A 115343-nucleotide genomic window follows, 5' to 3' on the forward strand; every position below is an offset into this window, starting at 1 on the left:
GTGAATCTCTTGATTGAGAAACACGCGAATGGGCTGTTTTTTACTCATGTGGATAACTCCGAAAGGGCTAAAGGCCGTTGTGGATAATGGTCGACGCGTTAGCCGTGGGGGTGTGGATAGGTGCGCCGGTACCACAATCACCGAGGGGCAAGGGGAAGCATCGGCAGGTGATGGGGCGCGGTCGGTGGCCTGGGCAAGGCCGTAGTGCTTGGTGAGGTAGTCGAGTGCGTGCTGGTAGTGCTTAAAAACGATGCTGTAACGCTCGCCGTGGTCAATATCGGACATGCGCATAATGATGCTGTCGTCCAGGTCGAGGGCGAGCATGTGCGCGGCGGGTACGTTGATGAAGAAGAAGCCACCAGCGGTAACGATGTGGTGATGCAATATCACGCCACCAGAGGTGCTTTCACCGCCGAATAAGAGCTTTTGAGTAGCAAGGGTAAGGCCATCGGACGCCAGCAGCGTGCAGGGCGTATTGAGCGTGGTAACGGGGGCTAGGGCGGTCATTAGTGCCAGTCCTCCGATTGCAGGCACTCAATCGTGAAGAGCGCTACATTAACGAGGCGACGACGACCCACTTTTATAAGGGGGAGGTTTCCCTGGTTTAACTGGCCCCGAATGGTGTCGGGTGTGAGGCCTGTGAGCTCAGAGAATCGCTCTATCGTCATGATCGGCACCTGAGGTGCGGGGACGTGGGGCGTGTTGCTCGTTTCCATGCTATATCTACTCACTGTGGCATGTTGTGTTAAGGTTTGTTTATCAACTAATTGTCAACTGAACTGGACAATTCGGGGATGAGAAACTTAAGTGCATGGTGTACTCTCTAAAGAGGTCACCTTTCAAGAGTAGACTCTTTGGCGAGTATATGGCAAGCGATTTAGCAAAAAGAATTCGTTTAATTAGAGAAGCTGAAACTTCAGGTCGTGCTGAGTTTTCGCAACTTATTGGAATATCTAAAAAAACGATAGAAGGTGTGGAGCAGACAGGCAGAACACCAAAAGGTGAATTGTTGGAAGCAATATGCCTTCAGTGGCCTGAATATTCATTATGGTTAATGACTGGAAGTGCAGACTGGGATTGTGCTCAGAAAGAACCGATGCAAGATACGATATAAAAAGTTGAAAAAGGTTGTTTGAAATAATATTCAACAATATTGTGTAAATTACATTCGTGTTTTTTAGATAGTTAATAGGGGGCGCAAGGTGAGAGTGAATAATGAGAAATTGCCAGTAAATATAGAGCTGGCGGAACTTGAGTTGAGCGTTAATGGAACAATGTTTGTGAAGCTAAAAACGCTAAGCGAACTTGAGGATTTTTGGGAAAAAAATAAAGAACTATTTAAATATGCAGTAGAAGGTGTTGATTTAAATTGTGATCAGACTTTTTTGAATGGTTATGAGTGGGTCTTTGGAAAAACAAAAGAATCAGTAGTGCGCACGTTTATGCGTTGGGATGAAACATCTGTTAAATGCGATTTTTATGATCAGTCAAAAGAGAATTATAAAGAACATAAGTCTTTTTTTTTAGAAAGAGATAATTATCGTGAAGATATGATGAAGCGTGACACTTGGACAATTGAAGATGAAGAGGAATACCAAGTTGATTGTTTAAAAAAAACACCAGATAGCTACCGAGGATGGTGGAGATTAACAAATTTGCCTAATGGATTGAATTCTGAAGAATGGGTTGATCCATACGCAGAAGATGAAGAGTTGTATGATATAAATATGTCTACTCATGAAGTAGCTCAAAAACTTCAAGTGCAAATTTTCAACAGCTGGATGGAAAGTGATTGGGGCGAGTTAAGGTTTTATGATCGCAAAAGTATAGAAGAGAAGATCTTTTACTGGAGAAATGAGAAAAATGCAGGTCAAGATTATTATGGTAGTGAAAATGAGGTGTGATCCCCAAATAAGTCATTTTGTGGCAGATGTTTTTACAATTGCTTTTGATAAGTTTGATTCTATTTCTTTAATGTTTTTTTCTATCGTGCTTATAGGTTGTGATAGTTGCATGAATGCTTTTTTGAGATGAAGATAAATCTCACCAGCTCGCTCTTCATTTATGCCGCTTATCATTTTAAATGAAATTGATGGATAGAATGGAATGGAGATGTTTTTAAGCTTTTCTGCTAGTTGTGGTTTAGATAAGCTATAGGCTTCTCTGGAATTGTCATTGCACTTTTTGTGGATATGCGAGCAAATTCTTTCTAAACGATACTCAAGTATGTCATTGGGGACGTTGATGCCTTCTTTTCTTGATATGCTCTTCATGAGATTATCTCTTCGAATTTAAGTGATATATTTTTATCTGCTTATGATTAATCTAGCCCCAAAATAGAATATTTTTACGGAAAGTTCAATAACCAGAAAAATGAAATGTTGCAAGCTAATTGCTTAGCTAAAAATGCCTGCAGAAATATGGTTTATTAAGCTAAATCAATATTTTTGATTGCCGTAGGTCGCTTTTTTTAAATTCTATACTCCTACGGCTTTTTCAGGCTCGTGTTTATAACCAGTAAGCTGGTCACGTCAACAAAGAGTCAACTGAAATGTGCGCTAGCCTGCTGTGCTGCGCATTAAAGTCTTCTTAAATTCATTGGTTTATGATGGGCTATGCCATTGTGTGACGCTTCAAGACGCTCTCATAATCCCTTGGTCGTCCGTTCAAGTCGGACTGGGCCCACCATTTCTATACTTGTCTATTTCAAATAGCTGCTCATCTTACGTCCTGTGCTTTACCGCTCATTATTAGCAGCAGCCGCATCCCCTTTTCAGTAACTGCTAACAGCAGGGCCGCTTGGGCTGTCAACGCTTAAGACCTCTCGCTGATTCCTCTGTTTCAACACTCTTGGCTGTTTATTAACAGGCACCAATGGCGCTCAAATAGTCAGCTATCTACTATTGGATTGGCGCAAGACCGCTGGCAGGTTGCTTGCGCGGTACGCACACTGGGCTGCCACTTTCGGGGTCGTGGAGCACGCGTGCCTCTAGGTCAAATACGCGCTTTAGGTTTGCGGCGGTAAAGATCTCGCTGGGCGGGCCGCTGGTGACTATGCGGCCATCACACATCATGACTAGATGGTCGGCGTAGGCAGCGGCCAGGTTTAGGTCGTGAAGCACTAATAACAGAGTGCGACCATGTTCGTGGGCGAGGCGAGATAGTAGCTCTAGAAGATCGACCTGCACCTTTAAATCAAGAAAGGTGGTGGGTTCATCGAGCAGAATTAAATCGGTTTTCTGCGCTAGCACCATGGCAATCCAGCAGCGTTGGCGCTGCCCACCAGAAAGCGCATCCACGTTGCGGTCGGCGAACTCGGTAACGTTGGTGTAAGCCATTGCCTCGCGAATGGCTTCGGCATCCTGCTTAGTGTTCTGGCGCCACAGCGTCTGATGGGGAAAACGCCCCATACCAACCAACTGTTTAACGGTTAGCCCTTCAGGGGCGATGGGCCCTTGGGGAAGTATGCCAAGCCGTTTCGCTACGTCTCGCGTATTGCTGTGGTGAATGTCCTTACCATCTAAATACACGTGGCCGGCGCTGGGCTTAAGCGTTCGTGCAAGCGTTTTTAAAAGCGTCGATTTGCCACTGCCATTAGGCCCTAAAAGCACCGTTAACTTGCCTTGCGCTATGGCGATATCCACGCCTTTTAATACGGGGCGAGTCTCGTAGCCAGCCGATAAGGCTTTGCCGGTTAATCGGGGCTGTTGGTCTGAAAGGTCGGTCACAGGTGGGCTCATTGCATGGCCTAGGCAGGCAGCACCGTAAGGTAAAACATTCTCATTTTCAATATTTAACACTTTACGTTAGTGGATGCTTACTAGGTAGTGCCATCGTCTACAGAGTAGCGAATCATAAACGCAAGCAAGATGATTGCAAAAAAGTGAACGGTGCGTTCAGGTTTGGTAGACCTGAATACGTTTATATGCATAATACAATCATTATCATTTGTATATGTATTACGCTTTCTCTCGATCGTTCACTCCAAAGGTATAAAAAGAACATGCGCATTAAGAATCGTCCAGTGTTTTGGCCAACGGTAACACTCGCTGGTTTGGTGGCTATGAGTCAGGCCCACGCGCAGAATACGGCTGTATCAGATTCACAACGTAGCCGTGGTGACGCCGATCAAACAATGGTCGTGACCGCCTCACGGACTAATGCCACGAAAGACGATTCTCCCCAAACGGTGCGCATTATCACTAAAGAGGAAATCGACCAGCAGCTGCAGATTTCCAGCGATTCATCGCAAGTATTAAGCAACCTGCTGCCGTCATATTCGCCTAGCCGCCAGAAGATGAGTGGCAGCGGCGAGACGCTACGCGGACGCACCCCGCTGATTTTGATTGACGGTATTCCCCAGTCTAATCCGCTACGTCCCACAGGGCGTGAAGCACATACCATCGATTTTTCCATGGTTGAGCAAATTGAGGTCATTCAAGGTGCCAACGCCACCAATGGCGTTGGGGCGGCTGGCGGCGTGATTAACCTGATTACCAAGCGCCCGGAGCCAGGCTCTTACAACCAGCATGCAGAAATTAGGGTGACAACCCCTACCAGCGAGCTGGATAGCGACACGCTGAGCTATGAAACGAATTATGGCGTGAGTGGTAATACCGGCGATATCGATTATCTCTTCTCGGCGAGCGTCGAGAGGCAGGGGCTTTTCCTCGACGGTAGCGGTGATGCTGTCGGCGTCGATAACACGCAGGGCGATCTGATGGACTCTCGCTCCTATGACTTTTTGGGCAAGGTGGCCTACTGGATCGATGATAATCAGCGCCTGCAATTGACCCTGAATCACTTTGATATTGAAGGGCAAAATAATTACGTCAGCGTGACGGGGGATCGTGCCAACGGTGTGGTGACCACCTCTGAGCGTGGAACCCCAGAGGGCGATGTGCCTTATAACCGCGTGTGGACGACGGGGCTGAGTTACGATAACTACGATCTCGCTGGGATGCGCTTAAGTGCTCAGGTGTTCTACCAGGACTATGAGGCACTGTTTGGCGCGACCAACTCCGGGACCTTCCAAGACCCTGCTATTGCGCCAGTGGGTAGTTTTTATGATCAAACGTTGGCGACGACTAGCAAATTTGGTACCAAAGTATCGCTGACTAAGGATGATCTATTTAGCGACCGGCTCACGCTGACCGGCGGCTTTGATACACTGTTTGATGAAACGGAGCAGTACCTGTATCAATCTGACCGTACCTATGTGCCGTCGACAGAGTACACCGATCTTTCGCCTTTCATTCAAGCCGAGTTTAGGCCCATCGATTCGCTGCTTTTATCCGCTGGCGCCCGTTATGAATATGCCAAGCTAGATATCGGTGGCTACCAGACCGTTGCGGCTAACAATGGCGTTGAGGTCGAAGGTGGTGCCCCCAGCTTCAATGAAACGCTGTATAACGCCGGGGTTGTGTGGAAACCCGTTGATAACTGGAGCCTCTTCGCCAACTACTCCGAAGGGTTTGTGATCCCAGATGTAGGGCGTGCACTGCGTGGTATTTCGACACCCGGACAGTCGGTCAATAGCATTGATAACCTTCGCCCCATCGTCACCGATAATGTTGAGACCGGCGTACGTTTTGAGAACGGGCGCTTAGCGGCTGAGCTAAGCTATTACGAATCGTCCTCTGAGTTCGGCAGCCGCCTGACGGAAATCGATGATGTCTTCTTTTTGAGCCGCGAGGAAACCGAGATTAAAGGGCTGGAAGCCTCGGTGGATTATCAATTTACCGAGCAGCATTCCGGCCGCGTGGCCTACTCACGTATGGAAGGGCGTTTTGACAGTAATGAGGACGGTAGCCTAGATTCCCAACTGTCAGGGCTTGATGTGTCGCCGGATCGCCTGGTCGCCAGCTGGTCAGCGAATTGGACGGATGAACTCTCGACGTTTGTACAGGCAAACTATGCCTTTGATGAAACCTTTGACGAGGAAGATCGTGAGTTTGATGGCTATCTGTTAATGGATGCGGCGCTGGGATATAAACTGCCGGTCGGGCAGGTCAGCGTGGGCGTTGCCAACCTGTTAGACGAGCAGTACGTCACCTACTATTCGCAAAGCGCGCTGGTTAACGACGAGCGTTATTTTGCAGGGCGTGGCAGAACCGTTACCTTCGGCTATCGTTTGGATTTCTAACGCTGTCGGCGCGTTCTATGCAGTAGATAGACAAAGAAGGGCGCGCCGATGCCTGCTACGAAAATACCCGCAGGCAGGTCTTTCGGTAAGAAGGCCACTCTGCCAAGCAAGTCGGCGTACAGTACGATCAGCGCGCCGACCAGCGCAGAGGCGGGCACTAGCCGTGCCATATTACGCCCCACCAGCCTAGCCGCTAGGTGGGGCGCAATCAGGCCCACAAAGCTTAAGCCACCGGCGAAGGCCACCGCGGCACCGGCTAGCGCTACGCTACAGGCGAGTAATATCATCCGACTGCGCAAAATCGGCACTCCTAGCCCTTCGGCAACGCTGTCCCCCAATGCCATGGCATCCGCATGACGCGCAAAGGCCAAGCAGATGGGCACAGGCACCAATAGCCACGGCAATATTCCTTCTACATCCTTCCATTGCGCGGCATACAGGCTGCCGGTTAGCCATACGTAGGCGGTCATGGCGGCGGCGTCATCGCTGATAACAATCAACAGCGTGGTACCTGCGCCAGTGGCTGCTGCAAGGCCGATACCGACCAGCACCAAGCGTGATGGGTTGATGCCGTTTTTCCAACTGAGGCTAATCACCAGCAGCGCTGATATCAGTGCGCCTAGCATGGCCGCGAAAGGCAGCCAGTGAAGACTAAAATGGGTACTCAGTAACGCTAAAAAAAGCACTGCCGCTAACGCCGCGCCGCTGGTAATGCCAATCACATCCGGAGACGCCAGCGGGTTGCGCACAATGCTTTGCAGAATAGCTCCCGCCATCGCCAGGGCAGCACCAACGAGTATTGCCAGCGCAATGCGAGGCAGCCTCAATTCCCAAATGATAAAGGTAATGTCGCTATTTTGCGGCGCGGTCAGGGCGCCCAGTACCTCGAGCGGCGGCGTTGGAAAGCTACCTAAGCATAGCGAAAGACCGGCGCTAGCCGCTAGTAACAGGCTTAGCAAAAGCACGGTGGATTTAGTCATTGGCTAGTCATCTTGCGTCGCGCCAAATAAATAAAGAAGGGCGTGCCAATGAGGGCCGTCATCACACCCACCGGCACTTCTTGCGGCGGCATTAAAAACCGTGAAGCCACGTCGGCCAGCAGCAGCAAGCAAGCGCCGAGTAACGCGCAGCTGGGCAACAGCCAGCGATGGTCAATACCAAAGATGCCTCGCGCCATGTGGGGTACGATCAGGCCCACAAAACCAATCATGCCTGCTAATGCAACAGAGCTGCCTGCCAATACAATCACGATAAGCCCTAACAGCAGTTTGATCGTGGTTGCCTGCATGCCCAGTGCCGTAACCATGTCGTCGCCTAGCATTAATGCGTTTGCGTGGCGCACTAACAGCGCGCTCAGCAGCATTGCAGCGCCGAAAAGAGGCAATAGCGGCGTGACTAGCGAAAGGTCGCGCCCTGACACCGACCCCGCCAGCCAGTAAAGGACGCTTTCAAAACTTTGCTGATCCATCACCAGCAGCCCTTGGCTGAACGAGACAAACATAGCGGTGACGGCAACGCCCGCTAACACAACGCGAAGAGGCGAAAGCTCGCCGTGACGGCCTCTGCTGAGAATGACCACGAGCGCCGCGGCGACAAGCGCGCCTAGCAGTGCGGCCCACACATAGTCAGCGGGTGTACGCAGCGGTAGGAAGGAAACCGCGACCACCACAAAAAACATTGCACCTGCGTTGATCCCCAAAATCCCCGGTGATGCCAGCGGGTTGCGTGTCATGGTCTGCATGAGCGCCCCGGCAATAGCTAAGCTGGCGCCGACCAGCGTGGCAATCACCGCGCGGGGTAAGCGCTCGGTGAATAAAATGATGTGATCGATTTGGGTGGGGTCATAGTGATGAACTGCGGCCGCTAATGATGCCAGCGGAATGTCGGTGGTGCCGAGCATAACGCTAGCGAAAAAGGCCGCAAGTGCCGTCAAGGCTGCTAGTAAAAGCCCCAGGCTTTTTGCAGTGCGGCTGTTCAGCATGTCGTTTGCTCCACGCTAGTGGCGGCAAGAGCGCGGCAGGCTTGGCGGGGCAGCGGTTGCGTCAACCCATAATGGCTATAGAGTTCATCTAGCATGGCATTTGCGGCCAGTATGCCGCCGCCCATCATCCAGCTCACGGGTTCGGCTTCATACACGCGCTGGTTTTGAACGGCGCTTAATTGTTGCCATAACGGGTGAGAAGACCAGTGGCGGTAATTATTAGCAATGGCGGCATCGTCTGGCTCTAGCAGTACAAAGATGACGTCGGCATCCAGTGCCGGAATATTTTCAGTGCTGGAAAGCTTCATACCCCAGCCCTGGGTTTGTAGGGTATCGGGTTGCTCAAAGCCCAGTTCATCTAAAATGGAGCCCGCAAAACCACTGGTATAAATGCGAACGTGGTCGCTCTTGAAGCGAATGACGGCAACCTTTTGCGGCCATTCATTGCCCATTTGGGCGGCTATCTGCTGGCGAAAATCAGCAACCCGAGCGTCCCAGCGTTGCAGTAGCTCGCTTGCCTGTGCCTCTCGCCCGGTGGCATTGGCGATCATGGTAAGCGTTGTTCTGAAGCCGAACACGTTAGGCGCCGTCACCGTGGTGGCGATAGCGCTCAATAGCGGCGCTACGCGGGCATGACGAAAATCGCTGGCAACCACTAAATCAGGCGCGAGCCAGGCAATTTTTTCTAGGTTGGGCTGAGTTTCTAAGCCTACGTGCTCTACGTTAGTAAGCGCGTCACGCAGGTAGTGATACATGGGTTTTTCTAGCCAGGAATCGACCACACCAATGGGCGTAATACCTAGGGCGACGGCGCTATCGGTCGCGCCCTGATACAGCGTGACGATGCGGGCTGGCGTAGTGGGCTGCTCTTCGCTAGCCTCGGCAATGGCGTAAGCCAGCGTTGCACAGGCCGCCAGTAGCACGCACCGTAACATTTTGCGGTAATGGCGGTGAGCGTTCAGGTTGAAGATCACTTTCAGACCGGCGGAAATTAGAGAGCCGCGATGATGTCATGCAGCAAAAGTCAATGCAACGCATTATCAAATGTGAGCGGCTATTTGCACTAGGCCAAAAACGGCCACCCCAGCGGCCACGGGCCAGCCTAATGAGCGTAGCCGCGACCATACTGCCAGCGTGACGGAAAGCCCAATGGCCGTTGCGATCCAGGCAATAGCACTGGGATTAACCGGCATAATCGAAACGCCCAGTACAGCGGCAATCATCAGTGGGCCGAGAATACCCAGCCACTGAGGCATATTATTGATGCCGGTATCGCTATTGAGGCGGCGCTGCATCCATAGGAAAGGGACGACGCGCATTAACAGCGTGCCGATGGCGCACGCTATAACGGCGATCCATAGCTCGGTGCTCATAGCGTGCGTCCTCCCGCCTGGAACTTCACGATATAGAAACACAGCGCGCCGCAGGCAGCGGCCAGCGGAATAGCCACATTGCTCCAGCCATAAAGCGTGAATAACAGTGCTGAAAGAATGGTGCAGCCCATCGCCAGTGCCCAGCGCTTATCGGTGAAGCGCGGCGCCACCATGGTCAGAAATAGTGCGGGCAGAGCAAACGGCATAACCTCGCCAAGCAGCGGCCAGCGTGCGGTTAACGTTTCTCCTGCGGTGGCGCCTACTACCGTGCCCACTATCCACACTCCCCATGCCAGCAAAGAGGCCCCCATAAACCAGCTAAAACGCTCGGGCGCAGACAGCTGAGGCAGCCGAGTCAGGGCGAGGGCAAAGACCTGGTCGGTTAAACCATGCATTAACCAAGGCCAGTGGCGGCTGGGTGGCAGCCATGACGCTAAATTAGGACCGTAAACGACATGGCGTACGTTGATGAGCAGGGTCATTGCCACCACTAGCCATAGCGGTGAACCCGCCGCCACCATGCCTACAAATAGAAACTGCGATGCACCGGCGTAAACAAGCGCTGAAATCGCGGCGGCTTCCCAGGTGCTAAAGCCTGCTTGCGTCGCCACCAGGCCAAAGGAGAGTGAGACCGGTATATAGCCTCCCAGCAACGGAATGGCTTCCCGGACACCTTTTACGGTTGAGCGAATAGGTGTGTGACGAGCAGGCTGGCTCATGGCGTATTGCCTTTTTCACCATAGGTGATGGTCATTATTAAAGTGGCCTCCACGGCCTGGGTGCGATAAAGGTGCGGCTGGTCGGCGGAGAATGTCACCGTCTGTCCTGGGGTAAGCGCTATCGTCGACCCGTCTGGCCCCGCTTCCAGGCAGCCGCTAATCAGCGTTAGCGACTCTCGGGTGCCCGGCGTATGAGGTTCGGCTTGGCGAAGCGTATGGGGCGCACAGCGCATCCAGTAAGCATCCACTTGCGGGATGCCTTTGCCTTGATCAATCAGGCGCACCTGAACGCCATCCTCGCCTAGCGGCACGGTAATCGGGGCTACCAGAGTGCCGAAGGGGACATTGAGCTGTACCGCCAGCCGCCAGATAGTATCCAGCGTGGGGTTGCCGTTACCCTGCTCAAGGCGGCACAGGTTAGATTTAGCGATGCCCGCGTCATTGGCCAGCTGCGAAAGCGACCAGCCCCGCTCCATGCGCAGCGTCTGCAGGTGTTGACCTAGGGTACTGAGTGAAAGCTTATCCATGACGTACCGCCCAGCTGTTCTTTATATAGAACGTTCTATATAAAGAACGGTAGCCTGTCAACGATTAGTGCGCCGGTCAGGAGAGCCAGTGCGGTAATCGTGTGCCAGATCTGGGCAGGCCTGGTGTATAGATAATGGCGAGTATCATTGATAGGCAGCTGCCTGCTTTCGAATTTTCATCCGAGAAACAGGCAACTGTGAGGGGCAAGGAGTGCAAGCGAGGAGGAAGAGCAAACGTTAAAAAGTGCCGGGGTAGCTACCGCCATCCAGCAAGAAGTTTTGCCCCGTCATGTAGCCGGCATGCTGGCTGCAAATAAATGCGCAAAATGCGCCAAACTCTTCTGCCGTGCCAAACCGACCGGCAGGCACACCGCTTAGACGCTTTTCAGTCACGTCTTTCAGGCTGTGGCCAGAAATGTTGGCTTCAGATGCTAAGGCGCTTTCAAGGCGTTCTGTCTCAAACGGGCCAGGCAAAAGATTATTGATGGTGACGTTGCGACTCACCAATTGAGGCTGACGCGATAATCCTGCAATAAACCCCGTCAGCCCACTGCGAGCGCCATTAGACAGCCCAAGTACTTCGATCGGGGCTTTTACGGCACCGGAGGTAATATTCACCACGCGCCCAAAGCCGCGTTCCGACATGCCATCAACGGTGGCTTTGATAAGCTCGATGGGTGTGATCATGTTGGCTTCTAATGCCTTGAGCCAGTCCGACCGGCTCCAATCACGAAAATCGCCCGGCGGCGGCCCGCCATTATTATTGATAAGGATATCGACCTGGGGGCAGGCCGCTAACATCGCCGCACGCACCTGCGCATCACCAATGTCGCCAGCAACGGTGACGACGTCTATACTCGGGTTCAGCGCTTTTAACTGTTGTGCCGTGGTCGCCAAGGTTTCGCTATTGCGGGCATTGATGACCAGATTCACTCCCTCTTGGGCAAGTGCCATGGCGCACCCTTTACCCAGACCCTTGCTCGCGGCACAAACCACTGCCCAGCGACCTTTAATTCCTAATTCCATCGTGGCTCTCCTGATAAAGATTGTTTAACGAGCGGCGTAGCCACCGTCCACCGGCAGAATGACGCCGGTCACAAATTTTGCTCCGGGTGATGCCAGAAACAAGGCGGGCCCTATCAAATCATCGGGTGCTCCCCAGCGACCCATAGGCGTCCGGTCTATAAGCTCCGCCGAACGCTCTTTGTCTTGAACTAACGCTGACGTTAATTCTGTCGCTATCCAGCCGGGTGCTAGCGCATTGACACGGATACCTTCGGGCGCCCAAGCAATCGCCAGTGAGCGCGTCAGCTGGGCGATGCCTCCTTTAGATGCGGAGTAGGCGGGAACAAATCCGCTGCCAAAAAATGACAGCATCGACGCCGTATTGACAATACAGCCACCTGCGTTCTTAAGCGCTTCAAAGGCCGCCTGACAGCAACGCTGGGTCCCGTTTAGATTAATATCCACGACATCGGCGAAACCTTGAGGCGTAAATTCCTTACCACCGCGTAGGATGACGCCCGCACAGTTAACCAGCACATCAATGCGAGTGAATTGAGCAAAGAACGTCGTCACGGCATCGTCATTGCGAACATCAAGCTGATATTGAAGGGCGCCGAAATCAGTGACGCCGTTGTCTGACGCCTCAACGCCCGTTATATGAACGCTGGCCTGTTCTGCAAAGGCGGAGGCGATTGCCCGGCCAATGCCGCTGCTGCCTCCAATTACGACCACGGTTTTCATGTGTTTTCCTTGTTAGCTACGTTGGGCCGGCTGCGAGCGGCTGACATGAGCGCAGACGCAATAATCGCGACCCAAACCAGCACGGCAAGGGTGCCTAGCGTGGCCGCAATCGGGCGGTCAAATAGCATCAGCAGATCACCGTTTGCTTTGATCATAGAGCGCAGGAAATTGCCTTCAACCACAGGCCCTAAAATGACCGCAAGAATCATTGGCCCGATAGGGAAGTTGTGCTCGACCATGACATAAGCAAATAAGCCTAAAATCAGCATAATCCAGATATCGAGCATGCTGTTATTAGCCGCATAGGCGCCGACGATGCAGAACAGCAAGATAAGGGGATACAGCACGCCGTGAGGTACGGACAAAATATGCCGCGCGCTTCGTATGGCGAGTAGACCCAGTGGGATCAGCAAAATATTGGCGAGAATAAAGACAATAAAAATCGCGTTAACTAACACCGCATCGGTGGTGAATACGTCCGGCCCTGGGGTAATGCCTTTCATCATCAGTACGCCGATAATGATGGCGGTGATAGTGTCGCCGGGGATGCCGAACACAAGGGCCGGTATATAGGCGCCTGAAAGCGCAGCGTTATTGGCTGAGCTAGCGGATACCAAGCCCTCTGGATGTCCAGTGCCGAATTTCTCCGGTGTGCGCGAGAGCTTGCGAGCCAAGGCATAGCTTATCCACGATGCTATATCCGCACCGGCTCCCGGCAGCGCACCGATCAGCGTGCCCAGGAGGCTGCTGCGCGCCACCCCGCCTTTGTATTTCCACAGCAGCCCGCCGACGCCTTCAAAAGGCTTCTTAACAAGCGGCATCTTAGACAGCGATATCGTGCCAATTTCAGGCAGCCGCCGCAGCAGCTCCGCTATCGCGAATAAGCCAATTAACACAGGTAAAATCGCAATGCCGTTGAGCAGTTCAGGCACCCCAAAGATAAACCGCATCTGCCCGGACACTGAACTCATGCCCACCATCGAAATCAGCAGGCCAAGCAGCATCGAGATTGCCCCTTTCACAGGATCGGTTCCTGACACGAGTACCGCACAGGAAAGACCCAGCAGGGCTAGCCAGAAATACTCATCACTGGTGAATTGGATGGCAAATTCTGCAACCAATGGCGCAAAAAAAGCCAGAATCGCAACGCCAATGACGCCGCCCACGACAGAGCAGGCCAAGTTGACGCCCAACGCCTGACCCACTTTTCCCTGGCGACCCATGAGATACGCTTCGTCAGTATACGCGGCTGATGCGGGGGTTCCCGGTATGCGAAGCAATGCGCCCGGTATATCCCCTGCGACAATCGCCATCGCAGTGGCCGACACAATGGCACCAATGGCGGGAAGAGGGTCCATGAAAAATGTGAGAGGGACTAACAACGCTGTTGCCATGGTGGCGGTCAGTCCAGGGATCGCGCCAATGAAGAGCCCGAAGATTGAGGCCCCTAGAATCACTAGCAGCACCTGCCAATCAAATACCATTGCTAATGATTGCTGTAGTTCCATCATTAGTAGATCACCTCTTCTAGGATGCCTAATGACAGTGGAACGAGCAGTAGTTCGGCAAAGGTTAGCCAAATGATGAGCGTCGCCACGGTAGCCACGCTAATCGCTAGCCACCATCTTCCCTTAGTGAAGACGCCGATGAGCACAGTCAGCATGATGAGTGAGACAATGGGAAAGCCAAGAGTCGGCGTTAGGAGTATGTAGCCAGCCACGGCTGCCACCACGGCCATGATACAGAACAGCACATGGCCGATAGGAATAGCGTCTTGCCAAACAATTAACGGCCCTTTTTGAATCCAACCGCGTAGACAAAGTATCAAGCCCATCGCTATTAATAAGACCGCTACCAGCGTCGGGAAGGTTCCCGCGCCATAGTCCTGGCGCGGAAGAGAGGGAAAGTCTTTTGAGAGCCAAACGGTAATAGTGCCGAGTAGAACGGTTAAAAGCCCCAGGATAAAATCGTGAATACGCATGGTCTTCCGGCCTTACTGGGCCAGCCCCAGCGTTTCGATGATCTCGGCATTATTAGCATCTGATTCGGTCATGAACTGAAGGAACTCTTCTGGTCCACGCCACTCGGTTCCAAAGCCACGCTGCTGCATGAAAGACTGGAAGTCATCGGATTCGTAAACTTTCTGAGCAGCTTCGGCAAGCGTTGCGACGATATCCTCAGGTAGCCCTTTGGGGCCCGCTAGCCCGCGCCATGTGCCGGCTGTCCAAGGCTGGCCGGTCTGCTCTGCGGCGGTAAGAATGTCTGGAAAGGTCGACAGCCGCTCATCTGAGAATACGGCGAGCGTATCAATACGGTCTGCTTGGCGCATGGACTCAGATTCCGGCAGTGACGAGAATACGAAGTCCACGCCGCCGGCCGCTAGCTCTTGTAGTCCAGGCGCGGCACCTTCACTCGGAACAAGGGCGACAGAGTTGGGATCAATACCCTGCTGGTTAAGCAGGCCAGCAAAGGCCAAGTGGTAAGCCGCCCCCGGGGCCGACCCCGAAACAGTGTACTGATTAGGGTTTGCTTTGATGTCATCAAGCGCGGCCTCTAACGAATCCCAGCCGGAGTCCGCATTGACACTGAAGGCGGCAGAATCAAAGTTGACTAGCGCGATGGGGGTAAGGTCTTCATATGAAATGGCTGACGTGCCGATATGCCGATACGTCGTGATCTCAGCCGTCGGCAGGCCAAGCGTGTAGCCATCGGGCTTGCTCATGGTGATCGCCGTATGGCCGATAACGCCAGCACCGCCGGTTCGGTTGACCACGTTGACCTGCTGCCCTAGTTCTTTCTGTAAGCCACTTGCTAACTGACGCGCAACGGCGTCCGTACCACCGCCGGCGGACCAAGGCACAATCAGTTGGATAGGCTTCTCGGGGTAGTCGGCTTGAGCAGCCCCAGCCGATAGAGCGATGGCCAGGAAACCGGCGCCGAGAACGAGGGGAGAAGAGGATGTTTTCATGGATGCATTCCTTATTACTTGTTGTTCGTGAAGGGTTGTTTGCATAAATGAAGCAGCGGTAATGGGCTTAGCGAATGAACTGGTCGACGTAATCGCTGCCCAGACCACACTCTGAGTAGTGTTTGCGGCACATATCAATTTTAGAGAAAACATCCTCATACCCCAGATGCTTGCCCCACGGGTCGACGTAGTACATCACGCCGTTTACCTGAAATAGCGTGATCATTTCTTCAACATCGTCATCGACCACCAAGGTGTGTGTTTCCCCTGGAGGCTCATAAACGTAGCTGCCCTCCGTGGCCTCCCAGTCGTGTTCGAGGTAGCGCCATCTGCCTTTGAGCACTACACCATGTACGGGATTGGGATGACGATGGCGACTCAGGACGCCGGATTTACGCACCCGCAGCAAGTTCACCCAGTAACCCTGTGAAACGTTGAGGCATAAGGGGCGAAAATGGACGTTTTCAGCCTGGGGTACCCAAATACGTTCGTCTGTGGGAATAGCGTGCGGCACGACAATATCCGCAGCAGCTTCCGCTGGCTGGGCGTATTGATAAGGCATCCGTTTATGTTGTTCTTGAATATCGGTCATCTTATCTCCGTCCATAATGTGGACATTTAAATCATAATGTGGACAATTGAAATCTAAGACACCCAGGTCACTTCGTCAATCATGGTTAAGTCGCACGATATTAGACATTCGTCTTGGAGGACGTATGAGCGAGAGGATTGAGTCCATTACCCAGCGGCCACCGGTACAAGGAGCCGCAGCGCTCGTCAAAGGTTTACGTGTGCTACAAGTGATTCCCGAGTTAGGGCCACAGGCGCATGCAAAAAATATTCAGGAGCGCCTCGGCTTGCCGCGTCCTACCGTGTATCGACTGCTCAATACACTTGAGCAGGAGGGCTTTATTGAGCGCAATCCAATAAGCGATGAATACGCTCTTGGTCGTCAGTTGATTCACCTGGCACATCAATCGCTGACTCGCAGTGATTTGCGCGAGAGGGTGCGGGGAGTGATGCACGAGATCAGCCAGCAGACAGGGGAGACCGTGCATCTGGCGATTCCGTATGGTTATCACATGACGTTTATCGATAAGGTCGAATCGGCCGACGCCGTGCGTATGGCCTCTTATATCGGTATGCCGGTGCCTATGCACTCAACCGCGGTGGGTAAAGCCTACTTGGCCGCACTGAGCGAAGAAGCCTGCGAACAATACCTAGCGCGGCTAACGCTGGAACCTATCACGGTACAAACATTGACGAGTCTGGAGGATTTACGAGGGGCACTGGCAGTGACGCGCAAGCAGGGCTATGCCATTGACGATGAAGAAAACGAGCTAGGTATTATCTGCTTCGGTCAAGCGGTGAATGGCGTCGATGGGCGCGTCTCGGGGGCGATCAGCGTTAGCGTGCCGCGCTACCGTTTTCAAGAGGGGACCGCCCACCATATCGTGACGACCATCCAAGAGCACCTTAGCGCGCTGCACTGAGGGCTCTTGCAGCGCTTATGATGAAAACAAGCCATTCCTCTAGATTGGCGGTTAAGAGTGCATCTTTTCTCTCGCCTGACAGGCCGCTGCGGTGAACAGTACATCAGTCGAGGAGTTAAGCGCGGTTTCGGTTGAGTCCTGCACCACGCTGATCACAAACCCAATAGCCACTGCTTGCATGGCCACTTCCGTCGGGATGCCGAACAGGTTAGCAGCCATGGGAATCAGCATTAGTGATCCGCCCGCCACGCCTGAAACGCCGCAGGCCGCTAGCGCTGAAACCATGCACAGCAGCAGCGCTGTGGGGAAGTCAACGTTAATGCCCAGCGTATGGGTAGTGGCCAGCGTTATCACTGTAATGGTGATAGCCGCACCACACATATTGATCGTCGCTCCCAGCGGAATCGAAATAGAGTAGGTATCGGCATCTAACTTCAGGCGGCGGCACAGCTCCAAGTTAACCGGAATATTTGCGGCCGAGCTACGAGTGAAAAAAGCGGTAATCGCGCTGCCACGCAGACAAGTAAATACCAGTGGGTAAGGGTTTTTTCGGGTAGTTAAGTAAACCAACAGCGGATTGGTTACTAGTGCGACAAATAGCATGCAGCCCACAATTACGCCCAGCAGCTGGGCGTAATTGAGTAGCGCCTCAACGCCAGATTCTGCCAGCGTACCGGCCACTAAACCAAAGATACCCAGCGGCGCTAAGCGAATCACCAGCGTTACAATACGGGTTATCGCCGTGGATAAATCACTTAAGGCTTGCCGGGTGGTATCGCTAGCTTGGCGAAGCGTTAAGCCAAGGCCGATTGCCCACGCTAGGATAGCGATAAAGTTCGACTCCATCAGCGCGCCAACGGGATTGGTAACCGCATTTAACAACAGGTCGCGTAGAACGTTAACGATGTTCCCAGGCGGGTTGCCATCCACTTGCACTGCGTTCAAGGCAAGTTCAGTGGGAAATAGAAAGCTTGCTGCTACCGCAATTAACGCAGCGATTAGAGTGCCTGCCACATATAGCACCAGCACGGGACGAATATGGGTTGGCTGACCTTTTTGATGAGCAGAGATGGCAGCGGCGACCAGTACAAACACCAAAATGGGAGCCACCGCCTGCAACGCGGCAATAAATAGCTGGCCAAATAGTGCCACATTGCCAGCCATGCCCGGTGCAAACAGGGCTAGCAGTACTCCAGCAACGATACCCATTAAAATCTGTGGGATAAGACCTAGCCGTAAAAATGGCCGAAAAACGGCTTGGACAGTAGCGATCATTGCGCAACTCTTAGATAGTGGGAAGTGAGTGGCGTTGCGGCAAGGGGCCGCTAACGCGCTTGAATCGGGCGGTATTCTATCAGTTGCGGGTATGCCATGGGCGGCTGTGTCAAAATCTTGGCGCACATCTCCTAAAAGAGAAACAGGATATATAATGCGTTGGACGTTGAGTTTTAACATTCAGTGATGCATAAAGCGTAACTTGCTACTTTCTATAACAATTCAGGCAAATTTCTAATGCTTATCAAAACGTTGTTGGTTGCACTTGTAGCGCGAATGATTTCATCATTCGCGCTAGCTGCTGACTACTATGTGGATATTACTAACCGCACTGGCTATACCATCATACCGCGCTGCCTGGCGCTATGAACATCTCAAGCTGATGGCGCTCGCCGTCCAGCGGGATACGAACATCGCCCTGTGGTCGTGTCAGTGAATGGCCATCTAGTAACGCATAAGCTTCCTCGCTAGTTGTGGCTATGGTGACGGCATAGTGCGTGGCGCCGATGCTGAAGGCGGCACTAAAGCCTGGCCAGTCGCTAGGTAAGCAGGGGGCGATAACCAGCCATCCACCTTCTCGGCGGATACCCAAGATGCCCTCAATACCCGCTCGGTACATCCAGCCTGCTGACCCCGTGTACCATGTCCAGCCACCGCGCCCTGTGTGCGGCGCAACGGAGTACACGTCCGCGGCGACAACATAGGGCTCAACGCGATAACGAGCCGCGTCATTGGCCGTTCGAGCATGGTTAATCGGGTTGAGAAGTGAAAAGAGCGCGTGTGCCTTGCCGCCTTCGCCGAGCTTAGCAAAGGCTAATATCGCCCACATAGCTGCATGGCTATACTGCCCGCCGTTTTCACGCATACCCGGTGGATAGCCGCCAATATAGCCAGGGTCGCGCTGGGGTTGGTCGAAAGGAGGCCAGAACAATAGCGCAAGCTGTTCGTCTTGCAGAATGAGTTCGCGTTCAAGCGAACCCATGGCAAGCGCCGCCCGGTGCGGCTCTGCTGCCTCCGAAAGTACTGCCCAGGACTGGGCAATCGAATCAATTCGGCACGCATCGCTTGTCTTGCTGCCCAGCCAGCTACCGTCATCAAAGGTGGCGCGCCGATACCACTGACCATCCCAGGCGTTACTTTCCAACGCTAAACGCAGGGCCGTTGCGTGGGCGCGCCATCGCTTGGCTCGGCTAGCCTCGCGCTGCTCTGCAAAGGGTAAAAAAAGCTCAAGGGTATGTAGCAGCAGCCAGCCTAACCAGACACTTTCGCCTTTGCCCGCTTCGCCAACACGGTTCATGCCGTCGTTCCAGTCGCCTCCGCCGATCAGCGGCAGGCCGTGTTCACCCGTTAATGTCATGCTCTGGTCTAAGCCGCGGGCGCAGTGCTCAAATAACGAGGCGCTTTCTGCCGCGACCATCGGCTGGAAGAAACAGTCGTGCTCGTCAGGCGCGAGCAGGGCGCCTTCAAGAAAGCTTACCGGCTGGTCGAGCACATCTTCGTCATGGGATGTCGCGATATATCGGGCGCAGGCATAGGCTAGCCATACTCGGTCGTCGGAAATACGCGTGCGCACGCCTTGGCCAGAGTGTGGTAGCCACCAGTGCTGCACATCACCTTCAACAAACTGGCGCGATGCGGCCCGCAGCAGGTGCTGTCGAGTGGTTTCGGGGCTGGAAAAGGTTAGCGCCATACCGTCTTGCAGCTGGTCGCGAAAACCGTACGCGCCGCTGGCTTGATAGAACCCAGAGCGAGCGGTGATCCGACAGGCAATGGTTTGATAAAGCAACCAGCCGTTAAGCATGATATCCGTGGCGCGGTCGGGCGTGGTTACCTGCACGGCATTGAGCTGGGCTTGCCAGTGTGCGTGAACCGCGGCGAGTTCAGCATCAATGTCGGCCTGGCGATAACGCGCAATCAGCGCCTGTGCCTCCGCGGTTGATTTCCCCTGGCCCATCAAAATGACCACATCCACGCTTTCGCCCACCGCTAGCGTCACGCTGCGCTGTAGCGCGGCACACGGATCTAATCCCGCACCGTGAGCGCCAGAAAGCGGCGCCTTAGTGCGTAGCCCCGCAGGCGCTGACAGACTACCGCCAAGGCCAATGAATTCGCCGCGGTCGGCTGTCCAGCAGGCAGGCTGAGAACCGACATCGACAAACGCGACTCGGCCTGGAAAGGCAATGTTCCAAGGTTTTTCGACCATCAATGCACCGCTTTCAGCATCCGGATGCGAAATTAGCAACGGTGCCGAGGCGCTGCGCGATGTGCCCATCACCCACTCTGCATAGGCGGTTACCGATAGCTTGCGTGGCCGGTCTGAATGATTGCGCAGACTTAATCGTGAAATCCTAAGGGATGCATCTAAGGGAACAAAGTGTAGTAATGCTAGCGCGATACCGTCGGTTTGATGCTCAAACTGGCTATAGCCGAAACCGTGCCGCGCCAGGTAGCGGCCCTGATCCCGCACCGGGCGGGCGGTGGCGGTATAAAGTGCCAGCGATTCTTCATCACGGACATAGATAACGTCGCCACAGGGGTCTGCCACCGGGTCGTTTGACCACGGCGTTAACTGGTTTTCGCGGCTATTATCCGCCCATAGATAGCCCGCGCCCTCTGCCGATACTTGGAAGCCAAAGCCCTCATTAGCGATAACGTTAATCCAAGGGGCGGGTGTTGAGCTGCCTTCATCAAGTACTGTGACGTACTCGCGGCCATTGTCGGCAAAGCCGCCTAGGCCGTTAAAAAACTCAAGCGCTGGAAGCGGCTCAGGTGCAGGATCGCTGGCCTTAATGGGGCTGTGCTTGGGCAATAAGGTGCGCTGTAAGTCTGGCAGCACCGATTTAGCGGGATGGGCGGGCAGCGTCAACGCTAATTGATGGGCAATGTTGCCTCGCTGAGCCATTAATGCAACGCAGGCCACCGACTGCAGCTGCATGCGTACTTCCAAGCTTATGAGATCAGCACGCAGCGCTACGATGCTGCCGTGGACATGGCCAGAGCGCAAATGTGGCCGCGCCTGGCTGCTGAGTACCGCGGTCTCGATGGCTTGCTGCAAATCTTGAATATAGGAGGAGGCTCGCTCGTTGATAATCACTAGGTCCACGACTAAGCGTTTCATGCACCAGTATTCATGCGCGCGCAGCAGCTGATGCACCTGGGCAAGATCATCAATCGTGTCGATACGCAGCAGCACAATGGGCCGATCACCGGAAATCCCATGTTGCCAAAGCCGTGACTGTGGCCCGGCCCCTCGCTCTATGGCATCCGCAGGCGCTCTAAAACGCGCGTCTGGATATAAAATCGGCGCGGCTAAGCGTTGAAAATCAGCGGCTTCCTCCGGTTGAATGGCTAAGTGGCGAAGCTGAACCTGAGCCTGAGTCCAGGCCAGTGTTTTGGCGCGTTCAAAGGCGCTGTGATGATGGTGCTTATCTATTAAGTCGATAAGTGCTTCGCGCGAGGAAGCCACCACGGTCCAGTAAGCGATCCGAGCGGCTTTGCCTGGTGCTAGGCGAAGGCGGTAACGCAGCGCAAATATTGGGTCCAGAACGCTGCCGACCGTACTTGACAGAGGCTGCCCATCGCTAAGCGCGGCGGCGCTTAACATACTTTCACCACGGCCTAAGAACCGAGCGCGGTCGGTCTCAAACTGCAGCTCGCCCACAGTGTCGCCTTCCACGACGGCAAAGTGGGCCGCCCATACCGGCTCTTCGTCAGGCGTGCGCTTTCTGCGTGTGGCCACTAGCGCGCTGAAAGCTTCCAAATACTCGGTCATCACAAACATTTTAGCGAAGGCCGGATGAGCATTGTCGGCATCCGGCGTGGTCAGCACTAATTCTAAATAAGAAGTAATGTCTATATCGCGGGCGCGCCGACCGCTGTTAGTCAGCGAGAGGTGGCGTACTTCGCTATCGTCCTCGCCGGATACCAACACTTCCATATGCGTGGTGATATCGTTGTGACGATGCGTGTAACGCGCGTAATCCTCGGCAAAGGTTACCTGGCTATGCTGGTCGGTGATGTCGGCCGCGTGCCTAGCCATTTGTCCTGTCGCGGTCCATATGCTGGGAGATTGGCTGTCGCGTAGAAAGATAAAGCTTCCCAGGTGGTCGCGGGTGGCGTCCGGCTGCCAGCGGCTAATCGCGATGTTACGCCACCGACTGTAGCCGCCACCGCTGGCCGTTAGCATCACTGAGTAGCAGCCGTTAGAGAGTAAATGAGTCACCGGCGCGGCGCTGGCCACCGTGGAAACGTGGCGCATCGTTTGCGCCTCGTTAATACTCTGGCTGGCGGTTGATTTCACCTCTTCAGCGCGGGGATGAATGATGGCTACATCGCGGGGAACACGCTCTTGCAGTAACAGCTCGCTGGCCTGAATCATTGGCTCGCGGTGAAAGCGCGCGCGCATTTGACCATGATTCAAGGTATTGGCAATCGCCACGATAGTCATGCCCTGATGATGGGCCATAAAGCTGCGCACAATGACCACCGTTTCGTCAGCCGGCAGCCTTGAACGGGTAAAGTCGAGCGCTTCATAGAAACCGTAGCGGCCTAATGCGCCCATCTCCGCTAGGCGGTTAAAGTTTCGACAGGCGCCGCTGGGGTCAACCATGGTGGCTAAACCGGTGGCATATGGTGCGATTACTAGGTCCGCAGAGAGCCCGCGCTTGAGGCCCAGGCCCGGCACGCCGAAGTTGGAGTATTGATAGGTGAATTCCAAATCTCGGGCGCTGTAGGCTGATTCGGAAATGCCCCAGGGGGCGGAGCGCTGAGCGGCATAAATTTCTTGGCGTTTCACTACCAGTCGATTGGTTTGTTCGAGTAGGCTGCCGCCGGGGGCGCGCATCACCAGTGACGGCATCAGGTATTCGAACATTGAGCCTGACCACGAGATCAGCGCAGAGCCGAACGTTAATGGGGTTGCCGCACGGCCAAGCCTAAACCAGTGGCGAGTAGGAATATCGCCTTTGGCAATGGCAAACAGGCTGGCTAGTCGCGCCTCGGAAGCCAGCAGGTCATAACAGCTGGTATCCAGGCAGTGATCATCCAGCGAGTAGCCAATCGATAGCAGCTGGCGCTCAGTATTGAACAGAAAGGCAAAATTCATCCCCATGGCAAGGCGTCTAGTAGATTCAGCCAGTTGCTTCAGGCGCATGACGAGTTGACTGTCTTCCTGATGGGACTGTTCCTCTTGGTTTTCTCTGTCCTGGCGGTGCTGCGTCACGGTGGCATGCAGTGTTTGTATCCAGAACAGCAGGTCATCGCTATTGCTTACCAAACTGAGGGTTTTGTCGATGAGTAGTGCGGTATTCGCCAGGCATTCTGGCCCCATTGCATCGCCTTTGAGCAGGCCTTCAATGGCATCAAAGTGCACGGTGAGCTGAACCACGTCTTTTTCTGGAAGCGTTGAGGCCTGTGCAAGTGCCTGACGAGCAAGATATAAAGTGTCGGCGATACCTGCGCGTGGGTCGGGTAGGTAGGTGGCTTGCTGCCAGGTTTCGCAGGCGTTAGCGATGACGATGAGATGGCCTGCCAGGTTGCCGCTATCAACCGTTGAGACATAGCGTGGGTTCAGCGGGCGTAGGTCGTGAGTCGCATACCAGTTATAGAAGTGCCCTCGGTAGCGTGGCAGCGTCAGCATAACGTTAAGCGTCGCTTCGAGGCGCTCTAGCGCTTGATGGGTGCCTATCCAACCAAAATCTCGGGCGGCCAGTGTGGAAAGAAAATACAGCCCCATATTCGTAGGCGAGGTGCGTTGAGCCAGTACGGGTTGTGGGTCTTCTTGAAAGTTATCCGGCGGTAAACGGTTATCGGTGGCGGTGACAAAGGTTTCAAAGTAGCGCCAGGTGCGCCGTGCAATTACGCGTAGCTCAAGGGCTTCATCGGCCGAAATAGAGGGCTGGACCACGGCACTTTTATTGCTGCTTAGCCACCAGGCAACGGCCGGTGCCGCCAACCAAAGTAGCGCCATAGGAACGGCGATTGGCCACACATCGCCTGCCGACCAAAGCGCACTAATGGCCACCGCTAGCCCAAGCGCAGTGCCCGGTGCCATGCGTTGGTAAAACCCTAAGATGCTCAGTGCCGGGCTTTTCATCGACTGCGCCGCCGAGGTCCATTCAAGCAGGTGCCGGTGAGTGATTAATACACGGTTTAAGGTTCTAGCAATGGCATCCAGCATGCGCCATGCCTGATCGGGTAAAAAAACCACCTGCAGCAACACCTGACTGCTACCCAGCGTTAGTTCGTCAAACCAAAGATGATAATGATGGCGTAGCTTGGCTTTCGCTCGGAAAGGGATAAACGATGTGGCTAACGAAAGCAGCACCGGGGCTCCCATAACGACCAACAGCAATAGCGTGCTGATGATGGCCATGCTGAGCGGTAGCTGCCAACTGACGGCAAAGCCTGCAAGCATCAGGGGGGGCAATAGTGGGCGGCGCAGATTGCCCAGCATTTTCATCCGCCCGGTAAGCGGCAGGGCTGAGGTCTTTAGCCATGGTAGTAGCTGCCAGTCGCCGCGAGTCCAGCGGTGCTGTCGCTTAGCGGCAACGTCATATCTTGCCGGAAAATCTTCAATCACCTCGATGTCAGAAGCGAGCCCCGCGCGGGCAAAGACGCCTTCAAACAAATCATGGCTGAGTAGGCTATTGTCGGGTACTCGACCCGCCAACGATGCTTCAAAGGCATCAATGGCATAGATGCCTTTACCCGCAAACGAGCCTTCGCCGACTAAGTCCTGATAAAGATCTGAAATAGTGGCGGCATAGGGGGCAATGCCGCCGGGGGATGAGAAGAGCCGCTGATAGATAGATAGAGCCTTCGCCCCCGGTAGGTAACGATGGGATGACACGAGGCTGTAAAATCGCGTAACCCTCTACTACTCGCTGTTTTCGCTGATGAAGGCGCGGCTGGTTTAACGGGTGCGCCATCTTGCCGATCAGCCGGCTTGCCGCACCGCGAGGCAGGCGCGTATCCGCATCGAGGGTGATCACATAGCGAATATCACCAGGCACTGCGGGTGGATTGATAAAAGTGGTGTCGGTGGCTCCGCGCAGTAGACGATTAAGTTCATGCAGCTTGCCGCGTTTACGCTCCCAGCCCATCCAGGTGTTTTCAGTACGGTTGAATACCCGTCGCCGATGCAGTAAGAAAAAGCGCTTATCGCTGCCAGTGACGCGGGAGCTGGCTGACGCTTGAGCGCTACCCGCCAGGCCATAACGTTCATTTAACTGCTCGATCAGCCTGTGGCCCGTGGTTAATAGCACTGTCTCTGCTGGAGAATCCGCTTGATGAGCATCAATGCCGTCAGTCAATAGCGCGTAGGTTAGTGCCCCGTCACCGCTAGATAAATGATGTACTTCCAGACGCTCAATCTGTTCACGCAGCTCCTCTTCACTGGTGAGCAGCGTTGGCACGACCACCAGCGTACGACAGTGGGCAGGAACACCTTTGGAGAAATCGAGGCTGGGCAGCGGCTGGGCATCGATGCAGTTAATAAACAAGCGATTAACGATCAGTGTGGCCACTTCAACAATAGGCAGTAGTGCGAGTACGCCGAGTAGGAGTAGCCAAGCTAGCGAAGCATCGCTTATCGCCAATGGCAGGGCGGCTAGTGTACTGCCGGCCAGCACTATTCAACACAGTGTCACCGCCGCCACTGTCACGATATAGCTGCTAATCCCGTAGTGAATAAGTGTGCGGCGCAGCCGTTGACGAGGGGAGGGGGCAAATCCCACCGTTTGTTCGAGAGTAGTGCGCCCCGAGCCAATTAAAAAGTAGCCAGGATCGCCCATGCGGGCAGCTTCTATTGAGTCATCGGTGCTTGCCACTGTCTTGTGCGATAGAGCAAGCGCTGCATCCACAATCTCAAGCTCTGAGTGCTTAGAGCCACGCGCGAGTTGCTCTATGGCGCTGCGATACTGGTTGCGGGTGGGGAAATCTAACTGCTCAAAGCCGCTGTGTTGCCCCAGCCTTCTATCCACTAAGCTGACGCTTTCAAATAGCTCCGCCCAGTCGATGCTGGACACCAGCCGCATACTGGTGATGACATTGCGCACGCTAACGTTGGCAGCACCTTGGCGCTGTTGAGCGTGCTGAACCACTTCATCAATGGTTTCACCCTGAAGGCGGAGCTGTTCCTCTAGCCAGCCAATGAGCGGGCTGCTGCGCGGGTCTAAGCCGCGTACTCGTTTAGCGAGTTGAGCGATAAACGGCTCAGCCAGCGCTCCTTTGTGAGAGTTAAAGGTACGAATGCCTTCACTTAGAGTGTCAAGCGCCATTGCCGCTGGCTGATCGGACGGCGCTAGCCATTTAGCCGCGAGGTCATCGGCTGCGTCTCTCGCCGTTTGTTCGCTGATCATTTGATCGGCTAGCCGGCGCAGATTTTCCACCAGCACAATGCGCAGCGTGATAGCAACGGCCCATAGCTCGCCAATGGTGAGCGGTTGAACACGCTGATATGCGCTAATAAAGGTGTGTAGATTAGCCAGATCAACATGACTATCGGTGTGCGCCACAAATGCCCATGCGATGCCAAAAACTCTTGGATACCCGGCGAATGGGCCGCTTGCAAGCTTAGGTAGCTGGCGATAGTAGCCGGGGGGGAGATCGCTGCGAATCTCTCGAATTTGAGATTCAATCAGGTGGTAGTTATCAAGTAGCCAGGCGGCTGCGGGAACGATGTCGCGGTTGTTTGCGAGCGCTGATGCGCTAGCGCGATAAACGCTTAGCAGCGTTTGCGCGTTAGCGTCGAGTCGTCGCGTTAGTGATACTACTTTGGGTGGGATGCTGGTTACTTTTTGAGCCAGTGCCAGGCTGCCAGCATGCTGTTCCAGGCGCTCTGCGCTGAAGAGTTCCTCTCTAACGGGGGTGGTAGAATCCCACGGCGCTGCAAACGCATGGTGCGGACGCACAAAACGAAGAAATTGTTTCACAGGTTCCATCCTGGTGAGAGTGCGCTTCAAGAGCCACACAAACGATACTTCCTTACCAGGACAGTGGTCGTGCCGCGCGCCTTCGTCCGTGCGCTAGCGCACATAGCATGGATTAATTGCGCTTTGTTTAGATGTTTAAGCCTTGTTAGTTATTAATTATCAGTGATTGGTTATTTTGGATTGGTTTTTTACAACCCGTTTATTTAAAGCTATAAGCGCGTTGATAGGGCATTAAACGATCGCTTTCTGCTTTTACGACGGCATAGCACTCACAGCTAAGCTGTTCCAGTAATGCTCTGTTTAGAACGGTAATATGCCCGCGTCGATAGTCAATGGCACCGCGTTTATGCAGTTTTCCGGCCGCCTCGGTGACGCCTTCACGCCGCACGCCAAGCATATTGGCAATGAGTTCTTGCGTCATGACGAGCTCGTTGCCGGGCAGTCGGTCTAGCGATAGCAGCAGCCAGCGACACAGCTGTTGGTCAATCGAGTGGTGGCGATTGCACACCGCCGTTTGCGCCATTTGAGTAATCAGCGCTTGGGTATAGCGCAAGAGCAAGTGGAGCATTGCTCCATGGCGGCCGAACTCTTCGCGTAAGCTCGCCGCGGGTAAGCGCAGCGCGTGCCCGGCACTTTGCACGATAGCGCGATTTGTTGTGCTTTCCCCTCCCATAAACACGGCAATGCCAACCAACCCTTCGTTACCGACGACCGATATTTCCGCCGAGTCACCGTTTTCGGTAACATACAGCAGCGAAACAATTGCGTTAATTGGAAAGTAAACGTGCGCAAGCGTAACACCTGGCTCGTAAAGCACCTGGCCTAACGACAAGTGGAGCGGTTCAATTAGCGGAGTAAGCCGCCGCTGAGCGTCAGCCGGCAAGGCTGCGAATAAATGATTCTGTGCCGTTAAATCACGATCTTTCATCTGTCATCATCCCTGAGAGAGCGTGTCATCGTGCGTTTGAGCATACGCTATCGTTCGTTGGCTTCATGCCTGCGCAGTGTCCAGTAGCCTCCCCATAGACGTGTTGCCGTGGTGACAAGACATGCACTGGCAAAAAGGGTCGCTAGGGTCGAAAAGTGACCAGGGAAAAGGCAAAAAACCACCAGGGCGAGTACGGTTTCAGTGCCCTCGGTTAATCCTTCTAAATAATAGAACGCTTTGTTAGGAAAGTTGGGGCGAGTAAGGGATTTTTGTTTAGCGGCAATGGCGAACGCCAGAAACGACGTGCCGGTACCGATAAAGGCAAACAGTAGCAGGGTCGCTGCAAGCGCATTTTGGGCTGGATTAGCCAGCGCAAAACCAAGCACGACAGCCGCGTAGAAAACAAAGTCTAGCCCGATATCAAGAAACCCGCCTGCTTCGCTGGTGCGACCACTTATGCGTGCTAATGCACCGTCCACGCCGTCGCCGATGCGATTGAGCACAATGGCGAGTAAGGCGAGACCATAATGCTCCCAAGCTAACAGTGGCAGGGCGGTCATGCCGATCAAGAAAGCCCAGAGCGTGGCCTGGTCCGGCGTTATACGCCATTTGTGCAACGCGTTGGCGAATCGCTTGAGAGGGCGCTGAGCCAGCGGCATCGTCCATCGGTCTAGCATACGCGGCTCCTTACTCTGCATATAAGAAATTAATTAACTATGGCAGTAGCTTGCGAGCTAATAAAGCCGTTTTAATAGCTAGCGATAGATAATGATTAGAACTAAAGACTGTTAGACTTTGGTGGTAAATGCGGGTAAATGACTGGACTGAATACCTATTGCAGTGAAATAAAGGGCGCCATAGGAATACCCGCAACGCGTGTTAGTAGGCTAACCGACTACGCGTGCATCCTCGACATCCGATCACTAATATCTCGAAAGCGACGCTAATTGTATGCATAAAACTGCCCTGATGACGGTATGGGATCAGCTATGGAATTCCCATTACCAAGCCAAAAACCTATTGATGTGCGCACTGCCCACTGGTGGTGCCGCGAAGGCAGCGGCTTCCAATGCCAAGCGCGAGCCATCCCCTGACCCTAAACCACCGGCCTACACGCCGCCGCAGAAGGTGGGGTTACTGCTTGGGCCTTTGCTATTTGCTTTTGTCGTGATGTTTTTTCATCCCGAAGGCTTAAGCTTTGAAGGGCGTATGGTGCTTGCGACCACGCTGTGGGTGGCCGTATGGTGGATCACGGAAGCCATCCCTATTCCCGTTACCTCGCTATTGCCCATCATCTTACTGCCGATTACCGGCGCGCTCGAAGGCAGTAAGGTCACCGCTGCGTACGGTAATCCGATCATATTCCTATTCCTAGGCGGCTTTATGATCGCGCTGGCCATGGAAAAGTGGGATTTGCACAAGCGTATAGCGCTGTCGATTATTGCCGTATTGGGTACCAGCATTAATAACATCGTGTTTGGCTTTATGGCCGCCACGGGCTTTTTATCGATGTGGGTATCCAATACGGCGGCAGTCATGATGATGCTGCCGATCGGGTCGGCTATTGTTTACCAAGTGAGCCAAGAGCTGAAAAAAAGTGATGAGGATCACAGCGGCGAAATTGATAAATTTAGCAAAGCGTTGATTTTTGGTATTGGCTATGGCGGTACTATCGGTGGCCTGGGTACGCTGATTGGCACGCCGCCGAATATTATTCTCGCGGCAATTGTTAACGAGCTTTTCGGTATCGAGATCTCTTTTGCTGGCTGGTTAATGTTTGCTTTTCCCGTTGTCGTGGTACTGCTATTCGCCACATGGCTGCTGCTGACTCGCGTATTTTTCCGAATCAAATTTAATCATTTGCCGGGCGGACGTGAACTCATCCACAAAGAAAAGGCTGCCTTAGGCACTACTAGCTTTGAAGAAAAAGCGGTGCTGGCGGTGTTCCTGCTGGCTGCCTTTTTGTGGATCACCCGCTCATTTTTATGGCAAGGGCAGATCATCAATATTCCGGGTATCAGTGACACGATGATCGCGATTTTTGCTGCAATTCTGCTGTTTTTGATTCCCTCCAAGAACAAAGGCGGCTGCCTGCTAGGTTGGGACGTTGCTAAAGACGTACCTTGGGGCATTTTGCTGCTGTTCGGTGGAGGCTTGGCCATTGCCGCAGGCTTTGGTTCTTCAGGCTTAGCAGAGTGGATCGGCGGACAGATGAGCGTGCTGGAAGGTGCTAACTTCCTGCTAGTGATCCTGCTGGCAACCGGTATGGTACTGTTCTTAACCGAAATCACTTCGAATACCGCAACGGCGACGATGATTCTTCCGGTGCTGGCGTCACTGGCATTGGCGCTGGATATTCATCCCTTCGTACTGATGGTGCCTGCTGCCATGGCGGCTAACTGCGCCTTTATGTTGCCGGTGGGTACTCCACCAAACGCGATTATCTTCGCCACCGGTAAGCTTAAAATTATTGAAATGGTGCGTACCGGCTTCTGGATCAACATCATTGCCATGCTTTTAATCGTGGCAGCGGTTTACTTCCTGCTACCCGTGATGTGGAACGTTGACTTAACCAGCTACCCAGATGCCTTCCGTCGCTAATATGCCATGCTAGTGTCTGAAAGCCCTGCCTCGAGCGGGGCTTTTTGTTATTGGGAGATTGTGTGGGTTGATTGTTATGATGCCGCTACACCCTTTGCAATTGAGCCTGTTATGCGACTACTTCACACCGCTGATTGGCACCTGGGACGGCTATTTCACAACCTTTCGTTGCTGGATGATCAGCGCCATGTGCTCAGCCAACTCCTTGAGATCATTGATCGTGAAAAGGTCGAGGCGGTATTGATCGCGGGTGATATTTACGATCGTTCGGTGCCTCCTTCCGCCGCGGTAACGCTGCTGGATGAGGTGCTTCACGCGCTGTGTGAGGTGCGCAAACTTCCGGTCATCATGATTTCAGGCAATCACGATGGCGCTGAACGGCTGCGCTTTGGCGCACGCCACTTGCGTCAAGCCGGGCTGCATATTCTCTCTGACCTAGCTGACTTCGCGACCCCCGTGACGCTCACTATTGATGGCGTTGAGGTAGATGTTTTCGGTATTCCCTACGCTGATCCTGAGCATGTGCGCAGTCACTTTAAGGTCGACGTGCACGATTTTGACGGTGCCCATCGTTATTTGGTCGAGCGAATTAGCGAGCAGCGTCACCCAACGCGCCGCTGCATATTGATGAGCCACTGCTTTGTTGCTGGCGGCAGCGCGTCAGATTCAGAGCGCCCGCTGACTTTAGGCGGTGCCGAAAGCGTTGCCTGGGAGCCGATGCAAGGCTTTGACTATGTGGCGCTTGGCCACCTGCATGGCCCGCAGTATCGCGGTGGCGAGCACATTCGCTACAGCGGCTCAATACTCAAGTACAGCTTTTCTGAAGCCCGCCAGCACAAAGGCGTTACGCTGGTGGATTTAGACGCAGGTGGCGTCACGAAGATTGAACAGATTACGCTGTTGCCAAGCCGGGAAGTCCGCGTGCTGGAAGGCGAGATTGACGCCTTGATCGCCCAGGGCCGAACCGATAAGAACGCAGACGATTACCTGCTGGTGCGGTTAACCGATCGTCACGCCATTCTCGATCCGATGGGTAAGCTGCGCGAGGTTTATCCTAACGTGCTGCATCTCGAAAAGCCGGGCATGTTAGAAACCCGCGGGGGGCAGCAGCTTGATCGGGAGCGTTTACGTTTTGATGCGCTGGATATGTTTGGTGATTTTTTCAATCAGACTAGCGGAGAGGCTATGAGCGAAGAGCAGGCGCGGGCCATGGCAGAACTCATTAACCAGCTACAGCGCGATGAGGCTCAAGGATGACGCCATTAACCCTGACCATGCAGGCATTTGGCCCTTTCGCAGGGACTGAAAACATTGATTTTACTGCGCTAGGCACCAGCCCGCTGTTTCTTATTAACGGCCCGACTGGGGCGGGCAAAAGCTCGATTCTGGATGCTATTTGCTTCGCACTATACGGCCAGACCACCGGCAATGACCGCGATCCAACGCAGATGCGCTGTGATCAGGCGTCCGATACGCTGTTAACGGAAGTAACGCTGAGTTTTCGCCTGCGCGGTGTGGACTACCGGGTAAGGCGTGTACCTCAGCAAGAGCGCCCCAAAGCGCGCGGTGAAGGTACCACCACCCATAGTGCTGAAGCGCAGCTATGGCGGCTAACCACGGGTGGCGAGATAGATACCTGCCTAGTGGCGCGTAAGGTCAACGATGCGACCGCTGAGCTGCAGGCGTTAATCGGGCTAAATGCCGACCAGTTCCGCCAAGTGATGGTGCTGCCGCAGGGCAAGTTTCGCGAACTGCTAATCGCAGATTCTGCCAAGCGGGAAAGCATTTTTTCTCAGCTGTTCCAAACGCAAATTTTTCAGCGCATTGAAGAACGTTTGCGTACCCAGGCTAATCAAATCGTGCGGGACGTTAATGATCATCAGCATCGGGTAAAAGGCATCTTAGAAGCCAGCGATGTTGAAAGCGAAGCGGCGCTGAGTGAACTGCTGGAATCGCTCATGCCAGATCAGCAGGTCGCCAACGATGCGTTAGCCGCCGCTAAGCAGCAGCGTGAAAACGCGCAGGCGGCCGAGCGTCAGGGGCAAGAGCATCAGGCGTTGTTTGATCGCCAGACGGCGCTGATTGAAGAGCATCGCCTGCTGCTACAGCAACAGCCTGAGGTCAATCACGCCCAAGAGCGTTTAAGCGCACATGAGCAAACGCAGGAGCTGGCGGCGCCGTTTCACAGCCTCCACATGGCGCAACAAGCGTCGCAGACTACTCAGCAAGAGTATGGGCAGGCTCAGGCGAGCGTCGAAAAACAGCGCACGGCCTACCATCAGGCTCAGCAAGTGCTGCAGCAGGCGCAAGCTCATTATCACCAGCTGCCTGAACGGCGAGAGCAGGTCGGCCGATTACAGCAAGCCCTTGAGCAGTTTCAAGCGTTAAACCGTGTCGAAAAGACGTTGCATCAAGCCCGTGAGGCGTGGCAGGCGTTAGATCAGACCGTCGGCCAGCAATTACACCAGCGCGACACCATCGCTCAGCAAGGGGAGGCGCTAGCCGCGCAGTTGAAAGCGGAGCAGGCGGAGCGCAATAGCTTGGCAGGCAGTGAAGCAGTGCTGCAAGGCCGCCAGACCCTGCGCGACCAGCGGCATACGTTGGCGGGACTTGAGACTCAGCGCAGTGTGCTCAGCGAACAGGTAGCTCAGGCGAGTAGCCAAGTAGCAAGTCACCAGCAAACCCTCGAGCGCTGTCAGCAGCGTGCCACTGAGCAAGAAATGCACTGGCACCAGGGTCAGGCAGCGCTCCTGGCAGCTCGGTTGGAGATTCACCAGCCTTGCCCAGTTTGCGGCAGCTGCGAGCACCCAGCGCCCGCCGCGCCAGACCAAGCGGCCGTGACCCAGGCGGATGTAAAGCGTGCGCGCATGGACTACGAGCAGGCGCAGCAGACGTTGGTGAAAGCCCAGCAGCTGCAACAGCGGCTAGCCCAGCAGCTTAGCCACAGCGATGAGCAGAGTGAGCAATTACGCCGCACGCTCGGCGAGTGGAGTAGTGAGCCCCTCACCGCATTAGACGCCGCCTGCCAAGAGAGTCAGCGCGCTTTGGAGCGCCATCAAGCGCTTGTTCAACACATACAGACGCAGGAGCTCACCCTTGAGCAGCGGCGTAGCGAGTGGAAAGCGCTGGATGCTCAGATAAAGTCTCAACAGCCCGATGTAGAGGCGGCTCAAAAGCGCTGCCACCAGTTAGAGGCTCAGTGTGAGCAGCTGCGCGCGTCGTTGCCTGAAGCACACTCATCATCGGAGGCCTTACAGGCAGAACTGACACGCTTGCAGGGTGAAATTCAGCAGGGCGAGACGGAATGGCAATCGGCTCAGCAGACTGCCCATCAGGTACAAACAGCGCTTGCCCAGGCTGACACTACGCTAGCGGGTAGCGCCCAGCGTGCAACAGCAACGAGCGAGGCATTAACGACCGCCCAGCAAGAATGGCGTAGCGCGCTTGAACGTAGTGTGTTTGAAAATGATGCAGGCTTTTTGCAGGCCCGTTTGGAAACATCGGCGCGCCAAGCGCTGGTTGAAACCGTTACGCACTTTCAGCAAGAGCTTGCCAAGCTAGAGGGCCAGCTTGAAGCCAGCAAGGCGCGTCTTGAGGGCCTGGCAGCGCCTGACGTAAAGGCACTCGCTGAACGGGTGGCCGTAGCGCAGGCCCGCGAGCAAACCTGCGATGAAACCTATCAACGCCTGGCGGCACGCATAGCCCAGTTAACCAATACCCAGCAGAAGCTTAAGACGGCCCACACGGCTCAGGCGGCGCTTGAAGCCCAGTACCAGCTGTGGGGCACGCTAAGCGAGGTTGCTAATGGCCGCACCGGGCATCGTATTAGCCTGCAACGCTTTGTGCTTGGTGTGCTGCTCGATGACGTGCTGATTCAAGCCTCCGCGCGGCTGGTACGCATGAGTCGCGGACGCTACCAGCTAGTGCGTCGAGAAGACCCGTCAAAAGGCAACAAAGCGTCAGGCCTTGAGCTAGATGTAGCGGACACCTATACCGGCAAAAATCGTTCGGTAGCGACACTTTCCGGCGGTGAATCATTTATGGCCGCGTTAGCACTGGCGCTGGGGCTTTCGGACGTTGTGCAGGCTTACGCTGGCGGTATTCAGCTGGATACACTATTCATTGACGAGGGATTTGGCAGCCTGGATCAAGATGCCTTGGATCAGGCCATTGCCATGCTTAGCGAGCTGCAAATGGGCGGGCGCATGATTGGTGTTATCTCACACGTCAGCGAACTCAAAGAGCAAATGCCCGTCCGTATAGACGTGCGTGCCAGCCGCCACGGTAGTTCGGTGGAAATAAAGGGCGCACTTCTTTGATGTCTAAGCTTTTTAATGCCTCAGTCTTTAATGCCTCAGTCTTTAATGCCTCAGTCTTTGATGTCTGAGCCAGCGTTAGTTCACGCTGCGTTCATACAGTATGTTTTATAACGTGAGTTAATCTTTAAACGGGCCTAAAGATAATATCGACCTAGGAGTACAAGGATGAACGCAAGCAAAATTTTGCAGCAGTTGATGCAGCAAGCCGGCGGTAGCCAGAAGGGCGGTAGTGGCAGCGGTGTCGATGTTAAGGGAATGCTGAGCGGGCTTTCTAAGCACTTAGGCGGCGGTGGCGGCAGTAGTCAAGGCAACGGATCCTCCGGTGGTTTTGACGTAAAGAGCCTGCTGGGCGGCGGTGCTATGGGCATGCTAGTAGGCTCCAAGCGTGGCCGCAGCATGGGCGGCAAAGCGCTTAAGTATGGCGCTATTGCGGGCGTGGGCATGCTGGCTTGGAAAGCGTGGCAGAGTTCACAAGCTGCTAAAGACGTCGGCGCGCAGCCCTCCGCTGAACAGGCGAGTGCGGCAGAGGGCGAGCGGGTAGAAGTGCTCAGCGGTGAATTCCAAGAGCGGCGTAGCCTTGAACTGCTGCAGGCGATGATCATGGCCGCACGCGCCGATGGCCACATTGACGAGCAAGAGCAGGCGCTGATTACCGAACAAATTGATGCGCTAGGGGCCGACCAGGAGATGCACAACTGGGTAGAGCAGCAGCTAAAAGCACCGCTGGATGCCCCGGCGTTGGCTCGCGAAGCAGACTCCCCACAGGCCGCGCGTGAGATGTACTTGATCAGCGTGGCGGTCACTGATGATCAAAACCCGATGGAACGTGCTTGGCTAGACCAGCTGGCCAGTGCTCTTAATCTATCCAAAGAGATGACGACTGAGCTCGAGCACCAAGCTCAGCAGGCTGGTTAATGCTCGAAACGTTCAATCTATGGCTGGCCACTGGCTTTGGGCTAGGGCTGGCGCCAATAGCGCCGGGTACGTTTGGCTCGTTGCTGGGTGTTCCACTGGCATGGTGGCTGCTGGGCAGGCCGACGTCTCATCAGGCGGCGATCATAGCGGTATTGATAGCCATTGCGATACCGGTTTGCCATGTCGCTTCGCTGCATTTTGCCGGCTTGGATCATGGCAGCATTGTGGCCGATGAGTACGTAGCTTTTCCTCTCGCCGTGATTGGTTTGCAAGCGGCCCGCCACCCGCTGGTAATGGCACTGGCATTCGGCGTTTATCGTTTTTTCGACGCGTTAAAACCACCGCCGATACATTTAGCAGAGGCGGTGCCGGGTGGTTTAGGTATTGTGCTGGATGATGTTATCGCTGCACTAATCACCTGGTTTATCGTGGCGGCTGCATTGGGGCTTTGGCAGCGTCGAGCCAGCACTATCTAATACGTGATCGCAATAAAAAACCTCGCAGGCAATAGCCTGCGAGGTTCTAGTTTTAGCAGCTTAGTGGTCTTGTCTGATGACTTACTCCTTAACCACAATCACCGACTTGGCATTGACGAATTCAAGCATGCCGAAGCCGCCATGCTCGCGTCCATAGCCAGAGTCTTTTACACCGCCGAAGGGCATTTCTGGTGTTGCGACGCCAAAGCCATTGATAAATACCATGCCGGTATCAAAGTACTTGCTGGCAAGCTCTGTCGCGCGCTTAACGTCTTTAGAGATGATCCCGCCCCCCAGACCATAACGGCTGTCGTTGGCGATACGCATGGCGTCTTCATCGTCTTTGGCGCGAATCAGTGCCGCCACCGGGCCAAACAGTTCGTCGTCATAAGCGGGCTGCCCAGGGGTCACGTTGTCTAGCACGGTGACCGGGTAAAACGCGCCTTTACCTGAGGGCTTTTCACCGCCGCAGAGAATTTTTGCGCCTTTGCTTACGCTCTCTTCTACCTGCTTATGAAGAGCATCGCGCAGATCAACGCGGGCCATGGGGCCAAGGTCGCTACCTTTTTGGTTGGGATCGCCTGCGGTCAGTGCCTGCATACGAGCCACGTAGCGTTGTTTAAACGCATCATAGTTCTTTTCAGTCACCACAAAGCGTTTAGCCGCAACGCACGTTTGGCCACCGTTATAGACACGCCCTTGAACACAGGTTTCTACCGCGAGATCGAGGTCGGCATCGTCAAGCACAAGATAAGCATCGTTGGAGCCTAGTTCTAACACGGTCTTTTTCAAATGTTCGGCGGCTTTAGCGGCGACTTTGCGGCCTGCACCGTCACTGCCGGTAAGCGTGACGCCGCGAACCGCAGAATGACCAATGACTTCATCAGACACGTCGTGAGATATCACAAGCGTGCGGAAAACGTTCTCGGGAAGGCCCGCTTCGCGATAGATTTTTTCCAGTAACAGGCCGCTTCCGGTCACGTTTTCGGCGTGCTTAAGCAATACGCCATTACCCGCCATTAGATTGGCGATTGAGTAGCGCACGACTTGATAAGCCGGGAAGTTCCAAGGCTGAATGCCGTAGATGACGCCCATCGGCGAATAGGTAACAAAGCCGCGTTCACCATTGCCAGGCTGGCGCTCTTCGTCAGCTAATTTTTTAGGGCCATGTTCAGCGGTGTAATCACAAATGCCAGTACACAGGTCAACTTCTTGGCGCGCCTGGTCAGGCAGTTTGCCCATTTCTTTGACCATCAGATCGGCCAGTGCTTCTTTATGCTTTTGAAGCGCTTGGCCAATCGCTTTAACCATTTTAGCGCGACTTTCAAGAGACTCAAGACGCCATTCCAGAAACGCCTCGTAACAAGCATCCACTACCTGCTTGGCTTCACCGCTGCTCATTAGCGCATAGGTATCGAGGGTTTCGCCGTTAGTCGGATTAATCGTCGTGATATTGTTGCTCATAAGATCTCCTATCTTTAGGTCAACGTGTTGGTCAAATCGCCCAGCTCCTGGGCGTTTAATCGACCGGTCTATTTCTAATGTAGAGTCACTTTAGTACAAACTGAGGGCTTATGCACAATGAAGCACTTATTGTCGGGCAATGAATTATGAGAGTGGTTCCATACGCTTGTTAAAAGCGCTTTGCATTACTGATGATTTTTTTCATCGATCAAGTATTTTTTGATGATTTTTTTCTTTTCCTAATCAGCGTTTTATTTTTTTATTCAGTTATTTTAATTAAATCATAAGCTTATGATTATTATATTATTGGCATGGCATTTGCTTTGAATTTGTTATCCGGTGAAATCGCCTTCGTATTAGCAGCGCTGGTAGAACAATCAATAACATTTCTATAGGAAACGTCACATGCAGTTAAGTCCTTTTAATCAAGTAAGTAGCTTTAAAAGCGCGGGTAAGCTGGTCACTGGTCACGGAGCTGCCCAGCAGTTGCAGCTCTATGTGCAGTCGCTGGGGATGCAACGACCGTTGATCGTGACCGATAGGGGGGTGGTGGCTTCAGGCACGCTGGATATCATCACCGAGCAGCTCATGGCGCTAAATGTGCCCTATGCAGTATTTGATCAGATTGCGCCCGAGCCTGAAGTGGAAATAGTTGAAAATTGCACGCGTGCTTTTAATGGTGGTCAGCATGATAGCGTTATCGCCGTAGGCGGCGGAAGTGGGATGGACATCGCCAAGTGCGTGGCGGTATATGCACACTATGAAGGCCCGCTTGAGGGATTGTTTGGTGAAAATAAAGTTGCCCAACGTGAGGTGCCTTTAATCGCCATGCCAACCACGGCGGGCACAGGATCTGAAGTAACCAATATCGCAATTTTGTCGGATAAAGTTCAGAAGATGAAAAAGGGTATAGTAAGTGATTGCCTACTACCTGACGTAGCTATTGTAGCGCCGGAGTTGACGCTGAGCTGCCCGCGTTCAGTAACGGCGGCCAGCGGGGTCGATGCGTTGGTGCATGCGATAGAAGCCTACCTTTCTAACTTCGCAACGCCGATTACCGATGCCTTAGCGGTTAAAGCCATGAACTTGATCATCCATGCGCTACCCAAGGCATTTGCTAACCCTAACCACCTTCAAGCCCGTGAAGACATGGCTACTGGCAGTCTCTTGGCGGGATTGGCGTTTGGTAATGCTGGTGTGGGGGCGGTGCATGCCTTGGCATATCCATTAGGTGGGCGTTACCACTTGGCTCATGGAGTAACCAATGCACTCTTGTTGCCATTTGTGATGGAGTGGAACAAGTTGGCCTGCGTCGAGCGCTTTCGTGGCATTGCGGTGGCCTTTGATGAACCCGTGGCTGGGCTTTCGGATGATGCCGTTGCCGATGCGGTTATCAAGCGCATGCATAAGCTGTGTGCTGATGTGGAGATTCCTGCCGGTTTACGCTCTTTTGATATTCCTGAATCCGCCATTCCCGAGTTGGCCGCCGAGGCCATTAAGGTGGAACGTTTGCTACGTAATAACCCGCGGGTATTAACGCTTGCGGATATTGAGGCGATTTACCACGACGCTTATTAATGCGCCGCTAATTAAAACGCCATAACGACAAAACGTTTATTAAAAAAATACTAACAATTTTAAAATAGGAGCCCATGCCATGAGTGCTTGGAAACATCGCGTTGACGGTGAAGAGAGCCCGTACACCCCGTTAGGGCCATTTAAGCTACGCCTGCCGTTTTATCATTACCGTTTTGAACTGCCCGATTACCTGCAGGGCCTATTAATGTGTGCGGTGGATCTTGCCGCCATTCCATTGATGATGCAGTTACTAGGCATGCCGTTTGAAGCAGCGTTGGCCATTGTAATTTTAAATGGCTTGCTCTATTTGATGCATCATCTGCTGGGTGATCCGGTTATCCCAGGTTGGATTACCCCCGCTATTCCTCTGTTGATGGCTTATGTGTCGACCTTTCCTGAGGGGGTAGACAGAGTTCATGCGCTGATTGCCTTTCAGATGCTATTGGGGATTATTGCGCTTGGGCTTGGGGTAACGGGTATGGCTAGCAAGGTGGTGCGGCTAATCCCTTCTGCTATTAAAGCGGGTGTCATTATGGGCGCTGGGCTGGCGGCCATTGTCGTGGTGTTTGATGAGGGTGGTCGCTTTGAGCAGTATCCTTTTACCATTGCGATTGCGGTAGGCGTTGCGTTCTATCTGATTTTTTCTAAGCACTTTAATAAGTTGAAAGCGCAGGGCGGGCTTTGGGGCGCGATCGGTAAGTTGGGTATTTTTCCCATTATTGTACTGGCCATCGTGGTGGCACCACTGTTTGGTGAAGCACCGTGGCCTGATGTGGAGTGGGGGTTTAGCCAGCCTGATTTCGCGCTGATGTTTAGTGAATACACGGTGTTTGGTGTTGGCTTGCCGCCGTTGACGATGTTTTTGACCGCGTTACCTACAGTTATCGCCGCTTACATTGTGCTGTTTGGCGATGTGCTTCAAAGCAAGGCGTTACTGGAAGAGGCTGATGAGAAACGCCAGGACGAAAAAATCGATTATAACCCTAATCGTGCACACATGATTTTTGGTGGGCGTAACTTCGGAATGAGTATCTTTGGTCCCGATGTGGTGATGTGTGGCCCGCTGTGGGCAGCGATGCATGTAGTAACGGTGGAGCGTTACAAGCAGGGCAAAGCAGCGATGAACTCTATCTTCGGCGGCTCCGGCTCATTCCGCTGGGGCACGAATACCGGTTTGTTGCTGTTGCCAATTGTTAGCTTGGTGGAGCCCATCCTGGGGATTGCATTGGCGCTGACGTTGTTAATTCAGGGCTACGTGAGTGTACGTATTGGCATTATGGAAGCGCGCAGCCAGCGAGACTTAGGTATCGCGGGAATTATTGCTGCCATGCTGGTCATTAAAGGCGCTACCTGGGCTTTTGCGGTGGGTATCTTGCTCTGCGCGTTAATTTACGGCAAACGCTTCTTCTCAGGTGAGGTGGATAAAACCTTCGTGAAGGACTGGGACGAGGCATTGTTACCGGAGGCTGATCCCGAGCCGGAGGTGCCATTGCGCAAATAACAGACACTGCCTCTATAGTGGCTTAAACGCTATTAGGTAGAAAATCAATGTCCACCGCGAAAGCGGTGGGCGTGGTCTATCAGGGGGAGCTGTTATGCAACGTATCGACGAGTGCCTTTCGTTGGAAGCCGCGCTGCCGTTATTTGACTTGCACGGTACTGATGCAGTGGAGGTATTTGATATCCAGGGCCAGGTGATTGGAGTATTAACCCGCACCGATATTGAAGAGGCGCAGTGCAATAAGGCGTCAGGTCGATTGGTGGGTGAGTGTATGCGTTATCGTGTAACGGGCATTACCCCCCCTAGCGAGGCCCAAAGCGTTGATGCTTTTGGTTTTGATCAGGAGCCGTTGAGTTCTTTGTTGGATGCTTTGCACGATGGTGTCTATATCACCGATGCCAGCGGGATTACGGTCACGATCAATAAGGCTTATGAGCGTATCACCGGAATTTCTCGGGCAGAGGTGGTGGGCTTTCATATGGCCGACTTGGTGAAAGCGGGGTTTATCTCTAAATCGGCCTCGTTGGAAGTTATTCGTGAGCGTCGTCCGATTACACTGGTGCAGACTATTCATGATAGCCGGAAAATCGTGGTAACCGGCACGCCCATGTTCAAAGCCGATGGCTCGATTGCGTATGTGGTCACCAGTGTGCGTGATATTACCGAGTTGCTGTTAGCGAAACACGCTCAGGAGCAGTTAGAACAGATTCAGCGCATGCGTGAGACGTTTAAGGTGCCGGAAGTAACGGCGCTAAGTGCGTCTGGGGTGATTATCAGCCGACAAACGGAGCCTTGCTTTGAACTGGCCAGGCGAGTAGCAAAAACGTCCGCGAAGATACTTATTCGAGGCGAGACGGGCACCGGTAAAACGCTATTGGCACGCTATATTCATCAGCACAGTGATCGCGCGGATGGGCCGTTTATGGAACTTAACTGTACAGCGTTCCCTGAAGGGCTGCTGGAGGCAGAGCTGTTTGGTTATACCGCTGGTGCCTTTACCGGAGCGGCACCAAAAGGCAAGCAGGGGCTGCTGGATGTTGCCCATGGTGGCACGCTATTTCTGGATGAAATTGGAGACCTGTCGCTCGCGTTACAAGTGAAACTGCTCAAAGTAGTGGAGGAAAATCGCTATTTACCGGTCGGTGGAACGGCGTTTCGTCAAACCGATGTGCGCTTGATTACTGCTACTCATCAGGATTTACATGACCGGGTAAAAGAAGGCTGCTTTCGCGAGGATCTATTTTATCGCATTAGTGTGGTGCCTTTGTGGTTATCGCCTTTACGACAGCGACGCGATGAGATTATTCCACTACTTAGCTATTATTTGAGTCACTTTAATAAGCTGCATGGGCTGTGTCGGCGATGGGATCCGGAGGCCTTGGAACTACTTTCCAGCTATCCATGGCCTGGCAATATTCGTGAGCTGATTAATTTAACCGAGCGTTTAACCGTTACGGTGTTAGAAGACCTAATAACCGCTACGTCGTTGCCGAACGAGGTATTTCCCTGTGCCACGCTTTGTGTAAAGCATGTTAGTGGCGACCTCCGCCAACAGGTCATGCACTTCGAACAGCAGTTAATTCACCAAGCACTTGCTAGCCATGGCTCTACCCGCGCTGCAGCCACTGCATTGGGGGTCGACCAGTCGACTCTGGTAAAGAAGCAGCGGCGCTGGCGTCAGGCGAGCATCTGATAATAAGTGGTGTTATATGGCAAGGTTTTTAGAACTCTGGCCCACCAGCTTCTTCGCCCCACACCTCGTCTAAACGTCCATCGCGCCCACAGCTGAAGCGATAGAACTTATAGCGCACCGGGTTTTTCTGGTAATAATCCTGGTGGTACTCCTCCGCAGGCCAGAACGCCGTGGCGGGTACTATTTGGGTGGCGATATCCTTGTCAAAGCGAGCCTCCATGTCGGTTTTGGACGCTTCGGCCAGTTCTCGCTGCTCTTCATTATGATAAAAAATCGCCGAGCGGTATTGATCGCCCACGTCGCAGAACTGTCGATCCACCGCGAAGGGGTCGATATTGCGCCAGAATATGTCTAATAGCTGCGAATAGCTGATTTCTTCCGGGTCGTATTCAACTTGAACAGCTTCAGCGTGACCGGTGCCGCCCCGCGAAATATCCTCGTAGCTAGGATTCTCTAGCTCGCCGCCGATGTAGCCAGAAATGGTGGCGCTGACCCCTGGCTGCTTATCGTAAGGTGGTTCCATACACCAAAAACAGCCGCCGGCAAACGTAGCTTCAACGGTCGCCTGGGCTTGAAGTGACGGGCTGGCGAGGCCTGCAGCGGCCACTACGCAAAGTGCTAATGGACGAAAAAGGGGAAGTCGGGTCATTCAAAGCACTCCAGTGGCGGTAGTGATACGGTTCGAGCTTAAGCCTATTAATGGCTTGGGGCTTAGCTTGCTGACAGCGGCATTAAACTAACGCCTAGGCTCCCTTGGCTAACTCAGTAGGCTAGTCTCTAGTTATACGTTTATCAGCAGCCTTTTCAAAACACGTTTTTTATTAAAGGTAGGCCCATGACAACAACAATCCAATCAATTAATGCGCTTTTTAGCCACAACGCCCAGGTGGCAAAGGTTGGCACGCACGCGAGTACAGCGCTAGTGATGGTGAAGTAGCGCCTTAACGTTACCGGAGTCCGTGATGCCAGAACTAGCTAATAACCACTATGATTATATTGTTATCGGCGCAGGCACCGCCGGGTGCCTGCTGGCCAATCGTTTGAGCGCAAACCCCAAACATCGCGTGCTGCTGATAGAAGCGGGAGGGCGGGATAACTACTACTGGATTCATATTCCCGTAGGGTATCTCTACTGCATCAATAACCCGCGTACCGATTGGCTGTTTCGCACCGAGCCCGACAAAGGGCTCAACGGCCGTTCATTGATTTATCCACGCGGCAAAACCCTGGGCGGCTGTTCCAGCATCAATGGGATGATTTACATGCGCGGCCAGGCGCGAGACTACGACCACTGGGCTGAGGTGGCGGGAGACGATGCTTGGCGTTGGGAAAACTGCTTGCCCGATTTTATCAAACACGAAGACCACTATCGATTAGATGTGGGCGGCGATGGCGACGCTAAACATCGCCACTTTCATGGGCATGGCGGCGAATGGCGGGTCGAAAAGCAGCGCCTGAAATGGCCCGTGTTAGACGATTTTGCCGAAGCTGCCGTGCAGGCGGGTATCCCGCGCACCGACGATTTTAACCGCGGTTCAAACGAGGGCGTGGCCTACTTCGACGTCAATCAGCGCTCGGGCTTTCGGTGGAATACCGCTAAAGCATTTTTACGCCCGGCACTTAAGCGCGATAACTTAACGCTATGGCATTCCACGCAGGTTAATCGGCTGTGCTTTAACGAAGAGGGAGGTATGCCGCGGTGTTCGGGCGTTGAAGTTGAGCGCAATGGCAGTGCCCAGCGAGCGACAGTGAGTGGGGAAGTGGTGCTATGTGCCGGTGCCATTGGTACGCCGCACTTGCTGCAGCTTTCCGGCGTGGGGCCTGCCGAGCTGTTACGCAAACACGGCGTTACCTTGGTACATGAGCTGCCGGGCGTCGGCGAGAATCTGCAGGACCACCTGCAGATTCGCTCAGTCTATAAAATTACCAATGGCAAAACATTAAACGCCATGGCCAGTACGCTATGGGGAAAGGCCGGTATCGGGCTTGAATATTTACTCAAACGTTCTGGGCCTATGAGCATGGCGCCTTCGCAGCTGGGGGCATTTACTCGTAGCTCGCCAGAGCACGCGCACCCCAATATTCAATACCATGTGCAGCCGCTGAGCCTTGAGGCTTTTGGCCAACCACTGCACGCATACCCAGCCATTACCGCAAGCGTGTGTAATTTGAACCCCACCAGCCGAGGGACAGTGCGTCTAAAAAGCAGTGACCCGCATCAAGCGCCGGCCATTTCGCCTAACTATCTGAGTACGCCTGAAGACCGTAAGGTGGCAGCGGACTCACTGCGCGTCACTCGGCATATTGCCGAGCAGCCTGCTTTTAACAAATATGCGCCTGAAGAAGTGAAGCCGGGCGCTGAGTATCAAAGTGATGATGAGCTTGCCCGGTTGGCGGGCGATATAGGAACGACCATTTTTCACCCCGTTGGTACTGCGCGCATGGGTCGCAAAGACGATGTTATGGCGGTGGTGGATGCCCGGCTTAGAGTGCGCGGTATCAACGGTTTGCGAGTCGCTGATGCCAGCATCATGCCCACCATTACCAGTGGCAATACGAACTCTCCAACCTTAATGATTGCCGAGAAGGCTGCCGATTGGATCTTAGCGCCACATAGCTGAAATTCAGCGAAAGTCCAGGAATTTAGGGGCTTTTAGCTAGGTATTATAGTAGTGTTGACGGGTGCATGGGTTAGGCGCAAAATACGCTCAGTTGGTTAGCAAGTCGAACGTTGTCAGCAGTATAGAAACGCCTCAAGCGTTAATTCTGGTGAAAGTTTCTTGTTCTACCCACTGTAATTCGGGTATTTCCCGGTTTTGATTAGCTACATCGAGGATTTCGATCATGGCAACTGGTACCGTTAAGTGGTTCAACGACACTAAAGGCTTCGGCTTCATTTCTCCTGACGACAATGGCGACGACCTGTTCGCACATTTCTCTGAAATTCAGTCTGAAGGTTTCAAATCTCTGCAGGACGGCCAGAAGGTTTCCTTCGACGTCACTCAGGGTAAAAAAGGCCTTCAGGCTTCTAACATCAAAGTTGTTTAAGTTAATTCTTAAACCATGAGATGTTAACAATTAGCGCTTAGCGTTGATTGATCGTAAAGCCCCGCCAAGCGCGGGGCTTTTTGTTGCCCGTCATTTAGAGAGTGCTCTAAGCCGCGATATTGATGCCACTATGGCTACTCTTATATTCTTTTTTGTTCTTTAAGTGTTTCTAAAAATAACTTTTTAGAATATGCGGTTGGCGTCACAATAGCCCATGCTTGTGGATTAAGAATGGGGTGGGTATGTCGCTGGATGCATGGATTGCGGTAGCAGTGGTGGTTACGATCTTTCCGCTCATGGCTTTTTCACGCCTCGGGCCCGACATTATTTTGCTGGGTGCGGTTATCGTGCTGATGACGCTGGGAGTCATTGATCCTCAGCAGGCGTTAGGCGGCTTTTCCAATAGCGGTTTATTCACCGTCGCGTTTATGTACGTGCTGGTGGCTAGCATTCGTGAAACCGGTGGGATTGATCTCATTATTCGCTATGTGTTGGGGCGCCCTGCGAGCGAAAGAGGCGCCCTGACGCGCCTGCTGTTACCCGTGGCGATGCTCAGTGGTTTTGTCAATAATACCCCGGTAGTGGCTACCTATATCCCCGCGGTGATGAGCTGGAGCCGGCGGCTGCGTTTATCTCCACAGCGGCTGCTCATGCCGCTCAGCTTTGCTTCTATCCTGGGTGGCACCATTACCCTGTTCGGCACCAGTACTAACTTGGTCGTGCATGGACTGTTACTTGACCGTTATCCCGAGCGCGGCATGGGCCTTTTAGATCTCGCTTGGGTCGGGATTCCCGTGGCCATAGCGGGCCTAGTCTATCTGATTGCACTAGGGCCTCGGCTGCTACCGGCGCGTTCCGGGGTGGCCAGTGCGTTTGCCAATCCGCGTGAGTTCACGATTGAAATGGAGGTAGACCCAGCTGGTGTACTGGTCGACCGTAGCGTTGAGGAAGCCGGGCTGCGCCATCTACAGGAGCTGTTCCTGGTGGAGATTGAGCGTGCAGGCAATATTGTCACCGTTGTCGGGCCTGGGGAGCAGCTTAAAGGTGGCGACCGTCTAGTGTTTGCCGGAACCAGCGATGCAGCGGTAGAGCTCCAGCAAATCCGTGGCCTCATTCCTTCTCGAGACGACACTTCCAGTTTAGAGAAAGAGTTTAAAGAGCGCCGTTTGGTCGAGGCCGTTGTGTCTGACCAGTGCCAGTTTATTGGCCAGCGTATTCGCGATGGACGGTTTAGAACGCTGTATGGCGCAGCGGTGCTGGCGATATGCCGTGGCGGTGAGCGGGTAAAAGGGAATTTAGGTCAAGTGCGCTTGCAGTCAGCGGATGTGCTGCTGTTAGAAGCACGCCCACCGTTTATTGAACGTCATCGTCAGTCCAGAGACTTCTTGCTGATAAGCGAGCTTAATGGGTCAGCACGGCCGATCCATGAAAAGGCGCCGCTTGCGTGGGGGATCTTGCTGGGTGCCGTGGTGCTTGCAGCGCTGGGCGTGCTTAGCATGCTCAATGCCGCCATGTTAGGGGCTGCGCTAGTGCTACTCACCGGCTGTTGTTCGGTGGGGGCGGCTAAGCGAGGCCTTGATACCCAGGTGCTGCTAACTATTGCCGCCTCGTTTGGCGTGGGGGCCGCGCTACAAAGCTCCGGTGCGGCGGAAGTGATTGCCGGTGGTTTGCTGGCGCTAGTGGCGGGTAATCCTCTACTCTTGCTGATAGGGACCTACTGTGTCGTAGCGCTTCTCACAGAGCTAGTCACTAACAACGCTGCGGCAGTGATTATTTTCCCGGTCGTGATGAGCGCTGCAGAAAGTTTAGGCGTTAGTCCGATGCCTTACGTCGTGGCCGTTATGTTTGCTGCCTCGGCCAGCTTCTTAACGCCTATCGGCTATCAAACGAACTTGATGGTGTATGGCCCTGGCGGCTATCGGGTGAGTGACTTTCTGCGCTTAGGCAGTGGTTTAAATGTGTTAACCGGTGCGATAGCGCTGGTGTTGATTCCTCAGGTATGGCCTTTTTAAAATAGCTTTTGGCGGTGTCTTGGCTCCTTTAGGCGCGCCACTACTCGCGGTTAGCACTGGTTTGCGCTAGGGTTGCTTTTTTTGCACAAGGAATGAGAGTCGATGACTGATCCTGGCGAACTGATTATTGAGCCGAAAAACGGTCAACCTGCCGATGCGTGTGTCTTTATTATTCACGGTTTAGGTGCTGACGGGCACGATTTTGAGCCGCTAGTGCCCGCGTTAGCACTGCATAAAAACTCGCAGGTTCGTTTTATCATGCCCCATGCGCCGCGCCTGGCCGTGACGATTAATGGCGGCATGGTGATGCCCGCGTGGTATGACATTCTCGCCATGGATTTGGGGCGTCGGGTGGATAAAAGCCAGCTCAAAAAATCGGCTGAGCGATTACAGGGGCTGATGCAAGAGCAAATTGATCAAGGAATCGATAGTCGGCGCATTATTGTGGCGGGTTTTTCGCAAGGCGGCGCCGTTGCCTATGAAGCCGCGCTCACTTTTCCCGCGCCCTTGGGCGGCTTGTTAGCGATGTCGACCTATTTTGCCACTGCCGACAATATCGTTCTGAGCGATGCAAATCGACAAATGCCTATTGAAGTACAGCACGGTAACTTTGATCCTATCGTGCCCGAAAGCCTGGGGCGCAGCGGCGTAGACCGCCTGAAAGAGATGGGTTACACGGTCAATTACCGCCAGTACCCAATGGCCCACGCGCTCTGTCCACAGCAGGTTAATGACATCGGCAAATGGCTGGGCACACGTCTAAGCTAGCATTCGCCTAAACTCAGCGCCTATTCGTGCCCGATGCAAGGACGTAGCGAAAACGAATGATAGCTTCCATTGATGTGGTAGAAGTAGCGCTAGCGCTGTGCCTTACGGGGACGGCGCTGGTGTGCTTGTTTGATCGCCATCTTCTGCGCGCCTGCCGCTTCTTTGTGGCTTTTGCTATCGCTATGGCATTGGCATGGTGGCAACTAGGTGCCATTTGGTTAGCAAGCGCAGAGCTACTGCTAGGAGCAGTGCTGACAGGGCTCTGCTGTTTTTATGCTCTTGGCCACGTTGGGTCTAGCGGCTCATCTGTTTTAGCGCACGATCATTTTAGCGAGCCGTGGACACGAATTGCCATGCGAGTGGTGTTAGCGCTGGTTTGGTTTGTCATGGTCGCTGTGGCGATTGGCTATGTACTAACCGATATGCAGCACTCGCCTGCTGAACATCCGCTTTTGTTGGCTGGGGTGGTGATTGCTGCCAGCGCCATGGCCTCCTTTGCACTACACCGTCATCTGTTAAGACGTTTGCTGGCGTTTAACCTACTCGGTTCTGGCGTATTTATGTTGCTTGCCGGCGTGGCGGGTACTACTCCGACTGCCCAGGTTTTAATCAGCGTGGGTCTGCTAGTGGCGGCGCTTGGGTCGATGCTCGGTGTCTTGCTGATAAGACAGCTTTTACATTTGCAAGGCGTTAATGCCTTGGACCACGACAGCGGGCCCAAAGAGAGTGCGACATGATCTGGCGCTTTGGTCTCTTCGATAGCACCTTTACGCCGCTTGCCACAACCCACTGGGCGCTGTTGACGGTGCTTTGCCTACCGCTGCTAATGGGGCTGTTGGCGGCATTATTCCCCCCTAAGCGAGCATGGCCCGTGCTACTTGCCAGCGCGCCGATAGTGGCGGCTGGTTTAATGCTGCTGTTCGCCTTTAACGATGCGGGGCTACTGCGCTGGCAGTGGGCGGTGGCGGATATCCAACTGTCGCTGCGTTTGAACGGGCTCAGCGTACTGCTGCTATTAACGACCCAGTGGATTGGCGTTGCCGCAGCGCTATATACGCCGGGCTATTTGCGCTTAAGCGACCCCGGCCCGATGGCACGCTGGCTTTGGCCGCTGATGGGGACGTTGATAAGCGCGCTTTCATTAATGTGGCTAGCCACTGATCTACTCACCCTCTATGTTGCGTTGGAGCTGATGGGCTTGGCGGCGGTCGGCATGCTGCTGCTATCGGGGAAAGCGGCTGCCCTTAAGGCGGGGATGCGCTATTTGCTGCTAGCGCTGGTGGGGTCATTGACTTATCTGCTGGGCGTTGCTTTGATTCTAGGTCACTGGGGCCGGTTAGATTTACAGGGTTTAGCCGAGATAATCGAGCCCGGCCCCGTGGCATGGTTCGCGGCGGCGCTAGTGGGCGCGGGACTTGCGTTGAAAGCTGCGCTGTTTCCGCTGCATGCCTGGCTGTCGCCTGTCCACGAAAATGCCTGGACGCCGGTGAGCGCACTGCATGCCGGGCTGGTGATCAAGGCTTCGCTTTTTATGCTGGTGCTGCTATGGAGCATTTTACTGCCAGATGCTTTCTATGCACCGCGTGTTATTGCCTGGCTAGGCATGCTGGCGATTGTATGGGGTGGCCTATTAGCATGGCGAACCGACTCACTGAAAACGTTGGTCGCCTCATCAACCGTCGCGCAGCTGGGTTATTTGATGGTTATTTTCCCGCTGCTACTGGGAGCAGACGTTGCCCCGCTGCCACGCGCCTTGGCGTGGGAAGGCTTTTGGTTACAGCTAATGGGGCACGCTTTTGCTAAGGCTGCGATGTTTATGGCTGCCGGAAACCTGATTCTGGCGACCGGTGAAAGTACCTTAAAAGGCCTTGCAGGCACTAGCCGGCGTTTGCCGCTTTCGCTGTTAGTGTTTGGCATTGCTTCCATCACGTTAATGGGCCTGCCACCCAGCGCTGGTTTTACCGCAAAATGGCTGCTCTTTGAGGCCATGATTATCACGCAGCAGTGGTGGGCGGTGGCGGCACTGCTTGTCGGTACGTTACTAACTGCAGCCTATATATTCCGCATGTTTCGCTATTCGTTTGACGAGTCGGCACCTCGCCAGCGTTACCAGCCTCTTGCGCCGGGGATGGACTTAATCGCCCTGACGCTGGCGCTAGCCGCTTTCGCACTGGGGCTTTTCGCGCATTATCCATTGGGATTGATGCATGGAGGTGGCGTATGACTGCTGAGTGGCTACCCATCACCGCGTTGGCTATCGCGCTGTTAGTCACCGGGATTATTTTTGTGCTGCCGGAAGAGTCCCATCGTCTACGCACCACGATTAATCTGCTGGCGGCGGTCACCAATATTGTTCTGGTCACCTTGATGGTCAGGCGAGTAGCCGCTGGGTATGAAGATATTTTCAGCTTCCAGGTTGTCGGCGGTGTTGATTTCGTATTGCGCACGGATGCGCTTGGGGTGATGTTCGCCGGGTTATCGTCACTGCTTTGGCTGTGTACGACGATTTACGCGATTGGTTACTTGGAAGGGTCTGCCAACAGGAAGCGCTTTTTTGGCTTTTTTAGCCTCTGCGTGGCCAGCACCATCGGCATTGCGCTGGCTGATAACTTGTTTACCTTTTTGATTTTCTACGAAATGTTGACGCTCTCCACGTACCCGCTAGTGGTGCACCGGGGTACGGAGCAAGCGCTCAACGCGGGCCGCATTTATTTGCGCTATACCCTCACGGCTGGCGTGGTGCTGCTCCTGGGCGCGGTGCTGCTTTATAGCCTGACGGGGGACCAGTCGTTTTCTTCCGAAGCAGGCTTGGGCGATTATTTAAACGATAACCGTGGCTTGCTAACGCTAATATTTGCGCTGCTGGTGGGCGGGTTTGCGGTTAAGGCTGCTATGGTGCCGCTGCACGGCTGGCTACCAAGAGCAATGGTTGCGCCAGCGCCGGTGAGTGCGCTGCTGCACGCCGTCGCAGTCGTGAAGGCTGGCGCGTTTGGCATCTTGCGAGTGGTTTATGATCTTTATGGCATTGAGCTTAGCGTGGAGCTTGGTGTCATTACCGCGCTGGCGGTGGCGGCGTCTATTACGATTATTTATGGGTCGTTGAGAGCCATCGCGCAAGAGGAGCTGAAACCACGCTTGGCGTTTTCTACCATCAGCCAAGTTTCCTACGTTATTCTCGGCATCGGCTTATTTGGGCCTTTCGGCACTATTGGCGCGTTAGCGCACTTGCTGCACCAGGGTTTAATGAAGGTCACGTTATTCTTCTGTGCGGGTAACTATGCAGAAGAGCTGGGGATTCACCGCATTGACGAGATGGACGGTGCCGGTAAGCGCATGCCGTTAACCAGTATTGCATTCACGATCGGCGCGCTAGGCATGATCGGCCTCCCGCCCTTTGCTGGTTTTATTACCAAATGGTACCTCGGTATCGGCGCGATCCAGGCTGAAATGTACTGGGTGGTGGCCGTGTTGGTGATCAGCAGCACGCTCAACGCGATGTATTTTTTACCGATTGTGCATCGCCTGTGGTTCCGTTTAGGGCCTTCTCATGGCAAAGGCAGTTGGCCCGACGAACAGCGTTTAGGCCGCTTTGAAACCCATGGCTGGTTGCTTTTACCGATGGTGTTTACCGCGCTGGTGAGCCTCGCTGCTGGTTTGTTGGCAGGCTTGCCGTTTAGTCCGCTGGACTGGGCAACCCGCGTCGCAAACGGGGAGTACTTGCTATGATGACGCTGCTGCTGGCGCTGTCACTGCTATGGCCGCTGTGCGTCGCCGGGTGTTCAGCTTGGCACGCCTATCGCACGCCAAGCTCACGGCGCGACTATTTTTCCCTGCTGTGGGTGAGCGCTGCTTGGCCTGCCTTACTGTTAGCGTACGGTGGCGAAGCGCAGTGGACTATCGATGCCTGGATGCTGGGCGGGGAGTGGGCGTTAAACTCGCTAAGCAGACCATGGCTGGCGTTTACCGCGCTGCTGTGGAGTTTAGCAGCCGTGCACGCGCGAGGTTACTTTGCGGCGGAGCATAAGCAGGCTCAGGCAGGCGATCAAGATGTTCAGCGCCGCCTGCAACGTTTGTCACTGCTGTGGCCAATGACCTTATTAGGCAACGTGTTATTGGTTGTCGCCCAGGATATTGCCAGCTTCTATTTAGGCTTTGCGCTGATGACGTTTGCCGCTTATGCCCTCGTAGTGCATACCGGTACACAAGAGGCTCGGCTGGGCGCGCGGGTATATTTAATACTGGCCGTGGTCGGCGAGGGCCTTATTTTAGCCGGCTTTTTGTGGGCCGCCGGTGAGGCCGACACGCTAACGCTGCAAGGTGTGCGTGAGGGTATTTTGATCGCAGAGCAGGGCGCATGGATGGCCGCCTTGCTGTGCTTAGGCTTCGGGGTAAAAGCCGGCGTTATCGGATTGCACGTATGGCTGCCGTTGGCGCATCCGGTAGCGCCCGCACCGGCCAGTGCGGTGCTCAGCGGGGTGATGATTAAAGCAGGCCTGCTCGGCTGGATAAGCGTGCTGCCGCTGGGTCATGACGAGGTACCTGGTGCCTTAGCCCAGTTTGGCCACGTTATGCTGATAGCCGGGTTGGCAGCCGCCTTTGCCGCTGCGCTTTACGGTGTATTTCAGCGCCATCCAAAAGCCGTGCTAGCGTATTCAAGTATTAGTCAAATGGGCATGATGACCGCGCTGGTGGCAATGGGGCTAGTGGCGCCGGATGTTTGGCCACTGCTGTGGCCGGGCTTGGTGCTGTTTGCCGCTCATCACGCGCTGGCCAAAGGTAGTCTATTTATGGGCACCAGTATTAGTGAGCACCTGCCACGCTGGCCGTTGCCTCTGGTGTGGGCGTTGATGGCGCTGCCGGGCATATCGCTGGCTGGTGCTATTGGCGCAGGTATGATCAGCAAATGGGGCGTCAAAAGCCCGCTTTATGAGATGCATCATGAATCGTTAATTAAGCTGCTGAGTTGGGCCGCCGTTGGCACCGCGGCGCTAGTCAGTGTTGCGCTTTGGCGCCAGTGGCAGCAGCGCGAGCAAGGCGGCAGCAATCCGTGGCAGTGGGGTGCTTGGCTTGCAGGCATTATGGCGGCGCTCGTAACGCCGCTGTGGTTACCGCTACCTGCGGGCAGTATTGAAATGGCGCCTCTTAAAGAGTGGCTGGGGATTATATGGCCATTTCCGGCAGGTGTTGTGCTCGCTGTATTGGGCTGGCTATTAACCCGCCCCTTTAAGGGTAAATCGCCCCCCGCAGGTGATCTATGGTGGCTGTATGCCTTTATAGCCAACGCTGCGCTAGTGCCTATACGTTTGATAGGCCACGCCTGTGGCAAGATTAAAGCGGCCAGCGTGGCGGCCGCGCAAAGTATGGAAAAGAGATTCATGGTTTATTTATCACGCGGATTGGCCGGGGAGAGCTGGTTGCGGCATCATTCTAGTGGTTTGATGATGGTGCTTGCCGCAGTGCTTGCGGCGCTACTTATGTGGGAAGGCCAAGGATGATGAGAATGCCGCAACCGTGTTGGGCTTTGACGCGCTATGAGTAATCTTGAGCGTGGCCGGCATGCCGAGGTGCCGGGCGAGATTCCCGCTCGTGGCTGGCATGATATTGTCTGGCGAGTAGTGCGCGCCGCGCGGCGGGACCGCATTACTATGCTGGCGGCCGGTGTCGCTTTTTACGCATTGCTCGCATTGTTTCCCACTATTGCCGCGGTTATTTCGCTCTGGGGGCTGCTGTTTGACCCCTATGAGGCGGGCCAGCAGCTGTACGAAATTAGCCGTTTTATGCCACCCGATGCGGCCAAGTTAATTGATCAGCAGGCCCAAAAGGTAGTGGAAAGTGCTGAATCAAGTAACGTGATGGCCACGCTAGTCGGTCTATTGATTGCCATGTTTGTTGCCTCAAAAAGCGTGGCGGTATTAGTGATTGGATTAAACGTGGTGTATGGGGAAACGGAAAAACGCTCACTATTTCATCGCAGTACGGTGTTGGTGTCGCTGACGTTTGGTTTGATTATTATGACCTTGGTATCACTGGGTTTTATCGCCATCGTACCCATGCTGGTTGATGCGCTAGCCATTGATCCACCCCTGGATAAGCTGCTGAAATGGTTACGTTGGCCTGCGCTCTTAGTGCTAATGAGCGTGCTGATCGCGTTACTTTATCGTTTCGCACCCTATCGGCGTTCAGCGCAGTGGCGGTGGTTAAGCTATGGAACGTTACTCGCCACTTTTATGTGGCTATTAGGTTCTGGCGGGCTTTCGCTGTACGTACGCTATTTCGCAACCTTTAGTGAGCTCTATGGATCACTGGGGGCCGTCATAGCGTTAATGATATGGTTTTGGCTCTCTGCCTTCGTGGTGCTGTTTGGCGCAGAAGTGAACAGTGAAATGGAGCGTCAGACTTACCGCGATACAACTGTCGGTTATCCGCGCCCTCTTGGCGAACGCGAGGCGTTTGCCGCAGATACTATTGGCAGCCCTCAGCCGTGGCGGGCATCAGACGCTGAGTAGTCGCTTAAGCCCTGTCGCTGAAGTACTTGTGTGCTCCGCTTCTTGGATCAGCTTTCCTGGTTAAACTTACTTGAATAAATCATCCCTCACCCGGTCCCCGCGTGAGGGATGATGCTTAACAATCGCTAGTCTTATAACAGCTCTTCAGCGGCAAGTGCTAAGCGAGAACGTTCAACACTTTTCAAGGTGATATGGCCGGCGTGAGGCCAGTCTCGAAAACGCTCAACGACGGCCGCCATGCCGCAGGTATTGGCGGTTAGGTAGGGGGTGTCGATCTGACCAACGTTGCCCAGGCAGACAATCTTGGTATTGCGCCCCGCCCGTGTCACCAGCGATTTTAGCTGTTTGGGGGTAAAGTTTTGCGCCTCATCAATGATTAGAAACGTGTCATTTAAGGTGCGGCCGCGCATAAAGCTTGGCGAGCGAATTTGTACGCGTGAGCCAATCAGTTGGCGAGTGGCGCCATTATCCCAGCTGGACTCTCCCTCCTCGTTGCGCAGCAGGTTATCCATGTTGTCGTGAAAAGCGCCCATCCACGGTGACATTTTCTCCTCTTCGGTACCGGGTAGAAAACCGATATCTTCCCCCATAGGGATCGGCGCGCGGGTAAATACAATGCGCTCAAATAGCTTGGCATCCAACGTTTGTTGAAAGGCGGCGGCCAGCGTCATAAACGTCTTACCGGTACCGGCGTTACCGGCCACCGTCACCAGGTCAATATCCGGGTCCATCAGCAAGTTTAAGGTGAAGTTTTGCCGGCTGTCATGTGCATGAACGCCCCACACGCCGGCATGATGGCGGTAGTTGGTCAGTAGCTGAAGGCGGGCTGTGGAGGGGCCCAGTTCGCGAACGATCGCCTCGAACTCTGCGCCATTCTCACTATCCGACACCAGCATGCCAACGTGCCAATGCCGGGGCATCACGCCATTGAGCTGATAGAACGTGTGATGACCAACGCGCTCGACGGTGACATCGACATTGAGGCCTTCCCATAGCGTGGCGCCATCTTGCCCTGCTGAGGCATAAACCTGTGCGCCTTCAATCATGGCATCGCTATCAGAGAATGCGCGGTCGTTTAGATAATCCTCAACCGGTACCTTTAGCGCGGCGGCTTTAACGCGCAGGTTGATATCTTTGGTGATCAGAATCACCGAGGCATCGGGGCGTTCATCGCGCAGGCGGCAGGTCTCCGCCAATATGCGGTTATCGGGGCTGTCATCAATGGCGTCGAGGAGTTTTAAATCGTTGTAGCATAAAAAGTGCAGGCGACCTGATTCGCCGCTAATTCGGGGGATTGGAATGCCGAGCTGAATTTCATCAAAGGTGACTTGGCTAGTAAGGTCAGAAAGCGTACGGCTAATTTGGCGGGCCGTGCGGGCGATTTCACGAATACCGTTTTTGTGCTTATCCAGTTCCTCCAGAACCGTCATCGGGATAACAACATCGTGCTCATCGAAGTGATAGAGCGCGGCAGGATCATGAATGAGGACATTAGTGTCCAGCACGTACAGCCGAGTGGCTTTCTTATCGAGTCGTACCATCGGTGGAATCACTCCTTGGTTGACGGCAACTTCGACACTGGCAGGTGCGTATTACGCCCAGATGACACTTGCCTGTGTCCCTCACATGGCGTGTCCTGGCATCTCCTTCGTTTTTTAATGGCTGAGCACTTTGTAATAGCGTGGAAGGCTTTGGCATTTTTTGCCAATTAAATTATTTCAACGCTGTGTCAGTCTGCTTGAGCAGCGGTTAAGAAAACTCGGATTGGCGCAGCGTGGCTAAAAAGTGTGCCACCTTGTTCAGCAGCGCTGCGGCCACTACGCCACGGTTATCGCTTTCTACATAGCGATAATGGTGGCTGTCTAAGACGAGATCGTGATTGAGCGTACACAAAGTGCCTGCCTCCAGGGCACTTTTGACCAGCGGATAAGGGAGTAGCGCCCAGCCGGTGGCATTAATTACAGCGTCTCGTATGACTTCAAACATGGTGAGCCCAAGATAATTGCCTGAAAACAACGCCTCGCTGATCAGTTTGTCGTCTTGTACGTGGGTTAAGCACACCTGCGTGTACTGGGCTAAGTCATCGCGATTGACGCTAGGAAGGCGGCTGAGAGGATGCTGCGGCGCGGCCACCAAACGCATCGTGACCGGGGCAAGGTTGGCCGCGTTAGCATCAATGCCTTCAGCGGTGTAAAGGCCAAAAGCGATATCTACCGTTTGGCGCTGTACAAACTGGGCATGTTCCTGGGGAGGCACCAGATATACCGATATCGCCGTTAGCGGGAACTGCTGCTTTAAATCATGCATTACTTGGCGCCAAAAGGCCTCTGGCAGGGCATCGTCACGCGCAATACCGAGCTGGCTTTCAACGCCCTGCAGATGCTGGTGGCAGTGCTTTTTGATCCTGCTGGCGCTGGTTAATAGGCGGTAGCAGTCGGGCAGTACGCTGTCTCCAACGGCGCTAAGCGTTAAGCTATTACCTGAACGCTCAAAGAGCGCCACGCCGAGGCTGTCTTCCAAGGCATTGACCGCGGCGCTCAGCGTACTTCGCTTTACTCCCGTGTGTCGGGCCGCAGCGGCAAAAGATCCATGTTCGGTAACATCAACAAAGGCCTGCACCTGTTCAGCACGCATAGTCGTCTCGTTTAAAAGTGTTAGCGCCAATAAAGCTAGCGCTGAGCGATTGGTTATTCATACAGCCTCCTTCTATTATGGCGCAAAATTTGCCCAATGTGATGGAGTTATCCGCGTGACCCCCTTTGTAGCCGAGCGCCGTGCGCTAAGATTTTCAGCCGTTTCAGCCAGCCTCTTTGCATCCACTGGCCTTGTTTTAGGGATCGCCAGTGGCTCGATAACGATTCTTTTTGACAGCGGCTATTCCTTACTAAGCCTATTGCTAGCATCGCTATCGCTCTATGCGCTTCACCAAGCGCGTAAGCCTGCTGATGATCACTACCCCTTTGGGCGGCTAACGGTTGAGCCGCTAGCGGTGCTGCTCAAAGGCATAGTGATCGCCATGGTATGTGTCGTGTCGCTTGTGTCAGCACTTTGGAGCCTATCGGCAGGAGGGCGGTTAGTGACGCTAGATTTAGCCTTAATGTTTGGCGTGGTCAACGTGACCGGCTGCTTGTTGACCTGGTGGTGGCTGGCCCGCTATGCCCGCGTGGCACGCTCGTCGCTGCTAGCCGCGGAATTGCGTCAGTGGCAGATGGATACCTGGCTAAGTGCTGCAGTGATGCTGGGCTTTGTGCTCACTTGGGGGGTAATGCAAACGCCATGGGCGAGCTACGCACGCTTTGCCGATCCGATCATGGTGCTGGTGATTGCAGGCTACTTCCTACCGATGCCAATTCGCATGGTGAAAGGCGCTCTACGTGAGCTGATGTTCGGTGTGCCGAGTAACTGCGTGCGTCGCGATGTCATGAAAGACGTTGCTGATTTTGATGTCACCGATGACGATGTGCGCTTGGCACAGGTAGGCAGTTTCTTGATGGTAGACATCCAGCTCGATAAGCAGCAGTTTCACGATGCCCAGGAAATAGTTGATAGCGTGGAGCAACGCTGCAAGCGATTAAATCTGCGCCCAATCACCAGTCTTACCCTGATTGCCGGCTAAGCGGCGTTAAAAAAGATTGACGTTATTTGTACAGCGGTGCTATTTAGCGCTACCGACAAAAAGTGTCGGGCTAATGATCGCTACGTTGAGGGTTGTAATAACATGCCATTGCGCCGCTGTTTACCCGCACTGCTGCTGACTGTTCTGGTCGCTGGCTGTGCAAGCTCTACCATTGCTCCCCGCTATACTTCCGATAACCCAGACGTGATGCGTATTGGCGGAGAGCGTCCGGCTAATCGCGATACAAGCGTTGAAAGTGCCGGTTCTTTCTGCTTGGAAACAGCCGAGCGCTGGAACGAGCACGGACGTACGCCCGATGGGCAAACCCTTTGGGCGAAAGACATCATGCGTAAAGTAGTGTCTTGTCAGTAAGCGCTGATATTTTAACTGTATAAACACTAACGCCAGCTTTGTTAAGCTGGCGTTAGTGTTTTAGTTCCTAGCAAAAAAAGAGAGCGACATGACGCCGGCGATTAATAGCGCAAAACATGCAGGGGTTGCCTTCCAAGTTCATGAGTATCATCACGATGTTGCCGCGCAATCCTATGGTTTAGAAGCCGCTGAAAAGCTGGGTGTGTCTGCCGAGCAGGTTTTTAAAACGTTAGTTGTGAAGTTGGATGGCAAGCAGCTGGCAGTCGGCATCGTGCCTGTTACGGGGCAGCTAAGCTTAAAGAAAATTGCCAAAGCGGCCGACGTTAAAAAAGCCGTCATGGCCTCGCCAGAAGAAGTAGAGCGCACCACAGGCTATGTGTTGGGCGGGGTGAGCCCGCTAGGCCAGAAAAAGCGCCTAGTCACGTTTGTGGATTCGTCAGCTGAAGCATTCGCTACTGTGTATGTCAGCGCGGGCCGACGAGGGCTTGAAATTGAACTGACGCCGAGAGACCTGGCCACCCTGAGTGAGGCCACTTTTGTATCCCTGGCAACGTGATGGCGGCGCAGATCGAGGCACTTTCTGGTATGGTGCGGTAACGTTTGTGTGCGTCGACTGCCCTCCAGAGGGCGCGCACTGTATTTATGATGGCCGCACACCTGTGGCCCAAGCAAGGTAATATCGTGTCTGACTCTTCTTTCTCCTCGTTAGCGTTGCCGAAAGCTTTGCTGAGCAACCTTGCATCTCTTGGCTACCATGAAATGTCGCCGGTGCAGGCGCAAAGCCTGCCGCCGATGCTGGCCGGGCGCGATGTGCTAGCGCAGGCGAAAACGGGTTCAGGTAAGACGGCGGCATTCGGTTTGGCGCTGCTGGCGGCGTTGAAAGTAGAAAGCTTTGCTGTGCAGGGGTTAGTGCTGTGCCCAACCCGTGAGCTCGCTGACCAAGTGGCAGAAGAGCTACGTCGGTTGGCCCGCGGTATGGCTAATGTGAAAGTGCTGACGCTTTGCGGTGGTGCGCCGTTCGGTCCCCAGCTTGGCTCTTTAGAACACGGCGCGCACATCGTGGTGGGTACGCCGGGACGCATTGATGAGCACTTGCGCAAAGGCTCGCTGACGCTGGATTCCCTTGCCATGCTGGTGCTGGATGAAGCGGATCGGATGTTGGATATGGGCTTCCAGGCAACCATCGATGACATCATTGCGGACACGCCCGCTTCGCGCCAAACGCTGCTATTTAGCGCGACGTTCCCGGACGAGCAGGCGTCCGGCGGCTTAACCGAGATGACCCGTGGCATTATGCGCGACCCGGTGACGGTGAAAATCGCCGAGGTGCACGATGCGCGCACTATTCATCAGCACTTTTATACGGTGGCAAATGAAGAGGCGCGATTTGATGCGCTTCGCCAGCTGCTGCTGACCTATCGACCCACCACCAGCGTTGTGTTTTGCAATACCAAGCGTGAGACTCAGGCAGTGGCTGAGCAGTTGACGGACGCCGGGTTTAGCGCGGTAGCTCTCAACGGTGATTTAGAGCAAAAAGACCGCGATCGCATACTGATTTTGTTTGCCAATCAAAGTGCTTCTGTCCTGGTGGCCACTGACGTGGCCGCTCGTGGCTTAGACATTGCACAGCTGGACGCCGTATTTAACTACCAAATTGCTCGTGAGCTTGATGTGCATGTGCATCGAGTTGGACGCACCGGGCGCGCCGGTGCCAGCGGCATTGCCTGCACGCTGGTGACCCCGAAAGAAAGCTACCGGCTGGAAAAGCTGGAAGTGTTACTGCAGCAACCGCTTGCCACTGAGCCACTCCCCAAACCTCAGCTGTCGGTGCCGTTTGAGCCGCTGATGGCGACGCTGCAGCTAGCTGGTGGCAAGAAAGATAAGCTTCGCCCTGGCGATATTCTGGGCGCTTTGACCAGTGAGGGTGGGCTGCGCGGTGATCAAGTGGGTAAAATTAAAGTGCTCGCCCGCAGTGCCTATGTCGCGGTTGAGCGCAATGTGATTCAACAAGCTCAGGCCAAGCTTGAGCGTGATAAATTAAAAGGGCGGGCTTTCCGCGTTCGTCGTATTCGTTATTGAGCCAATAATCACTGAACGTAGATGGCAACGATACAGAGAGTAAAGAGGAGCCGACGCAGCTAACCATGAAAATCCCTAAACGATTACAGCCGCTGGTCGATGATGGAATGATCGATGAGGTGCTGGTGCAGTTAATGAGCGGCAAAGAGGCGCAGGTTTACGTAGTGCGCTGCGGTGACGATGTGCGCTGTGCGAAAGTGTTTAAAGAGGCCAAGCAGCGTAGCTTTAAACAGGCGGTACAGTACCAAGAAGGGCGTAAAGAGCGTAACAGCCGCCGCTCAAGAGCGATGGCGAAGAAAACACGTTACGGTCAGAAAGAGCAGGAACAGGCATGGCTTAACGCGGAAGTTGACGCGCTTTATCGCCTGGCGTCAGCGGGCGTGCGCGTACCCGAGCCCCACGGCTTTGTAGACGGTGTGCTGCTGATGGAAATGATCAGCGATGCCGACGGTAACGTTGCCCCGCGCTTAGATGAAGTCACGCTGACTCCAGAGCAGGCCGAAACCTACTACGCCAAGGTTATTCAAGACGTAGTACGCATGCTGTGTGCGGGCTTAATTCATGGCGACTTGTCGGAATTTAACGTGCTAGTGGATGCCACCGGCCCGGTGATTATCGATTTGCCTCAAGCCGTTGACGCCGCCAGTAATAACAGTGCCGCTGCCATGCTTTATCGCGATGTCGATAATATGCGCAACTATTTTGGTCAGTATGCCCCCGCGCTACTGAATACCCATTATGGCAAAGAGATGTGGGCACTGTATGAATCAGGCGAGCTGCATCCCGATAGCAAGCTGACCGGCCACTTTGATTTCGATAATCACATTGCCAACGTGGATGAATTGATGGAAGTGATAGACGATGCCAAAGAGGAAGAGGCCGAGCGTCAAGAACGTATGCGTGATGACGATGATGACGAGTATTGAGCGATCATATTTACAGAGCTAAGACGTAACAGAGCTAAGACGTTGAAGTGGGCAGCCCTATAAGGCTGCCCAGCGTTTTCAGGCCAGAATGTTAATAGGCGCTGTGTCCTACGCTAGCTCATGAATTTTGCGATGATTATTGAGCGTCATCACCACTGCATCAGCTGCTTCCTTTCCTTTGGCGCGGAAGTGGGAGTGGAAAAAGTCGTAGTGGGTGGCGTGCTCATGAAAATGATGCGGCGTCAGCACAACAGAAAGAATTGGTATTTCAGTTTCCAGCTGCGCGTGCATCATGCCTTCGACTACGGCTTGAGCGACGAAGTCGTGGCGGTAGATACCCCCATCAATAACAAATCCCGCGCCTACGATGGCCGCGTAGCGCTTCGTTTTGGCTAATAGTTTTGCCTGCAGCGGAATTTCATAAGCGCCTGCGACTTGGAAGGTCTCTACTTGCTCTGCGGCAAAACCATGCTGGCTCGACAGCTGAGCAATAAATGCGTCTCGGGCTTGGCTGACAATATCGTGATGCCAGGAGGCTTCGATAAAGGCAATGCGAGGTGATGAAAAAACACGGGTCTGATTCATGGTTATCCTTTTGGATTGTTTACCAGAATCAAGGCATTAGGAATCCAACGGCACACGTCCAGGCCTATTAAAAATAGGCACTGTCATACGCACAGCATGGAAACCTTCTCTTTTATCCGGACTATGACCGTCGGCTCCGGAATCTCACCGAATCTGCTGACCTCAGCCACTAAAAGCGATTAGCTGGCTGAGCGCTCGTGGGCTTATCCGCAATGACGATTGAAGCGGCATTACCACCGGTGGGGACTTGCACCCCGCCCTGAGAAAGTTTGCCATTAATGGCAGCTGCTTATTATACGCGTGCTGCACGGTGTGTGTAGATGGCATCGCCAAAAATTACGTTTTGCATCCGCTTATGCGGGCGTAAAAGGGTGGTTCACGCGCGATCCTGAAGCCCAAAATGGCCTTGTCGGTGGTAAACTGGCGGTTACGCTTAGCAGGTTAATGATTGCGTAGCGATGAGTAACGTTTTGGAACCAAGGGAGTTGGCGTGAAGGATATCCAGATAAATGCAGGGAGCGTCAAAGGGCTGGCAGTATCGTTAGCGGTTGGCGCGGTCGGCGGCACCGCCTTTCAACTGACAGGGCTACCCCTAGCCTGGATGCTGGGCCCGCTTATTGCCAATTTACTGGTCTCATCTCAAGGTGTGAAAGTCGCAGTACCTGAGCCGGTCCGCAATATTTTCTTAGCTATCATGGGCATGGTGCTAGGCAGCCAAGTAACGCCGCAGTTGGCGCATCGGGTGGTCGATTGGCCAGTGTCCGCTGGGCTACTGCTATTGGGAGTCGCGGCTTCTACGGCAGTGGCTGCCGCCTGGTATAGGCGCTGTGGATTTGATCCTGTCAGTGCGTGGTTTGGAGCTGCCCCCGGCGCTATGACGGCGATGATACTATTGGGTGAAAAATGCGGTGGAGACCCTCAGCGTATCGCGGTCTCGCAGTCGCTGCGTATGATCCTGGTTATTCTTTTTTTACCGCCACTGTTTTGGGCCTCTGGCGATGGCGGGGAGGGCGTTGGTCCAGTCCATAGCGGCTTAGAACATGGCTGGATGCTATTGACGATACCGCTTGTGCTGCCGCTAGGTCGCTTTCTGCGAATCCCTAGTTCAGCGCTGCTGGCACCGCTGCTGCTGGCTGCTCTATTGTCCGGTTTTGATATCGCCAGCCTTGTGTTACCGGGCTGGGGAATGAATGTAATGCTCTGGGTGCTGGGCAGTGCTATTGGCTCGCGCTTTCAAGGCATGACGCGCAAGTTGCTAGCGCGCTATTTGTGGCAGTCGGGCATTGCAACCCTACTAGCATTAGCCGTACTGGCATTATTTGCCGAGCTGATTCATCAAATATTGGGTGTGGGACGCGACGTAGCGCTGTTAGCGCTGGCGCCGGGGGGAATTGGCGAAATGGCGATTTTGGCCTTCGCGCTCAATATTGATCCAGTATTCGTTGCTTTCCACCATCTGCTGAGAATGGTGACCCTAATGATCATTGCACCCTTTTGGGCGCGCTGGTTAATGCGCCGATCCGCTTCTTAAGACATCAGCAAAGACCGTTAAAATCAACGTCAGTAACGTAAGGAAGACTCATGCTATCGCGTGTTTTAAAACCGCTATTTCGCTACTTCGAAACGCGGATTAATCCCTATCCTGAAGGCGACGTTAAAACACCGCCCAAGGGCTTAATGCCCTTTATTGTGCATTTTTCGCGCCCAATGCTGCCGCTGCTGCTGCTGATGACACTGTTTACGGCGCTGGTGTCGGGTGCCGAAGTGGTTTTTTTCAGCTACATGGGCCAGCTAGTGGATTGGCTGGGTAACGTTGAGCGAGCGGGCTTTTGGGCCGAAAATGGCCTGTGGTTGGCAGGCTTAGGGCTTTTAATGCTGGTCGGTTTGCCGCTGCTCGTGCTGCTGCAGTCGCTGGTGACTCATCAAAGTATTTTCGGGAACTACCCGATGATTGGCCGCTGGCTTTCGCATCGCCATATGCTTAGCCAAAGCCTAGCGTTTTATCAGGATGAGTTTTCTGGGCGGGTGTCGCAAAAAGTCATGCAAACAGCGCTGGCGATCCGTGAAACGGTCACAAAGGTGATGGGCCTGCTGGTCTATGCCATTGTGTATTTCACCGGCGCCGCCTTTTTGCTCGGGCGGGCAGACCTTTTGCTGCTGATACCGCTTGGCCTTTGGCTAGTCGGCTACTTAGCGATTATGCGTTTCTTCGTGCCCCGCCTGCGCGACATTTCGATGGCTCAGGCCGATGCTCGCGCGCAAATGACCGGCCGTGTGGTCGACAGCTACAGCAATATTCAAACCATCAAACTGTTTGCCGACACTCAGCGCGAGCAGCGCTACGCGCGTGATGCGATGGAAGGCTTTATGGTGACGGTGCATGATCAAATGCGCCTGGTCACGATTATGAGTGTCGGGCTGACGCTACTGAACACAGCACTTTTGGTGGGCACGGCGGCCATGGCTATTAGTGCCTGGTACATGGAAGCTATTTCCCTGGGGGTGCTGACGATCGCGATTGCGCTGGTGATGCGTATTCGCTTTATGTCTGATTGGATTTTATGGGAAGTGGCGGGGCTGTTTGAAAATATCGGCACCGTACAAGATGGCATGAATACTATCGCCCAGGAACCAACGGTGCGCGACGCGCCTGATGCACCGTTATTAGTAGTCCCCCAAGGTGAGATTCGCTTTGAAGTGATGCGGTTTGGCTACGACCAAGCTAAAGGTGAAAGTAAAACCGTGTTTGATGGGCTAAATCTCACCATTGCTCCGGGTGAAAAAATCGGCTTGATTGGCCGCTCCGGCGCGGGCAAGTCAACGCTTGCTAACCTGCTGCTGCGTTTTTATGACGTACAGGGTGGGCGTATTTTAATTGATGGGCAGGATATTGCCCAAGTAACCCAGACGTCTTTGCGCCATCAGATTGGCATGGTGACACAGGACACCTCGCTGCTACACCGCTCGCTGCGCGACAATATTCGCTACGGCAGTCCGCAGGCTAACGATGAAGATGTTTGGAACGCGGTATGCCGCGCCCATGCCGATTCCTTTATTGATCAGCTGGTCGATCCGAAAGGGCGTCGAGGGTTAGATGCCCACGTGGGTGAGCGGGGCGTTAAGCTGTCAGGAGGCCAGCGTCAGCGGATTGCTATTGCCCGAGTGCTGCTTAAAAATGCGCCGATTCTGGTCCTTGACGAGGCAACTTCTGCATTGGACTCAGAAGTGGAGGCCGCCATTCAAGAGCAGCTGGATACGCTGATGGAGGGTAAAACGGTCATTGCCATTGCCCATCGCCTGTCCACGATTGCCATGCTTGATCGATTGATCGTCGTGGATGAAGGGTGCATTGTCGAAACCGGCACGCATCAGGAACTCCTGGAGAAAGACGGCATCTATGCAAGCTTATGGCAACGTCAGTCCGGTGGCTTTTTAGGCCTAGACGTGTCGGAAAGTGATGCGTCTTAACGTGTGCTTTACATCAAATCACTAGCAGCGAGCGCTGCAAGGGAGGTAGACGATGCAAGTCATTACACTGCAGCAGCCCGGTGGGTTAGATAACCTCAACGTACAGCAGATGGATGCGCCCGGTGAGCCGATGGCAGGTGAGATTCGCGTGCGTCTGCACGCAAGTTCGCTGAATTTTCATGACTACGCGGTTGTCGCTGGCATGATTCCCACCGAAGATCAGCGCATTCCCATGTCGGATGGTGCGGGCGTTGTTGAGGCGGTCGGCGAGGGCGTGACGGAGTTTGCCGCGGGCGACCACGTGGTGTCTACCTTCTTCCCTTACTGGCTGGAAGGCCCCGCGCGAGTCGGCGATTTCCGTACGACGCCAGGCGACGGCGTGGACGGCTATGCGCGAGAGCAGGTTGTACGCCCCTTTGAGTGGTTCACTCACCAGCCTAAGGGCTATAGCCATGCTGAATCGGCTACCTTGACCACCGCAGGCTTAACCGCTTGGCGGGCACTGGTGGTCGATGGCAATATCAAAGCGGGTGATAGCGTTCTGGTGCTTGGTACCGGCGGTGTATCAATCTTTGCCCTGCAGTTCGCGCGCATGATGGGCGCGCGGGTCATCGCCACCTCATCGTCCAACGAAAAACTGGCACGGCTGAAGGAAATGGGCGCTGAACACACTATCAACTATAAAGAGACACCTGACTGGGGTAAGCGCGTTAAAGAGCTCACCGACGGGGAAGGCGTTGACCATATCGTTGAAGTGGGGGGGGGCGGTACGTTGTCTCAGTCGATCGATGCGGTAAAAATTGGAGGCAAGATTGCGCTGATTGGAATATTGACCGGCCGTGAAGGTGAGGTTCCGACCGCCAAGTTAATGGCCAAGCAAGCCAGTCTTAAAGGGCTGATCGTAGGCAGTCGTCGGCATCAAATTGAGATGATTCGTGCGCTGGAAGCCCTGGATATGCACCCTGTGATTGATCGCGAGTTTCCGCTGGCCGACATCGCGGACGCCTTTCGACATCAGGCATCAGGAAAACACTTTGGGAAAATTTGCCTGACGTTTTAAGATATTCTGATGTTTTAAAACATGCTGATGTTTCAAAACAGTAAGGCTCGTTGAGATCCTGCACGCCTTGCTACTGGTTCAAGGCGTGCAGGAACGGGTATTAATCTAATAAACGGCTGTAAACGACGCCTTTTACTTCAAGCTCAAGTATGTCTTCATAGGCCACTGTCATCCCTTCCACATCGCCGGATGACTTGTGGCTGTTTTTGATCTCGGTGTCTGGGATCACCTTCACGCCTGCTGCCGTAGCGTGCTGTATTCGGGCACTAAACCGATTGCCATGCTGCTCAATCAGTAGCCGTTCCCCAGCAATACACTTGCCTATTTTATCGTGCAGCTCTTCTTCACTGACATGAACGACACTCATCGCTTGCTCCTTTAGCTCGCAATCGCTATGGCAAAACACATCCGTACGCTAGGTACCTTAATGGCCTGTCTATGAAGACTTTATTTTAGACCATAAGTTCGTGTGCCGTTAGAAGCTGTGTGCATCGTGCTAAAGTGATGACTTACGCAGCCATAGGGAAAGTGTCATGGGGGAGTACTCATCAACAGGCGTCTCGCCACTGTGGGAAGTGGTCGCGCTGGATCAGTTTTGTCCCCCCGAAAAGACGCAGGCGAGCCAGTGGCGACGTCGTTGGCGTTCCGCTTCAAAGTGGTTAATCGGTAAAAAAACCTCAGAACAGCAGGTAAAAGAGGAGCATGAGCTGCGCTCCTTACCCGAGATTAGGCTGGCTCATTTAGTGCCTCCGGTCGACTGGGCGCCCGCTGCTAGCATGTTAGCGCAGGCACTTGACGCTCAGGACGCGCCGGTCACGTTTTTTATTACGCCGCCACATGGCGGTCACGCCTCTGTGGTCACCCATTGGGCTAAGCAGCATAATGCCGTTTGCGTCGAGCCTCCAACGCTTAGTGAGCTTGCCAAAGGCGATACGCAGTGGATAGCGCATTGCGTGCACCAGAAAAGCTGGGCAGTGCCTGCATTAGAACGGCATTTTTTACGCCACACGCAGGGTATTCAAAGTATTCGTGAATTTCTTGAGCGTGCCTTAAGTGGTCGCTTAGGACACGGTGTGATTGGGTGCGATAGCTGGACCTATGCCTATCTTCAGCAGGTGATCGGGATCGACGGGGCGCCGGTATTTACGCTGCAGTCGATGCAAGGCGAACAGCTAACACGCTATTTTTCCAATATCAGCGCAAGCGATGGCCAGTATCCGTCTGTCTACAGCACTCGGACCGGCAAGCAGATATTGCCAGCGCTAGAAACAAAGCGCCACCAGGCTGCGCATAAAGAGCTACAGCGCTTGGCAGCCCATTGCCGCGGGCATTTAGGCATTGCTTGGCACTACTGGCACGAACGGCTGCGTGAGCCATCGTCAGGTGAGACACAAGCGCTGTGGCTGGTGGATGCGCTGGCCGATGCGGAGCTGCCTGCGGATACTGGCGATATCGCAACGCTCGTGCTGCATGCGCTATTGATTCACGGTGGTCTGGATGATCAGTCATTGGGAGAGGTGCTGCCGTTCTCACATCACGAAGCGCTGAATGCACGGCTGGCGCTGCAGCGTAAAGGGATCGTTTCAAGCTGGGAAGGGCGTTGGCAGATCGCCCCACTTAGCTACGCTAGCGTTCGCCAATTATTAGAATCGCGCAATTATCTGGTCGATTCGCTTTAAGCCGGCTCTCGCTAAGCGGCAGGCCCACGGAGGGCTCCATGGACGACCAAAAAAAGTACGCAAGACTGTTTAACGATATCGATAGCCAAGCATTAATTACCGTGGGGCTAGTGCTGTTAAGTGCCATTGTGCTGATTATTGTCAGCCAGCGTGGGCTCAACTGGCTGGCTTCGCGCTTACACGGGCAGGTCCGCTTTCGAATATTTGCATTAGTGCCGCTAACGCGCCTGTTTGTGCTGATCACTGCGCTGGCGATTGTCACGCCGATTATTATCGAGCCGTCATTACGCAACATGGTAACGCTGCTGGGTGCGCTGGGTTTAGCCATTGGCTTTGCTATGAAGGACTACGTCAGTAGCCTAATTGCGGGAGTCGTTTCGGCCATTGAGCTACCTTATCGCCCTGGGGATTGGGTCAACATTGAAGGCACCTATGGCGAGGTCAAGCACGTAGGGCTGCGCACTGTCGAGATCCAAACGCCCGATGATGATTTAGTCGCGGTGCCGCACTTAAAGCTATGGGATCACGCCATTTATAATGCCAATAACGGCGGCACCAGTTTGCAGTGCGTGGCGAGTTTTTATCTTCATCCTGAGCATGAGGCGGGCTGGGTGCGCAAAGCGTTGCGCGATGTAGCGCTCACCAGCGCCTACTTGAAGTTCGACCAACCGATCATCGTCGTGGCTGAAGAGAAGCCCTGGGGCACCCACTACCGGATACGCGCCTACCCGGTAGACCCACGTCAGCAGTTTCTGTTTATTACCGACCTAACCGTGCGCGGTAAGACAGTGCTCAGTGCGGCAGGCGTCCGGTCAGCATTGTTACCACCTGATGCTACCCTGGATGCCCGCAACGCTGCGCAGTCAACGTATTGACTGGCTGGCTAACGCTTAAGCTTCGGTGGGCTCTGGCAGCTCACCGCTGTGGAAGACATTTTGTACATCATCCAGCTCGTTCAACATGCCTAAGAACTTTTCAAACAGCGCCACGTCGTCGCCTTCAACCGGCGTGGTGGTTTGCGGCAGAAATTGAATTTCGTCAACTTCAAAGTCAATCTCACCGAAAGCGTCTAACAGCGCCTGTTTGGCCTTGGCATAATCAGTGTGCGGGGCAAAGACGGTAATGCGTTCGGCTTCTTGCTCAATGTCAGTGACATCAACATCTGCTTCCATAAGCGCTTCCAATACGGCTTCTTCATCGCTACCGCTAAACGAGAAAATAGCGCAGTGGTCGAACATGTGGCTCACGCTGCCGGGCGTGCCAATTTTGCTCTTGGTTTTGGTAAAGCAGCCGCGAACATCGCCAAAGGTGCGGTTAGGATTGTCGGTCAGGCAGTCAACGATCACCATGACATTGCCTGGCCCGAAACCTTCATAGCGCGCGGTAGAGAAATCTTCGCCGCCTGCACCGCTGGCTTTGTCGAGCGCTTTATCAATAACGTGGGAAGGAACCTGATCTTTTTTGGCACGCTCCATCAAGCCGCGCAGTGCAAGGTTGCCATTAGGATCGCTGCCACCCGCTTTAGCGCAAACGTAAATTTCACGTCCATATTTGCTATAGACCTTGGTCTTCGCATCGGCCGTTTTGGCCATGGATTCCTTACGGTTCTGAAAAGCCCTACCCATGTTGCCGTCCTGTGTTAGCCATACCACGCGCATTGAACGGGCGGTATTTTGAAATGTGAAAAGAGCTCAAAGAGCAAATTTTACCCAACAGCGTACCATGCTAACAGCGTTATTTAAGCCGCTCGCCAAAGAGCAGGCCTCACCTGTCGTATACTCGTGGTTTGCCCCCATGGGCTGACATTTGATCTCAGGAATAAAACGCTATGCCGCTGACACTCTGGTTATCATTAGCCGCTATCTGCGCCATGGGGGCGATGTCGCCAGGACCAAGTTTGGCATTAGTGCTACGCCATACGCTAGGCGGCGGGCGGTTGTTTGGCGTGATCGCGGCCATCTTTCATACGCTCGGCGTGGGGTTTTACGCACTGCTGACAGTATGGGGGCTAGGCGCGTTGATTGCCGGTTTTCCGATGCTGTTCCAATTGATCACTTGGTGCGGCGCCGCTTACTTAGCCTGGCTAGGGTTTCAAGCGCTGCGCGCCGGAAAAGCAGGCGCTTTGCATCCGGCTGCCATGGCGACGAGCAGAGGGCAGGCGGCTAAAGAGGGCGTGCTAGTCGCGTTAGGAAACCCTAAGCTGATCCTGTTTTTTGTTGCGCTGCTCAGTCAGTTTGTTAGCCCAGACATGAGTGCGTTGGCGAAAGCGATTATTGTGCTGACCGCGATGGTGATTGACGGTGGCTGGTACGTACTTGTTGCGGTGGTGCTTTCGCATTCAAGAATTCTGCCTTGGTTGCAAAAGAATGCCCACTGGATTAATCGTATTACCGGCGTTCTGCTCATCGTGCTGGCGCTGAGAGTGGTTGCCGGGCCGCTGGTGTAAACAGAATAGCCGTGGCATGGTAATCGCTATGCCGTTTAAGGTGTTTGTAGGGCCTATTTAATGACGATTTACGACCAAGACTGTTATACCCACCAAGCGAAACCGTTCAATCTGCGGGCGTTGCGTGGCCAAGTATTATTGGTGGTCAACGTGGCTAGCCAATGTGGCTTCACGCCACAGCTGAAAGAGTTGGAAACCTTTTATCAGCGCTATCGTGATCGTGGTTTTACCGTGCTGGGATTTCCATGCAATCAATTTGGGCGCCAATCCCCGGAGAATGCCCAGGCGTTCTGTCAGTTTGGCGAACAGCAGTATGGGATCAATTTTCCGCTACTAGAGAAGGTGCATGTGAATGGCGGTCGTGCTCATCCGCTGTTTGTGTGGCTAAAACATCAGGCGCCAGGCGTACTGGGGACGCCAATGATCAAGTGGAATTTCACTAAGTTCTTGATTGGTCGCGATGGAAACGTCATTGCTCGCTTTGGCCCGCGTGACCACGGGCGCCCATTGCGGTTGGCGTTGGAAAAAGCCTTAGATGAATCTTACCCGTAGCGTGGCGGTATAAATGCGTTAAACCTGTTCGCCCCGTACAACGGCAAGTCGGTTCATTAGCGCATTCAGGCGGTGGCGCACCATCATGGTGGTCAATCCTGAAAACAACGCCCAGCTTTTACGCCGCCAGCCTTTTAGGCGCAAGTTGTGGTTGACCAGCTGCTGCATGAGCTTGCGGTCGTTAAATTGGCGCCATTCGCTAGCAATGGAAAGCTGATGACGCGACATGACCGGCGCCATTTCCAAACGAAACATCCACTCCAATTCTTTAAGCGACATCTCGTAGCGTTGCACGACGTCCAGCATGCGCGAGTAGTCCCGTTCGCTGGGCTCACGGTCAAGCCACAGCGGCGCTAACGCTAGCCAAAGATCGCCGCGTTCGTCTACTAGCTGCTGTGCATTCATGGTGGCCTCGTATGGGGAGTCGTTGCTGGCATAAGGACGTTAACTGATATCGTGACGCGAAACCCTGGTGATCTCAAGCGCGGACAATAGCGCAAGAGCGGACAGCGCGCACGGAGACAGCTAGAATAACCCCATCAAGCCACGACATCGCGATGTCGATAGCCAAATTAATCTGATAACGAGGTTCGAGATGATTATTAAACCCAAGGTGCGCGGCTTTATTTGTACGACTACCCACCCGGTGGGCTGTGAGAAAAATGTTCTTGAGCAGATTGAGGCTACCCGTGCCCGTGGTTTAGATAAAAGCGCCGGCCCGAAAAAGGTGCTCGTGATTGGTGCATCGAGTGGCTATGGTTTGGCCGCGCGTATTACCGCAGCGTTTGGCTATGGTGCTGACACGCTGGGCGTGTTCTTTGAAAAGCCTGCTACTGATGTCAAGCCTGGCACCGCGGGTTGGTACAACAGTGCTGCCTTCGATAAATTCGCTAAACAAGAAGGCCTGTACAGCAATTCCATCAATGGCGATGCGTTCTCACACGAAGCGCGGGAAAAAGCCATTGAGTTGATTAAGCAAGATATGGGCGAGATTGATCTGGTGGTGTACTCGCTGGCATCGCCCGTTCGTAAAATGCCGGATACCGGTGAGCTGAAACGCTCCAGCCTTAAGCCGATTGGCGAAACCTACCGCGCTACGGCTATCGATACCAATAAAGATGCGATCATCGAAGCAGAAGTGGAACCGGCAACACAGGAAGAGATTGACGACACCATTACCGTCATGGGTGGCGAAGATTGGGAACTGTGGATGAGCGCGCTAGATAAAGCGGGCGTGCTGGCGAAAGGCGCTCGCAGCGTCGCGTTTAGCTATATTGGCACCGAAATCACTTGGCCGATTTACTGGCACGGTGCGCTGGGTAAAGCTAAGGAAGACCTGGATCGCGCCGCGACGGCGATTGATAGCCACCTGAAGGCCAGCGGCGGCGGTGCCAATGTTGCGGTGCTCAAGTCCGTAGTGACTCAGGCGAGCGCGGCGATTCCGGTTATGCCACTGTATATCGCGATGGTCTATCGCATTATGAAAGAACAGGGCCTGCATGAAGGCACCATTGACCAGTTGAATCGACTGTTCGGTGAGCAGCTTTACTCCGAGCAAGGTAAGCGCGGCGAGTTTGCCACCGATGAGGTCGGCCGCCTGCGGCTAGATGATTGGGAGCTGCGTGACGATGTGCAGCAAGCCTGCCAGGACCTTTGGCCGGAAGTGACGACCGACAACCTGTTCGACATTACCGACTATGCGGGTTACAAACACGAATTCTTGAAGCTGTTTGGATTTGAGCGTAGCGATGTCGATTACGACGCCGATGTCAGCCCGGCAGTTAAGTTTGATGTCGTCAGTCTGTAAGCCTTAGGCCTTGTGACGTGTTTGCTTGATGCTGTTATTGCCGGGCCCTGTGCCCGGCAATTTGCATTGATGCGTCACTTTTTTGCAATAGAGGGCAGAACGCTGCTCTCCACTGCGTAATTGCGTAAGATAGGCATTTCATCCAGTTGATGGCGGTTCTTCATGCAGCTCAGCGACTTATCATGCAGCCTAACGCGCTAATGGCGCAGCCTAATGTGATCCGCAGGCGGGTCGCATTTCTGCTGCTGCCGGGCTTTTCGTTATTGGCCCACGCCAGCGCTATTGAACCACTGCAAATGGCCAACCAGTTGAGTGGCCAAATGCTTTACCACACCGCCACCTTAAGCATGGATAGTCAGCCGGTGCGCAGCGGTGCTCAGCTTTCGCTGCTGGCTCAGCATGCGTTAAGCGAGGCACCGGGCCCTATCGATCTGCTCTTGATCTGTGCGCCTACGCCGCTGCCCTATACCTTGCCCGCTAAGCTCAACGAATGGCTGCGAGGCCATCAAGGCCGTGGCGTATCTTTAGGCGGTTTGGCCGGTGGCACGGAAGTGCTGGCGCGCTGCGGGTTGCTAGAAGGATACCGAGCAACGCTTCCATGGCAGCGTTTTGAGGCTTTTTCCCAGGCATACCCACAGGTAACGCTCTCCCAGCAGCTGTTTGAAATTGACCGCGACCGGTTGACCTGTGCGGGCGGCACGGCTGCCATGGATATGATGCTCACGCTGATTGGCCAGCATCACGGGGCGCGACTGGCAGAACAGGTGTCTGAGCAGTTTGTTTGCGACCGCATTCGCTTAGCCGATGAGCGCCAGCACGTGCCGCTTCGCAGCCGCTTAGGGCATGCCCCGCAAAGTTTGGTCGATGCCGTGACGCTAATGGAAGCCAATATCGAGGAGCCGCTTTCGACTCTTGAACTGGCTGAGCATTTGGGTATTTCTCGCCGCCAGTTAGAGCGGCTATTTAAGAAATATCTCCAGGCAGTGCCCAGCCGCTATTATCTGGATTTGCGTTTGCAAGAGGCACGCAAGCAGCTGCGCGAAACCGATCGCGCGATTGGCGATATCGCCTTTGCCACAGGATTTTCCTCCGGCGCACACTTCTCAACCGCCTATCGCAACCATTTTGGCATGACGCCAAGAGAAGAGCGTTTGGCTTAGCGTGCATAAAACCAAGCGTGGTTATTCATAATTCCCTGTCACATTGCTGAAAGCAGATAACCACGTCAGCGCCTTATACTGTTTTTACCCCATTATTCTATTGGAGAGTTTGCCCCATGAGCACCATCCCAACTCGGCAGGATTTTGATCAATACATGACGCCTAACTATGCACCGCAGCAGATTATTCCGGTGCGCGGCGAAGGTAGCCGACTATGGGATCAGCAGGGGCGTGAATACATCGATTTTGCCGGCGGTATTGCGGTGAACTCGTTAGGCCACTGTCATCCTGTGCTGGTTAACGCGCTTAAAGAGCAGGGTGAAAAACTTTGGCATCTCTCCAATATCTATACCAATGAGCCAGCCCTTAAACTGGCTAAAAAACTGGTAGAACGCACGTTTGCTGACAAAGTCTACCTTTGCTCTTCAGGAGGGGAGGCGAACGAGGCGGCGCTGAAGCTGGCTCGTCGCTACGCGGTAGATCACCACGGCGAAAAGAAAGACAAAATCATTTCCTTCAATCAGTCCTTCCATGGCCGCACTCTCTTTACGGTTAGCGTTGGCGGTCAACCCAAATACTCGCAGGGCTTTGGCCCGATTCCTGGCGGCATTTTGCACGCTGAATTTAATGACCTGGAAAGCGTTCGCGCCTTAATGGGCGACGATACCTGCGCGGTGATGGTTGAGCCAATGCAGGGCGAGGGTGGCATTCTGCCGGCTAGCCCCGCATTTTTGAAAGGCCTGCGCGAACTGTGCGATCAGCACAACGCCCTGCTGATTTTTGATGAAGTGCAAACCGGCGTTGGTCGTTGCGGGACACTTTACGCCTACGAGCGCTATGACGTGACACCGGACATTCTCACAAGTGCTAAATCGCTAGGCGGTGGTTTTCCGGTAGGAGCGATGCTGGCAACTGATAAAGTCGCCAAGTCATTAGCCTTTGGCACCCATGGCTCAACCTACGGCGGTAATGCGCTGGGGTCTGCCATCGCGTTGGCGGCAGTTGAATTTATCGATACTCCAGACGTTCTAGCAGGCGTGCAAGCGCGCCACGATCTTTTCCGTGAGCATTTAGAAACCATTAATCGCAAGCATGGCGTGTTTAAAGAAATACGCGGCATGGGGCTGTTGATCGGCGCTCAAATGTCGGATGCTTTTGAGGGTCGCGCTAAAGAGATTCTGCCGCTGGCCATTGAGGAAGGTTTAATGGCACTAATCGCTGGGCCTAACGTACTGCGAATGGCGCCTTCGCTGGTGATTCCTGAGGCAGATATTGTTGAAGGTATGGCGCGCTTAGAGCGTGCCATTGAGCGGCTTGTTACCACAGCATGAGTGAGCCACAGGCCGCGTTAACCGAGGGGGCGTCGAGAATGCTGGTAGTGCGACCCGTTAGGGCGACGGATCTCAACGCATTGGAGCAGTTAGCTGAGCAAGCCGTGCCTAAGCTAACCAACCTGCCTGCTAACCGTGAGCGACTTGAGGAGCGCATTGCGCGCTCTTTGGATGCGTTTAGTGGTGACGTTGAGTTTCCTGAAAATGAGCACTATACCTTTGTGTTAGCGGACGATAGCCGGGAGGAGGTGCTGGGTACGGCCACTATTCGCGCCCAGGCTGGCGCCAGTGAAGCCTATTACACTTATCGTCAAGAAACGCTGATTCACGCCTCCCAGCAGCTCAACGTGCGCCGTGAAGTGCAGACACTCGCGCTTTCCCATGAAGTGTCAGATGCCACCTTGCTGTGTGCTTTTTCGCTTAACCCACGCTACAAGGGCACCAGTGCAGAAAGCCTGCTACGCCGGGCGCGGTTGATGTTTATTGCTCAGTACCCCGAACGCTTTTCGCGCATTCTAGCCGTGGCATTTCCAGGCTATTTGGATACCCACAGCGAATCGCCCTTTTGGGAGAGTGTAGGACGGCACTTTTTTGCCCGTAGTTTTCAAGATATTAATCACGTGGCGGGAGTGCGCTCGAAAAGCTTTATCGCTGAGGTGATGCCTCAATTTCCACTTTATTTGCCGCTGCTTACGCCTCAAGCGAGGGCCGCGATTGGTCGCGAACATCCGGCTCATGAAGAGGCGCTACAGGAGATGTTGGCGGAAGGCTTTGTGCGCTCTCGTCACGTGGACATTTTCGACGCCGGGCCGATTGTAAAAGCGGAGCGCGAGCGGCTGGAAACCTTTCGTAGCGCCGCTTGGCACCCGGTACGCATTCGCCCTGAACATGCGCTGCCCGATGCTGAGCCGGCGATGGTCGCCAATCAAAAACTCGGCGAGTTCCGCTGCATTGTGTCGCGCTATGCGCTCTCGCCGACGGGTCAGCTAATGCTGTCTCCTGAGCACGCTGAGCGGCTGGGTGTCACCGAAGGGCGAGCGGTGCTTGCCGCGCCGTTGACATTACCCACCGCGGTAGACGCGCTTGATGAAGGAGAAATGTAATGCGCATTCGACCCATTGCCCGTGAAGATTTGGATGGGCTTCAGGCGCTTGCGCAGCAGGCAGGCGTTGGCTTTACCTCATTACCGGATAATCGTGAATTCCTCGCCGGTAAAATTGAAGCCGCCGCCAGCGCATTTGAAGAACGCACGCCGGTAGACGATCGGCTCTACTTCTTTGTATTAGAAGACGAAGAAAATGGCGAACTCGCCGGCTGTTGCGCGATTGAGGGGCAGGTGGGTCGTGAAGTGCCGTTTTATAACTATCGCCTAGGTGCGTTGGCACACTCATCCATCCAGCTTGATTTGCATCGCACTATCGATACGCTGTTTTTAAGCTCCGACCACACTGGCGATGCAGAGGTTTGCTCACTGTTTCTGCGTCCTGAGTATCGTGGCGAAGCGAATCGTCACTTACGCAATGGCGCGCTGCTTTCAAAGGCTCGGTGGCTGTTTATCGCTCAATTTCGTGACCGCTTCCCGCAAAAAGTGCTGGCGGAAATGCGCGGCGTGTTCGATGAGAACAACACCAGCCCCTTCTGGGAGAGCCTGGGTAAGCACTTTTTCCCGATGGACTTCAGTGAAGCTGACCGCTTAACCGGTTTGGGCCAGAAGAGCTTTATCGGCGAGCTGATGCCACGGTTTCCTATCTATACAACGTTCATGGCCGAAGAGGCGCGAGCCTGCATTGGCCAGGTGCATCGCCATACTCGACCTGCGCTAGAAATGCTCAACAAAGAAGGGCTGCGCTGGGAAGGCTATATCGATATTTTTGATGGTGGCCCGACGGTAGAGGCGTATATCGACGACGTGCGAGCGGTCCGCAACTCGCGGCTGTGCCAGGTAGACGTTTCATCTGGCGCCCCGCAAGAGAGCGTCAGCCGCTGGCTGGCGTCGACTATCCAAATGCGCAATTTTACTGCCAGCTGGATAGGCCGTGCGCCCACGCATGACAACATCATTGTGCTTAGTGAGCAGGAAGCAAGACGACTAGGCGTCACCACCGGTGACTTCGTTCGCTTACTGGAAACCTAAATCCTGCAAAAATAAGCACGGCATAAGTTTGGTAACGTTAGGAGAGAACGATGCACGCTCAACAGCAGCAATTGATCAACGGCGGCTGGGTAGCCGGTGAAGCAGACACGTTCGCCAAGCATGATCCCATCTCGGCTAAGCAGCTGTGGCAGGGCGCATCGGCATCTAGTGAGCAGGTTGGCGCCGCGATTAACGCCGCAAGGGGAGCGTTTCCTAGCTGGGCGCGCACGCCCGTTACTGAGCGTCAGGCACTGGTCGAGCGGTTTGCCGAGATTTTAAAAGCGCGTGGTGAAGATCTTGCCCTGGCGATTGCCTCTGAAACCGGCAAGCCGCTCTGGGAGGCGCGCACCGAGGCCGGAGCGATGGTGGGTAAGATTGCCCTGTCGATCAGCGCATACCACGAACGCACCGGTGAGCGTGAAAAATCAGTGGGTAGCGCTAAAACCGTTCTACGCCATCGCCCCCACGGTGTCATGGCAGTATTTGGCCCGTACAATTTCCCCGGTCATTTACCTAACGGCCATATGGTGCCTGCGCTGCTAGCGGGTAACTGCATCGTTTTTAAACCTAGTGACCAAACCCCGCTAACGGCTGATCTCACACTGCAGTGCTGGCTAGAAGCCGGGCTGCCTGCGGGCGTTATAAACTTGGTGCAGGGTGGCGTGGCAGTCGGACAAGCGCTGGCTGCGGATCCCGGCATTGATGGCCTGCTGTTTACCGGCAGTGCCAATGTTGGGGGCATGCTACACAAGCAGTTCGCCGGGCAGTTGGATAAAATTCTCGCGCTGGAGCTAGGCGGTAATAATCCCCTGGTGGTTAAGGATGTGCCCGATCAGCGCGCCGCCGTGCTGGCTATTCTACAGTCGGCCTACCTTTCCGGTGGCCAGCGCTGTACGTGTGCTCGTCGATTGGTGGTGCCCTTGGGTGACGTTGGCGACCGCTTAATCGAAGCGCTCTCAGAGGCTATTACCAAGCTGCACGTGGCGGGCCAGTTTGACGAAAATCCTGCGCCATTTTACGCCGGTTTGGTTAGCGTGGCTGCCGCGGACGGGCTGCTAAAAGCTCAGGACGCGCTGGAAGCACTGGGCGCCACGGTCATCAATCGTATGCAGCGGCTTCAGGAGGGCACCAGCTTGCTGAGCCCTGCGCTTATCGACGTGACGGGACTGGACGTTCCTGATGAGGAGCACTTCGGGCCGCTACTCAAGATCCATCGTTACCACGATTGGGATGAGGCGCTTGAGCTTGCTAATAATACCCGTTATGGGCTCTCTGCCGGTCTGATTGGCGGTGATAAAGCCGATTGGGACGACTTTTTACTGCGTATCCGTGCCGGGATTGTGAACTGGAATCGCCAAACGACCGGGGCTTCTGGCGATGCACCTTTTGGAGGCGTGGGCGACAGCGGCAATCATCGCCCCAGTGCTTACTATGCGGCGGACTACTGCGCCTACCCCGTCGCGTCCATGGAAGCTGACACCTTGGAGATGCCCGATACCCTGCCGCCGGGAGTCATCCTATGAGCACCGCTGCCATCAGCAATGTCAGAGAAGTCAATTTCGACGGTTTGGTTGGCCCTACCCACAATTACTCTGGGCTTGCGGTAGGTAACGTTGCCTCGATGAGCCATGGGGGCTTGGTGTCGAACCCCAAAGAGGGCGCGCTGCAGGGCCTGCTGAAAATGAAGTCGCTGATGGATGCAGGCTACGCTCAGGGCGTATTGCCACCTCAGCAGCGGCCTGATATCGGCGCGCTGCGTGATTTAGGCTTTAAGGGTAGCCACCGTGAAGTGTTGGCTCGCGCCGCCACCGAGGCCCCGCATTTGCTGCGCGCCGTTTGCTCCGCTTCCAGCATGTGGACGGCTAACGCAGGCACTATTACGCCCAGCCGGGATGCATGGGACAGCCGAGTACATTTCACTCCGGCGAATCTGCAGTCCAGCTTTCATCGTTACCTCGAACCACGAACCACGGGCCGCGTACTGCGGGCGATTTTTCACGATGAGCAGTATTTCGCCCATCACCCGGTGTTGCCCGCCACGCCTGATTTTTCCGATGAAGGCGCGGCCAACCATACGCGCCTTTGCGGCGAGCATGGCGAGCCGGGCGTTCATCTGTTTGTCTATGGCCGCCAGGCGTTTGGTGGCGAGCGTCAGCCAGCACGCTTTCCGGCAAGACAGACGTTAGAAGCTAGCCAAGCGGTGGCTCGCCAGCACGGCCTGACGGAAGCTCAAACAGTGTTTGCTCAGCAGCACCCGGACGCCATCGACGCAGGCGTTTTTCACAATGACGTGATTGCCGTTGGCAATGGCCCTGTACTGCTGTATCACGAAATGGCGTTTTTGGACGAAGAGGGGACGCTAGATGAGCTGCGCGCCAAAATGTCGACGCCCTTGATTCCCATACGCGTACCTCTCGATGCCGTCAGCATGGAAGATGCGGTAGCTTCCTATCTGTTCAACTCACAGCTGCTGTCTAATCCAGACGGTACTATGACGCTGGTCGTACCCAGCGAGTGCCAGGAGCGAGAAGCGGTCTGGCGTACGCTGCAAGGTTATCTGCTGGCGGGCAATAACCCGATCAGTGAGGTGATCGTGAAAGACGTCAAGCAGAGTATGCGCAACGGCGGCGGACCTGCCTGCCTGCGTCTGCGCGTGGTGCTGACGGATGCCGAACGAGCAGTGCTTACCAGCCGCGTGCTGCTGACCGATGTGCTGTACGGCGATCTTACCGCTTGGGTCAATTGTCATTACCGCGACCGATTAGCGCCCGATGATCTTGCCGACCCGCAGCTTGCAGAAGAATCGCTCACGGCATTGGATGAACTGACGCAAGTGCTGCAAATTGGCTCGGTTTATCCATTTCAGTTGGGGTAGGAAGAACGCTGTTAACAGCAAGCCGAAACGCCAAGGCGCTGCCTTGGCGTTTTTTATTGATGTACTTGGATACGGTTAAAATACTGCTTTTAGGTAACCGTTTTTTGTAAATAAAGAGTTGATTTTGTTTGTTTAATAATAGATATTGCGCACAAAAATTTTAGCAGAAAAGCACTGACGAGTCTTGGGTGAAAACCCTTTCTCTCTATTTTGTCTGGGGCTGTATTCCCGCTGGAGTTGGGCGCTAATCTCGTGCGCTTTACAGCTCTCATATTGCGTATGTTCACGCACTCATCGCCAGAATACATTGATCCTCTGAGCTAACGTCACTCGCTGCTCGAAAGAGCCTCGCGCTGCGTACACGATATGCTTTCAATCCATTAGGAGAAGAATAATATGGAAAATATGGGGTTCATTTCTCTCATTCCTCCAATACTGTCCATTGTGCTAGCCGTCCTGTTTAGAAATGTCATCGTCTCCCTTTCTGTAGGCATCTTTGCGGGATTAATGATGCTTTCTGGTGGAAACCCGATTGCTGCCACAACAAGCACCATTCGTGATTACGTAACGCCTCAGCTTACCGATAGCTACAATGCTGCTGTTATTGTCCTGTTATTTTTCATCGGAGGATTCGTTTCACTAGTCGAGCATTCGGGGGGCGGCGCAGCTCTTGCTAGCCGGACTATTCACTATATTAATACCAAGGCAAAAACTCAGATCTCAGCGTGGATGGGGGGGTTAATAATATTCTTCTCAGATATGGGTACACCTTTAATTGTGGGCCCTGTTTTCGAAAAAATATTTGATAAAGTCAAAGTCTCACGAGAAAAACTGGCCTGGATTCTTGACTCTACTTCCTCCCCAGTCGCCATCTTGATTCCCTTTATTGGCTGGGGAGTTTACGTTATGGGGCTCATTCGGGAAGAGTTTAATCATCTCGGGATTAATACCTCCGAATTTACAGCATTCGTGCAAACGATACCCTTCCAGTTCTATGCAATTTTGACGGTACTGACCGTTCCGACGGTTGCTCTCGCGCGTATTGATTTCGGTGCCATGAGACAGGCGGATCAGCGCGTTAGAGAGACAGGCCAACTATATTGGCCCGGTTCAACTCCCTTACGTAAAATTGATGCTCAGCTTAATAGTACGGGTGTAGAAAGCCACCCATCTCTTATCTGGCTTCCTCTCAGCGTACTGTTCGTGACTCTATTTAGCCTTTTGGTGTCAGCTGGATTTCCTTTCGAGTCGGTCCCTGGCAGTGACTTTAGAGTCGCGCTGAGCACGGCCTATTTGTTTGCCGCTGTCGTGCTTATGAGTTTGATGATTTATTTCAAGGTAAAACGTCTTGGCGATATTTTTGATATCTATATTTCAGGTATGCAGAAAATGGTCAGTGTAGTACTAATTCTAGTGCTTGCATGGGCACTAGGATCGCTACTCAAAGAGATGGGAACCGCCAACTATATTGTTGATCTTATGAAAGGCAACGTACCGCCCTTTATTGTTCCGGCTGTTATCTTTCTCTCGGCCGCAGGCATGTCCTTCGCTACTGGAAGCTCTTGGGGAACCTTCGCTATTATGCTTCCCCTGGCGATTCCTATGGCAGCTGGTTTAGAAGCACCCATTATCGTAAGTATTGCTGCCGTCTTGTCAGGAGGCATCTTTGGCGATCACTGTTCGCCCATTTCGGACTCGACCATTTTGGCATCAACGGGCGCTGGTTGTGATCATATCGACCATGTCAGAACACAGCTTCCCTACGCATTAACTAATGGTGGTATTGCCCTGGTTTCATTTGTAATAGCAGGTCTCACTGAGAGCAGCTTGACCGTATTAATCAGCGTGTTTGCAATGATTGCTACCTTTTATACGTTATCTCGGGTTCAAAAAAATCTTGTGCTAAAGCATTAAGCCAATAGGTCGTGCCGCTAATTGGCCAATACACGCTACTGCGCTGACAATAAGTCTTGGCTCAGGTGCGCTCTAAAGTGGATGGTGACTTCGAGGTTACTGCCTGACCTTGCCAATATTAAGCAGGGCAATTCCGGTACCAATCAATACAATGCCTAACAGCAAGCCTTCGGGGGCAGTTTCGCCTTGCAAAAAAATTGCGACCGGTACGCCTACTACGGCACCCACCGAACCCAGTAAACTGAGTAGCACCGGTCCGCCGCTTTTCTGAAGCAAAAAGAGCAGTAAGAACTGGCCTGCGAACACTACGGATTGAAGCGCGATCAGTAGAAATGGAAGGCGTTGCTCGGTGGGTATGCTAAGCGAGAAGCCGGGCAGCAAATCGACACCGAATAGGATAACAACTGCGGCGATTAACATGCCGGGGGCCAGCGCATCGCCAGAGACACCCGCTGGCCAGCGCAGTGTCCTATAAAGATTGCCGATCGCCAACAGTACTGGCCCCGCTAGCGCCAGGAGAATCCAGAGATAATCGGCATCCGGCGTGGAAAGCTTGTGAGCCGCTAAGGTGACGGCGCCTGCAAGGGCTGACAGCACGCCCGCCGCCCGCATTACCTGAAAGCGTTCCAGCTTTAAAATCAGTGCGCCAATGTAGGTGAGCAGTGGGGGCAGAGTAATGGTTAAGGCAACGAATCCTGCGCCGATATGCGGAATGGCGGAGAAAAAGATCAGGTTAGACCCCGCTACCCCCACAAACCCGGCCACGAAGTAATACTCAAGGGTGCGTCCCGTGATAGGTGGCAAGTTGCGGCGGAGTGCGGAGATTGTAATTAATATCAGCGCTGCGCCGATGATCGACCAAAATAAAAAAGCGAGTGCTGATAGCTGCCTTTCACCCGCCAGCTTGGCTAAATTGGTCGATAGGCCCAGCAAGGCACCGCCGGACAATAGGTATGCCAGTGGGGCTAGCCAAGCTTTTTTGGATTGAGTCTTGGGATCTGTAGGTGATGTCATTCGCATATTCTCAACGTCATATCTTGATATCAAGATATTTGTGAAGAGTCTTGACGTCAAGATAAAAAAGCGCAAAATGCAGACATGGATCATGTAGACAGCATTCTCAAACAGTGGCAGAAAGAGCGCCCCGATCTCGACGTGGTGCCAATGGGTACGCTTGGGCGGATTAAGCGGCTGAATCACTACTTAATGCGTGCCATGGAAAAGACATGGTCGAGATACGATCTGAATGGTGCCAGTTTCGATGTAATGGCAACGCTTCGCCGTGCGGGCGCGCCCTACGCGCTATCCCCCGGGGATTTGATGGCGTCCACGATGGTGACATCGGGCACCATGACGCACCGTATTAACGTGTTGGAAAAAGCTGGATTAATAAAACGGGTCAAAAACCCCGACGACGGTCGAGGGTTTTTGATCTCGCTTTCCCGGCAAGGGCTCGAAGTGATCGATGAGGCCGTGACTGCCCACGTAGAGACGCAGGCACAGCTAGCCGCTGCCTTAACCGATGAGCAGATCGCTCAACTTGATCGCTTATTGAAGCAGTTCTTAGTGGGTTTTGAGCAGCAGTAATAGCCAACATATTCGTATGCTAATCGTTATTTAATGTGAGCGTTAAAGTAACAACTTCTATCACGCTCCATTGCTTTTAAGTGCCTAAAGATGGCGTCGCTTTACCTCGACGATGGCGGCTAAGCTGACCTCGTGTAGACTCTTCACTGTCTACACAATCGATCAGCATAAGGCCCGACCAGCGCCATGACCCATTCGAACCACCATTTTTCCGATGCTGAGCAGCGTGGGCTGTACCGCGCTATATATGAGCGGCGCGACGTACGCTCGCAGTTCCTTCCTGATCCTATCCCACCGGAAATACTCGCGCGGCTTCTTAAGGCCGCCCACCATGCGCCTTCGGTGGGGTTTATGCAGCCTTGGGATTTCATCGTGATTGAAAGCCGAGACGTTAGAGAATCGGTACTGGCGATGTTTGAGCAGGAGAATCAGAAGGCTGCCGAGCAGTTTGAGGGGGAGCGCAATGAACGTTACCGCGGTCTTAAGCTACAGGGCATTATGGAGAGTCCGCTTAATCTTTGTATTACCTGCGACCGCAGTCGGGGCGGCCCTAATGTGTTAGGACGCAATAGCATTCTAGAAACCGACTTATTTAGCACCTGCTTAGCCGTGCAAAACCTTTGGTTGGCGGCGCGGGCCGAAGGGGTTGGCGTCGGTTGGGTGAGTATCCTCGATCAAACGCAGCTGAGTGCTGCCCTTAACCTGCCAGATCATGTGTATCCCGTGGCGTACCTTTGCCTTGGCTATGTGAGCGAGTTTTTAGATCAGCCGGAGCTTGAAGCGAAAGGGTGGCGCTCGCGACTGCCGCTGAAGGAGTTAGTGCACAGCGATAGCTGGGGTCAGCCGCTGACGGATAGCCAACTTGACGTAGCGCTGAGTGAACCGCGATAGCGCTGGTGATCGCTGCTTGGCTCTCTCTGTACTCTGGCCTTGGCTTCCTATAGCGGGGTGTCTCATTAGCCGCTATTGTATTCGTTCTTGCTTAATAAGGTAGAGGCAGCTAATGCACGATATTACTCTTCAGCGTCTCAGCGCCGACGACCCCAATATTCCGATCGTGGCAAGGTGGACCTTTGGCGCCTGGGGGCATTTGCACCCAGGGCTTACGTTGGAAGAGGCTATCGAGCTGACAAAAGCTGAATGCGGTAGCGCAGCGGTACCTTCTATTTTCGTCGCGATGAATGGGGAGTTGCCTGTCGGCACGGCCAGTCTGGTTGCCGATGATATGAGCATTCGCAGTGAACTGACTCCGTGGCTAGCCTCCGTATTTGTGGTACCCGAATGGCGGGGTAAGGGGATTGCTTCTGCCTTAGTGCAACGCGTAGAAGCCGAGGTGCTTGAGAGCGGTATGGAGCACTTTTATCTGTATACCCCTGATCAGCAGGCGCTTTATCGGCGTTTGGCTTGGCAAGAGGAAGAAACGCTTGAGTATCGAGGTGAAACCGTCACGCTGATGTCACGGCAGCTTGCGCAGTGACATCGCGACAGTTTTATAACAACAGCAATAGGTGATGCTATGCCTGAATTACATCAACTGACGGCGACGCAACTTTTGGACGGCTACCGAGCCCGTTCCTTCTCCCCAAGCGACGTGGCGGGTGCACTGGTTGAACATATCGCCACGTGGGAGCCGCACATTAATGCGCTCTATGCGTATCAACCTGATGCATTCATTCGCGCCGCCAAGGCCTCTACTCAGCGCTGGGCCAAAGGCCAGCCAAGTGGGTACTTGGATGGTGTGCCGGTCACCTTAAAAGAATTAATTGCAACGCAAGGCATGCCCGTGCCCGGAGGCACAGGGCTTGGTGAGCAGGCGATAGCTACCGAGGATGCGCCACCAGCGACTCGATTAGACGAAGACAATGCTCTGCTGCTGGCAAAAACGACATGTCCTGATTTTGGCATGCTCTCATCAGGTCTTTCTTCATTTCATGGTTTAACCCGCAACCCATGGGATTTAGCCTGCAATACCGGCGGTTCTAGCTCAGGTGCCGGGGCAGCCGCTGCCGCCGGGTTTGGCCCGCTACATGTGGGGACGGATATCGGTGGCTCCATACGCCTGCCTGCAGCCTGGTGTGGCGTAGTGGGGTTTAAGCCCACGTTAGGCCGGGTGCCCATCGATCCGTATTATGTGGGCCGCTGTGCAGGGCCAATGACGCGCAGCGTAAAGGACGCCGCGTTAATGATGACTGCGCTTGCTCGCACAGACCGCCGCGATGCAATGCGCTTGCCCCCAGAAAAGATCCATTGGGCCGACTTAGCGTTGGACCTTCATGGCCTGCGCGTGGGAGTCATGATGGAGGCTGGCTGTGGGCTGCCGTTGGATGAAGAAATACGCAACTGCGTAGAGCAGGCTGCGAAGCAATTAGAAGCCGCTGGCGCAACGCTGGTTCCCCTCGCGCCAGTGCTGACACGTGAAATGCTGGATGGACTGGATCACTTTTGGCAGGGTCGGCAGTGGGGCGAGTTGATGAAGCTCGCGCCTAAAGAACGTGAGAAGGTGCTGCCCTCGATTCTCGCCTGGGCAGAAGGCGGTGCTCGCTTAACGGGTGTCGATGCGGTGCAAGGCTTTCAGCAAACCATGGCGATGCGCCGTGCGACAGAAGCAGTGTTTGATAAGGTAGATGCGGTGATTTCACCCACGACGCCCAATATCGCATTTCCAGCAGAGTGGTCATCGCCTACGAATGATCCGTCCCAGCCGTTTGAGCACATTATTTACACCGTGCCATGGAATATGGGCGAGCAGCCGGCGATCTCACTTAATGCCGGGTTTAGCCAGGCAACGACTTCCTTCAATATGCCCATTGGCGTGCAGCTAATGGGGCCTCGTTTTGCTGATCATTTTGTTTTAAAGCTAGCGAAACAGTTAGAAGACCGATTAGCGTTACCCAAGCGGTGGCCAACACTGCCCACAGTGATTTGATGTCATTCAATAATGAATAAGGGGATATCGATGAAACGCTTGATTGTGCTGCCTACCTCCAGGGCGGGCTGGGGGCTGTTAGTCGCTTTTGTGGCGCTGGTGCTAGCGGGCACATGGCCAGTGATTGGCTGGGTGAACCGCGCAACGCTGGTGATGGGGTTGCCGCTCATGGTGGTGTGGAGCTACCTGATTATTTTTGCCTGCGTGGCCGTCATGCTGGTTGGCAATCATATTGTAGAGAGAGACGATCATGAATAGCGTTTGGCCTCTGCTGATTACCTTAACGTATGTGGCTATCGCGATGATCATTGGCCTGCGTGCTCGCAATGGGTGTGCCAAAAATGCCGATATGAACAGCCTAGAAGAGTGGGGCGTGGCAGGACGCAGCATGGGGCCGGTCACGTTATATCTGCTGATTGCCGCCGGGAGTGTCAGTGCTTACACCTTCATGGGTGCCCCAGGATGGGCCTATTCCAAAGGAGTGGCGGTGTTTTACGTAGCGATCTACCTCGCTTATTTGGCGCTGATAGCCTGGTATTTCGGGCCCAAGGTGTGGCAGTTCGGTGAGCAGTTTGGCCACGTAACCCAGGCAAGCGCGATTGCTGACCGTTATCAAAGCCCAGCGCTGGGCGCTTTAGCGGCGTTAGTGATGGCGATTGGCTCTGTCGCTTATGCGGTACTGCAAACGATCGGTTCGGCGTACATTTTGTTCGTAATGAGCGGAGGGATGATCCCCATTTGGCTGGGTGTGCTGTCAGTGCTGGCCTGTATTGCGGTCTACCTTTACGCCAGCGGACAGCGGGCGATTGGCCGTACCAATGCGTTTCAGGGCGTGCTCATGCTGATCGTTGCCTGGGCGGTTGGTTTGTGGGCGGTTCATAGCGCTACCGGAGGGCTGAGCTTTGCGGGCGTATTCGAGCGCATTCAAACTGAACACGGTGAGTTTTTAACGCTGCCGGGGGCGGGCGGCGATATGAGCTTTAGTTTTTGGACGACCTCAATCATCGTTTCAATGTTCTCGTTTATGCCGCCGGTATGGACCCAGTGGATGAGTGCTTCATCAGCGCGCACTATCCGCCGTAGCGCGACCTGGCTGCCGACCTATTACGTGGTGATATTGCCCATGGTAGTGGTGGGATTTATCGGTATTTTCTCGCTGCCGGAGTTGGCCCGCGCTGATACGGTTGCCCTGGAATACGCGATGCAGCACTTGCCCGTCGTGTTAGTCGGATTATTGGGGGCAGGCACCTTGGCGGCATCGATGTCTTCAAGCGAGCCGTTTATTCACTCGGTGTCGCTGTCACTTAGTAAAGATGTGCTTCAACCGGTGTTAAAACTCTCTGAAGGGGCGACTGGCAAGCTCGCACGGCTATTAATTCTACCCATCATGTTTCTGGTGGTTGCCCCATTGGCTATTGCTGAGCCGGGTAGTTTGGTGATGATTCTGTTAGTGGGGCTAGGGTTTGCCTCCCAGGTATTACCGGCGTTCATTGGTATGTTTTTCTGGCCGCGGGCTTCTCGTCTGGGTGTGATGGCTGGCATTGTGGCGGGATTCTTAGTCACCGTTGCGTTTACAACGCTATGGGCGCATCCGCTGGGCATTCATGCAGGCTTCTGGGGGTTAATTATCAACCTGCCAGTCTTTGTGGCTGTGTCTTTAATCACCCCAGCGACCAATGCCGAGATAGTTGAGCGCTTCTTTCGTATTGCTGCGCCGCGTGGTTTTACTAGGCTTGGGGGCGCGAAAAAATAGCCACGGGCAATGGCATTTACCATGATGAATGCATCCGTCAAATGATGGCGCCAAAGTCTCACCGGTTTGGCTATAACCCTTCATACTACCAACAAAAAGCCGGTTCACTCGTGAACCGGCTTTGCAGTATTTCTAAAGGATTTTTTTAATCATCTAGTGATGCAAAAATCAATTAACGCCTGCCGCGCCGCCGACTATGCCGCTACGAAAGTCGTTGTTACTGCCAGTGCGGTTTTTAAGATGATTAGATACGGTGTCTTCAGGTGAGCCTGCCATTTCGCGGAACATACCCATCGAGCCCAGCAGCGCCGACGATTCATAGGGTACGAATACTCGCTCGCCGTTTTTTGCCATGTTGGGTAATACTTTGATGTAACTCTGGCCGAGTAGATAGCCTACTACGGTCCGCTTGTTTTCTTCACTGTCGCCAATGGCGCTAAGCACCAGCTTGATCGACTCCTGCTCGCCCTGGGCGCGCAAAATTGCCGACTCTTTATCACCCTGAGCGTTGAGGATGGAGGACTCTCGCTGCCCCTGAGCCATGGCAATCGCCGCTGATTTTTCACCCTCAGCTTCGGTGACGGTAGCACGGCGTTTACGTTCAGCGGCCATTTGTAGGCGCATGGCGGTTTCGACTTCATCCGGCATGGCGATATCCTGCACTTCAACGCGAGATATTTTTATGCCCCACTTAGAAGCGGGTTCTTCCATTGCCGCTTGAATCTCATTATTCACTTCCGCGCGGGATTCGAACAGTTTATCCAACTCCATCTTGCCGACGACTGAACGCAGCGTTGTCTTGGCCAGTACCTCAACCGCCTGGCTCATGTTGACGACCTCGTAGACGGCCCGTTTAGGGTCGATAATCTGGTAGTAGAGCGCGCCATTAATACGCACCGTCACGTTATCTGTCGTCACCACCGGCTGGCCGGGGAAGTCCATTACCGTTTCGCGGCGGTCGATCCGGATTTCGTCTGTGGTGATCGCGGTGTATTCCTCACCGAGTTTGCGATAGCGCAGCATAGTGATGGCGCGGGGTTGTTCGATAAACGGGATAATAATGTTAATACCACTTTCCAATACGCGATTGAACGACCCAAGTCGTTCCACCACCATTACTTCAGATTGGCGGATAATGATTAAGCCTTTAGAAATAATCACGACCGCGATCGCAACAACAATTAGGCTTATTAATAAACCTGGGCTAATAGGTAAATCCATTGTTAGGGTTCCTTACGTTGTGAGTTGTCTTCTTGAGGGGCAATGTCTGCAGGCTGATATAGCGTGACCAAAGCGGTAGTACCTTCAAAGCGCCTAAATACTACTGTTGTACCGTTGGGGAACTCGATTTCACCAGTATCAAGGTCGCGTAAACGATAAAAATCGCCGTTTACTTTAATGCCGGTGGCATCGTCAAAATCACGGCGCAGGGTCGTATAGTGATTGCCTTTCTCTACGCCAGTCCCTGTCGTCCCGTAGGCGACTCCGCGGGGTGAAAAACGCGGGCGAATGACCATGATGCATAGCGGTAGCAGCACCCCCGTAAAAATAGCCATGCTGAGCAACTGCCAAGGAAGCGTTAACCCCAAAGCAGTAACCGCCGCCGTTAGCGCTGCAGCGATTCCCAGCGCCAGTAACACCATCGCACCCGATGTGAGCTCACCCAAGCTAAGCAGTAGTGCTAGTACTAGCCATGTATATGCAGGATTCCAATCCATAGTTTCTCCTAAAATGGATTAATGGTCTGGCACTAGAGTAACTCATTAACCGCATCTTGGGGTGTAGGTTAGGCTGGCTTAGGCGCGGGGGGGACGGTATTCCATCCATTTTCAGAGGGTGGCGTTCAACCGGCCACAACAACCCGCCCCGTAAGGATATCGCTGCCTTCCCGGGCAGGTAGATGTTTGCCGGATTAACCGTCAGCGTGGGTATTTGTCGTTCTGTTGATGATCCGGTGACTCCCCGGACGGTGTCGCCTCCGGCCGGTCAACGAACTTGCCCGCCTTCCAGGGAAAGCGGCCAAAGTCGTTGACGTCTTCCGGCTCGCCCTTGCGGGTTTCGCGGTAGTTGGGTACAGAGAGTTCCATCAAATCCGGGCGGCCGCCCCAGGTGGTGCTGTCCACCTCGGCGCGTTGCGCTTCGCGCAACATCTTGAGCTCGCCCTCGCTGCTATTGGCGTATAAATCGCGCCAGTAGGTAGCGGGGCGGCCACGCTTACCCGCTTCGTCATAGGCCTTGGTGGTCGGATCAAGGTGACGGAAGGGTTCTAATTCAGGTACATCCGGCAACGGCTGAGAGACATCCATATAACGCTGCAACATATCCCAAGCGGCGTAGCGTTGAGCAATGCTGCCATCCACGGAAAAGCTGAACTCCAGTGGGTTCTTGGTAAGCGGGTCAGGGCTACGATGAGGGTAGCGGTGGATCACTTTGAACGAGTGAAACTGTGACCCTTGGGTGCCTACTCGCATTTCAATGTAGGCATCGAACTCATAGAAGGGAAAGTCACCTCGAGAGGTCATGACCATGCCGGTGCGGCGACAAAAAGCATAATCATCTGACCAATTACGGTTGCCTTTATAGAATTTCAACTCATGCTTTTCCCAAAGTCGCAGAAGAAGAGTAGCGCCCCCACAAAAAGCCGATACGATGGCAAGAGGTATGAGACCTTGTAGCCATATATCCGCAGCAAAGATGAATAGCGGGGTTCCAAATGCAACTATACCCGTAAACAGCCATCCACCACCCACCCCCCCCCCCAGTTCTAATAAAGCTAAAACCATGGGAGTAAATGACAAAGATAAAGCGTAACAGGCGATAAAGAATGCCTATGTTTTCATCAACTCTCTTTGACCAGCGAAGCTCGTTTATCATGGTGTAGTCATGATAATCGTCGCCGATATATTGATACTCCCAAAACCAGCTTTCCGAGTACTGATAGGTAGTCGGGTTGATACCTAGATAACTGCCCCAGGGCAGGCGAGTTTCCAAAATGCGTCCGCGCAGCATCTCGTTTTGAGGGGCATAGCTTTGCTCGGGAATCGCATCGGCGCGGTAGGCGGTCTCGGCGTAGCCATCCGCAGACGTTAGCGGTTCGTTTTGCAAACTCATCGGCGGCCTCCTTGCGGATTCAATACCCAGGTCAACGACGAGGGGTGCGTGGTAAAGGTCATTTCGTCCTCGATAGCTTGATATTGTCTATTTGCCTGATCCCAGCACTGAATGGTGCCCTGTCCTGTTAGATCGTCAAGGTACAGACGCACTAGGCTGGCTTTCTGATGATATTCCTGCGTGTAATCGGGTTCATGTTGAAAACGGCACGCCCACGTCCACAGCTATTGCGCAACCAGCGTCCAACTCCTTTGTTTCTCCATTCCCACTTGACCTTGCTACCGACAGGGAAGGCTACCAGCGGCCTTCCAAAAGCACGTAGTGATAACGTTGATACGGTGCCGTTAATGGTTGTCAGGTTTGTTCTGCGGGGATGAGTCTTTTGCTTCAGTGCGCTCGACGAAGCGGTCCGCCTTGTTGGGGAAGCGGCCGTAGGCGTTAACGTCTTCGGGTTCTGCGGTATAGCTGTCGCCATAACCGGGCACAGAGTGGGCCATCAGATCCGGGCGGCTACCCCAAGGGGCGGCGTCCACGATCTGGCGGTGCTCTTCGCGCAGTTGTTTCAGTTCCTGCTCGCTGGCCTTGGCGTAGAGATCACGCCAGTAGGTGGCTGGGCGGCCGCGCTTACCTGCCTCATCGAAGGCTTTGGTGGCGGGGTCGAGGTGACGGAACGGCTCCAATCGGGGGATGTCCGGCAACGGCTGGCTGACATCCATATAGCGGCCCAGCATGTCCCACATGGCATATAACTGGGCAATATTACCGTCGGCCGGAAAATTATAATCGAGCGGTAGACCGTTGCGTTCGTCTTTACTATGTTGCGGATAGCGATGACGCACCTTGAGGCTATGGAACTGGTTACCTTTCATATCAGCGCGCATTTCGATAAAGGCATCGAATTCATAAAAAGGGAACTCACCACGGAAGGACTTCACCATGCCCGTGCGCCTACAAAACGCGATATCGTCCGTCCAGTTTTTATTGCTTTTATAAAAGCGAATGCTGTATTTCTCGTAAAGCCTTCGCAGTATGGTAGCTGCCCCACAGAATGCAGCTACTCCAAGCGGAAATGTCAAAATAAGTGGTGGATATTCTGGTGTGTCAGAAAAGAATTGAGCGATCACTCCAACGACCGAAGTTATGACGGCTAGAGCGAAAACAAAGTACCCCCCTCCACCGATAAAGCTAAACCCGTGAGAGATGACGACAAACCAAAAGCGCAAGAAGCGATAAAGCAGGCTGATATCTTCATCGACAAACTTCGACCAGCGTGCATCATTAATCATGGCATAGCCAAGATAATCTTCTTTCATGTACTGGTAATCCTCAAACCACTCATTATCGTACTCATAGAGGGTAGGATTAACCCCGATATAATGCCCCCAGGGTAGCCGGGCCACATCTAAATTACTGCCCAGTTTTTTCCAAGTGCTTTTTTCTGACGGCGGTGCCTGGCGGGGAATAGCGTCAGCCCGAAAGGCAGTCTCAGCATAATGATCTTGTTCCGTTGGGCTCATACGCTGGCTCCTTGTTTGGTCCATGCCCGTTTAGCCACACTACCGCCAGGGAAGGCCGCCAGCGGCCTTCCACAATAATGTATTGATGACAGTTATTGCGATGATGTTAATGGTTGTCGCGTTTGTTCTGCACAGTTGAGTCTTTGGCTTCAGTGCGCTCGACGAAGCGGTCCCCCTTGTTGGGGAAGCGGCCGTAGGCGTTAACGTCTTCGGGCTCTGCGGTATAGCTGTCGCCATAGCCGGGCACGGATTGGGCCATTAGGTCTGGGCGGCTGCCCCAAGGGGCGGCATCGACCACTTGGCGGTGCTCTTCGCGGCGTTGTTTTAGTTCCTGCTCGCTGGCCTTGGCGTAGAGGTCGCGCCAGTAGGTGGCTGGACGACCACGCTTACCCGCCTCATCGAAGGCCTTGGTGGTAGGGTCTAGATGGCGAAACGGCTCCAGGCGAGGGATATCCGGCAGTGGCTGGCTGACATCCATATAGCGGCCCAGCATGTCCCACATCGCATACAGCTGGGCAATGCTCCCGTCAGCCGGAAAATTATAATCGAGCGGTAGACCGTTGCGCTCGTCTTTACTGTGCTGCGGATAGCGATGGCGCACCTTAAGGCTATGGAACTGGTTACCTTTCATGTCAGCACTCATTTCGATAAAGGCATCGAATTCATAGAAAGGGAAATCACCGCGAGAGGACTTCACAATGCCCGTTCGTCGACAAAAAGCGACATCGTCTGACCAGTTCTTATTGCTTTTATAGAAACGGATACTGTTTTTTTCGTAAAGCCTTCGTAGTATCGTTGCAATGCTACAAAGTGCCGTTACGCATAATGGGATAATAAAGATATCAAGTGACAAACCATTTTTTGGCCAGAATAATTCCATAAACACTTCGATTAAAAGAACTACGATTGAAACTCCGACAAAAAAATACCCCCCCCCTCCTATAAAGCTAAATAAATGGGAAAAAAATACAAACCAAAAGCGCAAAAAGCGATAAAATAAGTTTATATCTTCATCAACAAACTGCGACCAACGCATTTCGTTGATCATATTGTAACGACGGTAATCCTGCTCCCCCATGTACTGATAGCTACGATACCAGGACTCCGAATGTTCATATTCGTAGATAGAAGGATTTACCCCAATATAATTTCCCCAGGGTAGCCGAGCGACATCGAAGTTACTTTCCAGTTTTCCCCATACGTTCTTTTCTGGGGGCGGAGCCTGGCGGGGAATGGCATCGGACCGAAAGGCGGTCTCAGCATAATGATCTTGTGGCTGTTCCGTCTGACTCATGCTCGGGCTCCTTGCTTGTTCCATACCCAGGTTAGCGTCGAGGGTTGTGCCGCGAAAGTTACACTATCTTCCAGCTTGCAGTGTCGTTTCTCATCCGTATCCCAGTACTCCACGCTACCTCGGCCTTCAAGGTCACCCGGCCTTACGCGCACCAAGTAACTCCCCTGGTGGTATTCGCGTTGATAATCTGGCTCGTGGCGAAAGCGGCTATAGCTGGATGCTAACCAATCGGCCGGAACATCACCTAATCCTGTAGAGGGGACGCCCAAACGGTTCCACTCCCGAGGAAGACGGATACCCAAATAACGTACCGTTGAATCTTCTGGGTCTTGCTTTGCAATATCCACTAGTACGCGGCGGCGATCCATAGGGGCGTATTGATAGGTGTACCTCCTGTCCGGTACGGGGGCAGAGCAGTCGACTTCGACTTGGGTGATGGGCAATTGAAACTCACCGTAGCGAAGGCCAGGGCAGGTCATTTTGAGGGCAATGTCGCAATTGTGAAAACCGGAATCAATGTGCTCCAATCCTCTTGTCGATACCAGCTCGAAATGTGCTTGAAACAGACCCTGAAGCAGCAGTATGTAGGCCTGTTGGGGGGAAGCGTCCTGCAAGGGAGTAAGGTAATCACGAATCTTAGCCTGATGGTTTGTCGTCCCCGATTCATCTTGCGAAGTAAGCTCTGCGAGGCGGCCGTCGCGCTCATTCTGCTGATTTCCAAAAGGGCCATATTTGGCCCATAACGACACGCGATCGTCGCGGCTGTTGGTAGCCATATAGTTGCAAACCAGCGCTACTGCCAAGCTGGCAAGCATGATAGGCACTGGTCGTGGCGTGCCCACCAAGCCCAAGACTCTGTGCAAGAACTGATTTCGTAATAAATTTCTCTCGGCAATGTTGGCGGCCGCTTGGCCGAAACCCGAACCAGCATAGCTACCGACACCAATGGCGGCGCTAGAACCTGCCATCCAGCGCGCCGAAGTGTATTGTTTTTGCTGATAGAGCTGGTAAGCATCCACGGCCACTAACGTAGCTGTAAAAAGCCCAGCAGTGAAACCAAAGGCACCACGGTAGCGACCAGCGTCTCCCATGGCTCGCCTCCACTCATCATTAGTGATAAATGATGAATCAAGTGCTTTATTGACCTTTACTGCCCAGGCCCAATTAACGTTAGCTAGCTTCAAGCCTTGAGCTGTTAATAACGAGGCATCAATAACTGCACTGCCAACTTTCATTCGATTCAAAGCGTTATTATTATCTCGCGCGTTTACTATGCTCACTGTCAGGTTCCACAGCTCCAGCACCACCAACCCAGACCAAAGTCCGATATACCCCGTCTGTGTCCACCGAAAGGCCTGCTCACTGGTCACTTGTCCTGTCACCTGAGCACGGCCGGTGGCCGCTGATGACGAGGCGACGTCGCCGCCCATGACGTTGCGGGCGGAGGCGGCCTGTAGGGCGATGCCGCCCTGGGCCATCTCCTCGGTCAAAGGTTTGAACTGGCTGGGCAAGAGCCAATGAACGGCGCCATCGACATCGGCCACCTCAATGGGGAGGCCACCCATCAAAGCGCCTTTGAGATCACCGATATCGGAGGCCAGGGTGATGGTCATGGTCTCACCCAGTTTCAGGCCCGCCACCGCGTTGAGCAGGGTCGGTACGATGCTGCTGGCGACGGCATCCGTACCGTTGAGCGCCATGCGTGCGCGGTTCATGGCCGGCCCCAGATCACCGACTTCTTCATCCAGGCGCTGCTGCCAGGCAATCAGTTGTTCCCCGGTCGGGGTAGCGACCTGGTCCTGCTGGTCCTTGACGTTTTGGGCGGCCACCTGCAGCACGTCCAGATTCCTGGCATAAGGGCTGCCCCAAACGTTCGTGCTGCAGTTCTCATCGGCGAACAGCAGGGGAGAGCAAGCATGGCCCGCCTGCTGTTGATTGGAGGCGAACAGCGCTTCAAGAGCTTGCCGACACTGTGCAGGGGCCTGGAGGGCTTGGGCTTCTTCGGGCGTAGCCTTGAAGTCGAGGCAGTTCAAGCCGGTTTGCAGCGTCTCGATACAGCGTGCCAGCAGCGCGTAAGGCTCCAGGTGGTTGATATCATCAAACAGCATGGCGTCGCGCAGGGTATGGCAAAAGGCCCCTGGCGATGTGTCATTAAACAGCGTCACCAGCGCCGACAGCCGCTCGTCGATCCTCAGGCGGGCCAGGCGTCGCTCTTCTTCCTTGATCAAGCGGGCGAACAGGCTCTCCCGGGAGCGTTCGAGGCGGGTGTCATACCAGGTGTCGAGGTAGAGCGGGTTGTCTTCACCCTCCGGGCCATACGGCATGAAACAGTTGGCCTGAATCAGTTCAGCCGACTTGCCGTGGGGGTGATATTTCATGCCTTCGGAGAGTACCCAAAGCAGTTCCTGACCCGCCTGGACATCCTCGATCAGGTGGTCAATCGCTTGTTTGGGGTCGCGCAAGAAGATAGCGCAGAGCTGCTGTTCGCGAAGCGCCACTAGACAATCGTCGGTTCCCTCCGGCGCTGGGAGCAAGGCAAGCGAGGCGTCATCCGCACGCTCGTCATCCGCACGGCAGGCATTGTTCCATTGCTGCACCAGGCAACTACGTAGCGCGGGTGAGAAGTGCCGTTGGTGCGTCTGCGTATCGATGTCTGGCGCTACTGCCTGTTGGTCGTCGGACTCGAAGAACTCACGGTCGGCCTGTAACTGCTGGACAAGGGTGTTCCAACCCGCTGCCGTGGTATCTTCCAGATAATCTCTGGCGCTGCCCCAGGCTTGCTCGTACATCACATCGCGTGGTCGCATGGGTGGCAGCCACTCAACGGCGGCCTTGCCAGCGCACTCGTCACGGTTGATTTCCAAGCTGTGGGTGTACATGTTGCGCACGTCGCCCTGCAGCATGGCACTCACTGACGATTCATTGAGGGCAAGCGGTTGGCAACGTTGGTTGATCAACGCTGGGTTGGCTTCCAACTGTTCGATATGCGCCCAGGGCCAGGGGTGGTCGGAGAAAGCCAAGCGCACATTGGCTGTTTCGCCATTGAGCTTGAGGGGCAAATGGAGGTGTGCCAGAGCGGGACCGCTGAAATCTCGAACGGAGGGAACGTCACCCTGTTGCCGATACGTCGCGATGTCGCTATCGGTGAACTGCGGCGCTTGGTTCGGCTCGCCGGACACCACCAACTCCCTGATCAGTCGGTTGTCGAGAAACACGTAGATGAAGCCGCCACGGCATGGCCCTGCCGCCAGCTCCTGATGATCGATGTACAGCATGGGCAGGGTCGAGACCATCAGGTTGTGCTGGAATGAACGCTGCTTGGGGATTAAGCCGCATTGGGAGATATCTTCCACCTGCAGCAATGGAATCTCGATGTCACCGAGTTTCTGGATCAGACCATAGCCCGCCAGCTCTTCTTCTAAGTACGTTTGCTGGGTCTCGACAATCGGCCCGTAACGGCCTTCCGAGGCATCTCCCTCTGCCAGGCATTCTTCGGCGGCGTCACCCTGGTAGAGCCAGTATTCATTCTGGTCGTTATCCGTATGACGACCGGTGATTTCCACGTAGATCGCCTTGGGGCTGCACGCATGGTTCTGTGACATTCCCGTGTCCTTTGTCATGTCATTGCATCGAGAGAAAGGGACTCGATGAAGTGTTCAAATGCGTCACTCGTTTTCAGCTTGCCTTGCGCGTTTTCCACCGCTTGCTTGCGTGACAGATTGAGTTGCCAGGTATCGTGCCAGTAGTGCTCCAGCGCCCGCCAAAGGGAGGTGATGCAGTCGTCTTCTTTTTGCAGCAGGTCGAAACGGTGAATGGCGTCGCCCAGTAATGGCATTAGCCGGGAATACTGCCTCAAGCCTTGCAGACGCTGCTGAGTCTCCTCGTCCAGCCGTAGTGGCTTGCCACTCGGTATGCTATTGCCGCCAGTCGAGAAATGGCGTTCATAAACAATACCGTCAGCACTCCGGCAAAGCGGCCACGACCAGCAGGTATCTTTATCCATCAGGGCCAGACGGTCTGCCTGGTCGAGTTTTTCTTCCCCCAATAAGAGGTGCAAGACTGCCTGCTCGTGAAAGCGCAGCAAGCCCATCCCGTTCCCAGGCGTGTCAATGGTCAGGCAGGCGGCGAGGCGCTGTTGCAGGTCATTCAGAGAAGCCGGCGTGTCGATGACCACCGAGGCGGCATGCTTCATCCAGTCAGCACTGTATTGCTGCCAAACGTCGGCATTATGCGTGATATCCAACAGCACGGGGCCGCTGTCTCGCACCGCGTGATAGGCCGTGCCGTCGTAAAGCCAGCGGAACATGGGTTCGCTCACCACGGCGTAGAAACGGCGTAACACCTCACCTTCAGGGAGGCTGGCCGTATCTATCAACCAGTAGCGCCGCTCTCTTTGCTCTGGAAAATTCACTGCATAACGCATTAACTCGCCCTATCCCGGCATGGACAGTCAGACAGTGGGCAACTGCCATCGGTCTGCTTTTGGCATAGCTGGATGATGCTGGCCTCCCGTGCGGAAGCTTCCAGTAGCGCCTCGTGGGTGACGGGCAGTATTGCTTTATGCCCCTCCGCCACCGCATGCCCTGGTAGCAGAGGGCCTTCCACCGCTTGCCCGCTGCCACTGCCAGGGCTGCCGCCTGCGTTGACGCGTACCTTGGGGCCAGCGATGGTAATACCGCTACCATCCAACTTAAGAAAACTGCCGCCTGCGTTCAGGGTGAGTTCGTCACCCGCTTCTAGCACGACTTTGTGACCTGCTTTGATGTGTAGCTCGCGGCCACTTTCTCTGAGCCAGGCTTGGCCGGCGTTGATATGCAGGGTGCCTTGCACGTTGAAGTGTTGCTGGCCTTCGGTGTGCTCGAAGCGGTTGCCATGCACCGTGTGGTGATCGTCGTTGTCGATTTCGCTGATGCGGTCGTTCTTGATCTTCAAGAAGCTGTCGTTGCGGATCTCTTCGATACGGTCGTTAAGCGTCAGCAGCTCCAGGTCTTTCTGGGCGTGGAGCCAGATCTGTTCTTCACCCGCTTCGTCTTCAAAGCGCAGTTCGTTAAAGCCTTCGGCTTTGTGGCTCTGGGTGCGCAGCACCGTGCGGGTTTTGTGCGCCGGCAAGGGATAAGGCGCGGTATTGACCGCATGGTAGGTACGCCCGGTGACCAAGGGCTGATCCGGGTCGCCTTCCAGAAACGAGACGATAACCTCGTGGCCGATGCGCGGAATGGCGATGCTGCCATAGCCACCGCCCGCCCAGCCCTGGGCTACGCGTACCCAGCAGCTTGCCGTGTCGTTTGGCTCGGCGTAGCGGTCCCAGGGGAACTGGACTTTCACCCGGCCGTGTTCGTCGCAGTGAATCTCTTCGCCCTCGGGGCCCACTACAAAGGCCACCTGTGGGCCATCGACCCGGGGCTTGGGATTAGGGGTGGCTCGCCAAGGGGCATCACCGGGAATTAGCGTGACCTGGTTGTAATAACGGGTCATCCCGTTGGCATCACCCTGAGTCATGCCGTCTTCTTCCAGCGCCTGGGGCTGTTCACCGTGATGAGTAACGCTTATCGCCTGCCAATCACGGTTGAGGCTGTCAGTATCGTGATCGGTGAGTGTAAAGCGCAGGCCAGGCGCGAGCTCGGGCAGATCACTTTCGGCATTGGCGGTGATGGCTTCGCGGCGAAGCTGCTCCAGGCGAATACGGGTAAAGGGCTCGCCGGAGGCGTCCTGCTTATAGCGGCCGGGGTAATCAAAATGTTCGTAGTCAGACTGTTGGCCGTGTGTCTCGACATCGCGGCCCAGATGTTCGTGCAACTGCGCGTAAGCCGGGTTCTTGAAGCTGTAGTCTTTCAGCGTGGCGGAGGCTGCAGCAACGCGGGCCTTTTGGCTGAGCTTGCGTACGTGGCGGCTGGGAGCCGTGCCACCGGCTCGGCTGTGATAAGTGCGCTCGCCAAGGCTTGTGAGCACCTGCGGATCGTCGGCAAAGGTCAGCCGGTGGGCGCCGCCATCGGTGCCTTCACCTCGTTCAGCAAATTCATGAAAGTAGAACAGGCCTTCTTCGGCGGCCAGGCGCTCAATAAACGCCAAGTCTGTCTCGCGGTATTGAACGCAGTACTCGCGTTCAGGAAGGGTGCGATTAACCGCAAAGGCCACATCGGTGATGCCGCGCTCATCGCACAGGGTGTTGATGATGGTGAGCGAGTCAGTCTTCTGGAAAATTCGCGAGTTTTGGCGCAGCGACAGCCGCCAAAGGGCGGGGCGCAGTACTAGCGAATAAAAGGTGCGGCGGTGGCCGCGGTCGCCTCGACCAAATTCAGCGATGATGCCGTGCACGCGACGCAGCGGTTCACTGTCCTGCCAAATAGTCAGGGTGGCTTCGCGGTCCAGAAGATCGGCGGCGTCTAGGCTGCCATCGCGGCTAGCCAGGTTCAGCGCCAATTCAAAGGGCTGGGAGAGCGTCTCGCGGTGGGTGAAATCGATCACCGCGATATCATCAACGCCGGGTAGCGTCACCGTGAATTGCAAACCGGTGCTGAGCGTCATGCCCCCTCCAGGGATAATTGACAAGGGTAATCTAAATAAATGAGAAACGATCAGGATAACGACCTGACTCCTCACAGCAACCCTTGGTCGCTATCTAGCGGCAATGTCTTACAAGCCGTGTAGGCAATCTCTTACAAAATCGGCTTTTGATGATTAAAAAGTAAACAACGTTGCCCTCATGAGCTGTGGCAGAGGTGTTATTCTGCCTGCCTTAATCGCAGGCAAACAAAAGGAGAGGGGCGTGTCGGGGGTGATCTACTGGCTGGACATGGCGGGGGTTATTGTTTTTGCGCTTTCAGGCGTTATTTTGGCATGCCGGTCAAAAATGGACCCGATGGGGATGCTGGTGCTGGCGGCGGTAACCGGGATTGGCGGCGGTACCATTCGTGACTTAGTCCTGGGCGTACGACCGGTATTTTGGGTGACGGACCCGACGTATCTATGGGTGATTTTAGCCACCGTGTGTGTGTCGCTGGTGGGGTTTCACTATATCCACCGCCTTTCTCGCGGCTTTTTGCCGGTGGCGGATGCGTTTGGGCTGGCGTTATTTACGGTGATTGGCACGCATAAAGCGCTGTTACTCGGTAGCTCCGGCACGGTGGCCGTATTGATGGGCATGATGACCGGCGTAGCGGGGGGCATGATCCGTGATGTGTTGGCCCAGCGAGTTCCGATGGTGTTGCGCGAAGAGATCTACGCCACTGCCGCAATGGCCGGCGGGATCGTTTACGTGGCGCTAGACGCTTTGAACTTACCGCTGACAATAACCATTGGCGCCTCATTAAGCGTGACGCTAGGGCTGCGCTTAGCGGCAATTCACTGGCATTTAGCGCTGCCGGTGTTTGCCTGGGTCACCGTGCCGCCGAAAACCCATGATGAGAGCGCAGTACCGCTGTCTAGCCCACAAAAAGCCAAGGAGCGGGTCAGAATGATTCGTCGAGAGCGTAAAAAACGCTAACACTATCATTCTGGTTGGTGAGTTTTTTGCCAATGATCAAACCACCGGCGCGGTTGTATCACGCGTAAAGTAGGTTCACTGTCGACTAGTTCTACGCCAACGCCCAATGGGCCGATGCGGGCATAAAGTGCCCCGTTAGCGCGCTTGTCTTGCAGAGTAACGTCGGAGAGCAGCAGCAGTGGCCCACCGGTAAGCGTAAGATTTTGTAGCCGAATACGTTGGTCGCCGACCTGGAGTAAAGCCGTGCCGTTGATATCGTGCACGTTTAGCAACCTGCCTAGCCAGTCGCTTTCACGGGCACGGGCCAAAAATAGCCGTGCCAGCAAGCCCGTATCGCGCATTCCCAAACGCAGCTGGCTCGTTAGGTGAATAGGGTCATCCCATTCAAGCTGCGCTTGTTCCATGCTGAGTTGTACCCACCAGCCGGCGTCCGGCGCACCTTGCTCACTTAGCCGAAACACGTTTTCTAAGCGTAAAAACGAGTCGTTGGCGGTGAAGCGCCGCGCTTGTAAATCGCCTTCGGTTAGATTTAAGTAAACTTCAACATCGCCACGTAACCGCTGATCAAGCAGCTCCATGTCAGCACCAAAGGCACGAAGCGTGATTTCCCCTTGGGCCTCTAGCCCATCAAGTCTCCATTCGCTGGAAAGGTTTGCTTGTCCACCTAGCAAGCGAACCCCGGCATCCTCGGGCAGATAGCGGTTGTAGCGAGTAAAGTCTGGCACATCGATAATCGGCATAGCGATGCGGGTGACGAAGTGCTCTGGCTGTGGCGACTTAAGCACCTCGCTAAAGCGGTCGGTTTGAGTGGTAAGCGCAAAGTGGCGGCCTTCAAGGTGGGGGCGGCCATCGTTTTGGCGCATCAGCGCGAAGTTAGGGATACCCAGCGATAGCTGAGCCTGCTCAGCGCTGTCCAACTGAGCGGTGAGTTCGCCGCGCCCGGTAGCCAAGTAGTCGAGAAAGGCGACCTCAAGCTGATTAGCATTAACGCGTAGCCGGGTAGGTGCTAGGAGTTGTTTGTCGCGAAAGGCTCCTTGAGCAAAAAGCTGGCCGCTGCCTGTCAGCGATAGGCCATGAGCATCGGGAAGAAAAGTATTTAAGAAGCCCAGCTGTTGCACGCTACCTTCAAGAGAAAACTGCCCACTAGGCACGTTTTCGCGGCGTAGAAATCGGCCGTCGGTGAGAATCAAAATACTTTCCAGCTGCTCGTCAGGCTGCTCTAGGTTGGCCACTTGCCAGCTCAGCCGAGTGCCGCTGATATTCAACGCGGAGCCATCCAGTGCCGCTTGTCGAATAGGCAGAAAAAGCTGCATATCACTTGTGAGCGTGCCGGCGCTTTCGCCGTGCTGCCAACGGGTGGTCATTCCTTCGCCGGATAGATGCACTTGCCCAGTCGCCTGCTCAGACGTTACCTGAAGCTGGCCGTGGCTGGCGGCTTGGCCGCTCAGTAGTTGAAGCGGAGCGGGCTCAGGTAATACCGCCCCCAAGTACGTTTGCAGCACGCTAATATCGGGTAGCTGTGCCGCTTGCCAACTGAGGGTTGCCGTTGCTTCTTGGCGCGCCCTTTGTGCGTCTAGCGGGCTCTTTGCCATTAATGTTATGTCAGCATCGGAAAGCAATGTTCGCTGATGGTGCGTTAGGGTCGCATTGGCGAACGTTAAGCGGGCGTCAATGTTTTCGTCAGGCGTGAGTCGTGCAGTAAGTGAGCCGCTGCCCTGTGTTTTAAAGTCCAGCGCCTCGGCAGCAAGCAGCGGTGCCTGAATGGCCAGCGCCGCCTGCTGAGGGCGAGCATCAACAAGCGTGGCGCTCGCCTCTATTTGTCCATTGCCGGAAAGCCGTATGCCTTTGCCGTCAAGGGTTGGCGCTAGATAGCGATCAAACATGTCCAGGCGAATCACGCGGCCCTGTAAGGCGAGCGTGACATTGGTGGGGAGATCAAGCCGGTCTAGCCGCTGATTGGGTATCTGAGTGGCAAGGCGTAGCTCAGCATTTTCAGCATAGGGATGAGTATCAGCCAGCGTTACGTCAGCCAGTTGCGTCGAAAAATGTAGCTGATCATTCTCAACCGCCAAGCGGACTTGGCCTTTGCCGGTGGCCGTGTGGCGCGGGGGTGGGTTGTCGGCAATGAGCCAGCGCGGTGAGCCACTGGGTGTGCGTAGGCGCTGTTCATCGACCGCTAAACGCAGCGTAGGGGAATCCAGCGTTAAAACACTGCCGTGCTGTAACTCACCAGCGGTTAGCTCAAGTGCGCCTGCTAAAGCCCCGCGCCCCTCAAGAGTCAGCCAGGGCAGGGCGTTGAGGTAAGGCATGAAAACATCCCAGGCATCTGCCTGCGCCTCAATCTGTAGCTGAGCAGAAAGCGCTGACAATAGATCGGGATTCAGTTCACCCGTCGCAGCGGCCACGGGTGTCAAGCTGGTTAATGTTGCATCCGCGTTGAGATTGATATCGCGTACTAACGTGGCTTGATCACTTAAGCGCACTAAACGACCGTCAGTAATCGCTAGTGAAAAGTCGGGGATCGCTAAGGTCTCGCGCGTTAATGTGGTTTCCGCCACGTGCAGCTGGCCCTGCGCCTCAAGGGCAATATCACCTACGGTGAGGCGGCGGATGCCTTCGGCATCCAGCGCTTCGATATGCAGTTCTCCGCGTAATAGGGCGAATAGAGAGAGCGAAAGAGTCGCCCGCTCGGCTTCAATGCTGATGGGCAGCGCCGCATCTTCGCGTGCTAAATACAGACCCTCTACTTCCCAGCGGCCGGGGTGGCGGCTGGCGCCCTGCTCCCAACGTATTTCAATGCCATCAAATTGAGAAATGCGCTCGGGCAGCCACTGGCTGTTGAGCAGCCAATAGCTGCCTGCCACCCAGATAGCGATGATAAACAGTAGCCCAATCAACATACTTAATAGCAGGCGTGGTAAGCGTTTTTTACGCGTATTGGCATTTGACATAGTGGCTTCCCTAGCAGATAACTCCTGTTGAGCCGTGTTTTATGGCATTATGCGCGACGTTGGGCACTGACGGGTTTTCGATTTCAACGCTAGGCAGGCAGCTAACGCCATGTTTAAGGATTTTTACGCGCAGCGCGGAGAGTATGTAGTGATCTCTGCAGAGCAGGCCAGCCGTTTCGCTAAAGGCGTGGCTGGCGACTACAACCCTATCCATAATCCGGGAGCGCGCCGTTTTTGCGTTCCTGGCGACCTGCTATTTGTACTGGTACTGACAAAGTTCGGTTTGTCGCGGCAGATGGAGTTTCGTTTCACCAACATGGTGGCGGCGGAGACGCCGCTTAAATTTTGCGAAGCGGATAATGGCTCCGTTCATGTTTGCGATGAGAGCGGGAAATGCTACTTACAAGTGCTGCGCAGTGGTGAAACCACTCACGACGTAGCCGCAGTCGAAGCCTTTGCGCGCTGCTATGTAGCGTTTTCGGGCAAAAACTTCCCGCACTATTTAAAACCGCTGATGGAGCAGCATGGGGTAATGTTCAACCCTAAACGCCCACTGGTAATCTACGACAGCATGGGCTTTTCACTCAAGCGCTTAGATGGTTTTTCACCGGGTTTAACGTTAAATCAATCGTCGCTGAGTGTTCAGGGGAAACGCGCGGATGCGCTGCTGGAGTTTTCCATTGAATCCGCCGGCGAAGCGGTCGGGGTCGGTTCTAAAAAGCTCGTGGTTAGCGGGCTTTGCAGTTACGACGCAAACGAGATGGCCGCGATTGTAGAAGAGTTCTATCGCCTAAAGGCCGCTTACGAAACGGCCTAGGCGTCAATGTGGGTGATGGCTGCTCTTACTTACTGATTAGGCTTTTCCTGTACCGTTAAGCCTACCGTGGTAATGCGGCCACCGAGTGTTTCTAGCACTGCCAACGTCAGTCCTTCAATCTGCATTGAGTCGCCAGCATTCGGCTGGCCGGCTAAGGTGTTGCGTAGCAGCGAATCCAGCGTCATATGCTGGTCCTCTTCTTGGATCAACAAGCCATAGGAGTGGTGTAGATCGTCTATCTTAGTGCTCCCCTTAAGCTTCAACTCCTGATCAGGTAATTCGCTACTGATGTCATCCACGGCATCAGAGAACACGCAGTCAATAAAGGGACGCGTTTCAGGACGAAGCACGACAAACAAGTGATCACCGGCCATTAACGTCGTTGAGCCTCGCGGTGGAATGACATCTTTACCACGGGTAATCATGGCGACCACGGTGGTATCCGGTAAGGCCATTTGTGAAAGCCGCCGTCCTGCCGCTCGCGGGTGTTCGCTCAACGTGTACTCAACGATATCAGCATCAACTTCTTCAATTGCCGTGATTTCAATACTGGCTGCTGACAAGGCGGGCGGTTTTTCAGTGAGCCTAAGCCGTCGAGCGACCAGCGGAAGCGTGGTGCCTTGAATGGTGGCTGAAATAAGCACCACGAAAAACACCACGTTGAAGATTAACTCCGCTCCTTCGAGCCCAAACATCAGCGGGAAAATAGCCAAGATAATCGGCACCGAGCCCCGCAAACCGACCCAGGCGACTAGGGTTGTTTCGCGGGCGTTAAAGCCAAATAGACGCATAATCGGTATAACGGCAATCGGGCGGGCAACCAGAATAAGCACGGCGGCGATGATGAGACCTTCAAGCCAGACATCGAGTAGCGAAAGGGGATTGATCAGTAGTCCGAGCACCACAAACATCATGATCTGGCTTAGCCAGGCCAGCCCGTCGTGAAATAAGAAGGTGCTGCGCTGGAAGACAATTCTATGATTACCAATCACCACGCCGGTTAAAAAAATAGCTAGGAAACCGCTGCCTCCGACATTGGCCGAGATGCCAAATGAGAGAAAGCCGCAGGCCGCGACCATCACCGGATAAAGCCCCGATGCGACAAGATGTATACGATTAATGATTTTTACTGATGCCCAACCGACCCCAAGCCCCACGAGTGCGCCAACCCCCATTTGAAGGACGAAAAGCTCTAGTAAGCCCACGCCAGGCTGCATACCGTTAACCAGGATTTCTAGCAGGCCAACGGTCAGAAAAATCGCCATAGGGTCGTTCGAGGCGCTTTCTATTTCTAAGGTGTATTTTAGTTTTTTGTTGATATGTATGCCGGCATTACGCAACAGCGAAAAGACCGCTGCTGCGTCTGTTGATCCGACAATCGCACCTAGCAACAGGCCTTCTAACAATGGTAAGTCAAGAATATAAGCTGCCGCTAACCCCGTAATAACGGCAGTGATTAACACCCCGAACGTCGCTAATAGCGAAGCGGGTTTCCATACTTTCTTAATCGAGGACGTCGGCGTTTGTAGGCCGCCATCAAATAGAATCATCGCGAGTGCTAGCGTGCCGAGCGCATGCGCACCGGCGGGATTGTCGAAGGCGATGCCGCCCACACCGCTCTCACCCGCTAACATCCCTATGACTAAAAACAGTACTAAAACAGGTAAGCCAAGACGCGCAGATAGCTTGCTTGACACGATGCCGACTAATATCAGTATCGCGGCAAGTAAAATGAGATGATCAACTTGAAACATAAATGTAGAGCCCTTTTAACTTCGCCCATAACACGAATAGGCAGAGAATTTTCTGCCAGGTCGTTACTAGTGCAACAACGGTTGACTAACTTACTTACGTGCTAGGCGGGGCTCTGCTGGGAGGAAGAGCGGTGCCAAAATAATAACGATCGTTAGACACCACACCGTTAACGCCACTTTGATGGGGCAGAGTCGGCATCAGGGTGGGAAAAATGTTGCTTAAGAATCCATCGCCTGAATGTAATTTAAAGATTTTTAGAGGATCGTCATCCGCTTGCCGCTGGAGTGAGTCATTTCGAATCCGCAGCTTATCCGGGATATGCGCAACGCTCGCTTTATCCGAATGACTGTGCAGGCTTTCGTGAATCTGCGCCACGCCTGCTAAATGAGGTGAGTAGAGGTGTTTAGCGGCACCCAACAGTAAGATCGAAAAACAGCAAAGAGTGAGTAGGCGGGAAACCCATCGCGATGAATGCTCCTTGTGTTCGCAACGCCCATGCCGCATGGCATCTTCCTTGAAAAAGCCGTTTGTGAGGCGCCTTTTATACCTTAGGTGAGGGATATTTGCATCAGCCTGTGACGGGCAGTACATCAACATTTACCTCCAAGCGATGCTCACCACCGCCATTCATCACGCCTTTGAGCGGCGCTACGTCGGCGTAATCCCGGCTCCAGGCGAGCACGGTGCCGTCGGTAGGATCAGTTGTCTCAATTGGGAAAGGCTCATTGACGCCACGCCGAAGATTTTGTTTACTCATATGATACCTGATTGACGTTAACGTCAACTTGCTGCTATACCCTGAGCACCCATTTATTATCGCTAACGTGTGTCAGCAACCGCTTTCCAACAATAAATATGCATTTTCAAGTAATAGGAGCAGCACTATGTCCGTTCGCCAAATCCCTATGGTTATCGATGGTCAGCCCGTGCAGTCACAAAGCCAAGAGTGGCACGACGTGGTTAACCCTGCGACGCAAGAAGTGGTCGCTCGGGTGCCGTTCTGCACGGCGGAGGAAGTGGAGCGCGCGGTTAGCAGCGCCAAAGAGGCGTTTAAGACGTGGCGTAAAGTGCCGCTGGGCAAGCGTATGCGCATTATGCTCAAACTCCAGGCCTTGATTCGCGATAACACGTCGGAACTCGCGGCATTGATTACCGAAGAGCATGGCAAAACTCTGCCGGATGCGGAAGGCGAAGTAGGTCGCGGGCTAGAAGTCGTAGAGCATGCTTGTTCGATTACCTCGCTGCAGCTTGGCGAGCTGGCAGAAAATGCGGCGAATGAAGTGGATGTTTACACCATGCACCAGCCGCTCGGCGTTGGCGCTGGTATTACCGCGTTCAACTTTCCGATCATGTTGCCCTGTTTTATGTTTCCGCTGGCCATTGCGACCGGCAATACCTTTATTCTAAAGCCGTCGGAGCAAGACCCAAGCTCTACCATGCGCTTGGTGGAATTGGCCCACGAGGCTGGCATCCCGCCGGGGGTACTCAACGTGGTGCACGGTGGCCCGGATGTCGCCAATCAAATTGCTGATCATCAAGATATCAAAGCGCTTTCATTTATTGGCTCAACCCACGTAGGCTCGCTGCTCTATAACCGCGCGGCGGTGGCAGGCAAGCGGATGCAGGCGATGATGGGCGCTAAGAATCACTGTGTGGTTATGCCTGACGCTAACCGCAGTCAGGCCATTAACAATTTACTGGGCTCGGCATTTGGCGCAGCGGGCCAGCGCTGTATGGCTAACTCGGTGGTCGTGCTCGTGGGCGATGCTCGGGAATGGTTAAGCGATATTGTTGATGCCGCACGTAATATGAAAGTGGGGCCAGGTACCCAGCTAGATGCAGACTTAGGCCCGCTAGTCTCACCCGCTGCGCGTGATCGTGTGCTGCGCTTAATCGATGCGGGTGAAAAAGAGGGTGCCAAGCTGATGGTCGATGGCCGTAATATTCAGGTAGAGGGTTACCCTAACGGTAACTTTGTTGGGCCGACGCTATTTGCCGATGTGACCGCCGAGATGACTATTTATCGCGAAGAGATCTTTGGGCCTGTGCTGTGCGTGGTCAGTGTTGAAACGCTGGATGATGCCATCGCCTTTATCAATGCTAATCCCAACGGTAACGGGACCTCGATTTTTACCAATTCAGGCTGGGTGGCACGCCGCTTTGAAACCGACATTGATGTGGGGCAAATCGGTATTAACGTGGCAATTCCGGTGCCGGTGGCATATTTCAGCTTTACCGGTTCACGGGCGTCGAAGCTCGGTGACTTAGGGCCAAACGGTAAGCAGGCAATCGCCTTCTGGACGCAAACAAAAACCGTCACGGCACGCTGGTTCGAGCCGGAGAACGTTTCCAGTGGCATTAATAGCACGATTTCGCTGGGCTAAAAGAAACGCCGATCTTAGCTATATTAGGCCCCGCTTAAGCGGGGCCTAATGGTAGTAGGGCAAAGCAATTAACAATAAAGAGGTGATTATGTTGCCATCATTAAGTCGCTTTAACGTGCCAGAAACGCTCGATGCGTTGCCCGACGATATTCGTACTACGATTCTGGCCGTGCAGGAAAAAGCAGGCTTTGTGCCCAATGTTTTCCTAATGCTGGCCCATCGCCCCGCTGAGTTTAGGGCGTTTTTTGCCTATCACGACGCGTTAATGGAACGGGAGTCAGAGTCGATCACTAAAGCTGAGAAAGAGATGATTGTGGTCGCTACCAGTGCGCGAAACCGCTGCTTATATTGCGTGGTGGCGCACGGTGCGCTGGTGCGCATTTATAGCAAAGACCCGCTGTTGGCCGACCAGGTTGCGATTAATCATCGCGTGGCGCCTATTAGCGAGCGCCATCGTGTGATGCTCGATTTTGCTATGCACTGTGCGATAGATGTGGGTGAAATGACCGACGAGTGGTCTGCGCGGCTGCTGGCCGTCGGCTTCAGCCAAGAGGATTGCTGGGATATCGGTGCTATTGCAGCCTTTTTTGGTTTGTCTAATCGACTGGTCACGCTGGCGGGTACGCCGCCTAATGAGGAGTTTTATCTGATGGGGCGCATACCTCGCGAGGCATCGACTGGTAACGTTTAAGCGTTACTTACCTTCACTTTCCTTTACTGAGGCGCGGTTTTCAGTGAGGATAGCGCCTCCACTCACTGTCGCCAGGGGAGCCCTTATCAACGGGGCTGAGAATGCGCGTTGCGCAGACCCTGGAACCTGATCCGGTTCGTACCGGCGGAGGAAGCGCGACATGCTTTACCTAACGTCAGCCGTACTTGGCGCGGCGCTGTGCTGCTTTGCTTTTTTAGGCCTGCGGACTCGCAGGGTTGATGGCCCGCTTGATGACTATATGACAGCTCGCAATTCGCAGACGAGCTCGACTCTCGGGCTTTCCTTTCTCGCGTCAGGCATGGGGGCGTGGATTCTCTTTGCGCCCCCTGAAATTGGTGCCTTCGTGGGCCCGCTTGCGCTAGCAGGCTACGCGTTTGGCTCCACATTACCCTTTATTATCTTAGCTCTTTATGGGCCTAAGATTCGCCGCGCGCTTCCCGAAGGGCGTAGCATCGCCGAATTTGCACAGGCGTGCTATGGCCTCGGCGTACGGCGCTGGGTCACGCTGGTGTCCATTGCTTACATGGCCTGCTTTTTGGCCGCCGAGCTAACGGCGATTGGTGCGATAACAGCATTGCTGTCTGATGTACCTCCCTCACTCGTGGTGATTGGCGTCGCGCTGACTACGCTTATTTACACGGTAGTGGGCGGCCTGCGCGCCAGCCTTGCCACTGACCGCTGGCAGGCCTGGCTGCTGCTGGTGCTATTGGTCGTGGTAGGCAGCATGGCGCTTTGGCGGCTTCCTGCATTGCCTAGCGAAGCGGCGATGCCTGCTATCCCTGTTACCAGCGCGCTCAGTGTGGCATTAACACTAGTGATTGCGGTAACGGCCGCCAATTTATTTCATCAGGGCTATTGGCAGCGCGTATGGGCTGCTAAGGATGACCACAGCCTGGGTCGTGGCGCATGGCTAGGCGGCGCTATGACGATGGTGGTGGTAATGGTTATTGGTAGTTTAGGCATTTTAGCAGCGATGAGCGGTGTTGCTCTGGGCACACCGCCTATGCCGTTTTTCGCACTGCTAACGGATGCACCCGCTTGGTTATCGCTACCTGCACTGGTATTGGCTGTTACCTTGGTAGCTTCCAGTGTTGATACGCTCCAGAATGGCATTGCCTCGCTTATCGTCGCACGCAGCGAAAAGCGCGGTGTTTCGCTGGAGGCAGCCCGCTGGGCGACGGTTGCATTAATGATTCCCGTGGTAGTGGTTGCTTTACAGGGATTATCGATACTGCGGCTTTTCCTTATTGCCGACTTACTGTGCGCCTCCATCGTAGTGCCGGTGTTGCTAGGGCTATGGCAACGGATGACGCCAATAGCCGCCATCGGGGGCGGCGTTGCTGGGCTGCTCGGGGCTATTTTGCCCGGGTGGTTAAGCCAAGGCAGTGTCAGCGCAGGAGTGGTGGCGGCGAGCTTTCCTGACAGCATTCCAACGTTAGGCCCTTTTCTGGGCGCATTGGTTATGTCAACGTTAGTTAGCGTGGCGCTTGCCTATGCTATAAAAAAACAGCCTGTGTAGAAGGGAGTCGCCTAGCGTGGGCTTGGTGTGCCGGGAATGCATCGCTATAGTGGATAAGTACGTAGAACGATTTGCGCTTCTGAGCGCTCGCTAATCGCAAGGACGACTATGATTAGAGCTATGCTTACTACGCCCGATGGTGCGGTTCACGAAGGCAATGAAGACTTGCTGGCCATGTGGCAATCCACGCCTGACAGCCATATCTGGATCGATATGCAGGGTGAGACGCAGGACAGTGAACGCACCATTTTAGAGGCTTTCAAATTTCATCCCATGGCGATTCAGGATGCTCATAAGGAGCGCCATCCGCCAAAGATTGAAGAGTTCGATAATCACACGCTGATTATCTACCGGGGTATTTCCTCCTTCGATGCTGAGTTGAATTATCTGCCGCAGCAGATATGTTTTTTTGTCGGTGAGCGCTTTCTAGTCACGCTTCACCCCGGTGAGGCGCTCAGCATTGAGCGGCTGTTTAATGAGCACGGCAAGAAACTGCTGGCGCATTCCCCTGAGCATGTCGCGCTGCGAGTGATGTATATTTCAGCCGGCTTTTATATCGATAGTCTGCTCGAATTTGAAACTGAGCTAAGCGATTTGGAGGATGAGCTACTCGAAAATGGCAACGATGCGCTCATGCGCAAGATCATCACCTATCGTTCTCGGCTGGTGAAAATGCGCCGAATCTTTAGCTACCATCAGGGAATTACCCAGGAGCTAACGGCTTACGACTACGAGCATGTGCCCCGCGAAGAAAGCGAGACGCTCCACGCGATTAATGATGTGGCGGATCGTTTCGAACGTCTCTATACCTTGACCCAGATGTACTATGAAATTTGCGGTGACTTAATCGATGGCTATATTTCTATTTCATCCCACCAGCTAAATATCACTATGCGTGTGCTGACGGTGATTACCGCGATCTTTGTGCCGTTGACGTTTATTGCCGGCATTTACGGCATGAACTTTGCCAATATGCCCGAGCTGCGCTACGAGTATGGCTACTTTTTTGTATGGGGAGCCATGTTGGGCATCGCTGGAATACTGATTTGGTTATTCAAGCGTAAAAACTGGTTTTAACGCCATACAACGGAGTCAATCTATGGCCGACACTGCACACAAGGTACCAACGACGATGGCTGCCATGCTCTTAACCGGGCATGGGGATATCGATAAATTGGAATACCATCAGGATGTCGCTACGCCGCAGCCCAGGCAAGGCGAGGTGTTGGTGCAGGTAACCGCGACGGCCAAGAACAACACCGATCGAAAAGCCCGGGAAGGTCTTTATCCCACCAAAGATAAGGGCGACGTCACTTCCTTTGCCATGGGCGGCACGCCGACGCTTACCTTTCCGCGTATTCAAGGCGCTGATGTGGCAGGCCGCGTGGTAGCCGTCGGTGAAGGTGTTGGCGCTGAGCGTATTGGTGAGCGCGGGCTGCTCGATTTTAATATCTACGCTGACGAGCGTCGCGATATCAATCTAACGCCGGATTATTACGGCCACGGTGCTGACGGTGGGTTTGCTGAATATATCGCCGTGCCAGCCGATCAGTTTTACGCTGTGCCGAATCCTGAGCTGCGCGATGCTGAGCTGGCGTCAATGGGTATGTGCTCGTATCAAACTGCTTACCACATGATGACAGCTGCCAGTATATGTGCCGGTGAGCGGGTACTGGTAAGCGGTGCCAGCGGTGGCGTGGGTACGGCGCTCATTCAGCTGTGCCGAATCGTTGGGGCCATCCCTTACGCCGTCAGCCAGCTAGATAAAGCCGATGCGCTAAGCGCCTTCGGCGCAGAGGCGGTGATTGATCGTGGCGACTTGCCGACGTTTGTTGAGCGAGTGCTGGCTACCACTAACGGCAAACCGATTGATGCAGTGATGGATCTGGTCGGGGGTGAGATGACGAACCTGTTTATCGATACCATGATTGTCGATATGCAGGGCCGTCAGAGCTATCCGCGTCTTTCAATAGCCGGTGCCAGCGGTGGCAATCTCAGCGAAATGATGTGGACCCGTATTTATCTCTACCAGGTGCAGATTTTTGGCGTCTCTCACGGTACTCGTGAAGAGGCTGAGCAGCTTGTCGAATGGATTCGTAGCGGCCTACTCAAACCGGTGCTTCATGCAGCGTTTAAACTTTCTGACCTGCATGCTGCCGAGCGTTATTTTGTTAATCGAGGTGGCAATTATCTGGGCAAAATTGTGCTGGTTCCCGATTCACAGTGGGCTTCCCACGGTGCGTCGTTCGCTCTTGAAAACACCTCTTCCGATGCTCAGGAGCAACGCTAGTGCATAATTTTCATACCATTCAGTTAATGGATACTCACGCCGGTGGTGATGTTAGCCGTATTGTTACGGGTGGTATTGATAGTTTGCCCGGTGCCACCGTTCGCGAGCAGATGGAGTACCTGCGCGATGACGCCGACGGATTGCGCCGCCTGCTACTGGAAGAGCCTTACGGCGTGCCGGAAATGTCGGTCGATTTATTGGTGCCAGCCTGCCATCCGGAGGCCGTCGCGGGTTACATCATTATGGAAGTGATGGGTTATCCCATTTACTC

General features: G+C 54.1%; 97 protein-coding genes and 2 riboswitches (2 of these 99 running past the window's edge). Of the genes, 55 read left to right on the top strand and 42 right to left on the bottom strand.

What is annotated here, in order from left to right; genetic code table 11:
- On the bottom strand, nt 1–507 hold the 5' portion of the coding sequence (locus CIK78_RS07200) for a hypothetical protein (protein ID WP_096278599.1). Its footprint begins 162 nt before the window's first position; the window shows 507 of its 669 coding nt (coding positions 1–507); the start codon lies at nt 505–507; its stop codon lies off the left edge, out of view.
- Nucleotides 508–865: 358 nt separating this feature from the next.
- On the opposite strand from CIK78_RS07200, the gene CIK78_RS17760 reads away from it, so the two are divergent.
- Nucleotides 866–1114 (top strand): helix-turn-helix transcriptional regulator, encoded by a 249-nt coding sequence (locus CIK78_RS17760; protein WP_141393029.1) that lies wholly within the window; start codon nt 866–868, stop codon nt 1112–1114.
- 94 nt (nt 1115–1208) lie between these two features.
- Nucleotides 1209–1904 carry a hypothetical protein gene (locus tag CIK78_RS07210; RefSeq protein WP_141393030.1) on the top strand — a complete coding sequence of 232 codons (696 nt, stop codon included), beginning with the start codon at nt 1209–1211 and terminating at the stop codon, nt 1902–1904.
- 12 nt (nt 1905–1916) lie between these two features.
- Here CIK78_RS07210 and CIK78_RS07215 read toward each other — a convergent pair whose 3' ends face one another.
- Both CIK78_RS07215 and CIK78_RS07220 read right to left on the bottom strand, forming a co-directional pair.
- On the bottom strand, nt 1917–2273 hold the full coding sequence (locus CIK78_RS07215; RefSeq protein ID WP_096278605.1) for a hypothetical protein: 357 nt from the start codon (nt 2271–2273) through the stop codon (nt 1917–1919).
- Nucleotides 2274–2900: 627 nt separating this feature from the next.
- On the bottom strand, nt 2901–3728 hold the full coding sequence (locus tag CIK78_RS07220) for an ABC transporter ATP-binding protein (protein WP_255249093.1): 828 nt from the start codon (nt 3726–3728) through the stop codon (nt 2901–2903).
- A 275-nt stretch (nt 3729–4003) separates the two neighbouring features.
- Between CIK78_RS07220 and CIK78_RS07225 the strand changes: the two genes are divergently transcribed.
- Complete coding sequence (locus CIK78_RS07225; protein ID WP_176483377.1) at nt 4004–6145, top strand: TonB-dependent receptor; 2142 nt, start codon at nt 4004–4006, stop codon at nt 6143–6145.
- On the opposite strand, the gene CIK78_RS07230 is transcribed toward CIK78_RS07225, so the two are convergent.
- The 12 genes from CIK78_RS07230 to CIK78_RS07285 form a co-directional block, all read right to left on the bottom strand.
- Entirely contained in the window at nt 6142–7125 is a 984-nt protein-coding gene (locus tag CIK78_RS07230; protein WP_096278607.1) for an iron ABC transporter permease, read from the bottom strand. The two genes, CIK78_RS07225 and CIK78_RS07230, sit on opposite strands and share 4 nt — an antisense overlap.
- A complete protein-coding gene (locus tag CIK78_RS07235; protein ID WP_096278609.1) occupies nt 7122–8126 on the bottom strand; it encodes an iron ABC transporter permease in 1005 nt (334 codons plus the stop codon). The genes CIK78_RS07230 and CIK78_RS07235 overlap by 4 nt, the downstream gene beginning before the upstream one ends.
- Complete coding sequence (locus tag CIK78_RS07240; protein WP_255249094.1) at nt 8120–9100, bottom strand: iron-siderophore ABC transporter substrate-binding protein; 981 nt, start codon at nt 9098–9100, stop codon at nt 8120–8122. Before CIK78_RS07240 ends, CIK78_RS07235 begins: the two co-directional genes overlap by 7 nt.
- A gap of 66 nt (nt 9101–9166) precedes the next feature.
- Complete coding sequence (locus CIK78_RS07245; RefSeq protein WP_096278612.1) at nt 9167–9499, bottom strand: AzlD domain-containing protein; 333 nt, start codon at nt 9497–9499, stop codon at nt 9167–9169.
- Nucleotides 9496–10218, bottom strand: a complete 723-nt coding sequence (locus CIK78_RS07250; RefSeq protein ID WP_096278614.1) for an AzlC family ABC transporter permease — start codon at nt 10216–10218, stop codon at nt 9496–9498. The genes CIK78_RS07245 and CIK78_RS07250 overlap by 4 nt, the downstream gene beginning before the upstream one ends.
- The gene (locus tag CIK78_RS07255; protein ID WP_096278616.1) at nt 10215–10745 is read right to left on the bottom strand and encodes an XRE family transcriptional regulator; all 531 of its coding nucleotides are present in this window, start codon (nt 10743–10745) and stop codon (nt 10215–10217) included. Before CIK78_RS07255 ends, CIK78_RS07250 begins: the two co-directional genes overlap by 4 nt.
- 237 nt (nt 10746–10982) lie before the next feature.
- Nucleotides 10983–11771, bottom strand: coding sequence for an SDR family oxidoreductase (locus tag CIK78_RS07260; RefSeq protein WP_096278618.1), 789 nt, complete (start codon nt 11769–11771; stop codon nt 10983–10985).
- A 24-nt stretch (nt 11772–11795) separates the two neighbouring features.
- Nucleotides 11796–12491 (bottom strand): SDR family oxidoreductase, encoded by a 696-nt coding sequence (locus tag CIK78_RS07265; protein ID WP_096278620.1) that lies wholly within the window; start codon nt 12489–12491, stop codon nt 11796–11798.
- On the bottom strand, nt 12488–14002 hold the full coding sequence (locus CIK78_RS07270; protein WP_096278622.1) for a tripartite tricarboxylate transporter permease: 1515 nt from the start codon (nt 14000–14002) through the stop codon (nt 12488–12490). Before CIK78_RS07270 ends, CIK78_RS07265 begins: the two co-directional genes overlap by 4 nt.
- On the bottom strand, nt 14002–14472 hold the full coding sequence (locus tag CIK78_RS07275) for a tripartite tricarboxylate transporter TctB family protein (RefSeq protein WP_096278624.1): 471 nt from the start codon (nt 14470–14472) through the stop codon (nt 14002–14004). Before CIK78_RS07275 ends, CIK78_RS07270 begins: the two co-directional genes overlap by 1 nt.
- A 12-nt stretch (nt 14473–14484) precedes the next feature.
- The gene (locus tag CIK78_RS07280; RefSeq protein ID WP_096278626.1) at nt 14485–15459 is read right to left on the bottom strand and encodes a tripartite tricarboxylate transporter substrate binding protein; all 975 of its coding nucleotides are present in this window, start codon (nt 15457–15459) and stop codon (nt 14485–14487) included.
- A 67-nt stretch (nt 15460–15526) separates the two neighbouring features.
- Nucleotides 15527–16051 (bottom strand): 2,4'-dihydroxyacetophenone dioxygenase family protein, encoded by a 525-nt coding sequence (locus CIK78_RS07285; protein WP_096278628.1) that lies wholly within the window; start codon nt 16049–16051, stop codon nt 15527–15529.
- Nucleotides 16052–16175: 124 nt separating this feature from the next.
- Between CIK78_RS07285 and CIK78_RS07290 the strand changes: the two genes are divergently transcribed.
- Nucleotides 16176–16952 carry an IclR family transcriptional regulator gene (locus CIK78_RS07290; RefSeq protein WP_096278630.1) on the top strand — a complete coding sequence of 259 codons (777 nt, stop codon included), beginning with the start codon at nt 16176–16178 and terminating at the stop codon, nt 16950–16952.
- 51 nt (nt 16953–17003) lie between these two features.
- On the opposite strand, the gene sstT is transcribed toward CIK78_RS07290, so the two are convergent.
- The 6 genes from sstT to CIK78_RS07310 all read right to left on the bottom strand — a co-directional run bounded on the left by sstT (nt 17004) and on the right by CIK78_RS07310 (nt 28765).
- The gene (gene sstT, locus CIK78_RS07295) at nt 17004–18227 is read right to left on the bottom strand and encodes a serine/threonine transporter SstT (protein WP_096278632.1); all 1224 of its coding nucleotides are present in this window, start codon (nt 18225–18227) and stop codon (nt 17004–17006) included.
- A 343-nt stretch (nt 18228–18570) separates the two neighbouring features.
- Nucleotides 18571–24687 carry a glucoamylase family protein gene (locus CIK78_RS18050; protein ID WP_343218235.1) on the bottom strand — a complete coding sequence of 2039 codons (6117 nt, stop codon included), beginning with the start codon at nt 24685–24687 and terminating at the stop codon, nt 18571–18573.
- Between the two features lie 244 nt (nt 24688–24931).
- Complete coding sequence (locus tag CIK78_RS18055; protein ID WP_225734294.1) at nt 24932–25858, bottom strand: hypothetical protein; 927 nt, start codon at nt 25856–25858, stop codon at nt 24932–24934.
- A 3-nt stretch (nt 25859–25861) separates the two neighbouring features.
- Nucleotides 25862–27160, bottom strand: a complete 1299-nt coding sequence (locus CIK78_RS18060; protein WP_225734295.1) for a hypothetical protein — start codon at nt 27158–27160, stop codon at nt 25862–25864.
- Nucleotides 27161–27359: 199 nt separating this feature from the next.
- Nucleotides 27360–28088 carry a Crp/Fnr family transcriptional regulator gene (locus CIK78_RS07305; RefSeq protein ID WP_096278634.1) on the bottom strand — a complete coding sequence of 243 codons (729 nt, stop codon included), beginning with the start codon at nt 28086–28088 and terminating at the stop codon, nt 27360–27362.
- A 47-nt stretch (nt 28089–28135) separates the two neighbouring features.
- A complete protein-coding gene (locus CIK78_RS07310) occupies nt 28136–28765 on the bottom strand; it encodes a CDP-alcohol phosphatidyltransferase family protein (RefSeq protein WP_096278636.1) in 630 nt (209 codons plus the stop codon).
- Nucleotides 28766–29057: 292 nt separating this feature from the next.
- Here CIK78_RS07310 and CIK78_RS07315 point away from each other — a divergent pair, with 292 nt between their 5' ends.
- From CIK78_RS07315 to CIK78_RS07335, 5 genes are all read left to right on the top strand, one after another.
- Nucleotides 29058–30689: a DASS family sodium-coupled anion symporter gene (locus CIK78_RS07315; RefSeq protein ID WP_096282311.1), complete on the top strand. Its 1632-nt coding sequence runs from the start codon at nt 29058–29060 to the stop codon at nt 30687–30689.
- A 111-nt stretch (nt 30690–30800) separates the two neighbouring features.
- Nucleotides 30801–31946, top strand: coding sequence for an exonuclease SbcCD subunit D (locus CIK78_RS07320; protein WP_096278638.1), 1146 nt, complete (start codon nt 30801–30803; stop codon nt 31944–31946).
- The gene (locus tag CIK78_RS07325) at nt 31943–35008 is read left to right on the top strand and encodes an SMC family ATPase (RefSeq protein WP_096278640.1); all 3066 of its coding nucleotides are present in this window, start codon (nt 31943–31945) and stop codon (nt 35006–35008) included. The genes CIK78_RS07320 and CIK78_RS07325 overlap by 4 nt, the downstream gene beginning before the upstream one ends.
- A gap of 165 nt (nt 35009–35173) precedes the next feature.
- Entirely contained in the window at nt 35174–35923 is a 750-nt protein-coding gene (locus tag CIK78_RS07330; RefSeq protein WP_096278642.1) for a tellurite resistance TerB family protein, read from the top strand.
- Complete coding sequence (locus CIK78_RS07335; protein WP_096278644.1) at nt 35923–36399, top strand: phosphatidylglycerophosphatase A; 477 nt, start codon at nt 35923–35925, stop codon at nt 36397–36399. Before CIK78_RS07330 ends, CIK78_RS07335 begins: the two co-directional genes overlap by 1 nt.
- 81 nt (nt 36400–36480) lie before the next feature.
- Here the strand turns inward: CIK78_RS07335 and CIK78_RS07340 are convergent, their stop codons facing one another.
- Complete coding sequence (locus CIK78_RS07340; RefSeq protein ID WP_096278646.1) at nt 36481–37863, bottom strand: NAD-dependent succinate-semialdehyde dehydrogenase; 1383 nt, start codon at nt 37861–37863, stop codon at nt 36481–36483.
- Between the two features lie 405 nt (nt 37864–38268).
- Between CIK78_RS07340 and CIK78_RS07345 the strand changes: the two genes are divergently transcribed.
- The 3 genes from CIK78_RS07345 (at nt 38269) to CIK78_RS07355 (ending at nt 42635) form a co-directional block, all read left to right on the top strand.
- Nucleotides 38269–39441, top strand: coding sequence for an iron-containing alcohol dehydrogenase (locus tag CIK78_RS07345; protein ID WP_096278648.1), 1173 nt, complete (start codon nt 38269–38271; stop codon nt 39439–39441).
- Nucleotides 39442–39520: 79 nt separating this feature from the next.
- The gene (locus CIK78_RS07350; RefSeq protein WP_096278650.1) at nt 39521–40942 is read left to right on the top strand and encodes a hypothetical protein; all 1422 of its coding nucleotides are present in this window, start codon (nt 39521–39523) and stop codon (nt 40940–40942) included.
- A gap of 94 nt (nt 40943–41036) precedes the next feature.
- On the top strand, nt 41037–42635 hold the full coding sequence (locus tag CIK78_RS07355) for a sigma 54-interacting transcriptional regulator (protein ID WP_096278653.1): 1599 nt from the start codon (nt 41037–41039) through the stop codon (nt 42633–42635).
- A gap of 28 nt (nt 42636–42663) precedes the next feature.
- On the opposite strand, the gene msrA is transcribed toward CIK78_RS07355, so the two are convergent.
- Entirely contained in the window at nt 42664–43284 is a 621-nt protein-coding gene (msrA, locus tag CIK78_RS07360) for a peptide-methionine (S)-S-oxide reductase MsrA (RefSeq protein ID WP_096278655.1), read from the bottom strand.
- A 313-nt stretch (nt 43285–43597) separates the two neighbouring features.
- On the opposite strand from msrA, the gene CIK78_RS07365 reads away from it, so the two are divergent.
- The 9 genes from CIK78_RS07365 to CIK78_RS07405 all read left to right on the top strand — a co-directional run bounded on the left by CIK78_RS07365 (nt 43598) and on the right by CIK78_RS07405 (nt 54969).
- Entirely contained in the window at nt 43598–45256 is a 1659-nt protein-coding gene (locus CIK78_RS07365; protein WP_096278657.1) for a GMC family oxidoreductase N-terminal domain-containing protein, read from the top strand.
- Between the two features lie 223 nt (nt 45257–45479).
- Nucleotides 45480–45683 (top strand): cold-shock protein, encoded by a 204-nt coding sequence (locus tag CIK78_RS07370; protein ID WP_008958127.1) that lies wholly within the window; start codon nt 45480–45482, stop codon nt 45681–45683.
- Between the two features lie 242 nt (nt 45684–45925).
- Nucleotides 45926–47695, top strand: a complete 1770-nt coding sequence (locus CIK78_RS07375; RefSeq protein WP_096278659.1) for an SLC13 family permease — start codon at nt 45926–45928, stop codon at nt 47693–47695.
- Nucleotides 47696–47797: 102 nt separating this feature from the next.
- Nucleotides 47798–48463 (top strand): alpha/beta fold hydrolase, encoded by a 666-nt coding sequence (locus tag CIK78_RS07380; protein ID WP_096278661.1) that lies wholly within the window; start codon nt 47798–47800, stop codon nt 48461–48463.
- A 56-nt stretch (nt 48464–48519) separates the two neighbouring features.
- Nucleotides 48520–49200 carry a hypothetical protein gene (locus CIK78_RS07385; RefSeq protein ID WP_096278663.1) on the top strand — a complete coding sequence of 227 codons (681 nt, stop codon included), beginning with the start codon at nt 48520–48522 and terminating at the stop codon, nt 49198–49200.
- The gene (locus tag CIK78_RS07390; RefSeq protein WP_096278665.1) at nt 49197–50687 is read left to right on the top strand and encodes a proton-conducting transporter membrane subunit; all 1491 of its coding nucleotides are present in this window, start codon (nt 49197–49199) and stop codon (nt 50685–50687) included. Before CIK78_RS07385 ends, CIK78_RS07390 begins: the two co-directional genes overlap by 4 nt.
- A complete protein-coding gene (locus tag CIK78_RS07395; RefSeq protein ID WP_096278667.1) occupies nt 50684–52189 on the top strand; it encodes a proton-conducting transporter membrane subunit in 1506 nt (501 codons plus the stop codon). Before CIK78_RS07390 ends, CIK78_RS07395 begins: the two co-directional genes overlap by 4 nt.
- Nucleotides 52186–53958, top strand: coding sequence for a complex I subunit 5 family protein (locus tag CIK78_RS07400; protein WP_096278669.1), 1773 nt, complete (start codon nt 52186–52188; stop codon nt 53956–53958). The genes CIK78_RS07395 and CIK78_RS07400 overlap by 4 nt, the downstream gene beginning before the upstream one ends.
- A 36-nt stretch (nt 53959–53994) precedes the next feature.
- Entirely contained in the window at nt 53995–54969 is a 975-nt protein-coding gene (locus CIK78_RS07405; protein WP_096278671.1) for a YihY/virulence factor BrkB family protein, read from the top strand.
- 131 nt (nt 54970–55100) lie between these two features.
- On the opposite strand, the gene CIK78_RS07410 is transcribed toward CIK78_RS07405, so the two are convergent.
- Nucleotides 55101–56510 (bottom strand): PhoH family protein, encoded by a 1410-nt coding sequence (locus tag CIK78_RS07410; RefSeq protein WP_096278673.1) that lies wholly within the window; start codon nt 56508–56510, stop codon nt 55101–55103.
- Nucleotides 56511–56718: 208 nt separating this feature from the next.
- The gene (locus CIK78_RS07415) at nt 56719–57603 is read right to left on the bottom strand and encodes a LysR family transcriptional regulator (protein WP_096278675.1); all 885 of its coding nucleotides are present in this window, start codon (nt 57601–57603) and stop codon (nt 56719–56721) included.
- Nucleotides 57604–57718: 115 nt separating this feature from the next.
- Here CIK78_RS07415 and CIK78_RS07420 point away from each other — a divergent pair, with 115 nt between their 5' ends.
- From CIK78_RS07420 to CIK78_RS07440, 5 genes are all read left to right on the top strand, one after another.
- Complete coding sequence (locus tag CIK78_RS07420) at nt 57719–58585, top strand: cation diffusion facilitator family transporter (protein WP_096278677.1); 867 nt, start codon at nt 57719–57721, stop codon at nt 58583–58585.
- A gap of 102 nt (nt 58586–58687) precedes the next feature.
- Nucleotides 58688–58957 (top strand): hypothetical protein, encoded by a 270-nt coding sequence (locus CIK78_RS07425; protein ID WP_096278679.1) that lies wholly within the window; start codon nt 58688–58690, stop codon nt 58955–58957.
- 88 nt (nt 58958–59045) lie between these two features.
- On the top strand, nt 59046–59513 hold the full coding sequence (gene ybaK / locus CIK78_RS07430; RefSeq protein ID WP_096278681.1) for a Cys-tRNA(Pro) deacylase: 468 nt from the start codon (nt 59046–59048) through the stop codon (nt 59511–59513).
- Between the two features lie 89 nt (nt 59514–59602).
- The gene (gene dbpA / locus CIK78_RS07435) at nt 59603–61036 is read left to right on the top strand and encodes an ATP-dependent RNA helicase DbpA (RefSeq protein WP_176483437.1); all 1434 of its coding nucleotides are present in this window, start codon (nt 59603–59605) and stop codon (nt 61034–61036) included.
- A 65-nt stretch (nt 61037–61101) separates the two neighbouring features.
- Entirely contained in the window at nt 61102–61962 is an 861-nt protein-coding gene (locus CIK78_RS07440; RefSeq protein WP_096278683.1) for a PA4780 family RIO1-like protein kinase, read from the top strand.
- A 108-nt stretch (nt 61963–62070) separates the two neighbouring features.
- Here CIK78_RS07440 and CIK78_RS07445 read toward each other — a convergent pair whose 3' ends face one another.
- On the bottom strand, nt 62071–62547 hold the full coding sequence (locus tag CIK78_RS07445) for a 6,7-dimethyl-8-ribityllumazine synthase (protein ID WP_096278685.1): 477 nt from the start codon (nt 62545–62547) through the stop codon (nt 62071–62073).
- 100 nt (nt 62548–62647) lie between these two features.
- Nucleotides 62648–62818, bottom strand: a riboswitch (FMN riboswitch).
- 219 nt (nt 62819–63037) lie between these two features.
- Here CIK78_RS07445 and CIK78_RS07450 point away from each other — a divergent pair.
- Genes CIK78_RS07450 through CIK78_RS07460 form a run of 3 tightly spaced genes read left to right on the top strand, consistent with a single transcriptional unit; the run spans nt 63038 to nt 67075 of the window.
- Nucleotides 63038–64078 (top strand): AbrB family transcriptional regulator, encoded by a 1041-nt coding sequence (locus tag CIK78_RS07450; protein WP_096278687.1) that lies wholly within the window; start codon nt 63038–63040, stop codon nt 64076–64078.
- Nucleotides 64079–64128: 50 nt separating this feature from the next.
- A complete protein-coding gene (locus CIK78_RS07455; RefSeq protein ID WP_096278689.1) occupies nt 64129–66015 on the top strand; it encodes an ABC transporter ATP-binding protein in 1887 nt (628 codons plus the stop codon).
- 52 nt (nt 66016–66067) lie between these two features.
- The gene (locus CIK78_RS07460; RefSeq protein ID WP_096278691.1) at nt 66068–67075 is read left to right on the top strand and encodes an NAD(P)-dependent alcohol dehydrogenase; all 1008 of its coding nucleotides are present in this window, start codon (nt 66068–66070) and stop codon (nt 67073–67075) included.
- A gap of 100 nt (nt 67076–67175) precedes the next feature.
- Here the strand turns inward: CIK78_RS07460 and CIK78_RS07465 are convergent, their stop codons facing one another.
- Nucleotides 67176–67442, bottom strand: coding sequence for a hypothetical protein (locus tag CIK78_RS07465; RefSeq protein WP_096278693.1), 267 nt, complete (start codon nt 67440–67442; stop codon nt 67176–67178).
- A gap of 166 nt (nt 67443–67608) precedes the next feature.
- Here CIK78_RS07465 and CIK78_RS07470 point away from each other — a divergent pair, with 166 nt between their 5' ends.
- Complete coding sequence (locus CIK78_RS07470) at nt 67609–68754, top strand: hypothetical protein (protein ID WP_096278695.1); 1146 nt, start codon at nt 67609–67611, stop codon at nt 68752–68754.
- Between the two features lie 38 nt (nt 68755–68792).
- Nucleotides 68793–69629: a mechanosensitive ion channel domain-containing protein gene (locus CIK78_RS07475; RefSeq protein ID WP_096278697.1), complete on the top strand. Its 837-nt coding sequence runs from the start codon at nt 68793–68795 to the stop codon at nt 69627–69629.
- Between the two features lie 15 nt (nt 69630–69644).
- Here CIK78_RS07475 and CIK78_RS07480 read toward each other — a convergent pair whose 3' ends face one another.
- Nucleotides 69645–70379, bottom strand: coding sequence for a YebC/PmpR family DNA-binding transcriptional regulator (locus CIK78_RS07480; protein ID WP_096278699.1), 735 nt, complete (start codon nt 70377–70379; stop codon nt 69645–69647).
- Between the two features lie 203 nt (nt 70380–70582).
- Between CIK78_RS07480 and CIK78_RS07485 the strand changes: the two genes are divergently transcribed.
- On the top strand, nt 70583–71200 hold the full coding sequence (locus CIK78_RS07485; RefSeq protein WP_096278702.1) for a LysE family translocator: 618 nt from the start codon (nt 70583–70585) through the stop codon (nt 71198–71200).
- A 60-nt stretch (nt 71201–71260) separates the two neighbouring features.
- A complete protein-coding gene (locus CIK78_RS07490; protein ID WP_096278704.1) occupies nt 71261–71752 on the top strand; it encodes a glutathione peroxidase in 492 nt (163 codons plus the stop codon).
- 18 nt (nt 71753–71770) lie between these two features.
- Here CIK78_RS07490 and CIK78_RS07495 read toward each other — a convergent pair whose 3' ends face one another.
- Nucleotides 71771–72157, bottom strand: a complete 387-nt coding sequence (locus CIK78_RS07495) for a hypothetical protein (RefSeq protein WP_096278706.1) — start codon at nt 72155–72157, stop codon at nt 71771–71773.
- 190 nt (nt 72158–72347) lie between these two features.
- Here CIK78_RS07495 and fabV point away from each other — a divergent pair, with 190 nt between their 5' ends.
- From fabV to CIK78_RS07535, 8 genes are all read left to right on the top strand, one after another.
- On the top strand, nt 72348–73559 hold the full coding sequence (fabV, locus tag CIK78_RS07500; protein ID WP_096278708.1) for an enoyl-ACP reductase FabV: 1212 nt from the start codon (nt 72348–72350) through the stop codon (nt 73557–73559).
- Between the two features lie 182 nt (nt 73560–73741).
- On the top strand, nt 73742–74719 hold the full coding sequence (locus CIK78_RS07505; protein ID WP_176483378.1) for a GlxA family transcriptional regulator: 978 nt from the start codon (nt 73742–73744) through the stop codon (nt 74717–74719).
- Nucleotides 74720–74835: 116 nt separating this feature from the next.
- Nucleotides 74836–76050: an aspartate aminotransferase family protein gene (locus CIK78_RS07510; RefSeq protein ID WP_096278710.1), complete on the top strand. Its 1215-nt coding sequence runs from the start codon at nt 74836–74838 to the stop codon at nt 76048–76050.
- A 38-nt stretch (nt 76051–76088) separates the two neighbouring features.
- Nucleotides 76089–77153 carry an arginine N-succinyltransferase gene (locus CIK78_RS07515; RefSeq protein WP_096278713.1) on the top strand — a complete coding sequence of 355 codons (1065 nt, stop codon included), beginning with the start codon at nt 76089–76091 and terminating at the stop codon, nt 77151–77153.
- Complete coding sequence (gene astA / locus CIK78_RS07520) at nt 77153–78184, top strand: arginine N-succinyltransferase (RefSeq protein WP_096278715.1); 1032 nt, start codon at nt 77153–77155, stop codon at nt 78182–78184. Before CIK78_RS07515 ends, astA begins: the two co-directional genes overlap by 1 nt.
- Nucleotides 78185–78234: 50 nt before the next feature.
- On the top strand, nt 78235–79707 hold the full coding sequence (gene astD / locus CIK78_RS07525) for a succinylglutamate-semialdehyde dehydrogenase (RefSeq protein ID WP_096278717.1): 1473 nt from the start codon (nt 78235–78237) through the stop codon (nt 79705–79707).
- The gene (gene astB / locus CIK78_RS07530) at nt 79704–81059 is read left to right on the top strand and encodes an N-succinylarginine dihydrolase (RefSeq protein WP_096278719.1); all 1356 of its coding nucleotides are present in this window, start codon (nt 79704–79706) and stop codon (nt 81057–81059) included. The genes astD and astB overlap by 4 nt, the downstream gene beginning before the upstream one ends.
- A 396-nt stretch (nt 81060–81455) precedes the next feature.
- Nucleotides 81456–82973, top strand: a complete 1518-nt coding sequence (locus CIK78_RS07535; RefSeq protein WP_096278721.1) for a Na+/H+ antiporter NhaC family protein — start codon at nt 81456–81458, stop codon at nt 82971–82973.
- 96 nt (nt 82974–83069) lie between these two features.
- On the opposite strand, the gene CIK78_RS07540 is transcribed toward CIK78_RS07535, so the two are convergent.
- A complete protein-coding gene (locus CIK78_RS07540; protein ID WP_096278723.1) occupies nt 83070–83987 on the bottom strand; it encodes a DMT family transporter in 918 nt (305 codons plus the stop codon).
- 84 nt (nt 83988–84071) lie between these two features.
- On the opposite strand from CIK78_RS07540, the gene CIK78_RS07545 reads away from it, so the two are divergent.
- The 6 genes from CIK78_RS07545 to CIK78_RS07570 all read left to right on the top strand — a co-directional run bounded on the left by CIK78_RS07545 (nt 84072) and on the right by CIK78_RS07570 (nt 89239).
- Nucleotides 84072–84560, top strand: a complete 489-nt coding sequence (locus CIK78_RS07545) for a MarR family transcriptional regulator (protein WP_096278725.1) — start codon at nt 84072–84074, stop codon at nt 84558–84560.
- A 186-nt stretch (nt 84561–84746) separates the two neighbouring features.
- Nucleotides 84747–85451 carry a 5,6-dimethylbenzimidazole synthase gene (gene bluB, locus CIK78_RS07550; protein WP_096278727.1) on the top strand — a complete coding sequence of 235 codons (705 nt, stop codon included), beginning with the start codon at nt 84747–84749 and terminating at the stop codon, nt 85449–85451.
- A gap of 112 nt (nt 85452–85563) precedes the next feature.
- The gene (locus CIK78_RS07555) at nt 85564–86037 is read left to right on the top strand and encodes a GNAT family N-acetyltransferase (protein WP_096278729.1); all 474 of its coding nucleotides are present in this window, start codon (nt 85564–85566) and stop codon (nt 86035–86037) included.
- 39 nt (nt 86038–86076) lie between these two features.
- A complete protein-coding gene (locus CIK78_RS07560; RefSeq protein ID WP_096278731.1) occupies nt 86077–87486 on the top strand; it encodes an amidase in 1410 nt (469 codons plus the stop codon).
- A 30-nt stretch (nt 87487–87516) separates the two neighbouring features.
- The gene (locus CIK78_RS07565; protein ID WP_096278733.1) at nt 87517–87744 is read left to right on the top strand and encodes a hypothetical protein; all 228 of its coding nucleotides are present in this window, start codon (nt 87517–87519) and stop codon (nt 87742–87744) included.
- Nucleotides 87737–89239, top strand: coding sequence for a sodium:solute symporter family protein (locus CIK78_RS07570; protein ID WP_096278735.1), 1503 nt, complete (start codon nt 87737–87739; stop codon nt 89237–89239). Before CIK78_RS07565 ends, CIK78_RS07570 begins: the two co-directional genes overlap by 8 nt.
- A gap of 168 nt (nt 89240–89407) precedes the next feature.
- On the opposite strand, the gene CIK78_RS07575 is transcribed toward CIK78_RS07570, so the two are convergent.
- The 9 genes from CIK78_RS07575 to tssI form a co-directional block, all read right to left on the bottom strand.
- Nucleotides 89408–90460: an SPFH domain-containing protein gene (locus CIK78_RS07575; protein WP_096278737.1), complete on the bottom strand. Its 1053-nt coding sequence runs from the start codon at nt 90458–90460 to the stop codon at nt 89408–89410.
- A 2-nt stretch (nt 90461–90462) separates the two neighbouring features.
- Nucleotides 90463–90957, bottom strand: coding sequence for a nodulation efficiency, NfeD-like protein (locus tag CIK78_RS07580; protein ID WP_096278739.1), 495 nt, complete (start codon nt 90955–90957; stop codon nt 90463–90465).
- A gap of 201 nt (nt 90958–91158) precedes the next feature.
- On the bottom strand, nt 91159–91830 hold the full coding sequence (locus CIK78_RS07585) for a hypothetical protein (RefSeq protein ID WP_096278741.1): 672 nt from the start codon (nt 91828–91830) through the stop codon (nt 91159–91161).
- Nucleotide 91831: 1 nt separating this feature from the next.
- Nucleotides 91832–92350 carry a hypothetical protein gene (locus tag CIK78_RS07590; protein WP_096278743.1) on the bottom strand — a complete coding sequence of 173 codons (519 nt, stop codon included), beginning with the start codon at nt 92348–92350 and terminating at the stop codon, nt 91832–91834.
- A 344-nt stretch (nt 92351–92694) separates the two neighbouring features.
- Complete coding sequence (locus CIK78_RS07595) at nt 92695–93867, bottom strand: hypothetical protein (RefSeq protein WP_096278746.1); 1173 nt, start codon at nt 93865–93867, stop codon at nt 92695–92697.
- A gap of 106 nt (nt 93868–93973) precedes the next feature.
- A complete protein-coding gene (locus CIK78_RS07600) occupies nt 93974–95161 on the bottom strand; it encodes a hypothetical protein (protein ID WP_096278748.1) in 1188 nt (395 codons plus the stop codon).
- Nucleotides 95158–98763, bottom strand: a complete 3606-nt coding sequence (locus tag CIK78_RS07605; protein ID WP_096278750.1) for a hypothetical protein — start codon at nt 98761–98763, stop codon at nt 95158–95160. Before CIK78_RS07605 ends, CIK78_RS07600 begins: the two co-directional genes overlap by 4 nt.
- Nucleotides 98764–98777: 14 nt before the next feature.
- Entirely contained in the window at nt 98778–99584 is an 807-nt protein-coding gene (locus CIK78_RS07610) for a DUF4123 domain-containing protein (protein ID WP_096278752.1), read from the bottom strand.
- Nucleotides 99584–101686, bottom strand: coding sequence for a type VI secretion system tip protein VgrG (gene tssI, locus CIK78_RS07615; protein WP_096278754.1), 2103 nt, complete (start codon nt 101684–101686; stop codon nt 99584–99586). The genes CIK78_RS07610 and tssI overlap by 1 nt, the downstream gene beginning before the upstream one ends.
- 241 nt (nt 101687–101927) lie before the next feature.
- Between tssI and CIK78_RS07620 the strand changes: the two genes are divergently transcribed.
- On the top strand, nt 101928–102644 hold the full coding sequence (locus CIK78_RS07620; RefSeq protein ID WP_096278756.1) for a trimeric intracellular cation channel family protein: 717 nt from the start codon (nt 101928–101930) through the stop codon (nt 102642–102644).
- 5 nt (nt 102645–102649) lie between these two features.
- Here the strand turns inward: CIK78_RS07620 and CIK78_RS07625 are convergent, their stop codons facing one another.
- Entirely contained in the window at nt 102650–105595 is a 2946-nt protein-coding gene (locus tag CIK78_RS07625; RefSeq protein ID WP_096278758.1) for a hypothetical protein, read from the bottom strand.
- 109 nt (nt 105596–105704) lie between these two features.
- Here CIK78_RS07625 and CIK78_RS07630 point away from each other — a divergent pair, with 109 nt between their 5' ends.
- Nucleotides 105705–106412, top strand: a complete 708-nt coding sequence (locus CIK78_RS07630; protein ID WP_096278760.1) for a DUF3581 family protein — start codon at nt 105705–105707, stop codon at nt 106410–106412.
- 29 nt (nt 106413–106441) lie between these two features.
- On the opposite strand, the gene CIK78_RS07635 is transcribed toward CIK78_RS07630, so the two are convergent.
- Nucleotides 106442–108166, bottom strand: a complete 1725-nt coding sequence (locus CIK78_RS07635; protein ID WP_096278763.1) for a potassium/proton antiporter — start codon at nt 108164–108166, stop codon at nt 106442–106444.
- Nucleotides 108167–108735: 569 nt separating this feature from the next.
- Nucleotides 108736–108924 carry a hypothetical protein gene (locus CIK78_RS18065; RefSeq protein ID WP_225734298.1) on the bottom strand — a complete coding sequence of 63 codons (189 nt, stop codon included), beginning with the start codon at nt 108922–108924 and terminating at the stop codon, nt 108736–108738.
- A gap of 127 nt (nt 108925–109051) precedes the next feature.
- On the opposite strand from CIK78_RS18065, the gene CIK78_RS07650 reads away from it, so the two are divergent.
- From CIK78_RS07650 to CIK78_RS07675, 6 genes are all read left to right on the top strand, one after another.
- Entirely contained in the window at nt 109052–110551 is a 1500-nt protein-coding gene (locus CIK78_RS07650) for a CoA-acylating methylmalonate-semialdehyde dehydrogenase (protein ID WP_096278767.1), read from the top strand.
- Between the two features lie 88 nt (nt 110552–110639).
- Nucleotides 110640–111242 carry a peroxidase-related enzyme gene (locus tag CIK78_RS07655; RefSeq protein WP_096278769.1) on the top strand — a complete coding sequence of 201 codons (603 nt, stop codon included), beginning with the start codon at nt 110640–110642 and terminating at the stop codon, nt 111240–111242.
- Between the two features lie 63 nt (nt 111243–111305).
- A riboswitch (TPP riboswitch) is annotated at nt 111306–111413 on the top strand.
- Entirely contained in the window at nt 111403–112782 is a 1380-nt protein-coding gene (locus CIK78_RS07660) for a sodium:solute symporter (RefSeq protein ID WP_096278771.1), read from the top strand. (Overlaps the previous riboswitch by 11 nt.)
- A 108-nt stretch (nt 112783–112890) precedes the next feature.
- Nucleotides 112891–113859, top strand: a complete 969-nt coding sequence (gene corA, locus CIK78_RS07665; protein ID WP_096278773.1) for a magnesium/cobalt transporter CorA — start codon at nt 112891–112893, stop codon at nt 113857–113859.
- A 22-nt stretch (nt 113860–113881) separates the two neighbouring features.
- The gene (locus CIK78_RS07670) at nt 113882–115072 is read left to right on the top strand and encodes a zinc-binding dehydrogenase (protein ID WP_096278775.1); all 1191 of its coding nucleotides are present in this window, start codon (nt 113882–113884) and stop codon (nt 115070–115072) included.
- A protein-coding gene (locus tag CIK78_RS07675) for a proline racemase family protein (protein ID WP_176483379.1) crosses the window boundary here: on the top strand, nt 115072–115343 show its 5' end (the start). 787 nt of this gene lie beyond the right edge of the window; only the first 272 of its 1059 coding nucleotides appear in the window; it begins with the start codon at nt 115072–115074; the stop codon falls past the right edge of the window. The genes CIK78_RS07670 and CIK78_RS07675 overlap by 1 nt, the downstream gene beginning before the upstream one ends.

The organism is Halomonas sp. JB37, from assembly GCF_002332255.1.
Taxonomy (GTDB): Bacteria; Pseudomonadota; Gammaproteobacteria; order Pseudomonadales; family Halomonadaceae; genus Vreelandella; species Vreelandella casei.

What these genes read in the sequence shown, in the direction of transcription:
- CIK78_RS07265 (WP_096278620.1), bottom strand. Translation starts at nt 12,491, where the DNA reads ATGAAAACCGTGGTCGTAATTGGAGGCAGCAGCGGCATTGGCCGGGCA.
- astD (WP_096278717.1), top strand. Translation starts at nt 78,235, where the DNA reads ATGCACGCTCAACAGCAGCAATTGATCAACGGCGGCTGGGTAGCCGGT.
- CIK78_RS07405 (WP_096278671.1), top strand. Translation starts at nt 53,995, where the DNA reads ATGAGTAATCTTGAGCGTGGCCGGCATGCCGAGGTGCCGGGCGAGATT.
- CIK78_RS07480 (WP_096278699.1), bottom strand. Translation starts at nt 70,379, where the DNA reads ATGGGTAGGGCTTTTCAGAACCGTAAGGAATCCATGGCCAAAACGGCC.
- bluB (WP_096278727.1), top strand. Translation starts at nt 84,747, where the DNA reads ATGACCCATTCGAACCACCATTTTTCCGATGCTGAGCAGCGTGGGCTG.
- CIK78_RS07535 (WP_096278721.1), top strand. Translation starts at nt 81,456, where the DNA reads ATGGAAAATATGGGGTTCATTTCTCTCATTCCTCCAATACTGTCCATT.
- astA (WP_096278715.1), top strand. Translation starts at nt 77,153, where the DNA reads ATGCGCATTCGACCCATTGCCCGTGAAGATTTGGATGGGCTTCAGGCG.
- CIK78_RS07350 (WP_096278650.1), top strand. Translation starts at nt 39,521, where the DNA reads ATGAGTGCTTGGAAACATCGCGTTGACGGTGAAGAGAGCCCGTACACC.
- CIK78_RS07395 (WP_096278667.1), top strand. Translation starts at nt 50,684, where the DNA reads ATGACTGCTGAGTGGCTACCCATCACCGCGTTGGCTATCGCGCTGTTA.
- CIK78_RS07370 (WP_008958127.1), top strand. Translation starts at nt 45,480, where the DNA reads ATGGCAACTGGTACCGTTAAGTGGTTCAACGACACTAAAGGCTTCGGC.
- CIK78_RS07635 (WP_096278763.1), bottom strand. Translation starts at nt 108,166, where the DNA reads ATGTTTCAAGTTGATCATCTCATTTTACTTGCCGCGATACTGATATTA.
- CIK78_RS07505 (WP_176483378.1), top strand. Translation starts at nt 73,742, where the DNA reads ATGCAGCCTAACGCGCTAATGGCGCAGCCTAATGTGATCCGCAGGCGG.
- CIK78_RS07385 (WP_096278663.1), top strand. Translation starts at nt 48,520, where the DNA reads ATGATAGCTTCCATTGATGTGGTAGAAGTAGCGCTAGCGCTGTGCCTT.
- CIK78_RS07215 (WP_096278605.1), bottom strand. Translation starts at nt 2,273, where the DNA reads ATGAAGAGCATATCAAGAAAAGAAGGCATCAACGTCCCCAATGACATA.
- CIK78_RS07455 (WP_096278689.1), top strand. Translation starts at nt 64,129, where the DNA reads ATGCTATCGCGTGTTTTAAAACCGCTATTTCGCTACTTCGAAACGCGG.
- CIK78_RS07235 (WP_096278609.1), bottom strand. Translation starts at nt 8,126, where the DNA reads ATGCTGAACAGCCGCACTGCAAAAAGCCTGGGGCTTTTACTAGCAGCC.
- CIK78_RS07320 (WP_096278638.1), top strand. Translation starts at nt 30,801, where the DNA reads ATGCGACTACTTCACACCGCTGATTGGCACCTGGGACGGCTATTTCAC.
- CIK78_RS07565 (WP_096278733.1), top strand. Translation starts at nt 87,517, where the DNA reads ATGAAACGCTTGATTGTGCTGCCTACCTCCAGGGCGGGCTGGGGGCTG.
- CIK78_RS07345 (WP_096278648.1), top strand. Translation starts at nt 38,269, where the DNA reads ATGCAGTTAAGTCCTTTTAATCAAGTAAGTAGCTTTAAAAGCGCGGGT.
- CIK78_RS07545 (WP_096278725.1), top strand. Translation starts at nt 84,072, where the DNA reads ATGGATCATGTAGACAGCATTCTCAAACAGTGGCAGAAAGAGCGCCCC.
- CIK78_RS07555 (WP_096278729.1), top strand. Translation starts at nt 85,564, where the DNA reads ATGCACGATATTACTCTTCAGCGTCTCAGCGCCGACGACCCCAATATT.
- CIK78_RS07225 (WP_176483377.1), top strand. Translation starts at nt 4,004, where the DNA reads ATGCGCATTAAGAATCGTCCAGTGTTTTGGCCAACGGTAACACTCGCT.
- CIK78_RS07275 (WP_096278624.1), bottom strand. Translation starts at nt 14,472, where the DNA reads ATGCGTATTCACGATTTTATCCTGGGGCTTTTAACCGTTCTACTCGGC.
- CIK78_RS07280 (WP_096278626.1), bottom strand. Translation starts at nt 15,459, where the DNA reads ATGAAAACATCCTCTTCTCCCCTCGTTCTCGGCGCCGGTTTCCTGGCC.
- CIK78_RS18065 (WP_225734298.1), bottom strand. Translation starts at nt 108,924, where the DNA reads ATGAGTAAACAAAATCTTCGGCGTGGCGTCAATGAGCCTTTCCCAATT.
- CIK78_RS07355 (WP_096278653.1), top strand. Translation starts at nt 41,037, where the DNA reads ATGCAACGTATCGACGAGTGCCTTTCGTTGGAAGCCGCGCTGCCGTTA.
- dbpA (WP_176483437.1), top strand. Translation starts at nt 59,603, where the DNA reads ATGGCCGCACACCTGTGGCCCAAGCAAGGTAATATCGTGTCTGACTCT.
- CIK78_RS18050 (WP_343218235.1), bottom strand. Translation starts at nt 24,687, where the DNA reads ATGAAAATGCTGGGCAATCTGCGCCGCCCACTATTGCCCCCCCTGATG.
- fabV (WP_096278708.1), top strand. Translation starts at nt 72,348, where the DNA reads ATGATTATTAAACCCAAGGTGCGCGGCTTTATTTGTACGACTACCCAC.
- msrA (WP_096278655.1), bottom strand. Translation starts at nt 43,284, where the DNA reads ATGACCCGACTTCCCCTTTTTCGTCCATTAGCACTTTGCGTAGTGGCC.
- CIK78_RS07495 (WP_096278706.1), bottom strand. Translation starts at nt 72,157, where the DNA reads ATGAATGCACAGCAGCTAGTAGACGAACGCGGCGATCTTTGGCTAGCG.
- CIK78_RS07325 (WP_096278640.1), top strand. Translation starts at nt 31,943, where the DNA reads ATGACGCCATTAACCCTGACCATGCAGGCATTTGGCCCTTTCGCAGGG.
- CIK78_RS07610 (WP_096278752.1), bottom strand. Translation starts at nt 99,584, where the DNA reads ATGCGTTATGCAGTGAATTTTCCAGAGCAAAGAGAGCGGCGCTACTGG.
- CIK78_RS07575 (WP_096278737.1), bottom strand. Translation starts at nt 90,460, where the DNA reads ATGGATTTACCTATTAGCCCAGGTTTATTAATAAGCCTAATTGTTGTT.
- CIK78_RS07400 (WP_096278669.1), top strand. Translation starts at nt 52,186, where the DNA reads ATGATGACGCTGCTGCTGGCGCTGTCACTGCTATGGCCGCTGTGCGTC.
- CIK78_RS07255 (WP_096278616.1), bottom strand. Translation starts at nt 10,745, where the DNA reads ATGGATAAGCTTTCACTCAGTACCCTAGGTCAACACCTGCAGACGCTG.
- CIK78_RS07230 (WP_096278607.1), bottom strand. Translation starts at nt 7,125, where the DNA reads ATGACTAAATCCACCGTGCTTTTGCTAAGCCTGTTACTAGCGGCTAGC.
- ybaK (WP_096278681.1), top strand. Translation starts at nt 59,046, where the DNA reads ATGACGCCGGCGATTAATAGCGCAAAACATGCAGGGGTTGCCTTCCAA.
- CIK78_RS07470 (WP_096278695.1), top strand. Translation starts at nt 67,609, where the DNA reads ATGGGGGAGTACTCATCAACAGGCGTCTCGCCACTGTGGGAAGTGGTC.
- CIK78_RS07445 (WP_096278685.1), bottom strand. Translation starts at nt 62,547, where the DNA reads ATGAATCAGACCCGTGTTTTTTCATCACCTCGCATTGCCTTTATCGAA.
- CIK78_RS07365 (WP_096278657.1), top strand. Translation starts at nt 43,598, where the DNA reads ATGCCAGAACTAGCTAATAACCACTATGATTATATTGTTATCGGCGCA.
- sstT (WP_096278632.1), bottom strand. Translation starts at nt 18,227, where the DNA reads ATGATCGCTACTGTCCAAGCCGTTTTTCGGCCATTTTTACGGCTAGGT.
- CIK78_RS07290 (WP_096278630.1), top strand. Translation starts at nt 16,176, where the DNA reads ATGAGCGAGAGGATTGAGTCCATTACCCAGCGGCCACCGGTACAAGGA.
- CIK78_RS07605 (WP_096278750.1), bottom strand. Translation starts at nt 98,763, where the DNA reads ATGTCACAGAACCATGCGTGCAGCCCCAAGGCGATCTACGTGGAAATC.
- CIK78_RS07285 (WP_096278628.1), bottom strand. Translation starts at nt 16,051, where the DNA reads ATGACCGATATTCAAGAACAACATAAACGGATGCCTTATCAATACGCC.
- CIK78_RS17760 (WP_141393029.1), top strand. Translation starts at nt 866, where the DNA reads ATGGCAAGCGATTTAGCAAAAAGAATTCGTTTAATTAGAGAAGCTGAA.
- CIK78_RS07600 (WP_096278748.1), bottom strand. Translation starts at nt 95,161, where the DNA reads ATGAGTCAGACGGAACAGCCACAAGATCATTATGCTGAGACCGCCTTT.
- CIK78_RS07560 (WP_096278731.1), top strand. Translation starts at nt 86,077, where the DNA reads ATGCCTGAATTACATCAACTGACGGCGACGCAACTTTTGGACGGCTAC.
- CIK78_RS07310 (WP_096278636.1), bottom strand. Translation starts at nt 28,765, where the DNA reads ATGCTAGACCGATGGACGATGCCGCTGGCTCAGCGCCCTCTCAAGCGA.
- CIK78_RS07570 (WP_096278735.1), top strand. Translation starts at nt 87,737, where the DNA reads ATGAATAGCGTTTGGCCTCTGCTGATTACCTTAACGTATGTGGCTATC.
- CIK78_RS07510 (WP_096278710.1), top strand. Translation starts at nt 74,836, where the DNA reads ATGAGCACCATCCCAACTCGGCAGGATTTTGATCAATACATGACGCCT.
- CIK78_RS07540 (WP_096278723.1), bottom strand. Translation starts at nt 83,987, where the DNA reads ATGACATCACCTACAGATCCCAAGACTCAATCCAAAAAAGCTTGGCTA.
- CIK78_RS07335 (WP_096278644.1), top strand. Translation starts at nt 35,923, where the DNA reads ATGCTCGAAACGTTCAATCTATGGCTGGCCACTGGCTTTGGGCTAGGG.
- CIK78_RS07340 (WP_096278646.1), bottom strand. Translation starts at nt 37,863, where the DNA reads ATGAGCAACAATATCACGACGATTAATCCGACTAACGGCGAAACCCTC.
- CIK78_RS07245 (WP_096278612.1), bottom strand. Translation starts at nt 9,499, where the DNA reads ATGAGCACCGAGCTATGGATCGCCGTTATAGCGTGCGCCATCGGCACG.
- CIK78_RS07305 (WP_096278634.1), bottom strand. Translation starts at nt 28,088, where the DNA reads ATGAAAGATCGTGATTTAACGGCACAGAATCATTTATTCGCAGCCTTG.
- CIK78_RS07630 (WP_096278760.1), top strand. Translation starts at nt 105,705, where the DNA reads ATGTTTAAGGATTTTTACGCGCAGCGCGGAGAGTATGTAGTGATCTCT.
- CIK78_RS07515 (WP_096278713.1), top strand. Translation starts at nt 76,089, where the DNA reads ATGCTGGTAGTGCGACCCGTTAGGGCGACGGATCTCAACGCATTGGAG.
- CIK78_RS07650 (WP_096278767.1), top strand. Translation starts at nt 109,052, where the DNA reads ATGTCCGTTCGCCAAATCCCTATGGTTATCGATGGTCAGCCCGTGCAG.
- tssI (WP_096278754.1), bottom strand. Translation starts at nt 101,686, where the DNA reads ATGACGCTCAGCACCGGTTTGCAATTCACGGTGACGCTACCCGGCGTT.
- CIK78_RS07415 (WP_096278675.1), bottom strand. Translation starts at nt 57,603, where the DNA reads ATGCGTGCTGAACAGGTGCAGGCCTTTGTTGATGTTACCGAACATGGA.
- CIK78_RS07425 (WP_096278679.1), top strand. Translation starts at nt 58,688, where the DNA reads ATGCCATTGCGCCGCTGTTTACCCGCACTGCTGCTGACTGTTCTGGTC.
- CIK78_RS07390 (WP_096278665.1), top strand. Translation starts at nt 49,197, where the DNA reads ATGATCTGGCGCTTTGGTCTCTTCGATAGCACCTTTACGCCGCTTGCC.
- CIK78_RS07465 (WP_096278693.1), bottom strand. Translation starts at nt 67,442, where the DNA reads ATGAGTGTCGTTCATGTCAGTGAAGAAGAGCTGCACGATAAAATAGGC.
- CIK78_RS07660 (WP_096278771.1), top strand. Translation starts at nt 111,403, where the DNA reads ATGCTTTACCTAACGTCAGCCGTACTTGGCGCGGCGCTGTGCTGCTTT.
- CIK78_RS07315 (WP_096282311.1), top strand. Translation starts at nt 29,058, where the DNA reads ATGACGGTATGGGATCAGCTATGGAATTCCCATTACCAAGCCAAAAAC.
- CIK78_RS07330 (WP_096278642.1), top strand. Translation starts at nt 35,174, where the DNA reads ATGAACGCAAGCAAAATTTTGCAGCAGTTGATGCAGCAAGCCGGCGGT.
- CIK78_RS07440 (WP_096278683.1), top strand. Translation starts at nt 61,102, where the DNA reads ATGAAAATCCCTAAACGATTACAGCCGCTGGTCGATGATGGAATGATC.
- CIK78_RS07625 (WP_096278758.1), bottom strand. Translation starts at nt 105,595, where the DNA reads ATGTCAAATGCCAATACGCGTAAAAAACGCTTACCACGCCTGCTATTA.
- CIK78_RS07670 (WP_096278775.1), top strand. Translation starts at nt 113,882, where the DNA reads ATGGCCGACACTGCACACAAGGTACCAACGACGATGGCTGCCATGCTC.
- CIK78_RS07270 (WP_096278622.1), bottom strand. Translation starts at nt 14,002, where the DNA reads ATGATGGAACTACAGCAATCATTAGCAATGGTATTTGATTGGCAGGTG.
- CIK78_RS07595 (WP_096278746.1), bottom strand. Translation starts at nt 93,867, where the DNA reads ATGAGCCCAACGGAACAAGATCATTATGCTGAGACTGCCTTTCGGGCT.
- CIK78_RS07590 (WP_096278743.1), bottom strand. Translation starts at nt 92,350, where the DNA reads ATGAGTTTGCAAAACGAACCGCTAACGTCTGCGGATGGCTACGCCGAG.
- CIK78_RS07460 (WP_096278691.1), top strand. Translation starts at nt 66,068, where the DNA reads ATGCAAGTCATTACACTGCAGCAGCCCGGTGGGTTAGATAACCTCAAC.
- CIK78_RS07655 (WP_096278769.1), top strand. Translation starts at nt 110,640, where the DNA reads ATGTTGCCATCATTAAGTCGCTTTAACGTGCCAGAAACGCTCGATGCG.
- CIK78_RS07260 (WP_096278618.1), bottom strand. Translation starts at nt 11,771, where the DNA reads ATGGAATTAGGAATTAAAGGTCGCTGGGCAGTGGTTTGTGCCGCGAGC.
- CIK78_RS07375 (WP_096278659.1), top strand. Translation starts at nt 45,926, where the DNA reads ATGTCGCTGGATGCATGGATTGCGGTAGCAGTGGTGGTTACGATCTTT.
- CIK78_RS07410 (WP_096278673.1), bottom strand. Translation starts at nt 56,510, where the DNA reads ATGGTACGACTCGATAAGAAAGCCACTCGGCTGTACGTGCTGGACACT.
- astB (WP_096278719.1), top strand. Translation starts at nt 79,704, where the DNA reads ATGAGCACCGCTGCCATCAGCAATGTCAGAGAAGTCAATTTCGACGGT.
- CIK78_RS07250 (WP_096278614.1), bottom strand. Translation starts at nt 10,218, where the DNA reads ATGAGCCAGCCTGCTCGTCACACACCTATTCGCTCAACCGTAAAAGGT.
- CIK78_RS07380 (WP_096278661.1), top strand. Translation starts at nt 47,798, where the DNA reads ATGACTGATCCTGGCGAACTGATTATTGAGCCGAAAAACGGTCAACCT.
- CIK78_RS07580 (WP_096278739.1), bottom strand. Translation starts at nt 90,957, where the DNA reads ATGGATTGGAATCCTGCATATACATGGCTAGTACTAGCACTACTGCTT.
- CIK78_RS07485 (WP_096278702.1), top strand. Translation starts at nt 70,583, where the DNA reads ATGCCGCTGACACTCTGGTTATCATTAGCCGCTATCTGCGCCATGGGG.
- CIK78_RS07475 (WP_096278697.1), top strand. Translation starts at nt 68,793, where the DNA reads ATGGACGACCAAAAAAAGTACGCAAGACTGTTTAACGATATCGATAGC.
- CIK78_RS07490 (WP_096278704.1), top strand. Translation starts at nt 71,261, where the DNA reads ATGACGATTTACGACCAAGACTGTTATACCCACCAAGCGAAACCGTTC.
- corA (WP_096278773.1), top strand. Translation starts at nt 112,891, where the DNA reads ATGATTAGAGCTATGCTTACTACGCCCGATGGTGCGGTTCACGAAGGC.